The organism is Paenibacillus turpanensis, from assembly GCF_011421635.1.
GTDB classification, from domain to species: Bacteria; Bacillota; Bacilli; order Paenibacillales; family YIM-B00363; genus Paenibacillus_AK; species Paenibacillus_AK turpanensis.
Genome location: NZ_WTLI01000002.1, coordinates 1 through 115,343, shown reverse-complemented (window position 1 = coordinate 115,343; position 115,343 = coordinate 1). Strand labels below are relative to the sequence as shown.

The window sequence follows — 115,343 nt, the reverse complement described above, 5'->3', positions numbered from 1 at the left end:
CGGTATATTACAAACAAACGAGATTATCCCCGATTATGTCCTATGAAGCCGCAGTAAGCTGGTGTGAACGATTTAGTATGTTCTTTAGCTCATTAACGGTAAGGCCTGTTTCAGCTGAAGCTGATCAATAAATTTCTAATTTTGTCTGCAAATGATCCCCTCTGGGTGCCCAGGGGGGATTTCCTGTTTCTGTGAATTTCTTTACATATGTTTACACTGGGAAATATGTTAGTATAATAAAGTAGAAAACGTCGATTGTTGGAGATCATCCTGAATTGAACACTGAGCTCTTTACATAAATCCACATGTACGGCTCTATAATGCAATACACCGCAATAACACGAACCGCTGACTGTCCAACCCCCAGAAGTTTTCTTCACTTCGCTAAGCATTCCTAACGTAGTACCGCCGTTCCTTTTTACGAGTGAAAGAATCGGCTCCATTCGGAAGCCATCTTATAGAATTCGTGAAGCTACGACATACCATCCATTTCATGCGAGAAAAGTGTGAGGCGATTTTATGCTGCACCAAGCAGAACGATTAATACAACGCAAGCAATATATGGAAGGGGCATTTTTTCTCGAAAAATGCATCCGGAACGGCCAAGACATACCTCACGAGCTCATGGTGCAGGTGCCGAATCAATATGTTATTGTATCGCCTTACCTATCGCGCTACTGGGGACAAGCTGCACTAGAGAATGGAAGTGTGCAATCTTCCATTGAATTCTTAACATCGGCGCTGCGAATGTTTGCTTCCTACTCTCTTCATGAAGATTTCCTAGGGGTGCTTGCTTTAATCGCCCAAGCGAATCTACGAATCGGCAATATCGAAGAATTTGTGGTTCAGATTCAGTATTTGGACCAGGAATATAGCAGAAAAGAAATCGTATGCAGCGGTGTGGTTCCCTATACGATTTCTTTAGGCGAGCACTATACGGAACTTCTCCAGCCCTGTGGAGTATACCTGGAGGAAGCATTTCAGCTGTATTTAAAGGAAAATGACCCTAAAGGAATGTCTATCGTTCTAGTAGAAGCCAATCTGAGGCCGAGGATTCTGCGAAACCCGGAATGCTGGGAAGAAAATTACACATTAGTTGTAAACCGACTGTCTTTTGACTCTAAACAGAAATATTGGATCTACCCCGTCACGATTTCTTATCTTTACATGAAGCAGAATTGGACTGTCTTGCTTGAGCAGGATAAAGATTTAGAGCAGGAGATTCAACAAATTCCGTATTACTATCAATGTCTAGTTTGCGCGCTTCTTCGATTGGCAGCGTCAGCTTCAGGTATAGGTCAAGGGAGCGGCTGTGAGCGCCTGTCTCAGCCTGTTGTTTATGATGATGTGGGTATCCAGTTTTTGATTAGTGTAGCAAGAGTTACGCAAATGAAGGACTCGCATGAGTATGTCCAACGATCAATACATTTGTATCAGCAATGCCGCCTTCCTTCTCATAAAACGCTTGTCGATCAGCACTCTGCTACCGATGGAATGGTTGCGGAAAGCGCGGCTCCGGGTATACAGGTCTTTGGATTTGGTTCGTTTCAAATCCATGGGCCGGATGGAAGCTATCCGATACAATGGACTAGAAAAAGAGCGCGAGATCTGTTTATCTACTTGCTTTTACAGCCGAAATTTTCTTGCACGAAGGAAAAGGCGGTTGAAGATTTTTTCCCAAATCACGATTACAAAAAGGCGCTAAACCAGATCAATGTTACCGTTCATTCCATAAACTCCAGCTTAGGTGAGCATATCAAGGTAAAGCCGATCGTAATTCAGGAGAACGGACTGATCTATATTAATCCGGTTTTGGAGATCCATTTTGACATTAATCAGTATTTACTTATGCTTCAAAGCGGCGAAGCCCTATGGATTTCGAATCGTGATGAGGCGTTCACCTTATATCGTCAGGCTTCCGAGCTGTTTCAGCCCATTTTTACAAATATTGAGGGGGCGGAATGGATTCATCGGTTTCAAGATGAACTTTTCCTGAAGCAGCTTGAGGTTTTCCGGAGATTAGGCGAGTATGCAGTGCAGACGAACCGTCTGGAAGAAGCGGAGGCTGTGTACAAGCAGGCTGTGAATTACGACCCTCTGCAGGAAGAATTTTATCAAGGATTGATTGCTGTATTGATAAGTAAGGGGAAGTCAGGGGAAGCCATGTTTTGGTATAAACAGCTGGAGTCGCTGCTGCGCAAGGAGCTGGACATGGAGCCCATGGAAGAGACGAGGCTGCTTCTGCAATATATGTAATGGTTTTGTTACTGAGCGGAGATAAAATGAGAGGAGTTACATTATCATTCGCGGAAGGTGGAGCCATGGATCGCACAAATCGCTATAACTGGACGATTCAAAGCACTCTTGGAGAAGAAGTGAGCGTGCTTCGGGATCTGGCCTCTATATTACGCGAATCGCCCCGTAAAGACGATATATTAATATCTGTAGCGGAATGCTGCATTAATGCAATTGAGCACGGGAGCAAAGGTCAGGAAGGCAACAAAATAAAGGTTTCGTTATCAATGAATGATGTGCATTACAGTGTGAAGGTATGTCATGAGGGCCCCGGATTCGATTATTCGAAGGCGAAAACACCTCATATCTCTTATAAATTAACGGAAAGCCAGCCGAGAGGCTGGGGCATCTATTTAATGCATCAATTTTCGGATGAAATTCAAACTTGGACGGATCAAGCAAACCGGTTTTGTACGGAATTACGATTCAAGAAAGGAATTTTATAAGTATGCCGGAAAAAGGATTTCATTATCTGACACATTGCAAGGAGCAGTATGCGGTTATCGAGCTTGTTGGTGAATTGAATAAACTGGCAGAGGAAACTTTGCTTGGGGTTACGGACTGGAAGGCGGTCTCCAACGAAGTGAAATCGATTGTTTTTGATTTTACGAGGGTGGAGTATATCAATAGTGCAGGAATCTCTATTGTGATTAGATTAATCCGCTCGGCCAATGACGAAGGACTGCTGCTATTCGGCTTTGGCATCAATAACTTGCAGGAAAAGCTGTTTCGTGCTGTCGGCATTTCAGAATATATTATGTTTTATCCAGATGAATTTTCTATTGCAGAGCGGCTGAAAACCGTTGGTTAGGCGATAGGAAAATAGGAAACCGCTCCGAGAGAGGGAAAACTCTTTCAGGAGCGGTTTTTTTGCTGTTAACGTATTAAGGGACGAATGAAAGAAGCGCAAAAACGCTCGGAAATTTCATCTGTCGTATATCCGCACTGATGCTGCAAATGCAGCACGGTATGGGGGGATAAAGAGGAGATCAATATATGTGCTGTAAAAGCAGGGTCATGCAAAAAGGCAGTGCTGCCCATGGTTTGAATTTCTTCGATTTGATTCGTAATCAACCGAAGTAAGATGCGGTATGGCTCGGATTGAAAGAAATCCGGTTTCGGATCACCGTGTCTTTGATGGGCTTGAATTTCTACTATCCATTTTGCATTTTCCACGGTGTGTGGAATTAATTGGCGGAAAATCGTATATAACCGTTCCTGTGCAGGCTCATCGGCCATTTTGGAAACCGTTTCATCCAGCCGGCTGCAAAAGACGAGAAAGCTGTCTTTAAGCAGCTCCATACATAAATCGCCTTTGTTAGCATAGCGGCGGTACAATGTGCCTTGTCCTACGCCGGCTGCTTTCGCAATTTGATGCATGCTGACGGCCTCGATGCCATGACGGTTGAATAGGTCGGCGGCCGCTTGAAGAATCAGATCGCTTGTCTCTTGTGCATCTCTTCGGTTAACGGGCATTAGTTCAGGCTCCTCCACTACATACTTGTCCACGATTGACAACCGGACAATTGTCCGGTAACATTCGATATAGAAATCGGACAATTGTCCGCCTAGACTGCAAAGCAATTGTGTAAATTGTAGTCTTTGTAGAAGATGAGGTCAATATCTTGGGTAGGGTAGGAGGAACAGAAAATGTCGAATGTTTCATACAATCGGCTGGAGAGTGAACAGGAGTTCTCAATGAAAAGCATTATCGTTCCGTTAATTGCCATTATCGTCGGCATGTTTATGGTTATTCTGGATGGAACGGCTATGAATGTAGCTATGCCGGGCCTAATCCAGGACTTCGGCCGGGATATCTCCGTCGTTCAGTGGACGGTTACCGGCTATTCACTGGCGCAGTCTGCGGTGATTCCGTTAGCGGGCTGGCTTTCGGATCGATTCGGAGCGAAGCGGATTTTTTTACTTTCCGTTGTCATGTTTACGCTGGGGTCCGTGCTTTGTGCGTTGGCGGCAACAGCGGAGCAGCTAATCGTGTACCGTATCATTCAGGGACTCGGAGGCGGAATGGTTGCCCCGATCGCCATGGCCTTTACGTATCGGCTTAGTCCGCCGGGCAAGGTCGGTGCCGTGATGGGGATGATCGGAATTCCGATGCTGCTTGCGCCGGCGTTAGGACCGGTCGTTGCCGGATGGCTTGTTGATTATGCCACATGGCATTGGATTTTCTTGATTAATATTCCGATTGGAATTATCGCTGTAATGATAGGTCTTCGTACACTGCCCAATATTGAAAGGCAAACCGTTCCTGCTTTAGATTTCTTGGGCATGATTTTTGCTCCTCTTGCTTTTGCGGCGCTTGCTTATGGCGTGAGCTCGGCAGGCGGCGGAGAGGGCGGAGGTCAGGGCGGCGGCTGGAGCTCCAAAGAAGCGATTGGGGGCATGACGGTAGGCGTCATTGCACTGGCCGTTTTTATTATCGTGGAGCTTCGCAGGGCGAACCCGCTGCTTGAGCTTCGCGTTTTCCGCTCGGGCAATTTTACGCGCGGCATTATTGTACAGTGGATTGCCCAAATTGCGTTGTTTGGCACATTGTTTTTAGTTCCGCTGTTTTTACAGCAGGCGAAAGGCTTCACGGCCTTTACGACCGGACTGATTATGCTGCCGCAGGCCTTATCCTCCGGTATATTTATGCCGATTGGAGGCCGGCTTTACGACCGCTTCGGCGCACGCCCGGTCGTGATCGCCGGGTTAACCATCGTAACGACGGCTGGTGTGCTGCTTTCTACAGTGAGTGCAACCACCAGCCTAATCATGATTATGCTTCCGCTGGCCATGCTCGGAGCGGGCATGGGCTTGTCGATGATGCCGTTGAACACGCATATTATTCAATCGGCGCCAATCCATTTGGTCAGCCGCGTTACTTCGCTCACCGCGGCTGCGCAGCAGGTGATGACTTCCTTTGCGGTTGCAGGCTTATCTACGGTTTTGGCAAGCCGCATGGAGCATTATGTTCAGACGGGAGCGCAGGGTCCGGCTCTGATGTATTCATCCTTCGGAGATACCTTCCTGGTCATGGCAAGCATTGGAGTCGTAGGCGCTGTAATGGGCTTTTTGCTGCGCCGCCCCAAGCGAGACGGCGAAAGCGGCGAGGGAAAAGCAGTGGCGGAAGCTGCCATGATGGCGGGCCATTAAGTTTTGATCCATATGTAAAAGGAAGACCGGTGAGGGAGCTCGCCGGTCTTTTTGGCTATGCATGATTGCAGGATAATCAGGGTCACGGCTAGGCAAAGGGAGGCTGCGCTGTTTTCTACTGTTTTGTTTCGTGCAGCCTTAACAATTTCTTTACGCGATTTTAACCGTTCGGGTGTTCATTGGTCGGCCTGTCCATGCTATGATAGTGGGAAAATGCAAACAGACGTCTAGAGGTGTGGTGGATATGTCCCAAAAAAGCTTATTTATAAAAGCATCGATTGAGCAAATGATTGAAACCCAAAAGCTGCGCGTTGGGGAGAAGCTGCCATCGGAAATCGAGATGGCCAAGCAGTTTGGCGTCAGCCGCGAGACGTTTCGGGCGGCGGTGAAGCTGCTGGAGCAGGAAGGCAAGCTGCTCGTGAAGCATGGCGTAGGCACGTTTATTATTAAGCCGCTGCCGAGTGTGCCAAGCAGTCTGGAGAAGCTCAGCAGCACGGGGGCGATGGTGCGTGCCGCTGGAATGGATGAGGGCGAGCGCAGGGATTCGCTTCGCATGGAAAGCTGCGCCGACAAGGAATGGTGCGGCCAGCTCGGACTAAAAGAAGGCGAGAAGGTTGTCGTTATTGAGCGTCTGCGAACAGTGAACGGCGAGCCTGCGGTATACTCCGTGAACGTCATGCCGCACGCTCTTACAGGGGAGGCCTTTAATGCGGCCGACAATTTCTCCGGCTCGTTGTTTCAGCACCTAGAGAAAAGCTGCGGCATTTACATCGTCCGCGCGCATACCGAAATTCGTGTGCCGCTGCATATCGACCCCTACTGCCAGAAGCTGCTGGTACGCCCGGAGACGACGGTGCTGCAGCTAAAGCAGCTTCATTATGACGAGGCGAACCGGCCGGTGCTGTATTCGCTTGATTACATGCGCAACGATATTTTTCAGTTTTGGATCCAGCGTAAGCGGGAGTAGTGTCAAGCTTGCTTGCGGAAAAATTTACAAAACCGATAAATGCAGTTAACAAAGCGCTAACAAATCCCCTCTATAGTAAGGGTAGATTAGATGTCTATACATCTATACCATTACAAACATATGGGAGTGGGAAAACGTGAAGAAACGCATGGTTTCAGGTCTTATTCTAGCCTTGTCCTTGTCCTCGATTTTAGCGGCGTGCGGTCAGGAGGCATCCAAGCCGACTACGAACGCACCGGCTCAGGCTGAAAAAGCAGAGGCGCCGGCAGCTGCGAAGGTAGAAGCGGTAAAGATTAACGCAGCCACGGCAGGCGACACCAACATGACCGAGCTGCTGGAGAAGGCGATCGCACCGGGCTTTTCGGAAAAGCATAAAGGCATGAGCCTCAATGTTGTCGGGACAGGCCCAGGGGATGCCGGCTCGCAAAAGCTTTACGCAAAGCTGAAGGCGCAAAAGGATGCCGGCAAGAAGGAATGGGATATTGATCTTGCGATCGTGCATCAAAGCATTATGGAAAGCATGATGAAGGACGACCTTCTTGAAAAATATGTTCCGATGAGCGCTAACAAAGATCTGGTTACGACTCCGGACAGCAAAAACAGCTTGGGTACGAATATCGACGGCTTCGCCATTCCGCTGTTCCACAGCCAAGTGGTGCTTGCTTACAATCCGGAGAAGGTAAAAGAAGCTCCGAAAAACTTTGAAGAGCTGACCAAGTGGATTCAAGCAAATCCGAAGCGTTTTGGCTATAACGGCATTAAAAACGGCATGAGCGGCGTCGCTTTCACCACTTCTTTTGTGTATTGGAAGACGGGCGATTACAAGCAGCTGACCGAAGGTCCTTACGATGCAAAGCTGGAAGAAAAATGGCCGGCTGTGATGAAGGAGCTGAAGGCACTGCCTGTAACATATACGAACGGCAACAACGGTACGCTGGACATGCTGAACCGCGGCGAAATCGACATGGGTCCGGTATGGGTGGACATGTTCCTGCTGTGGAAAGCGGAAGGCCGTATGAACCCAAGCTTCAAAATGAACCTGCTGGAGCCGGGACTGCCGGGACAGCCGATGTACGTCGTAGTTCCGAAGAACGCGAAAAACAAGGAAGCGGCCCTCAAACTGGCCGATTACATCACTTCGCCTGAGGTTCAAGCGAAGGTGATCGTAGAACGCAATACGTGGTATCCGGGTATCGACGCTTCCGCCGTACTCGAGAAGGTGTCCGAGGAAGGCAAAGCAAAGCTGTTTAAAGAGGTTACCGCAGAAGAAATTTCGAAACGCTCCCAGTCGTTCCCGCTTACACCATTCTTCGATAAGCTGAAGGAAGCGTACGAGAAAAACTAATGACGACGTTTCTTCAGCGTCAGCTGCACCGAATAGCAGGCACGGCACTCGTCCTGCCTGCTATTCTGGTTGTGGCGGTGCTTTTTGTGTATCCATTTCTGTTATCCTTTATCGGGAGCTTTCGGGTGGAGGATGGATACGGACTAGGCAACTACGCAGAGGTGTGGGAGCTTTACCGCACTGACCTGCTGTATACGGTATGGATCTCGCTTGTCAGCCTTACGGTGCTGCTCGTGTTCGGCGTCGTATTAGGGGGCTTTTTGCGGTTTCATGCCAATGGATTCATAGAATTTTTGTTTAAAGTGCCCTTGTTTATTCCGTTTGTTGTCGTTGGTCATGCCATGCGTGTCTTCTTGGCTCCGAACGGCATTTTGAATGCGGTGCTCAGTCTTCTGGGTATTGTCGACCTGGAGCATGCGCCCTCGCTGGCTTTTTCTTCAACCGGCATCGTCATTGCCCTTGTTTGGAAGGATCTTGCCCTTGCGCTGCTGCTGATGATGGGAGCGTTCCGCGGGATCGACAACAGCTATATTGAAGCGGCTCGCAATGTTGGCGCGGGCAGCTTAAAAATTATTTTCACCGTACTGGCCCCGATGGCAAAGGGGGCGATTGCCGTATCGGCGGTACTGATTTTCACGTCGATGATGGGCAGCTTTTCCATTCCCATGATGCTGGGGACGAGCGAAGGGCCGCAGATGGCGATGGTCGACTTGTACTATCAGCTGATCTATCAAAATAACGCCGGAACGGCCAATGCGATCGGCGTCATTTCGTACTTAATTTCGATGGGTGCGGCGATTTACTACATAAGGCTGGTGACGAAAAAATGACGCTGAAAATCGCCAAGCTGTCGCTGAAGCTTTCCGGGTATGCGATTGCGTTGTTTATTATTTTGGGGCCGTTGTCGAGCCTCGTGCTTTGGTCCTTTGCCGAAAAATGGTTTTGGCCGCATTTGCTGCCGCAGGAGTACGGTCTTTTCTATTGGAAAAAGGTATGGGACAGCGGTATTATGGATGCGCTTGGTCTCAGCTTTGGCATCGCCGCACTAGTTACCGTGATTACGCTTTTGCTGACGGTTCCTTTGTCTTACGTTCTTGCACGGTTTGCGATTCCCGCCAAGGCGCTCATTTTGATGGTGTTTCTGCTTCCGCAGGCATTTCCGCAGCTGCCGGTATATTCCAACACGATGGTACTGCTTTATAAATGGGATCTCGTTGGAACGATTCCCGGAGTCATTCTCATTCACCTCGTCGGAACGCTTGTGTATGCGGTTTGGACGATGGTTTCGGTTATGAAATCAATACCGGTATCGCTAGAAGAGGCGGCTATAAACGTTGGGGCTTCCCGGATTCGGGTGTTTTGTACCGTGACGCTTCCGCTTGCGTTTCCGGGCATATTGGCCTCCTCGCTGCTCGTATTCTTATATTCGCTGGACGAGTTTACAGGCAGTCTGCTGATTGGGTCGCCTTTTGTCACGACGATGCCGGTTTATATGTATAATTCCGCCATGGGCTATGAAATGCAGGTTGCGTCCATTACAGCTCTGCTGCTTATGCTGCCCGGCGTCATTCTTTTGTTATTGATGGAACGGTTTTTGAAGTCGGAGTACTTGGCAGCATTCGGGAGGGCATAGCATGGAAGTGCAAATTGAACGAATCAGTAAGAAGTATAAGCAGAAAAAGGCAATTTCGGACGTGAATCTTCAGCTTCCGGACGGCAGCTTTACGGCGATTTTAGGTCCGAGCGGCTGCGGTAAAACGACACTGATGCGCTGTTTGGCCGGCTTTCTAGAGACGGATGAGGGTCGCATTTTGTTTGGGGAGCAGGATGTGACCCATCTTCCTCCGCAAAAACGCGGAACGGCGATGGTGTTTCAAAACTATGCGCTGTGGCCGCATATGACGGTGTTCGAGAACATTGCGTACGGCCTTAAGCTGCGCAAGCTTCCGAAGCAGGTCATTCACGATAAAGTGATGGATGTGCTGCGCAAGGTGGAGATCGACACCGAGGATGTAAAGCGCCGCCATCCGCCGCAATATTCCGGCGGCCAGCAGCAGCGGATCGCGCTTGCGCGTGCGCTTGTGCTGGAGCCGAAGCTGCTGCTGATGGACGAGCCGTTGTCCAATCTGGACGCGAAGGTGCGCCAGCGGCTGCGGGTGGAAATCCGCAGACTTCAGCAGGAGCTCGGCATTACGGCCGTATATGTCACGCACGACCAGGAAGAGGCGCTGTCGATGGCTGATCAGGTTGTGCTGATGAATAATGGGCTGGTCGAGCAGGTCGGCAGTCCGGAGCAAATTTACAAGGCACCGGCGAGTTATTTTGCCGCGCAGTTTATCGGGAACAGCAACACGCTGCTTGTTGAGAAGCAGGGGGCTGAATATTTGGTGAACCGGCAGCAGCTGCATCTGGATGATGTTGGCCGTGCCGCCAGCAGCCGGGAGAACGGCACCTACGGACTTGTGTTCCGCAGCGAGGAGGCCGTGATCCGGTTTGACGGAACAGATGTTCAATCGATTACCGGAGGGGCTTCGGCAAGAGTAATTGCGCTTCAAGCTGAGTTCAAAGAAAGCCTGTTTGTCGGTTCGGGTTACCGTCACTGGGTGGTTGTCGAGGGTCAGAACGTCTTTATCGAGTCAGAGCAAAAATATACGCAAACCGGAGCCTGCACGCTGCTGCTGCCGAAAAGCAGCTGCTATTTGTTCTCCAATCAGGAAATGAAGGGAGCAGCCGTTATCCATGCGTAGGAAGTGGAGTACCCTATATGCTTTAAACGTAGGGAGAGGCGACAGCTTTGCCTTTGAGCTGGAGGCTGAAGGGCGCGAGCCGTTCCGAGTCCTCGTGGACGGCGGGGACGAAACGGAGGCGGTTCGCGTTACACCGCAGCAGTTTATGACGGAAAAGGGCTGGGACCGGCTCGATTTGATGATTTTAACCCATATTCACTGGGATCATATTATCGGCTTGCTCCGTCTAGCGAAGGAATTCAAGGTCGCGGAGGCTGTGCTTCCGTACCCGGCGTTTCGTTTGCCGAGGCTATCTGAAGGTGAGGTTGTGGTGCTGGAAGCCTACGATCATTTCCGCCTTTACGAAGAGCTGATCGAGCTGCTGCAGGCCCAAGGCACAGTCATTCATTATCGTCCGCCGTTCGGGGAGCGGACGGAATGGACGTTCGGCGAGTTTACGTTCCGGCATTTGTCCCCAGTGGAGGGGGAGCCGCTGCCGTTATATGCTTCGATTCGCGAGCTGGTCACGCTTGGTGATCAGAATCAGACGCCGTCTGCGGAGAACGCCTACGCGCTGCTTCACGAATACCATGTGGTCTCCAATCGCGACAGCAGCATCTGGCTGCTAGAGCGCAGCAGCGGAGAGACCGCTATGAAGGAGCAGCTGATTTTGCTGGGCGGAGATGCGCTGCTGGACAACTGGGAGCGGCTGCTTACACGCGAAAAGTTGCAGCCTCGCATCCTGAAGGTGTCCCATCATGGCAAGCCGGATGCGATTGATGCTAATTTGGTGCAGCGCTTAAAGCCGGATTGGCTGCTTATTACGAATTTCGTGCAGGAGTGCGAGGAGCACGCAGCCATTTGGGCGGAAATCAGCCGAGCAGGAAATTGCCCGTTTTTTGTGACCGGCGAAGTACCGGATACACGCTGGCTGATGTCGGAGCTGCCGGAACTTCCAGTTCGGGAAAAGTAGGAATAGAGCATCCGCTTCGTTTTGCAAGGATCCCTTTTATGTGTCATTTTATCGCTTCCGCCAATTCCTTACGGGTCTCATCTTGTTGACAGCCCCTCCCTTTGCTAGACTTTATGTACATACATAAAGAGATGAGGTGTCGTTATGCAAAAGGTAATTGTGACGTTTCCTGAGGGAAAGCATAAGGTGCTGACGATGAGCTATGATGACGGCAAAATTGCGGACAGAAGACTGGTGCAAATTTTCAATAAGAACGGAATCAAAGGAACCTTCCACTTGAACTCGGGACTTCTAGGGGAAGGAGACCGGCTGCCTGCTGAAGAAATTGCCGAGCTGTACCAAGGCCATGAGGTTTCGGCCCATACCGTTACACACCCAACCATTGAGCGTTCGCCGAATGAACAAATTGTGGAAGAAGTGTTTGAGGACCGGAAGCGGCTGGAGGCGTTGGTCGGCTATCCGGTTCGCGGAATGTCTTACCCGAACGGCTCGTTCAACAGCCGGATTAAGCAGTTGCTGCCGAATCTGGGCATCGAATATTCCCGTGTCGTACAGTCCACTGGAGGGTTCGGTCTGCCGGACGACTTGATCGAATGGAAGCCGACCTGTCATCACAAAAGAGACCTGCTTCAGCTCGGACAGCAGTTTATCGAGCTCCATAAACAGCAGTATCTTTATATGATGTACGTCTGGGGTCACAGCTATGAGTTCGATAATGATAACAACTGGGAGCTGATCGAACAGTTCTGCGAAATGGTGGGCGGACGTGAAGACATATGGTATGCGACGAACATTCAATATGTCGATTACATGAATGCTTTCCGCAGCCTGAAGTTTTCTGCCTCGCGGGAAATGGTCTTTAATCCGTCGGCAGCATCAGTCTGGCTACAGGTAAGTGGACGGGTTGTTGAAGCCAAGGGCGGAACGACAACCTCTTTATTGTAAAGTTATTTTCCTTTTCTTGACTGCTCAGCCTAGAGGCTGGGCAGTTTTATTTTAGCCTAGTAATCACAAAACCGCCTATAACTAAGGATAGTCCCACCCACGTTTTCCAAGTTGGCACCTCTTTTAAAAACAAATACCCCATTAATACAACGATAAAAATTTCGAAGCCTTTTGACAGGCTTAAAGCAAAGGTTAAACTTCCCGTGGATTTGTAATTGTACTTGATCCCAAAACCGATCATGACATTGGCTGCAAAAAAGAGGGGAATCATTTTGACTTGAAACCAGATAGTCGTCCAGAAAGCAGGGTCAATATGTTTGCTTTGATAAGAAAAGATGGCGTTGATTAGGAAAAGTCCGGCGATAAGCAGTCCGATCCCGTAAACCAATAGCATGGTGTTCCCTCCTCTGTATTTTTGGGACACCGTTATTGTTTCCCGAACGCAACATTTTAGACCCCGCATAAATAAATCGTTATTCGTTTCCGGTTATCGTATGGTTTTCATTTCTTTTAAGCATGTAAATTCGTTCGCGAATACCGCCTAACCGCAAGAAAAAGCCGGCCTTCTTCTTCCGAAAGACAGTAAAGCCCAAATGCTCATAAAGACGAATCGCTTTCTCATTGCGATCCATAACCTCCAAGATAAATTCATGGTGAGAATGGGTGCCCATCAAAAAATTCATAAGGGTTGTGGCCACCCCTTTTCCTCTAGCATGTTCAGCTGTAGCAATCGATTCGATGTAAGCTTGATGGGCTGTTAATGGCAAGGGATGCTCGAGTTCCTCACGCATCGCGTTATAAACGAAGCCGCCCCTGATATAGCCGAGCTCCCTTCGTAACCAATTTTTATCGAGACGGTGTGATCTCCCATGGAGAGTTGATACCGCTCCAATTCCCAGAATCGTTTCTCCTTCCATGCAAACAAAATAATGATCCTTCACAAATGAGTGACTGAAAGTCTTGGCCATGGAGTGAGGAGGGATTCGTAGGCTCGTGCAAAGCTCCTGCATAAAGCAATCTGTAAAAAGCTGAGCCGTCTTTTCGACAGCTTCATTGCTTAATGAATCCAAACGTTGAATATGAAACGTGCTCATCCTAATCGCTCCCTCGGTATTCATAAGATTGGTTCAGCTTTATTCTTTTGCTTCGAATCGTATGATCCTGCTGCACACATAAAAATTCAAGAAATGCAAACGCTAAGCAACAAATCCATGTGAGGAGAGGAAGCTCGTGCTGACTTTTTTACTCGTTCTTGTGTTTGCGGTCATATTCTTCGGTGCGATCGGGTCTTATGGAATTATGCGCCGGCAGCAGCACCACGAATTGGATAAAGATTCGAACAACATGGTTGCTAAGCATCCTGCTCGGGCGAACCCAATCGTTTATGCGTATATTGCTGTGCCCATCATTATTGCGCTGATTACGATTGTATGGCTGCTAAATAATCGGTAGAGGAGAGCTTGGAGATGGATAAAAAGAAATACTACGTTTCAGTTCAGGCTGGGACTGTGATGGAAAACCAAGGGGATTCTTCTTATGAGCTTGAGATTGAGGCAACCCCGAAAGAAGTGGAAGATCTTCAAGAGCTCTTCGAAGGGCAGTCTTGGGTCAATGAGCGTGCGTTTTGGCGTGCCCATGTGCCTGGTGTGGAATATCATCACGACGCGGTAAACGATTATTACGACGACTATTTAGTTGAGATTTATCGCAAAATTTATGAGCTGGGCACACGGGAAACGCGTGAGCATATTCAATCGATGAACATTTTGAACGCAAATACTTAATTCATTCAAAGCCACCGGAAGAAGCATCGCTTTTCGGTGGTTTTTTTGGGTTTTCAAAGAAGAAAATGGTCGAGTTTTATTCTCTTTTCGATTATGATAATGAATAGCTAGTATTATTAAGAAATGAATATAGTATATGATGATAAGGGAAGCCAACCAGCAGCCATGTCAGACTACATTGTACCTAAGGAGACCCGACCGAATTGCATTCCATACATACTCATTATAACATTTGGATTATTTTGTTATCCTTTGTAATTGCCGTTTTAGCGTCTTACTCGGCATTGGATTTAGCGGGAAAAATTTCGTTATCCAAGGGGAAAAACAAAACGGTTTGGCTTATGGCCGGTTCCTGTGTGATGGGGATCGGCGTCTGGTCGATGCATTTTGTCGGAATGCTGGCCTTCGAGCTGAATATTGACGTTACATACAATATAACTATTACGGTTTTATCTGCGCTTGCTAGTATAGCAGCCTCCTTTATTGCCTTCACGGTTACTGGAGGAGCTCAGGCGGGCATTGGTCGCATCGGGATCGGCGGCCTTGCAATGGGGGTTGGCATCGTAACGATGCATTATTCCGGGATGGCGGCGATGCAGATGCCGGCCGAAGTGGAGTATGACCCGAAGCTTTTGGCCTTATCCGTGCTTATCGCCTTTACGGCTTCCTATGCCGCTCTGCTTCTTTTTCGGCGTTTCCGTAACAGCCCGGCCTTCAGTGGATGGAAGCTGCTCTGTTCCTTGGTGATGGGGCTTGCGATCTGTGGAATGCATTATACGGGAATGGCAGCTGCGAAATTTCATCCTGTAACCGGCCTTGTTGGGGAAGGCGGGGGGCATGGGGCAGCAGGGCAAACGTCATTTTTGCTTATCGCGGTAGCGGTTGCCACGTTGTTTATTTTACTCATTTCGTGGGGAGCGATTTTCTTTGACCGGACGGTGCTGGAGCGGATGGCTTACCTTGATCCGTTAACAGGTCTGCCTAACCGTTACGGCTTGGACCGATATTTTGTAAGCAGCTTTGCCGAGCCGAAGGGCGCTGTGCTGTTTATCGATTTGGATCGCTTCAAAACGATCAATGATACGCTGGGACATGATATCGGCGATTTACTGCTTCAGGAAGCGGGCGTACGCTTTGTTCATTGTATTGGACCTTCCGGAGAGGTGTTTCGACTCGGTGGAGATGAGTTTTTAATTGCACTCCCGGGTTCAACTCCACAGGAGGCGGAACATACGGCAGCACGCATTATCGACACCATTAAGCAGCCCTATCTTATTAAGGGGAATGAGCTTTATGTGACTGCGAGCGTAGGAATCAGTCTTGCTCCTGAGCATGGCGCCCATCGCACTGATCTAATGAAAGCAGCGGATATCGCGATGTATCAGGCGAAAGGCTCTGGAAAAAACAAATGGGAGCTGTTCAATTTTGAGCTGGAACGGAGGCAGGTGCGCAGGTCCGGCCTTGAAAAGGATCTGCGGGCAGCGCTTATGCGCAACGAATTTTTTGTTGCCTACCAGCCGAAATGGGATTCCGTCAGTAACCGGCTGGTCGGGATGGAGGCGCTTCTTCGGTGGAATCACCCGAACCTGGGGACAGTCCCTCCTAGTGAGTTCATCCCGATCTCGGAAGAAACCGGCATGATTGTTCCGATTACGCGTTGGATGCTAAAGGAAGTGTGCATGCAAAATGTGGAGTGGCAGGCGGAGGATACCGCTAAAGTTCCTATTTCCGTAAATATGTCTGTTCGTGTGTTTGAGAGCGGCCATCTCATTGCGATGGTTCAGGATGCACTGGAGTGTTCGGGCTTGCCGCCGGAATATATCGAACTGGAGATTACGGAGTCGATCGCGATTAATGATGTTGTGGATGCCGTTACACAGCTGCAGCAGCTCCGTGCTCTTGGCGTCGCCGTCTCATTGGACGATTTTGGGACAGGCTATTCTTCGCTGGGAACTCTTGACCAGATGCCGGTAAACACCCTTAAAATTGACCAGGTGTTTATTCGCAATTCCGATCAGCCCTCCAAGCAGGCGATCATCAGCAATATTATTACGATTGCCGCCAATCTGAAGCTGCAGGTGGTTGCCGAAGGCGTGGAGACGGAGGAGCAGATTGAATTTTTACAATCCCGTGGCTGCCAAGTAATGCAGGGCTACTATTATGGTAAGCCGATGCCGCGGGAAGAGATGGATCGTTGGCTGAAATCGAAGCAGTCCGCTTAACATGCACAATAAACGAGTAAATCCCCCGTTATGGGGGATTTTGTATGCGTAAAGACGAATATACAGGCGATTACCCATATAAACGAAGCTAAGCCTTACTTATATAAGTACATGAAACGTACCGGTAATCGAGCGAAATTGGATGAAAAGCAACGACACTTATATGATGGGAGTTTCCTTATGACAACCTATATCAAACGTTGTACTAGTGATGAGGCCTTGGCTAAAGCCAGTTTATTCGCCATTGAGAACAGACACGCATTACATCCTTCTTTTGGCACCTTGGATATAGTCAGTCTGTTATGTTCCCATATTACACAAGGTCATTTGATTTATATTACGGATGAGGACAATCGGGTTCTCGGCATGATGACTTACTATCACGGAACGCCTGACAAAAATTTTGAGGATACGGAAGTCGCCTTTGTCAACTTTGCTATTATGGCTAGAGCCTACAGGGGGACACGCCTTTTTGTTAAGTCTCTGTATTATATGGTTGAGTTAATCACCGAGGCACATCCGGATGTACGTGAACTTAGATTAAATGCCTTATCGGAAAACACTTATTTATGCAGGTTATATTCCAAATTTGCCCACGCCAGCCACACTCAGGAAAGTGCACTTGGAGAGGAAACCGTATTTTGTGTCAGAATACACCAAATTAAGTCTATCTTAATGCGTTTATTTAGAGTACAATCACAATAAGAAAAAAATCATTATTAAAAACGGAGGATGACCTATGTTTGTACCACCACCCAACATCGATAAGAAAACCGGCGGTAAGTTAGGAAGGTTTGCTATACTCAATGATACTTTAAGAGCACAGCCACAATTGCAACCACAACCACAGCCGGCGAAGTAATGCTATACTTATGCCGACCATGCAGCACAGAGCTGGACTACGAGGGTTACATGAAGTTTCTGCTCCGGCACCATGCGGAGTTGAATCTGCCGTATCCTTTTGCGGTGAAGCTTAGTTTTCTGAGTAGTCCGCTCCTTTTCGGCAAGGCGATGTTGATTCTCTCGGAAGAGGATTACGATCTTGTTGGAGCTGTCGGTTTCGTATATGGGACAGGTGCTAACGCCTATGAGGATCGCCACATCTGCCAAGTGGAGGTTTTCTATCTGCGTCCTGAACATCGGCGGCAAACCTTGTTCGTTCAAGTGCTGCTGGCGCTGCTAGTCAGAATCAAAGAGGGTTGCAAGGAAGTCGAGAGGGTTCAGTTTTGGGTTAAAGAGGATCAAGCAGAGGGGAACAGGCTCTTCTCTAAATGTATTCTTTTACCGGGTTCTGAACGTCATTTCGTGAATGATCTGGTTTGTTATCAGATACCGTTTCGTGAGCTGGAAAACTATTGCCTGAGGTTCCAGAAGCGTTACTCGATGGATGCTTGAAGGTTAGTGGTTGAATACTAAACAGTCAGATCTGAAATAATCCCATCGGGAGCCTCGTGTTAGAGGCTTTTTTTATTTCCATTTTACATCGCTTCGTGTTTATACTGGCAAACGTTGTGAACACGAACCACCGTTAAGAAGACACCCGTTTCGTATGCGCGGACAAGGAAGTAAGGCGCGTACTTGTGGCGTAATCGAGTGTGAAGGCGAGTTGAAGCAACTCGTACTTGCACTTGAGACCAAAATACATATTGTATATATTGTTCATATATAAAAGTAAAAACGATCGGGACTGTCGCGGACAAGTCGGGAGGCGACGTTACGGACGGAATCGCACCGATCAATAAATTGCTGGAGGAGCGGGTTGTAACGACAAAGCTCACAAGGCGACAGGACGGACAAGGGTTCGTTACGGATCGGAAGTTCTTGCTGAGAGCTGCTTGCCCCGATCGCGGAGGCGGCGGTCGACTTCTTCAGTACATGCGATGCGGAACTTGTGAAGAAATGTGAAAATCCGGAATGCGAGCTCCTCTTTTACGATCAAAGTCGCAATGCGACGCGACGCAGGTGCAGTCAAAATGCATTCGGCAATCGCATGAAGGTAGCGGCGTTCTTGGAGCGGCAAAAACAACGGGAGTAAACGAATAAAGAACGCTGATAGAAGGGTCTGTCAAACGTACGCACGTTTGATAGGCCCTTTTCCTATTGTGTTCCAGAACGGAACAACTCCGGATATTAGAAATTTGATGGCTTGGGACCATTATAACGTCTAGGAATGAAGTGTTCAGCGGATTTAATACCCAAAAGTTATGTTTGAATATTAAAAGAATAAATCTATATACCCTTATGGACATAATGATGGTTAATTAAGGGGTGATTGAAATAGATACAGCGTATCATGCAGGAGAGTTGAAGGTACACGAGATAGCCGGCGCATGGATCGTCGCCGAGCAGAACGGGGCATCGATCAAGTCGACGATGCCAAAAGGCGCATTCTCTTTTCTTCGCATGCAACAAGGGCAATGATAAATATTGTGGACACAAACATGATACCAGCCAGCAAAATCACGATTCAGCTTCTTTGGGATCTTCATCGTTAATGAAGCCGCCGAGGCAATGCGAGATTACGGACATCGTTTCTTCTATCGAGCGATCCTTCGGGTTTTCCGCGATCCACAATGCCGACTCGTTCAACGCGCCGGAGAGGAAATGCGTTAACGCGTCAAGAGGTACCGCCTTTAAAACCCCTTGTTCCTGCATGGCTTGCAACTGCTCGCGGAGATGCCGCATGGAGTGTTGTTCATCCAAGCTGCGCCAAGCTTCCCAACCGAGTACGGCCGGTCCGTCAATGAGCAGAATGCGTCTCGTTCGCGGTTCGACGGCCGATGCGACGAATGCACGGCAACCTAGGGTCAGTTGTATCCACGAATTCTCGCTTCGGGATGCCTCGGCTTCGACCCGGTCCCCGATTTCCCTCTGAACCGCTTCCAGTACAGCTTGAAATAAGCCGCGCTTATTCCCAAAATGATGATACAGGGCGCCGCGCGTTACACTCGCTTCGGCGACGATCTCTTCCATCGAAGATGCCGCGTAGCCTTTCTCCGTAAAGTGTCTTCGGGCCACCTCAAGCAACGAAGCAATCGTTTCGTACGTTTCTTCCTTGTTTCTTCTCATCTATGGCTGACTCTCCTTTGATGCGCTATGCCTCGGCAAGACGCATGAGTTCTAAAGCTTCATGATCGCCTGTTGCAACAAGCGTCCTTATTCTTCTACGAACCATCCATCCCTTGTGCTTTCCGCCTCGTTCGATTCGCTTCCGAAGCCAAGCCAACGTCGCCGTCTTATGATCCTTCGTAAGATCGTTGATGTGATTACCGGATTGTGAGGCGCGATCAATCCGGAGAGACGCTGGGCCAGCTCCATCCCGAAGTAATGTTTTAAAGCGAGGGATCTCGTCATCTTACCGGTTCCGCCTCCGTTAATCCCATAAGTTCTCATGATATTGATCGCTGTATTCGGCGGAAGGCGGAATGATCTTGATGACGTCGATCAACACCCCGTTCGGATCGCTCGTGATGAAGTGCCGCTGTCCAAAGACTTCGTCGCGGAGCTCGAGCCGTAAGGGGAGCTTTTCGCGAACGATCAGCCTCTCGTATTCCGCGTCGACGTCGTCTACTTCAAAATTTAGGATAAGACCCTTAACCGAATTACGGTAAGCCTCCGGAACGGTGGGATGCCCCGATTCGAGAACCGCCAACTCGAAATCGGTTTGATCCTCTTTAGCCAACCGCAGGCTGACATACCAATCCGCTTCGAACACGGCTTCAAATCCGAACAGCTTGCGGTAAAATTCTGCGGTTGTCGCTACCTGTTCCGTCATAATGACCGGGTAGAAACTTACTGTCTTCATTGTATAATTCCCCTTTACCAGTGAATACCTGCATTTTAACATACATACTGAATGTATGTAAAGTGTGAAAGAACGGGATTATTTTATGGGCTGGATCAAAAAGGGATATGGTATTTCCGGTTTGTGGAAGAACGGAATCGCATGCGTGTTACTGATTGGTTAAACTCCATACCTGTCAAAATTATTCACGAGTGATTAGCAAATGTAATGTTACTGGTTTAATCACATCCTTAATAATTTCACTTTGATCCGACATGTTTACGTTGTAAAAAACTGCCCTAGGGACATCCCCTTTTGTATGCGTACAGGCACACATAGGCACTTACCCACATAAACTAAAGTAACGCTTGATGGAACTGCTGGCAATTTTGGACTGCCGGCAGTTTTTATTCGGAGCAGGGAAAGGCTTGCCCCGATGACGGGCGTTTCCTGCTTCCAAACTTCGTGGGGGTGACATAGCTGTGCCTGGTTTTTTTGCGACGATAGCGCTATTCATTAAGGAATTAATGCTTCTGGTTTCGTACGTCAAAAACAACGCATTCCCTCAGCCCTTGACAGAAGAAGAGGAACTGAAACACCTGAAGCAAATGGCGGAAGGGAACCAATGGTCGCGCAATATGCTTATTGAACATAACCTCCGGCTGGTGGCCCATATCGTCAAAAAATTCGATAATACGGGCGAGGATCTGGAGGATCTGATTTCGATCGGGACGATCGGGTTAATTAAAGCGATCGAAAGCTTTTCACCCGATAAAGGGACGAAGCTGGCGACCTTCGCGGCCCGCTGCATTGAAAACGAAATTGTAAGGTCAATCGGGTGCGGTAAAAAATGGAAAAAACGAAAGAAAGGAAATACTAAAAACTTCATACAGCGTCACAAACGCCCCCTACCTTGCGACATTGCCAAACGTACCCAACATGGACAAGGACTTAGGGGGCGTTTTGTATGAGCAGAAGGGAGAAGGATAAGGGCGTTGTTACCGCTAAGCTGTACGCTGTTATCATCGAATCCGATTCGACCGACAAACCCCTAGCTGAATGCTACAACGCAATAAGGGACTTAGTCAGAAAGGAGAAGCGGATAAAGAATGATAGCAATTTACGCAAGGGTATCGACCGAGGAACAAGCTAAGAGCGGGTATTCACTGAAAGACCAAGTTCGCCAATGTCGTGATAAGGCAGGGAACGGAACCAACGTTATCGAATACGTTGACGATGGCTATTCTGGCGAATTTCTCGAACGTCCAGCCCTGTCTAAGCTTCGGAAGGACATTCGGGAAGGATTAGTTGATAAAGTCGTCATTTACGACCCTGACCGTCTGTCTCGTAAGTTAATGAATCAGCTTCTAGTTTCGGAAGAAATCGAAAAACACGCTGAACTAATCTTCGTAAATGGCGACTATCAAAAGACACCTGAAGGTATGCTGTTTTATCAAATGCGCGGAGCTATCGCCGAGTTTGAGAAAGCCAAGATAAACGAAAGGATGTCGCGCGGTCGCCGAGAAAAAGCCAAACAAGGAAAGGTAGTAAAAGACGTGAAAGTATATGGCTACATATTCAATCGAGAAACGGAAGAACTAGAAATCTACGAACCCGAAGCGCGAATCGTCCAGCTTATATTCGACCTCTTTACAGACCCGAAAGGACGAGTAAAAGGTATTAACGGTATAGCCCATTATTTAAGCGATAAACGCGTTCCTACGAAGCGTGGTGGCGTTTGGCATCGGCAAACCGTTCGTCAGATACTTATGAACGAAACTTATACTGGCGTTTTCTATCATAACAAGTGGAACACAGAGGGAATGCTCGGTAACAAGTATCGGGGGAACAAAGAAAAGGTTCCAATGACGTTACGACCGCGTGAAGAATGGATTCCAGTGCAATGTCCAGCAATTATCGAAAGAGAAACGTTCGACTACGCTCAAAAGCTGTTAAAGGAATCGAGAAGACGCTGGGCGGGCAGCCCTAAGCGTGAGTACCTTCTAAGCGGTCTGGTACGTTGTGGGGATTGCGGTAATACGATGCCAGGGCGACGGAGTAAGAATTGGGGCAAATACGTCACTGAATACACTGACGTTAAGAATACAGCGGGCGCTAAGAAACGCGGCTGCGGTAAGCGAATCAAGTGTGAGGAATTAGATAACTTCGTCTGGGAAACGTTCGTCAACCTAATGGTAACGCGCGGAGAAGCAGCCGCAGAAGCCGCTGTCGCGAGTGAGGAAGACGAAAAGGCTTCGTATGAGCAGAACGAACTGGAACGGATTACGGCGGAACTGGAACGCATTAAGGTAGCGCGTCAGCGGTTGATAAAGTTCCTGACGAATAATATGGACGTTGTTGACGAGGACGATGTACGGGAACAGCTAAAGGATTTGAAGGCGAATGAGGAAAGCTTGTTGAAGCAAAAAGACGAAATCATAGCGCTTTTGGAATCGCAACAATATGAGGAAGTTAACGAGGAAATTCTGAACGAGACGATAGAGCAGTATTTAACAGAGGAATCACCGCAATTATTGACTATTGAACGTAAGCAGGAATATCTTCGTAAGGTATTTCGGGAGATACGGGTTTATGAAAGTGGGAAAGTTGAATTTATACGATTATGATGGCTTCTGTTAAAAGCAGGAGCCTTTTTGTATGTTCAGCTGTTTTATATGATAAAATTACATTATATTTTGGTAGATGCTAGTAAAGGGGCAGGTTATCGTGTGGTATTACATAATCTCATTACTTGTTATTGTGGTGATTGGAGTTATTTCCCTGTTTCTAAATATAAGAAGTTTAACCAAAGAACATGAGGAAGGAATTGAATATATCAATACTTATCGTGAGTATTGTGAAAGTATAATGAAACAAAGAGAAGATTATGGACTATATCAGAAGTTGACAATGAACGCTCCTCTCATGCAAGAGAAAGTTGGTTCATTGGGTATAGCGCAACAGTGGATTCCACCATTCTCCCAATTTGCATATAGCAATTTTCAGCTGATTGTGAATCTCTTGCCTGAAATTAGGAGAAAACAAGGTTCGCTAGGCGGCTGGAACAGTTTAATGGACGAAGAGGTAAAAGCGTATATTTCCACGATAGATGAAGTATTATTACGGTATTTAGGCGTGTTGGACAAGCGACATAAATACGCTGTAAATAATATTAAAAATCCGTTCATCTGGCTAAGGGAAGGCGTGCAGTTTTTTGTCCAATTACCTATTTCTGTTTTGTATTGGAGTGGCTTGATTAGATATGCTACTTACAACTTCTTAACTAGAAACTTTTTCATTAAAATTCTTAATCTCTTAATTATAATAATTGGTCTTGCGAGTTCAGTCGTTACTATAGTAACTGGCTACAACCCGTTTATGGATATTTTTGCAAAATGGATAAAGCGATAAAAAGAGACCCGACGTCAGTTAGATTTACGTCGGGTTTCACCGTTCTAAGAGGTGAACAATTTGGTTGGGATATAAAAGACTTGTCTTTATTCTAACGGAAAATGGGTAATTTATACAACAGTTTAGGGCAAAAGTATTGTCCTTCTTGGGTCAGTTTGTTATATTGTTGCCTAAGAAAGGAAAGGAGTTTTACTAGGCTTTATGAGTATTAAACGTACTATTGTTGTTGGTGGAATTGTTGGCAGTTTGGTTTTAGGAGGCATTCTAACCGCATCGTTAAGCGGCGGAGTTGTTGGCGTTTCTTCAACTAATGAACAACAAGCGGAAAGCGTCAAGTCAACGACAGGAAGGATAATCGCTGAAATACACGATTATTATAACGGAGCGGTAGGCTACGGCAATATTAACGTCTATAAGCCGTCATATAAGAAGGACAACGAGACCGTTAAGGAGTACAACGCTGCTTGGAAGACATTTACTGGCGAGGGAACGCGTAACGGCAAATACTTTACGCTGACTAAACAGGTTAACGAAGCGATAGCAGCGACCGATAACGTCACTTTACGGAAAGACCTAGAACTCGCAAATGAGTTGCTATTGTTCGCGAAGAAGGGGCGATCCGCCGACGCACTAATCCAGCTTCATCGTGTATTCCACGACCTTGACGTTCATGTGAATGGCGCTGATGAAGACGTTTATGGCGTTACCTTTACGGGTAGCGGGTCGAACTATATTGACGAGTACCTTGACGAACATTTCGTTTCTAGGGATGTCTTTAATTAAATAATCCATTAAAAAAGAAGCCTGTGTCCGAAACAGGCTTCCCTATTATTATATTGCTTCATCCTCTTTGTTCTTCTCTTCGATTATCCAATGGGGGTCATTACTAAGCCCAGTTGCAGTGACATATTCAATGACCTTTTTATATAATTCATACTGGTCGTTATACTGCGATTTACACGTCTTTAATTCCCCATTTACGCACTTTAGTACATCTAAAAAAGAACTCACATTTTCGTTATCGTTCTCATTGAAATACTTCCACGCTTCATACGGTTTATGTTTATTCCCACCTGACTTCTCCAAGTATTGCCCTTCAAAATTCGGAACCGAAACAAATGATTTTATCCTTAATCCGTTTTTAATACCAACTTTGCATTCGTCATTTATAGAGTTATTTATAGACCACATTCCGTTACGAATATAATGTTCTTTTCTCTTAATATTGGGCGAATCGGAATCATGAATAACATAGTAGTTGACTTTGAAGTGATTCAATATTTTACATACCGTTACAATATTAGCTTTACCAAAACAGTTTATTACATGGAAATCCTCGTTCAAATTAATTGAACCTTTTTGAACCAAGGCGTTAATAACGGAATATTCGGTTTCACCTTCTACAAGTACGATGTTACTAGAGAAGAAAAATTCGTTAAAATGAGGATTACAGAAATTTAGCATTTTAAGATTTTCTCTATCGTCAGGGGAAAAGCCAGCGTTATCGGTAGAAAACGTTCTGACGGTGTGCTCATTAACGTCCTTTTCTAATCGAATTATTGTAGTGTGGTCTTTTGTTAAGTTAACGAATGTTGGGGAGTGTGTGGTCGTAATAACCTGCCAGTTATTCTGTTCAGCGATTGTGTATAGTGATTCGCACGCACTTTTAATTGCACTGGGATGTAGGAAGGCTTCTGGTTCTTCAATTAACAGCATCTTTGGCGTTCCAACTTCGATAGTCTTCTTTTTATTGATTTGGTGGCGTCCAGTATCAGCAAGCATTTTGATTGCAGCCCATAAAAAGGCTCTTTGTAATCCAGTTCCATGATTTGAGAGAGGCGTATTTTCAGAATGGTTTCCAACTCTAATAATTCCACCGCCTGAAATTAACTTCTCAGGTTCAAATTTACCGCTATTCGGTTCAATACGAATTAAATCGTTATCGGGGAATACCCTCTTTAGTTCCTCTGCGACCAAATCACATGACTTGTTTATTTCTTCTTCGATTTCCTTATGTACTGTTTCAGCTAGTGTAGTAATTTGCTTTAATAAGCCTTCAATTTTGCCAGTATCTTTTTCAATATTATTTTTAACGGCCTCGGCGAGTATCTCAACAATTTTCGATTGTAGGGTTAAGGGGTCGTCAAGTGGAGAAATTTTTATAGGAGTAGGTATTCGGCTTGCGAGTATAGAATCAAAACCACCCATACCGCCTTTCTCGAATTGACCTGTTTCAGGGTTGTACGAGTATTTCTCGCCTTTAACATCGGGTGTGTGCCATTTGTACTGTGCCTTAACACAATCTCTGTACCCAAGTTCTCCGTCATTATGAACCCATTTGGAAGAAAACTCACCGTTTACCTCTGAAAAAATTCCAGTTATGACAATCGGATTATCGCTGGATTCCTTATGAAAATCTTTTTTCTGCATAGCGCTACCTTGCGATTGAAAAGCTTCGTATGCAGATAGTATGGTTGATTTGCCAACATTATTTCGTCCCATCAAAACAACGATATTATCGATTTTAATTCTAACTGGACTGCTTCCAATTCCTCTGTAATTCTCTATAACCAATTCAGCTAACTTCACAGATACACCCCCGCTTTTTAATCACAATATAATTTCGACACAAAACGGGAATGTCCTCCAAAAATATCCAATTGCCATTGGAATTATGCCCTTAACTCTTCCGAAAAATTGCGTGTGAATTTTGATACCGTTTTTGCGCTGGCGAGAGACCCCCGTCCCCCCCATATAGGGTACGTTTATTTGACCCCATATCCATAATTCAAAAGTTTTGACACCGTTTAAGCAATGCAGTAAAATCAAGGTATCAAGCGTATTCATAACTAATATTCAAAAGTAAGAGGTGGTTAATATGCGTTACGGTTACGCTAGAGTTAGCACGAAAGGGCAAGATTTAACGGCACAGATTGAAGCGTTAAAAGCTGAAGGTTGCGAGAAGATATTTCACGATAAGATAACGGGAACGTCAACAAACCGACCACAATTCAAAGCACTTCTTTCCTGCTTGAAGGAAGGCGATACTTTGGTCGTTACGAAGTTAGACCGTTTCGCTCGTTCCGCTAAAGATGCTACGAGTATTATCGAGGAATTATTCGCTAAGGGCGTTCGTGTTCACGTTCTGAATATTGGTGTTATCGAGAATACGGCGACAGGCAATCTCATATTTAACATATTTACCGCGTTCGCGCAGTTTGAACGAGATATGATTGTTGAACGGACGCAGGAAGGTAAAGCAATCGCCAAGTTATCGCCTGACTTCCGTGAAGGTCGTCCGAAGAAATTTACGAGTAGGCAAATAGACCACGCTCTTTCATTACTGGAAACGAACAGCTATACACAAGTCGAATCCATGACGGGAATAAGTAAATCAACGTTAATCCGCGAAAGGAAAAAGCAAAGGGAGAACGTGTAAAGCGTCCAAGTGTTTAGGGCGCTTTTTGTATGTCCGATTATGACGCTAAAATAACAGTAGGATAATCACTGCAAAGCCTTGACGTTACTGGTTTTTTCGGTGTCAACGTCAGGTCGCGAAGTTTCGGCAGCTCGGACGCGCAGAAGGCGACTAGCGAACCTTTTTCGACTGTAAGTTGTCGAATATATAAATGTAAAACGCTTGGGGCGTAGTATATTATACTAACGCTATATATCGCACTAACCGACATTAACAATGTCAAGAAACGCTGACATTAAGGCGATAGTCAATGTCAACGAACGCCGACATTGACGGAGCTTACGTCGGTATATCCGACGCTAGAAAAAGGGTTGTAGTCATTTAACTTTTCGCGAATACCGTCTAACAAGCGTTTAACCTTTTGCGGATGATTAACGCCAATACTGTCACCAAGTTCGCGTAAGGAAGCGTCAGGGTTATCTTTCATTGTGTAGAGTAAATCTCGTTCCAGTTCGTTCAAGTCGCCGCAATTCAATATTTCCTCAACGAGTACCCTCGATGTTACACGTTCCTCGACTTCGTTACCGGCTGTTGCGACTTCCTTCGGATTAACCGCGTCAAGCCTAATCGCTTCATTCTCAAATTGCCGTTGCTTGCTTCGTTGTCCAGTTTCACGCCTTACTACGTCGATAGCGCGTAACCTGAAAGCCTTGGATAACGTTTCGTAAAAGAAGTATTCGGGGTTCGTTAATGGGCTGGACGCTAATCGAACTAGTTCCTGAATAAATGCCGATTCAAAGTCATGGCGACTTATCCGATACCCTGAATATTTCCCTTCGTAGAACAGAGCCTTACGCTTAATTTCGTCCTTTAACAGTTGGTATAGTTCGTAGCCATTCCGCGATTCCTGGGCTTCGTTATATGCGTCCTCTACCCGCCAAATAAAGTCGATTTTCTTTTCGGAATATTTGAAGCGCAGCCGTTCGTTAAGGTTGTCGCAAGTCAGTGGGTTAAACGAAATGCTCTTTCCTCGCGCTGATATAAGGCTTTTTCTTATCGTTGGAGATTTAACGGCTAAGTTGCCTTCGATTACTTGTACTGACATAAGATTCCCCCCAATAAATTTCTCTATCTGTATTGGTTAGCGCGGATCGCTCGCTAACCCCTCGCAGTAGTAAGTAATCTAAATGGGGATATAACAAGTACCGTCTCGACAAAGTTAAAAAAATGTTCTTCGATACTTGTACTCTGTCGATTTAGTTTAATTAACGTAATAGCCCGATAAAAACGGGCAGACCAACTTTCACATACCCTTAGTCTGGAAGGTCGTCATTTGACGGTCTTCCTTTTCTCTTTCTGCCTGAAGATTTTATTGGGGGTGAGTGAGATGGACGATGTAAGGATGAATGGGAAAACACTTCGGGTCATACGCTCAATTCTTAATCTAACTCAAGGAGAAATCGGTGGATTCGTTGGAAAGACAAAGCACTCTATTAGTCAGATAGAAAATGGTGTAGTTACAGGTGGATCGTCTACACCGTTGTTAATGAACAAACAAAAGATAATCATTAACAACTAACCTAGGGGGAAAAACGGAATGTTGAAGACCATACTTAAAACAAAACTCGGAATAGCGCTAGTAGCTGGAAGCCTGTTTGTTGGGGGAATAGGTGGAACGGCAGTAAGCGCAGCGGTCGATATTTCGTCAGTTATTCGGAACCTTGCCAATGTAGTAAAAGGGACCGCAATGGAAGAATTTAATGAGCGAGTTGTCAATCGTACACCTAGTGTTTATTATGACAATGCTAAATCGTTGATTGACAAAGAATTGGAAGAAGTCAACACTCTATTAGATTACGAAATGGCGAGAATTAAATCGGCTCTCGACACAGAAGACCAAAATATATATGTGGCAGTCAATAACCAATTCACAGGTATATCCGACGAATTGAAGCCACAGTTGGAGGCCAATCGAAGCGCGGCAGTAGAAAAATATCGAGAGAAATTACAATCCGAAATAAACGCTTATATCGAAGCAAAACAAGCGGAATTTGGGATAGGTAGTACGGAAACAACCGAGGGCGATACAGAACCGCCAACAACGCCATAAACGCGGCTCTTACGCTAGTGGGGAAGCGTAGTAAATAACGGAATTATACACACTTGGGGAAAGCGACGAGGGACGTTAATGCGTCCCTTTTCTAATCCAGTTTTACGGGGGTGTATGCGTTGTTTGCGGAACCTGAACTTTGGATTCGTTCTATGGAAAAGGGTTTGGCTAGTTCTATGCGTATTGTTTGTCTGGTATCAGTACGAGCGCCTTAACGTTGTCCAAGCTTCCGATACATGGTCGCCAAAAACTTATGAGAAAGGGAACCATACGTTGTTCGTGTACCATTCGCCATATACCCAACGATTAAGAACGACCCCTAACTTTGACTTCCGCGCTAACAACGTAGCTGGCGAACTGGAACAAGGTTCGTTATTCTGGCTGTCTGACCCGACCCAATACGAAAAGACAAAGCGAAACGATAACTTTCCAAAGGATAATGTTCGGCGCTATAACTTCTTTCAGGTCGAGACGTTCCTAAACGGAAAGCATGAAAGCTTAGTCGCGCTATCAATTTTTCGGTCGTATCTGATGGACGAGGACGAAGACTTCATTAACGTTCGGCCGATATTAGATAAGGGGTACTTATTTCTACGGTCATCGCCGTTGGTTGATTGGATTTACTGGACGCTAAAGGAAAACGGCTGGAACGGTCGTGATTCGTTTAAGCTTGGCGATTTCTCGTATGTTGACGGAGGGTTCTACGGCACAACGCTGGTACAGGACGTTGACCTATACAATCGAAGAGGTGAAAAGATAGGCAGATTGGAAACGGGAAGCCGCGTATTTGCGACGTGGGACTTGCCATTTACAACGGGGTACAATAACCCTTCCCTTATCCGTATCGTTGGTTACAGCCGCGATAATTCGGCGGAGCGGGTCGAAAAAGTCGGCACGTTTTTTGTTGAAGGGTTAAAAGATAATCAACGAACAATTTCAACTATTCCTGTCACAAAATAACCACCCCAGGCGACATAGTTAGGCGAACAAGGCGGGAAGCCGCCAAAAAAACGATAAGGGGTTGGTTATAATGGCTAAAACTTTAGCGCGGGAAGAATTGTACGACTTTGATGGTGAATGGAAGGAGTTCGAAGATGAAAGATGCCTAGAGCGCGAACGATGGATTGAAGAACAACACGAGAAATGGTTTGACATTGGTTCTGAGTTGATGAATCATCGTTTGTCATTAGGGGTAACGGCAACTCAGGTAGCAGAGAAAATGGGTATTTCTTTATCTAGGTTAAGAAACTTTGAACAAGGATTACCCGTTAAAGAAGCAAAGCTAATCGAAAATGCCTACCGTCTATATTTAGAGAATGTGGTGAAAATAAGGAAATCGCAACTAATTAACGATTTTATACGATTACAAAATATTAGTGATAAATTAATTTAATATAGCCGTTACTAGTGGGGCAAGGAAACTTGTCGGCGGTCAAGAATGCGCGGGCGGAGCTTGCCCTATAAAGTGACGGAATAAATAAACCCACCATAATTACGCTATGGTGGGTTATTTCTATTCAACTATCGCTTTCCGTTAATTCATCGAGCTAGTTCGACGAATTTTTAGCAAAAAATGTCTTATTGCCATTCCCATGCCGAGACCAATAGGAAGAAAGAGAAACGGCAACCACATTGGACCTAACAAAATTCCAAATATCTTTAGCTTCGGGGAGTAAATCACTCCAACTGTTAATAGATATGCCGCAAATACAAAAGGAAGAAAGGAATAAGGGATTTTCACCCCTCCTGCTTCTCGAAAACCATCCCAAACTGCAAACATATACAGGCAAGGATAGAACATTAGCCATTGATAATTAGCTTCCGCAATTGCCTGGTTTATTTCACCGTGGAAACTTAAAATAATGACTTTGTTGAAATTCGCTTGAACGTTTACAAGGAACTCCAAACCAATAAATAGTATGCCTTTTACGTATTTGTGGTTTAAGAGTTGGGCAACTCCCGGAAGGGCAATATTCCACAGCAGTTGCTCTAACATTTTTTGGTTTTCATCCATATTTAGTTTTTCACTTTTTACAATTTGGTTAGTTGCTTTCTCTCTTCCATTTGCGGCGGTTCTTCCATCCACCCGTTCCGAATCATGATTGTCCCGCCTTCATGGGCATATTCGAAGATATCCTTCATAATGATTGCCATTTTAGCTGGCAAGTCGTTACGTAAGCTGAATGCAGTCCCCAAGGAGGTACTGCCCATAGAGAAGCCGCAAAATAGACTGGTGCAATACATCATGATTTTGTCGGAAAATGGAGCGACCGTTGAGCGTGTGGCGTGTCCACCAGACGGAACTGGTACTTGTATATCACTTTGAAGCAGTGTTTCAGTCAGTTCTTTAACAATACTTTTCGCAAGCTCTGCGCCTTTCACGAAGAATTTCTTGACTTCTGTCTCATTTGCACATTGCGCGAATCCGATAATCATCTGCATCCCAGTAGCATTTGATTCGATAGCATGGTGTAGATGTGCGACTTCTACTGTATTCAACGTCCTTTTTTCACTGAATGGATTGATTGCAAGTCCACCCAGATAACTACGGTCCTTAACGAACTCAACAGACTTTGGCATCGACACATAGGGTGGTCGCGCCATCATACCTTTTTCAATCAAATATTGCGTGCATGAATTATATACCGTTTGTGTTATGGAAGTTAGTTCCTTAAATAAAAGGACAATGTCCTCACGGTAGGACATGGTTATATTTAGCGAATGCATTGCCATACTGATTTCTTTGATTAGGCGAACAAACATGATATCGAAACCATTGTCATATAACTTAGGCACATCTTTGTTGACATCTTGGGCAGTGAATCCGACAGGTATTACAGCTCCTTCGGCTTGGAAGATATCCGCAATTCTTTTTGCATATGGGTTAATTTGCTCATATAAATCAACCATAATTTTCTTTGCCTTTTCATCATCGGCTTTCTCGATAAAATATTCCAACATTCGCAAAATCATCGTTTTCTGTTGATACGTAAGCCATAAGGTTCCAACTTCTGAAGAAGTAAGTGACGGTCTTTCAGGCATATGGATTTCCCTCCATGTTTTACTTATAATATGCTTCAAAAACAAAAACCATATGCCCCAAATAAAAAATAACCTTGTCGTATTGAACATTAGCTCATTACTCGAATCTCTTGCGTATAGCACCCCTTTTGACATTAGAATTGAAATTTTGATGCATTTGCGTTCGCTAAAGAAAACTCGCAAGGATGTATCCCTGCACGACCCGATTGGTACGGATAAGGAAGGAAACGAAATTACCTTGATCGATATCCTCGGAACGGAGGCCGACGATGTCGTGGATAAGGTGCAGTTAAAGATCGAGAAGTCGAAGATATACCGGAATCTGGATATTTTGGATGAGCGGGAGCGGGAAGTGGTTGTTGGGCGGTTCGGGCTCGAGGCGGGGGGCGAGGAACGGACGCAGCGAGAAATCGCCAAGGAGCTGGGCATTTCACGCTCTTATGTTTCGCGGATCGAGAAGCGGGCGCTCATGAAGCTGTATCATGAATTTTATAAGCAGAAGCAGTGAGACGGCGGACGGCGGAAGTGAATGGTACTTGATAACATGTTCTCCTTCTCCGGTAATTACGCGAACATGAATAGGGCTTCTTCGTTTTCAAGTTTCGAGAGCTTTGGTCGGTGTAATTCAGACTGAAGCTCTTTTCTTTGTATCCTTCGGACAGGTGCTCAAAAGGGATTTGTCGGCTTTTTGAACATTTGCATCTGTTTTTCCACTACATCCGATGAAGGGATCATGACAAAATCAGGATATAATGTTGTGATGGAAGGATGCTGGGAAATGAATCAAATCGGAGAACACTTCCTGCGATTGAAGGGGCAGGTACGGATACAAATCCCCGATCCATGCACTATGCCGGTTAAGCATGCAATCCAGATGCTGGTGAGGGATATCGAAATGGTTTTGGGCACAAAGCCTGAGCTCGTTACGGTCGGGGAAAAGAAGATTCCGCCTGAGCTTCGGATTCGTCCGGCTGTTGAGCAGGATGGACTGGAGTCACGCCCGGAGGCCTATGGCTTCCGTTTTGGCAAGGCAGGCGATCATTTCTACATGGACATTATTGGCGAAGACGATTTGGGCATACTATACGGAGTACTGGAGTTTAGCAAGACCTTCCTTGACATCCAGCCATTCTGGTTTTGGGCGGACCAAACCATTGCCAGACGGAACGAAATTGAAATTCCTTGTCAGCCTTATGATGCGCCTGCGCCCAAGGTACGGTATCGCGGATGGTTCGTCAACGATGAGGTCTGTTTAATCGGATGGAAAGAGCCGTATCCCCCTTCAAGAGAAGTTTGGGAGCCGGTATTCGAAGCGCTGCTGCGCTGCGGCGGCAATATGGTTATCCCCGGTACGGACCTGCCCCGCCACGGAATTCACTATGATCTTGCTGCCGAAATGGGGCTGTGGGTGACGCATCACCATGCCGAACCGCTGGGAGCGGAGATGTTCCTGCGAGCCTTCCCGGGTAAAAAAGCGAGTTATCATGAAGAACCCGAACGGTTTGAGAGCCTGTGGAAGGAAGCTATTGATAAGCAAAAAGACAGGAAGGTTTTGTGGGTGCTGTCCTTTAGGGGGCAAGGCGATAAGCCGTTCTGGAGCGACGACCCTTCCTTCGATACTTCGGAAAAACGCGGTGCTATGATCAGTAAGGTGATCCGCAGGCAGTATGACATGATCGGCAGTGAAGTGCAAAATCCTGTATACTCCGTCGCTTTATATGGAGAAATAGCCGAATTGTACAAAGGCGGATACATCGAGCTTCCCGATGATGTGATCAAGGTGTGGGCCGATAATGGCTATGGCAAAATGGTATCCCGCAGGCATGGCAATCAAAATTATCGTGTGCCGTCACTCCCTGATGCGAACGACTCCGGTTTGCACGGCTTGTATTATCATGTGACGTTTCATGATTTGCAGGCCTCCAACCATCTTACGATGTTTCCAGGGCCGTCTTCCTTTATGAAAAAGGAGATCGAGGGCGCCTTTGCTGCCGGAGCAAGCGAATATTTGCTGCTCAACTGCGGCAACATCCGTCCCCATGTGTATCCGCTTGATTTGATGCGGGAGCTTTGGATGATGGGTAGTGTCGATGTTGCAAATCATCTTCACCATTTCGTTAGCAGCTATTATGGTTCGGGCAATGCCGAGCTGGAGGAGCTGTACCGCAGCTACTCCGAAGCGGCAATCCGCTATGGACCGCATGCCGACGATTGGGCAGGGGACGAATATTATCATCATCCGGCGCGCAAAATAATAGGCCATTGGCTGCAAGGACTAAGCAAGCAACCGGATTTGAGGCTGGTTTGGGCAGTGGGCGATGTGGATTTTCGCGAACAGGTGAAGCGGTTTGAAGAAAAGCTGGAGCTGGGCGTCCAAACGTGGAGTGCTTGGCTGGAACGATGCGATGAAGTTTTACTAGAGCTTGACCAAGACGATCGGCGCCGAGCGGTCGACCAGCTGCGTTTTCATGGTGCGCTGCATTTATCCGGCTGCCAAGGTTTTTATTGGTTATGCCGTTCCTATATCGAATACTGCGAACAACGTTATCCGCAAGCGTTCGTCTTGGCTTCGGAATCGATGTGGTGTTACCAGAGAGGGCTTGAAGTGCTTCGAAATTCCGAGCGTGGGAAATGGAATCGTTTTTATCAGGCAGACTGGCTCACCAATATTCAAAGTACAGTAAATCATGTAGATACCGTGAGACGTTATCTTCGGATGCACGGCGACAGTCCTGATTTTTTCCTATGGTATAAGGAGTTCCTGATGCCGGAAAGCGAGAAGTATATCTATTTGGAAAATACGCATCGCAATCCCTTGTCCGACGATGAACTGGCGATAAGGCTGAAGAGGTATTTCTTCGGTAATCCTTTATTATAAATAAGCAGAGGCGCTAATCCGGTCAAAAAGCAATAAACTCGGGCCACCCGGGCAAACGGCCTTGAACGTATGGCGCAGTCATGATACGATTACAATAACTAGGGAGACGTGCTGCCAACACGTCTCCTGCATAACAGTTTGGATGGGGCTACCCTCCAATGATGATTAGGGAAAAGTAACCCACTGCCTGGCGTCAACTAGGGTGGGTTACTTTCGTTTTTCGATGTAAGTCAACAGCGCCAAAAGGAATGTCCCGAACGCTAGAAATGACATAATCGTTTGGAAAGTATCCATCGCACCACCTCCTCTCGGGAGGGAGCACGAGCCACCACAAGCTGGTTATGCTTTTCTATTATAGCATAATTTTGAATCTATCAATGACAAATGAGATCGTTTGTTCTTGTGCTTACGCTGATCATACTTCCAAGCGGACACATGAATTTTATAAGCAGAAGCAATGGATTGGGTAAAATTTTATTATAATAAATTTGTGAAATAGTATTTACCTCACGGCGGTCATTTGTTAAGATATACGAAATAAATAAATGCGATGATGAGAAGAGTAAATAAACGATGTCTTTTACAGAGAGCCCTCACAGCTGGAAAGGGGCAAAGAACGGTTTATTGAATAAAGTCTCAGAGCAGCACATCGGAACCTGCGAGGGGATGGTGTGACAGGAGCTCCTGTTACAGAGCTAAAGTATAAGCATTCTTGGAATGCCGTACTTGAAGAGGCGGATGTGGTGACATATTCGCGAAACTAGGGTGGTACCACGGGTATAACAAATCTCGTCCCTAAGGCTGATTGCAGTCTTGGGGGTGGGATTTTTTTGGTTTTTCGGCAGGATGCCGGCATAGCGTAATACCGAGTTAGAACTTTTGAATAGTTATAAGGTAGGGAAGAGGGAAACAGGTTCCATCAAAATACCGAATCGAAAGGATTTGAATAGCGATGACACAAAAGTTAAAGGTTGGTATTGTCGGAGGAACAGGCATGGTCGGGCAGCGCTTCGTTCAACTGCTGGATCAGCATCCTTGGTTTCAAGTAACTGCGATTGCAGCGAGCAGCAGCTCGGCGGGGAAAACCTATGAAGAATCTGTGCAAAACAGATGGAAGCTGCCTGAGCCGATTCCTAACGATGTGAAACAGATTATCGTTCAGGATGCTTCTAAAGTAGAAGAAGTGGCAAGCGGAGTGGATTTCATCTTCTGCGCTGTCGATATGAAGAAGGATGAAATCAAAGCATTGGAGGAGGCTTACGCAAAAACCGGTACGCCTGTCATCTCCAATAATTCGGCTCACCGCTGGACGCCTGACGTTCCAATGGTTATTCCGGAAATTAACCCGGGCCATCTCGACGTCATTGCAGCGCAGCGCAAGCGTCTTGGAACGGCAACCGGTTTTATTGCAGTGAAGCCGAATTGCTCTATCCAGAGCTATGTGCCGGCGCTGAATGCACTGCTTGATTTCAAACCGACCAACGTGGTTGCATCGACATACCAGGCGATTTCCGGGGCCGGCAAAAACTTTACCGACTGGCCGGAAATGCTCGACAACGTAATTCCGTATATCGGCGGTGAGGAAGAAAAGAGCGAGCAGGAGCCGCTTCGCATCTGGGGAAGCGTGCAAAATGGCGAGATTGTAAAAGCGAGCGCGCCTTTGATTACGACACAATGTATCCGTGTGCCGGTAACGGACGGACACTTGGCGACTGTATTTGCCTCCTTCGAGAAGAAGCCGTCGAAAGAAGAAATTCTTGCGCGTTGGCAGTCCTATAAAGGACGTCCGCAGGAGCTTGGCCTGCCTAGCGCACCAAAGCAGTTCATTACGTACTTTGAGGAAGAAAACAGACCGCAAACGAAGCTGGACCGTGATATTGAGCGTGGTATGGGCGTTTCCGTTGGCCGTCTTCGTGAAGATACTCTCTACGACTTCAAGTTTGTCGGCCTATCGCACAATACGCTGCGTGGAGCGGCTGGCGGCGCTGTATTGATTGCCGAGCTGCTGAAGGCGGAAGGATACATTCAAGCGAAGTAAGCAGACATGACATGAGATGCATCATTGCCCTAACGAAAGAACGGCGGGCGGATGTCAACCAATCATGCAGTAGAAGCAATGGTGGTTGACGTAGTCTAAACAAATAACGCAGAACAAACAAAAAAACGCCATTTCGGCGTTTTTTTGTTTTGTAAGCAGAGGTTATGCTTCTTGTATAATCCGCTCCTGTTATCCCTTGGGTATGAACCTTAATATAAATGGATAAACCTGTCGTATCTAATTTAATGTTGGGACGGCAGGTTTCTGTTATTTCATTTGCGAGCCGACAACCCGGTTCCGTCCGGTGTTTTTTGCCTGGTACAGGTTGCCGTCGGCTTCAGAAAGCAGAGCAGCGCGGTCGGTCTGCCCGCAGCGAGTGGAGCACACGCCAATGCTTGCGGTGACGGCAAGCGTACCGGTGATTGGACTCCAATCCGCAGAACGGATAATACCGCACAGTCTTTCCGCGAAGTCCAGTCCTTTTTCGAGATTATAGCCCGGGCAATAAATTAAAAATTCTTCTCCTCCTAAACGGGCAGCTTGTGCCGGTTCCACAGCGGAGGCCTCCAAAATTTTAGCGAGACGAACAAGAACAGCATCGCCTGTTTTGTGCGAAAGCTTGTCGTTAATGGTTTTGAAGTGGTCCAAATCAATGAGAACAACGGTATGCTCCTCACCAGCTTCGCATTGCTCCAAATATCGATCCATATACGCGTCAATATAACGTCGATTGTATAAACCGGTTAAAGGGTCGCGGTGAGACAGCTCCCGATAATGCTCGCTCGTGCGGCGAGCCTCTTCCGTTTCGAACACGGTCTGTAAGATGCGCGCGCGGGCCTCGCGTTCTGAGGATCGTAATGCCTCCGAATCCTCGTGGTAGCGGCAGTGTTCCTCGTAGGCTTCCTTGTATCGCTGTTCCGCTGCATAAAGCTGGGACTGCGCCAATCTGATTTTGACGAGAAAGCCCTTCAGTCCATAAGCTTCGCAAAGCAGACGAGCTTCATCCAGCGTTTCTTGCGCTAAACGATAGGAACCGAGCTGGAGGTGCGCTTCGACTACGGTAAGCTGGCAATCGGGCAGGGAATAAATATCCCCTACATGCCCTCCGGAGCGGTGCTTGTCCAGTACAGGCAAAAGGGTTTGAACAGCCACCTGAGGCCTGCCGAGCATAAGCTCGACGCGCGCAATCGTATCGAGCTGCGAAACCGCCAATGAAATGTTGTGTTTATCGGTAACCGCTCGGATTTTTGCCGCAAGCTCTGCCGCTTTATCCTTATACCCCAGCTGGCAGCTGGAATAAGCCAGGTTGTTTAAGGTATAAATCATTTGCTGGACATGGTTGGTTGCCAGGCAAATGTCCAAAAGCTCATCGAATCGTTGGTGTGAGGCTTCATAATCACCGCTTGAATCTAGCGCAAGGGCGAGAGTCATCAGATGCTTTCCGCGAATTTGCGGAAACGTAGTTTCCGGCAAATATTCGAGAGAATGGAGCGCATGCTCCAATGCGCTGTGAGCGTCGCCGAGCCGGAAGAAAAATCCGGAGAGCAGCCGGTGGCTGCTTGCCAAAACTGTAGGATTGGAATGCTCGATCGCCCAAGCGTTGATGCGGCGCATGTTTAGGCCGGCCTCGGCAATTCGGCCCTGGCGCATCATGCTGTGGGCTTGGATAAGCTGCGCGCGCATGAGCAGCTCTTCGTCCTCCAGTGCAGCGGCAGCATCCACGGCAGCTTGGGAGACGGCAGCGGCCAGCTCCACGTCCTCATAGTGGACGAATTCATGATGCTGAAGCATGGTCAGAGTAAAGTCAGTGGGCATACTCTCCCCATGAGCGATTGGCTGGATGTGAGCCTGCAACCTGGAGCTTAGATCACCGAAGCAATATGGGCATCGATCCTCAGTTTTAGCAGAAGACCGGGCAATGATAATTTTGCAATGAGGACAATGAATAAAGGTAAGCTCCATGGATGCCCCCCTATATTTATAATTTAGGCATAAGGGAATCCTAATTCATTTTTAGTCACTTATCAACCATTCCCTTCTACAGAATCGTTCGACCGCAACCTTTTTCTAGCAAAAATATTTATTGTTATATATGATAGATTAGGCAGGATGACGTATGGCGGAAGAGGGATTCTTATCATTGGGCGAGCGAAGGATCTGCAAAAACGGGTGTACATATGGATCACTCTTATTATTACGATACCGATGCTCTTTTTCGGTTTTCTCAATGCGTTACATCAAAAGCAATTCGTGGAACAAAAGGCAAAGCTGTCATTAATGATGGCTTCCACCGCGCTGAGCGATCGTTTGGAAAGCTTATACTCCCATATGATCTCCATTGAGGATGCGGCTCGATTTTCTAAAGAAGAGCGAGGGATGTTTTTGGAGCGAAGCTTACAGCCGCTCGTTTCAGAACTGTCCGTATGGTACCCGAATATTAGCATGGGGTACTATTCCACCAAGCTTCAGACCGTGGTGGCCGCATTTCCCGCAATGAATGAGGAAAGCGCTCGGATTGAGCCGTTCGAGCTATCTTCCGAGCTGAGAACGGACGGACGCCCGCTTGAATTTGAAACCGCTGCTAGCTCGACGATTTGGTCGGGGGAGTCGGCTTTGATTCTTAGGCAGCCCGTCATGCGCAATGCCGAAATGATCGGTTATTCCTGGGTCGCTTTCCAAAAGGAAGTAATCGATCGGGATTTCGGATTGAATCTGCTTAAAACGGCGGCACTGATTTTTGCGCTGTGGGTGCTTACCATCTTTATTGTCGGATTAGTATACCGATCCCACACGACGGCCGTGAACCGGCTTGCTAATGCGATTTTACGAAATAAGCAAACGGATTTGACGAGATACAAGGCGTATCCTCCGATTATGCCGCTTGTAGAAAAGATCCGTGAGCTGAGGGACCATCTTCAGGAGGAATCTCAGCATTATTTACATGAAACCCAGAAGCTGCAGCAAATTATCGATACCTCACCGGTTGGCATTTTAGCGGTTGACCGCGATGGAATGATTACGGCGTACAATAAAACATTTTTCCGTAGGGTTCCTGTTCATTACCAAAACAGCAGTTTGATCGGTCACTCTTACAAGGAGTTCATCGAGCAGCTTGGGTTTGAATACAAGAAAACATTAATTTTCAGGGGATTACAAGGGGAGCATGTGAATTCAGAAATTCAGCACTTTAGCGATAGAACGTATTTAGGCTTCGCCGCACCCATCATGGATTCGAGAGAGAACATTCTTCTTGGAGCGGTTGCATTGGCTGAAGACGTAACGGAAGTCCATCAGCTTCGCAAAGAGCTGGGACAGCTGGAACGGCTTCGGCTGGTGGGGCAAATGGCGGCAAGCATTACCCATGAGATCCGCAATCCGATGGCCGTGATCCGCGGCTTTATGCAGCTGATGAAGCATAAAGCCGGGGAGGAGCTTCAGGAGTATTGTTCCATTGTCATCAGCGAGGTCGATCGTTCCAACACGATTATTAACGATTTCCTGGCCTTAGCTCAGGATCGGATTGTCACGAAAGAGATGCACAATCTCAGTGACGTTGTGAAAGATATTTATCCTCTTCTGGCGGCTGATGCCAATATGCGGGGAATCGAATTGGAGCTGCGGCTTGCAGAGGAGCTTCCGCTGCTTATGCTTGATGATCGGGAAATGAAGCAGCTTCTGCTTAATCTCGTTCGTAACGCGATGGATGCTATTGAAAGCACGGGCCAAAAAGGGATCGTGACTGTCACGACCTCGGTTGAAGAGAACGCGGTTGTAATGCGTGTATCCGATACCGGGTGCGGGATGACCGAAAAACAGCAGCAATCGTTATTCCACCCGTTTTATTCTACCAAGAAAGACGGTACGGGCTTAGGTTTAGCTGTATGCTTGAGTATTGTTGAAAGGCATAGCGGTAAAATTACAGTCCAGTCGGAAGAAGGAAAGGGGACGACTTTTGCCGTTATCTTGTTTAAGGCCTATTCCGGATTTTAACCCGAGTGAATTGAACCAAAGCCTTCGTTAATATTTTTTCGCATTCAAAAAGCCTTCCGTTCCTGTTGATGTTCAAGGAATGGAAGGCTTTTTTGCGGGATTATTTACTGCCAAGCTTCGTTACGATATCCGTTAGCTGCCAGTTCATATTATAGGCGCTCAGTTCGCTCCAGCGGACATTTTCGAGGACATACAATTTATTATTTTTCACGGCCGAAAGGTTTTTCCAAACGGGTCCGCTGGCGACCTCTTTGAAGCGTTCCTCGGCAGCCTGATCTGCGACCAGTACAAAAATCGTATCGGCGGCATATTCCGGCAGTACCTCCTCGGAAAGGGAGGCTGGTGCCGTTAATGCTTTGGCCTTATCAGGCTCCGTGTATCCCAAAGCTTCGTAGATAGTAGGGAAGGCGTTTATGGGGAACGTATAAATCGCTTTGTTGTAGAATTGAACGACGAGCGCAGTTTCGCCCGGCTTCAAATGTGCCTGCAGCTTTTGCTTCGTCTCCTTCAACCGTTCGTCATATTGTACCCGGAAGGCCTGCTCTTCTTTTGTTTTGCCAAGGAGCTCGGCGACGACATGAAGCTGCTCAAAGGCAGGCAATCCGAATTTCGTTGCGAAGGTAGGCGCAATCTTTTGCAAGCTCTCGACAACCTCAGGCTTTAAATAATCGCTGATGATAATCAGATCTGGAGAAAGTGCGGTGACCTTTTCCATATTCGGCTCTTGATCTCCGATACTTTCAATACCTTGCGTTACGGCCGGGTCATGATTTTTTAGGTAGTAATCAACAGTTCCGATCGGCTTAACACCGAGGGCTGCCAATTCCCCGAAATTATTGATCGCAATGATTCGCTCCGGCTCTACAGGAACCGTGACATCGCGATTTAATGCGTCCTTCACCGTTTTTGTCTCGGCGCTTTTTGGACTATTATTGGGCTCATGGGAATGGTTGTCCGTCGATGGGTTCCCGCAAGCGGCGGCAAGAACCGTCATGATCAGAAGCAGCGCAGCGGGGATCAAAGGTAGTTTTCGAAGCAAGATAAACCCTCCAAAATTATGATATTGATTCTCATTTTCGTATAGTATAAGTCATTTTTATGAAAAAGCAAAACCGTCAATTAGAAATGCATACACACCCTACCGGTGTTTTACGAAGAAAACGATTGATAATGAGAAATATTATCAATTATAATGAGAGGGTTCCTAGGATGGGTTTGATGGTTTAATGTTGAGAAAGGAGTGTGTCCGTTTGCAAATTTTATCGAAGAATGAGCAGCCACAGCGGTCGCACCCATGGATTGCCACAGTTATGGCTGTTGGCGGAGCGGCAGCGGTTTGTTTCGGGATCGCGCTGTCTATTTCCGTTGGAGCGGCCACGATTTCGTTACAAACGGTCTGGGATGCAGTATTTCAATTTAATCCGGATCTTACAGACCACCAAATCATTCGAGAGCTTCGGCTCCCGCGTGCGCTCACAGCTGCGCTTGTAGGGGCCTGCTTTGCCGTGGCGGGTGCTTTGATGCAGGGCATGACGAGAAATCCGCTTTCCGACCCGGGGATTTTGGGCATTAATGCCGGGGCAGGCTTTGCATTAGCTTTATGTTTTGCTTTTTTGCCCGGTCTTCCTTTTTCATATTTAATATTATTTTCATTTGCCGGGGCGGCACTCGGTACAGGACTAGTATACGGCTTCGGTTCATTAGCCAGAGGCGGTATGAATCCGGTTCGTCTGGTGCTTGCCGGGGCAGCGGTCAGCGCGCTGCTTGTTGCATTGAGTCAGGGAATTGCAATCCACTACCGGATAGGACAAGAGCTTGCATTCTGGTATGCCGGAGGGGTGGCCGGTGTCAAATGGCTGGAGCTTCAGGTCATGCTTCCGTGGGCTGCAGGCGGCTTAATTGCTGCGGTGCTGTTATCGCGTTATGTAACGATGCTTAGCTTCGGGGAGGAAGTGGCCGCTGGACTTGGTCTTCGTGTCGGTCTCATTAAGCTGGCAGGGGTAATCATTGTGCTTGTGCTGGCTGGATCTGCTGTCTCGGCCGTAGGTTCAATCAGCTTTGTGGGCTTGATCGTGCCGCATTTGGTTCGATTTCTAGTCGGCGTCGACTACCGTTTCATTGTTCCTTGTTCGGCAATAATGGGGGGACTTCTAGTCGTCGCAGCAGATATTGGAGCACGGCTGATAAATCCTCCATATGAAACGCCTATCGGAGCATTAATTGCTATCATCGGTGTGCCATTCTTCTTGTATTTGGCGCGCAACGAGAGGAGGCAGCTGTAGATGGTTGCTTCATCGATTGAACTCGTACAGCGGAAGCGGTCCAAACGGGCGGGGTTCGTCATCTCGCTGCTCACCGTTTTGATTATCTTTTTTATATTCATAAGTATGAACACAGGATACATACGTCTAGGTCCGTGGGAAGTGCTGCAAACCTTGTTCGGATCGGGAACAGATAAGCAGCGGTTGATCTTGTTCGAATTCCGTCTGCCGCGAATCGTCATCTCCGTGCTTGTAGGCGCTGGGCTGGCCGTTTCCGGCGCGATCTTTCAAGGGGTTTCGCGCAATGCCCTTGCAGACCCGGGGATTCTAGGCATTAATTCTGGGGCTGGGCTTGCGGTTGTATTGTTTGTCGCCTTTTTCCCTTCCAACGCGGCTGCACCGGCGTTTGCGATGCCGTTTCTGGCTCTGGCCGGAGCAGGGATGGCTGCGGCGCTCATTTACGGGATAGCGTACAAAAAAAACGAGGGGATTTCCCCGGTGCGGCTTGTATTGGTGGGCATTGCGGTCGGTGCCGGGATCCGCGCTTTAATGATTGTACTGACCATTCGTCTGGACCCGAATGATTTTAAGCTGGTGGAGGTTTGGCTGGCCGGTACGATCTGGGGAACAAACTGGGGGTACGTGTCTTCCTTGCTGCCGTGGCTGCTCGTGCTGCTGCCCTATGTCATCTATAAAGCGCGGGTGCTCAATGTGCTTGGCTTAGGAGAGCCGATGGCGATCGGCCTCGGTACGGCCATTGAACGTGAGCGGCTTGGCTTGCTGGCTGCAGCGGTGGCGCTTGCGGGCGCATGTGTAGCGGTTGGCGGCGGGATCGAGTTTATCGGTTTAATCGGCCCGCATCTGGCAAGACGGCTGGTCGGGCCTGCCCATCAGTATTTGATTCCGGCCGCGGCGTTGACCGGAGGGCTGCTATTGCTTGTAGCGGACACGATCGGCCGATTTATTTTGCTGCCTTCAGAGATTCCTGCGGGAATCGTTGTAGCGGTAATCGGAGCGCCATACTTCCTTTATTTGCTTTTGAAGGTGAGAGCTTAACTACTTTTCAACGAAAGAGAAACAAGATAGAGCTGCTGAGACAGCGGGCGGAAAAGACGATAAAATGACGGTATAATATATGAAAGGATTTACAGGGAGGAGGGAGCTCTTGCAAATCAAAATCGTGGTCGTCGGCAGTATTAATATGGACATTGTAAACCGTGTCCGCAGACATCCGCTTCCGGGTGAAACGATCAAGGGGCTTGGCACTGCTTATTTGCCAGGCGGAAAAGGAGCAAATCAAGCGGTAGCGGCGGCGCGCTGTGGAAGCCATGTATCGATGATCGGTGCCGTCGGCGGAGATTCCTTTGGACCCGTGCTCGTACAATCGCTGGAAGAGAACGGAATAAAGCTTCATGTAGACATTCTTCAGGGGGTTACTTCTGGACTCGCATTTATCACAGTGGATGAAACCGGAGAAAACCAGATTATCCTGTCCGAAGGGGCGAACGCCATGCTGACGGCTCAGCATGTTGCGGCTCATTCCGATGTGTTCGCGGGAGCCAGCGTATTATTGCTGCAAAATGAGGTGCCGTGGGAGGCTTCCGCTGCAGCAATGAGGCTGGCACGCGACCACGATGTTCGTGTACTCTATAATCCGGCGCCAGCGCAAGCACTTCCTGAGGAGGCATATCCGCTGATCGATGTGCTCATTTTGAATGAATCGGAAGCGGAGGAGCTGACAGGTTTACCTGCGGCTCAGGCCGCCCAAGCGATGCGTGCGGCACAATCGCTTGTTGCACGCGGTATTGACACGGTTATCGTTACACGGGGGGAAGAAGGGGCACTGCTGGCCGATGCTGCGGGCAGCTGTATTGAGGTTCCTGCCTTCCGCGTAAAGGCTGTGGATACCACTGCGGCCGGCGATACTTTTATTGGCTGCTACGCTGTGGCGAGTGCGGAAGGATATTCTTCCGAGGACAGCTTGCGTCTAGCATCAGCCGCCGCGGCATTGACCGTTACCCGTCCGGGAGCCCAGGAAAGCATTCCACAGCGTGCAGAGGTCGAGAGTTTGCTTGAACACTGGCGCAAGGATACAAAATAGCGAAAAGAAATTTACCTTTGGAAGCATGAGAGGCTTCACAACGGAAAAATATAAAAGAAAGCTTCTCTAGCGTATGGGTTCCAGCCCATGTCTAGAGAAGCTTTTTTTGAATCCTATCTAGTAGTCTACGATTTCTCTTTCTGGCGTTTCACTTCCGCTTCAATCCAACTTTCGTAGTGCTTAAGCTCAACCAGCTCAAGTCCCTTTTCTTCCAGGGAAGCGGCGATCTGCTCTTCGTTTTGCGTCGGGAATACGTACGCCGAGGTATGCTTGGCGAGAAGCTCCTGAGAAATGTGATACAGCCGCTCCATCGTAAACGGCTTTTTCATATAACGTTCGATGTCACTTTCCTGATAGTCATTCGGTGCATCCATCGCGGTTGAAACAATGACCGGCGTTCTCCGGCAAAGAGGATGGCTGTTTAGTCCCGCGAGCAGATCCCATCCGGTTAAATGCCCTTCCAAGGCGATATCTACGATGAAGAGGAGCGGCGGATTTGACGTTAATTTGCCGATCGTCTCCAGCAAAGGCTCGGCGGCCTTGAACGTAACGACCGGGTGGCCTAATCCGCCCAGCGTTTCGCTTATTAATTTGCTTACATTGCTGTCGTCCTCCACAATGACGATGCTGCCTTCGATGCTTCCCTCTACGGAGGGGGATGAAACGGCCGGCAGCGCTACTCGGAACGTTGTGCCTTCCCCCATCACGGAATCAAAGCTGATGCTTCCGCCATGCGCATCGATGATTTCCTTTACAATAGCAAGGCCTAGTCCTGTGCCGCCGATCTGTCTGCGGTCGGAGTTGTCAACACGGTAAAACTTTGTAAACATTTGTGCTTTGGCTTCCTCAGGAATGCCAAGACCGTAATCTCGAACGATCAAGGTCGTCAAATCCGAATTCGTATCTACGGTTACATCAACGACGTTCGAGTCGGGAGAATATTTAATTGCATTGCTGAGCAGGTTGTCAATCACTTGCTTGATCCGGTCCTCGTCTGCTTTCATAAAGACAGGAGCATCGCCGTTAACCTGGACTCGGATGCTGTGGCTTTGTTTGCCCTGCCACTGCTCGGCAGCACTTTGAACAAGCGAAGCTAAGTCGACCGGGACAAAGTGATAGGTTTGTTTCCCGGATTCCATTCGCTGCAGATCGAGAAAATCATTAATCAAATTGGAAAGCCGCTTTGCTTCCTTATAGATCGTATCTAAATATTTTGCCTGCTTTTCCGGGGAAAGCTTGCGGTTAATCATCAGCTCGATGAACCCAAGAACGCTTGACAGCGGTGTTCGAAGCTCATGGGAAACGATGCTGACAAATTCATTTTTTAGCTCATTAATCCGCTCCTCATCCGTCCGGTCCCGAAGCACGAACAAGAATCCAGAGGATGAAGTGCTTCCAACGCCAAATGGGGTTGCATAAAGCTCCAAACTGCGAGTATCCCCTTGGATGTTGAACGAAAATTTTTCGGTGAAATGTGTGATGCGCCCTTGAAGCAAATCTTCGCCGAGCGTCCGAAGCTTGGGATGAAGTCTTTCGAAGCATTCGGCTGCCGACATTCCTTGGATGGCTGCCGTATCAAACCATTCTGCCATTCGCCCGTTACAGTAATCGATCCTGCCAAAGCGGTTGCAGGTAGCCATGCCTTCCAAGCTGGATTCAAGGATGAGGCGAGTGAAATCACGCTGCTTTTCCAGCATTTCTTTTTCGGTTAGCAGCTCTTCATTTAATTTTTCCATAGATACACTTTGCTGCTTGCGTTCTTCGTTCGTTAGCTGGGCAAGCAGGGCGAGGCTGAATTGCTTCATTAACCCTTTAGTCAAAAAGCTCGTATTATTCTCATTTACCGCTGTCTTCTGATAAGAGGTCGTCACGACAATGCCAATTATATGCAGCTCAGAACGATTGGGGTCGAACAGCGGGTAGTAGGAATCAACCGCGGTGTCGTAGGCACTATGGAAGCCCCGTTCCAGCTCGGACACCTTTCTGCAGCTGATTACGGAGGTTTTGTCCTTTAACAGCTTGTGGGCAGGACCTACGAGAGGTACGCGCTCGCGAACCGGCGCAGCGCCCTCCGGGTATCCATATGAAAATACCATATCAAACTGTTCTTCCTGCTCATGCCGTAACATAACTGCGGCAGCATCCTGATCAAGTGCTTCAGTTAAGGCGGGCACGGTATTTTCCAAAAACAAGTGAAGATCAGTAAAGCCGGTAAGCATTTCCTGGTACGAAGATATCGACTCCAGTTCTTTTTCCCTTTGAAACAGCTTAATTAGTGTTTTCTCCTGCTCTTCTTGCTGAGCGATAATTTCCTCGTTATGCGTCTCCAGCTCTTCCGCGACGGCGCGATACGTTTCCTCGCTTTTACGTAAAGCATTAGCCATTTGGTTGTTGCGGCGTGTAATGAGCCAAATCGTGATGCCCATGGCTAAAAACGCAACCAGTCCAATCGATAATATTAAGAATGCCCGTTCCACCGCGATATCCACGGATTGTTTTTCCTCTGCTGTTGTTTGCGCCAACGCACTGCGCATTTCCTCGTGAATGATCCGGAATTGATCCATGTAGTCTTTTCCTTGATCAACAAGATCCAGAGCGGTCTGAGTCTGTTTTTCCTCGATCAGCTTAATTTGGTCCAAAAAATAATGATTGATCATATCGATTTGAGGCAGTGCCTTATGTAAAAAGATCTCGTTTACAAGAGGATAATTTTCCAGTGGATAATTGTCAGTGATTAAGCTTAATTCTGTTTCCATTTGGATTTTACCAACCTTATAGGCTTCCAAAAAACGGGGATTGGTCGTGAGCAGATACCCGCGGACACCGGTTTCTTGATTAATGAGGCTGGTCAGCAAATTGTCGATCGATAAATATATGGGCATGGTATCTTCAACAACATGGTTGCTCTGCAGGCGTACATCCCTCAGTGTCCAATAACTGGAAAAGGTAACGAGGGTCATAATGATCAGCATCGAGACAAGTGCAATATATGGAGTCTTGCCTTTGGGATTCAAGTTCATCATCGGTTCTCCTGCCTATGTAAAATAACGTCTTTTACTATTTCGACAGGAGACGACAAAAACATTAGCGTTTTTAAAAGCGGTTTTGGGCAGGTGCCGATGTGAACATGAATCATGAAACATATAGTGTAAACGAGGAATTGGATTTATACAGGTTTGGGGGCCGGCACATGGCAAAAACGGAGGCTACGCTGTTAGTGTTAGTGTTGTTCATTTTGTTGTTTATCGTCGCAGCTATTTTTTTGTAGCGGAAATTCAACGGGGCCAGCTTCTGGCCTTTTTTTTACGGATGTGAAAGGGATCATTTTAGCGGAGCAGAACGCTTTTTCTGTCTTTTTTCGGGATGTGCCCATCACGGGACGGTCGCTGCCGGAGGTATCATAAATCCACTTGGAAACGAGCATAATACCCTAGAAAGTAAGATGAAGGAGGTTGGATATGGCTACAGCAGCGAAGGGCGGAGGAATGAGCAAGGCCCAAAAAAGTTACCAGGATCTTGCCAAAAAGCATGAACCGGCTCGTCCCGTACTGCTTAATTGCTTTCGGGCATTTTTAGTCGGGGGGCTGATTTGTTTGCTCGGACAAGCTATTCAAACGGCTTTTATGGCTTGGGCAGGTATGACGCAGAAGGAAGCGGCCAACCCGACGGTGGCTATTCTTATTTTACTATCCGTTATTTTAACCTCTTTGGGCATATACGATAAAATCGCGCAATGGGCTGGCGCAGGCAGTGCGGTCCCGGTCACTGGGTTTGCCAATTCGTTATGCTCCGCCGCAATTGAACACCGCAGCGAAGGACTTGTGCTGGGCGTTGGCGGCAACATGTTTAAACTGGCGGGTTCGGTTATTGTGTTCGGAACGGTGGCAGCTTTCATTATCGGGATTATTTATTGGATATTTGGCCTTGGAATGGAGGGTCATATATAATGCTGACGGGAAAGCAAACCTGGCTGTTCGATCGGAAGCCGTATATCATTTCCGCCTCGACGGTGGTCGGCCCCGATGAGGGGGCAGGTCCCCTTGGCGACCGATTTGATATGGTTCATTCCGATTACTTTATTGGTGAGGATAGCTGGGAAAAAGCCGAGCGTAAATTTCTCGAGGAATCGATGGAGCTTACATTGGACGGCGCCGGTTTGCAAAAGAAGGATATCAGCTTTTATGTCGGCGGCGACCTGCTGAATCAGATCGTCTCGAATACGTTTGCGGCGAGAACGATGGCGGTGCCGTACATAGGGGTCTTCGGAGCTTGCTCGACCTCGATGGAAAGCTTGGCCTTGGCTTCCTTAATGGTGAACTATCATTCGGCAAATTATGCGATGGCCGGCGTGTGCAGCCACAACTGCTCGGCGGAAAAACAGTTCCGCTACCCGACCGAATACGGCTCACAGAAGCCTCCTACCGCACAGTTTACTGTCACGGGTGCGGGAACTTCGCTGCTTTCCTTAACCGGAAAGCCGGACATGCCGCGTGTTACGTCGGCTACGATCGGCAAAATCGTCGACATGGGGATCAAGGATCCCTTTAATATGGGAGCGGCGATGGCGCCGGCTGCGGTCGACACGATGCATGCTCATTTTCATGACCGCGGGATTGAGCCCGGCTACTATGACATGATTGTTACGGGCGACTTGGCAAAGGTGGGCTACAGTATAGCAAAGGATTTATTAAAGGAAAAGGGCATTGATATCGGGCAGACGGATTATCAGGACTGCGGCATACTTGTGTTTGATCCGGATAAGCAAATGGTTCAAGCGGGAGGCAGCGGCGCGGCCTGCTCCGCGGTTGTGACCTATGGTCATTTACTGAAGAAAATGCGCGAGGGTGAGCTTAAGCGTCTTTTAGTTGTTGCAACCGGCGCGTTAATGTCGCCGATAACCTTTCAGCAGGGAGAATCCATTCCTTGCATTGCGCATGCTGTATCAATTGAAATGGAGTGAGTGACATGGCGATAAATTGGATGCAATTTTTGTGGGCGTTTATTATTGGCGGCGCGATTTGCGTCGTTGGCCAGCTGCTTATGGATGTCGGTAAATTTACACCCGGCCATACAATGAGCATCTTGGTTGTAACAGGTGCAATCGTGGACGGCTTCGGGTTGTATGACCCATTCGTCAAGTTTGCCGGTGCGGGTGCGTCGGTGCCGATTACGAGCTTCGGTAACGCGCTAGTTCACGGCGCGATTGAAGAGCTGACGAACACTGGACCCGTCGGAGTGCTAACAGGGATCTTTAAAATAACGAGCGCGGGCATTTCGGCGGCGATTATTTTTTCATTCTTAGCTGCTCTTGTGGTGAAGCCCCGCGGATAAGGAAACACAAAAACCACCCGTCATCCGGGTGGTTTTCGTTGTTTGGCGGCAGCCTTATGGAAGAACAAGGCGGCCGTGCTCTTGGAGCGTCTCCAGGTCATGCGCCTGGATTTGGCTTTGCGACAAGGTATAGAGCGTATCTCCGATATAGAGGATCCGCTGCACGGATCGATCGTTGTAGTGCCAGTGATTTCCGGCTTTTTTGAGGTCTTGATCACTCAGATGGCTGATCCGGCCGCGCAGCTGGAAGCCCTGTTCTACATTTAGGCGGTATATATAAGCCCCTTGGTAGGTGAATGTACCGTATTCCGCCGCATTTTTCGATCCGTCCGGCTGGATTGGAGCCTCCATTAAAGTGACCGGGAAGGCGAGCAGCTCTTTGTCACGGGAAAAAAGCAGTGCCTTATGATTCCGCAGAAGCTCGGATTCTGTTCCGCGATCACCGATGTTCTCCTTAAATTTCTCGATCGGTTTTGATACATCGCTAACATCGAATAGGGCGAGCTTCATGCCTTGATACAGTGCGGTAGTCGCCTGTTCGGGGGCTTTTGCCGGCTGGCCGTATGGTCCGATTTCTACCGTATCCTTACCGAAGCCAATAATATGGTTTTCGTCATACGGATGCAGGTAATCGCTGTAGCCGGGGATTTTCAAATATCCGAGGATAGTCGGCGCCTCCGGTTTTTCTACATCAATGACAAACAGGGGATCGACGGTGCGGAACGTAACCATATAGGCCCGCTTGCCCATGAAGCGTACGGAATAAATGCGTTCGCCTGGAGCAATGTCCTCGATTTTACCGACCGATTCAAGCTTGTCGTTTAAAATGTAAAGATTGTTTGTGGACACAAGCTTACTGCCGCTTCGCACATTTTGCCTTGTTGTTGCGATACGAAAATAGCCCATATGCTCATCCATGGAAAACTGATTTAAGATCGCTCCAGGAACGGTGGCGGTCCCTTCATAGCCGACCATTCCATTTAAAAGATCAAATTTATACAGATGGGTTTCGTCGGCATGACGCCGAGGATCGGCTGCTACATACAGATGCTTTTCCGACGCGTAAATGCTCTTTCCCGAACCTACATAGGCGGATACGGCAGCAGGCTCGCTGGGCCGGTCCGTCCGGAAAGCGCCGACGACGATTAGATTCGGTTCGATGGCCTCCGGGAAATATCGTGTATCCTCCCAACTCACGGTAGCGTTATCCTTGGAGGCGGAATCGCTGTAATGCGCCGGTTCCGGGCGCTTCGGATCGATTCGCTTGTTAGCCACCAAGTAGACGGCGGTACCGGTTTTACGCGCGGAAACGTACTGGCCTTCAAGAAATACCTGCTTCGTTTGCTTCGGCGCTTGTTTGTCCGTGATATCGTATACAAGGGCCCGCACCCCTGCAGCGCGGTTTGCTTCCGTGCCGATGACCACAAGCGTTTGACCGTCAAGGAATAGCTCGTTTGGAGTGAATCCGGACATCGAGAAGTCAACCTTTCCCGCTACCTTCATGCTGTCGGCAGGATTCGCTTGGACAATCATGACGCGCTGCCGGTTCACCTGATAAATGTAGGTTCCGTCGGTTTTTACCAGGTCGGCTTCGTCTACCCCCTGCACTTGAACATTGGTTCCGGAATAGTCGCTGGCCGAGGCTGTTTTTGCCGATGATGTCGCATCAACGTGCGTATCGCTAACCGCGGCCGTATTGCTGCCGGCAGCGGGTGCTGCTTCAGCGGCGCCTTCCTCGAATTTGTGCGCGCGTTGTGTAAAAGGTTTAAGCAAGGACTTCAGGTTCCGCTCTGAGCCGACGACCGGAAGCTCTCCTGTCGCGGCTTGAACCGCTGCAGGCTGGCCGGTAAACGGCAGCGGAATATCCGGCAAAAACGGCCGGTTGGTCGCATGCGCGATGATCGCCCAGCAGAAGACAAAGTAACCTAGAGCCAAAACAGCGACAGCACCCCATCTCTTCATTTCAAGCGCCCCCCAATATCGAATTTTCCTTTTGCTACTAGACGGGACTGATCTTCCAAATGTTTCAACCGCTATTTAAAAAATGGCATGTATAACATTACAAATAATTTTATGACTTTTGCGAGTATACGACTGGGGTTAAATTCTAGTATGATGGAAACTAAGCTATCAAAACGGCTTATTTTTCAGAAGCGTCATTCACGTACAAGGAGGCCTCGGGAGATGGAAACAGTCAAGCACTCGGATTTTGAAATCTTGCATCAGCTTCGAATGAACCTGCAAACCTGCATTTTAGGGAAGGCAAAGGAAATTGATTTGTTGATTACCGCGCTGCTTGCGGGCGGCCACGTTCTCTTGGAGGATGTACCGGGGACAGGCAAAACGGTTTTTATAAAAGCGCTTGCAAAGTCGATAGACGGGCAATTTAGGCGTATTCAATGCAATCCTGATTTACTCCCGACGGATATTACGGGCGTATCAATATATCATCCGAAGCAGGAGGCGTTTGTGTTCCGGCCGGGCCCGGTTATGACCAACATCCTGCTGATCGACGAAATCAACCGCGCTACGACGAAGACGCAGTCTGCGCTGCTGGAAGCCATGGAAGAAAGAGCGATTACGGTAGATGGAGAAAGCGTACCGCTGCCGACTCCTTTCCTACTGCTCGCGACGCAGAACCCAATCGACTTCGAGGGCACCTATGTGCTGCCGGAGGCGCAGCTGGACCGCTTTATGCTGAAATTCAGCCTTGGGTATCCGGACGAGCAAACGGAAAAGCAAATGGCGGTTTCTCACAGCAGAAGCCATCCGCTAGACTCGCTTAAAGTACATGCCGACGTGAAAGCGGTGGCGGACATGCAGGAGCGGGTACAAAATGTGCATGTTGACGACGCTGTCGCAGAATATATTGTGGCAATTACCCGCCAAACCCGCGAGCATCCATCGGTTTATTTAGGCGCGAGCCCGCGTGCGACGCTGGCGCTCATTCAAGCGTCGAAAGCGTACGCTTACTTGAACGGAAGAGACTATGTCATTCCGGACGATGTTAAAACGCTAGCGCCGAATGTGCTTGGACATCGCATGATCTTAAGGTCGGAAGCGCGGCTTGACGGTGCCACCGTCGATAAGGTGCTGGAGTCCATCTTCAAGCAGGTGCGCGTGCCGATCCGATTGGAGAAGTGATTGCCGTGCTTCAAGCGCTGAAAGGAATTCGGCCGTCGTCGAAGGTTTGGGTGCTTTTCGCCGTGTGGCTGTGCAGCCTGTTGTTTTTGCTGTTCCAAGGCGGGAAGCTTGCTTTTATGCTGTTTATCATGATGCTGGTGCTTACCGTTTACCTAAGCTTAGGCAAGTGGAGCGGGATTAAAGGGACCGTCGGGACTAGAGCGCTGATCAATACGGAATCAGGCGCTGTGCTGGAGGCGGGGCACTCGGTAGAGGTTCAGCTAACGGTGAACATACCGGGCTATTGGCCGATCCCGTACGTGCTGCTGCGCGACCAGCTCGTTCGCAAGGGCGGAGAAACGCTGGAATTTACGACCTCGTTCGTACCGGATTGGCGCCGCCGTGGGCGGTTAATGTACGTAACGCCCCAGCTGGAACGCGGGTATTACACCTTTGGCGAAACCATATGCTCGACAGAGGATATTTTTGGATTTTTTGAGCACCGCGGAACCATCCGGCTGCCGCTGAGCTTCAGTGTACTGCCGAAGACGGTGCCGATCCGGGAATGGACGCAGTTCCGCCATTTATCGAAGGGAAATCAAAACCATTCCGCTTCGACGAGACATACGAGTGAAACGACACAAATAAACGGCGTTCGCGAGTATCATTACGGAGACAGGCTTTCCCGTGTGCATTGGAACGCGACGGCCCGGACGGGCACGTGGAAATCGAAGGAATTCGAACGCGAGGCCTTGCCGCGCATCGTCGTTATCCTGGATCGCGAGGCTGCTTCGTATGAAAGCCCGGAGCAGTTCGAGCTGGCGGTATCCATTGCCGCGTCACTGCTCCAGTTCGCGGAGCAAAAGCAGCTTGCGGCAGGGCTGTTGTCCACTGGACGCAATTCGGTGTTTTTCGAGCCCGGACTCGGCCGGGCGAAGCTTTCGGAGATGATGCATCACCTCATCGGGGTTCAAGCGGATGGGGCCCATGATCTGATTCATGTGGCGGATAATCGCTCTAGACAGCTGTCCTCCGGCACGGTGCTGGCAGTTGTCAGCCCGAATACGGGGGCATCGATGCTGAAGGTGATGGGCTGGATGCAAACCCGCCAAATGACACCCTGCCACTTTCTGGTAGGCGGGAACGGAAAAGGAGATTGGAGCACGGTTCTTCGCTCCAAGGGCGTCCCGTTGTATGCGGTCCATGAGCTGGGCGGACTTTCGTCCGTGTTAGGAGGGATGCCGCGATGAAAGGTTCGTTATTCTCTTGGAGAAGCTGGCTTCCTGCTCCGGAGCGGTCCCTAATGTATATCCTGTGTGCAGTGTTTCTGTACCAGTATATCGTTTGGTTTGATACGTTCTGGGTGAACGAAACGAAGCCGATTGTTGTGTCCACCTTAATTGCCACTTTACTCGTAGAGATAATTGCCCGCATCCCGGCATGGCTAAGGCGAGCGGTACAGCTGCTATTATTGATTTGGATTCATTTTAAAATTTTAGATATTGTTCCGGTTCCGACCGATGAAGGCTTCAGCGGCGCTGCACGGCTGACCGTCTCTCTTATGGGGACACTGACTCAGCTGAATCCCTTTATTTGGTTTTCCGTTGGTACCTGGTTTATCTTTCTATTTGTTTCCTGGTGGGCGAGCACGAAGCTGAGAATCATCTGTATGATTGGCTTTAGTGTTGTTGCCTTTGCGGTTATCGACTCGTTTAGTCCATATTATATGTGGACACATGTCGCTTTTTTTGTCGGGACAGGACTCCTAATGATTGTCGTCCGCCATTTCTCGGAGGTAAGGAGCAGACATCCCGAAGGCTGGAAAACGCTGAAGGAATATCCGCTCAATACGTTGTTTTTGGTTGGCGGAATTGTCACGGTGACGGTGCTGTTAGGTGTGGCCGCTCCGGATATCCGGCCGCTGGTGACCGATCCCTACACCGCTTGGAAGGCTGCCAAGGGAGAGGCGGTTCCTGCGCTGGGCAAAACGACGATCATCGAGGTTGGGGCAATGGATGCCTCGAGCGGTTACAGCCGCAATGATTCTGCGCTCGGCGGCGGCTTTAACTTTGACTATACGCCGGTGTTTGAGGTGGACACCTCCCGCCGCGCCTATTGGCGAGGGGAAACGCGCACCGTTTATACGGGCGAAGGCTGGGAGCCGTCCGCAGAGGAACGCCGTGTGCCGGTGACCCAGATCAGCTCGGGCAGACAGCTTCCCGGAGACGGGCGGCTGAACACCTCTAAGCTGGAAACGGTTGAGGTTACCCAGAAGGTAAAGCTGCTCAGCGAACAGGCGTATCCGGTTTTATTCGGCGCCTACCGGATTCAGAGCATTACCTTCACGCCGGAGCAGGGGGAGCCTCAGCCGGATCGGGGAAGATGGTCGCCGCAGCAGGAGACGGCAAGATGGATTGAGCGGGGACCGACGAGTTATCCCCAGACCTATGAGATTGTGTCGCAAATGCCCGTCGTAAGTCCGGATGCTCTGCGTGCACTTCCGTCTCCCGTCGTTCCATCCGGTTTGGCTGAGTATACGAGCCTTCCTCCGACGGTAACGGATCGGGTAAGACAGCTGGCGGCCGACATTACAGCCGAAGCGGCGACGCCCTACGATAAGGTAAAGGCGCTCGAAAAACATTTGACGTTAAATTATCCGTATACGACAAAGCCAGATATATCGCTCGGTACATCGAATGACTTTGTGGACCGCTTCTTGTTTGAAATTAAGGAAGGCTACTGTGATTATTTCTCCACCGCCATGGTTGTCATGAGCCGTTCCCTCGGGCTGCCGGCCCGCTGGGTCAAAGGTTATGCGCCGGGCAGTCCTCTCGTGGACGAGGAGCAGATGTTCGGCTTCGTGCCGGAGGCGGAGCGGGAGGAGCTCCTGAATGGTCCGAATGTGTTTACTGTCCGCAATTCGGATGCCCATTCCTGGGCCGAGGTTTACTTCGAGGGTTACGGCTGGATCCCGTTCGAGCCGACTCCAGGCTTTGTGATGCCATCCGTACAGCCTGAGACGGAAGCCGAGCTTCCTGAAACACAGCCGCTTGCGGCCCCGGAAGCAGCGGAAGAAGAGAAGGAAGAAGCCTCCACGCCGTGGTTGGGCGGTGTATGGGCTGCCGCTGCACTGCTGACAGCCGCTGCGCTTTGGCTGCTGAACCGCCGGTTCGGCTGGGTGAAGCGGTTTGCCGCAGGAAAACGGAGGGCCTCTGCGCGAGCGAGTGATCGAAACGGCAGGCTGGTCGCCGAATTTGAACGGCTGCTGAAATATTTCAGGCGCAAAGGGCTCGTTTGGCAGGAAAATGAGACGGTACGCGAGATGGCGGTCCGTTGGACCGGAAGGTACCGTTTCCTTCAGACGGATTTGCTGCCGCTGATCGAGCAGTTTGAGCGGGCGAAATACAGCAAAGCTCCTATTTCCGAGGAGGAATACCGCACAGCCGAGGCGAGAATGCGCAGCCTGCGGGAGAAGGTAAAATAAATAATGCATCGATGGATGCCGCATTTCGCCGGCGCTGCTGCCAAGCTGCGCAGGACGGGATGCGGCATTTTCATGCGGAGGGCAATCCTTTTGCAACAAAAAGAAAAAATATGGTATCATTTCACGTAAGATACGTACCGGGAGGATACCGAATGTTTACGCGAATGGCTCCAAAGCAGCATGCCAACACCGTATTCGATATCGATTTGGAAAAGCTGAAGCAGGCCGGGATTCGCGGGATCATTACCGATCTCGACAATACACTGGTTGGTGCTAAGGCGCCGAATGCTACGCCGGAGCTGGTAAACTGGTTTGCCAAGCTTAGAGCATACGGTTTTTCTGTCGTTATTGTTTCCAACAATGGAAAGCACCGGGTGAGCCGCTTTTCCGATCCGTTAGGATTGCCTTACATATATAAAGCCAAAAAACCGATCCGTACCGCCTTCCGGCAGGCGCTTGGCATGATGAATCTGCAGGCGTCGGAAACCGCCGTCATTGGGGACCAGATGGTGACGGATGTACTGGGCGGCAACCGCATGGGGCTGCATACGATTCTTGTGAAGCCGATTGCGCCTGCGGATGAAGGCTTCTTTACCCGGATTAATCGCAGGATTGAAAAAGCGGCTATCGCCAGCCTTCGCAAAAAAGGGCTGCACCCTTAAGCCGCTCTAAACCTAAGGAGGACAACCAGCATTGGCAACATCATCAACAGAACATATGTGTGAGGGCTGCGGTGTAGCGCTGCAAACGGAGGATAAAGGGAAGCTTGGCTTCATTCCCGCATCGGCACTTGAACGAACTCCAATTGTATGCCAACGCTGCTTCCGGCTGAAAAACTATAACGAGTTTCAGCGGACAGCTTTAGACGAAACGCATTTCCTCCGCTTGCTATCACAAATCGGGGAAACGCGTTCGCTCGTCGTGCACATCGCCGATATTTTTGATTTTGAGGGCAGCATTATTAGCGGCCTGCAGCGTTTTATCGGCGGCAATGAGGTACTGCTCGCTGTGAACAAGATGGATCTGCTGCCGCAAAATGTGAACCGCAACCGGATCGTGAACTGGGTTCAGCGGCAGGCCAAGGAAATGGGGCTTAAAATTGCGGACGTCGTTCTGTGCAGCGCGAAGCAAAGCGACGGCTTTGAGAGGCTGATTGAAAAAATTCAGCAGCTGCGAAAAGGCCGGGACGTTTATGTGGTCGGTGCGGCGAATGTGGGCAAATCAAGCCTGATCAACCGGCTCATTCATGACTACAGCGATTTGGATGCGGAGCTGACCGTTTCCCGTTATCCGGGGACGACGCTCGATTTTGTCAAGATTCCGCTGGAGGACGGCAAGTACATCGTCGATACGCCGGGAATTTTATACCGATCCCGCCTAACGGAGCTTGTAGCTCCCGATGTTCTAAAGCAGCTGCTTCCGGACAAGCCGTTGAAGCCTGCGGTTTATCAGCTGAACAGTGGACAGACGCTGTTTTTCGGGGCGCTGGCGCGTTTTGATTTTGTAAAAGGGGAGCGTCAATCGTTTACGTGTTACGTCTCGAATGCCATCAACATTCATCGGACGAAGACGGAAAAGGCGGATGAGCTGTACGCCGAGCATAAAGGGGAGCTCTTGACCCCGCCGACACGGGATGAGCTGGAAGAGCTTCCGCCGCTGACCCGTCATTCCCTGCGAATCCGCCCGGGCGAGCAGCTTGACGTTTCGATTTCCGGCTTAGGCTGGATTTCCGTCAACGGAACGAGCGGTGCGGATGTGGAGCTATATGCGCCGAAGGGCGTGCGTGTCGTGACGCGGGAGTCGTTGATTTAATTAGAGGGAGAGGGGGCGTGCGGACGATGGGAGATATGGAGCAGGGCAAAGTGCCGGTAAACAGTGAAACGAAGGTATACGGCGTGTACGGCGATCCGATTAAACAATCCAAGTCGCCGCTCATGCTGAACCGTGCCTTCGCCGAGACGGGAATCAATGCGGTGTATGCCGCATTTCATATTTTACCGGGACGCTTGGAAGCAGCTGTAGCTGGAATCCGCGGAATGGGCTTTGGCGGCGTGAATGTGACGATTCCATACAAAGTTGAGGTTATGCAGTACCTCGACGAAATCGACGAGTCGGCACGTTTTGCCGGAGCGGTGAACACGATCGTCAACCGCGAGGGCGTCCTGACCGGCTACAATACCGACGGAATCGGTTATGTCCGGTCGCTAAAGGAAGAAACCGGCGTGCAGCTTCAAGGCAAGCGCATTCTTATGATCGGGGCCGGCGGCGCGGCACGCGGGGTCGCTTATGGACTCGCGAAGGAAGGCGCCGGAACGATTTATATCGCCAATCGTACGGCCGATAAAGCATCGGAGCTCGCCGCGATTCTGAAGCCGATTTGCGAAGCGCAAGGAATGGGAATGGAAGGGATCGTTCATATTAAAGATAAAGTCGATCTCGTAATGAATACGACTTCAGTCGGTATGCATCCGAACGTTGATCAGATGCCGGTCGAACCTGATTGGTTCCGTCCGGGCATGATCGTCAGCGATTTGGTGTATAATCCGCTGGAAACAAAGCTGCTGCGCGAAGCGAAGCAGCGCGGCGCGCAAACGCATGGCGGACTCGGGATGTTTGTTTATCAGGGTGCTTATGCATTTGAATATTGGACCGGCGCGGCCGCGCCGGTGGAAGCAATGCGCGACGCCGTGCTCCGTTCGTTAAGGGGAAACAACTAGGAAGAGGGAATCTCATGCTATCAGGTAAACAGAAACGGTATCTTCGTTCAATGGCTCATCATTTAGACCCGATTTTTCAAGTAGGCAAGGAAGGCGTCAGCGGGCATATGATTACTAGTATAGGCCAGGCGCTGGAACGGAGAGAGCTGATTAAAGTATCCGTTCTCAACAACTGCGGCGAAGATCGCACGGAAGTCGCGAACGATATCGCCAAGGGCGCTGACGCGGAGCTGGTGCAGGTCATCGGGAGAACGATTGTCTTATATAAGGAATCGGAAAATTATAAAACGATCGAGCTGCCCCGGTAATACCGAGGGGAGTTGGGGAAATTGGACATCGGCATTATGGGAGGCACGTTCGACCCGATTCATTTCGGGCATTTAATCGCTGCTGAACGTGCGATGGAAGATGCGCGGTTGAACGAGGTTTGGTTTGTCCCAAGCCATACGCCCCCGCATAAGCAAAAAACAACAGGTCCGAATGCGGAGCATCGGCTGGCGATGGTCGAGCTCGCTGTGGAGGGAAATCCCTGCTTTCGGGCCATGGACGATGAACTGAAGCGGGGCGGGACTTCGTATACGTACGATACGCTGGAGTCTTTTCGCCAGACCTACGCAGGCTACCGCTTTCATTTTATAATCGGTGCGGATATGGTGCAGATTTTGCCGCAATGGCACCGCATCGAGAACATCGTCCGTCATTTTCGCTTCATCGGACTGCAAAGGCCGGGCTACGAGCTCGACCTTGCAAAACTCCCGCCTGACATTAGGGCGGCGGTATCGCTCGTTCCGATGCCGGAAATCGGCATTTCGTCCACCGACATTCGAACCCGGGCTTCTTCAGGGCAGTCCATTCGCTACTTGCTGCCGGATTCGGTGTACCACTACATAAAGGAGAATCAGCTTTATGAAACCATGGTCCCGAAATGAAATAGCGGAAAGCGTGAAGTCGCAAATGCCGGAAAAGCGCTGGCTTCACACCTTGGGTGTGATCGAAAGTGCCAAGGTGCTGGCAGAACGTTACGGCGCAGACCCGGTAAAAGCCGATTTGGCCGCCTTGATGCATGACGTCGCGAAATTTTGGCCAATTGAGAAGCAGCGCGAATGGATTGTGGAATACGGTCTTCGCAGCGACGTGCTGGATTACGACAAGGAGCTGTGGCATGCCCCTGTAGGTGCGGAAGCAGCGAAGCGGATGTACGGCATCCAGGATGAAGAGGTGCTCGATGCGATTCGTTATCACACCTCGGGCCGGGAGCATATGACGCTGCTGGACAAAGTCGTTTGTTTGGCAGACTACATTGAACCGGGCCGAAGCTTCCCGGGTGTTGAGCAAATTCGTCTAATTGCCGAGCGGAGCTTGGAAAAATCTCTGGCTGCCGCATTCGGAACGACGATCCAATTTTTGATAGGGAAAGAAAAACGCATTTATCCATTAACGGTTCTTGCACGCAACGGCCTATTACAGCCGTTCCCAAACGAATGATTTTATAGGAGGTAAGGCTATTGGTTACGAACTCGGAAAAGCTCATGCACGCGGCATACAAAGCGGCGGAAGATAAGAAGGCGGGCAACATCATCGTATTGAACCTTACGAACATTTCCTTGATTGCCGATTACTTTATTATTTGCCACGGTAACTCTGACACACAGGTTCAGGCGATCGCAAACGAGATTCGCAAAACGGCGCATGAGCTCAATGTGAATGTGAAAGGGATCGAAGGCATGGACAGTGCCCGCTGGGTGCTGGTCGACCTTGGAGATGTTGTGGTGCACATCTTCCACCGCGAGGAGCGCGAATATTACAATATCGAGCGTCTGTGGTCGGATGCGAAGGTAGTGGAGCACGCATGACTTTAGAAGCCGGAATTACCGTAACACTTACCGTTGACCGTGAGGTTTCCCCTTACGGCTTTTTTGTTACCGATGGCGATCGGGAAGTGCTGCTGCATTACAATGAAATCGAGGGCTCCATTAAAGTCGGAGATCAGGTCGAGGTGTTTTTGTACCACGATACGAACGACCGCCCGGCAGCAACGATGAGGAAGCCTTTTCTGCAGTACGGCGAAACCGGACTGCTGGAGGTTGCCGATATTCATCCGAAGATGGGCTGCTTTCTCGAATTCGGGCTCGGAAGGCAGCTGCTGCTTCCGGCGAACACGCTTCCGGAGCTCCCCGCGCTGCATCCGCAGGTGGGGGACCGGGTGTACGTAACGGTTGACCGCGACAAGCAGGGCCGCCTGCTGGCTAAGCCGGCACGTGAGGAAGAGCTGGCGCCGTTATGCGTGCGTGCTCCGGCTACTTGGAAAAACAGGACGGTCGAGGCCATTGTGTACAAGTCTTTGCAAATGGGCTCGTTCGTGGTATGTGATGCAGGTGTGCTCGGCTATGGCGTGCTCGGCTTCATTCATGAGCGCGAGCGGACGCGCCAGCTTCGCGTGGGCGAAAAGGTCGAAGTGCGGGTCAGCTTTGTGCGTGAGGAGGACGGCCGGGTCAACTTGACGATGCGTCCGCTGAAGCAAGTTGCCCATACCGAGGATGCCGACCGGATTTACGCCTTCTTGTCGGAGCGCCCGAACGGGGCGATGCCGTATTCCGATGAAACGCCAGCCGACGTGATCCTGAAGCGGTTTGGCATCAGCAAAAGCGCGTTTAAACGAGCACTCGGCAAGCTGATGAGGGACGGGCTTGCCGTCCAGCGCGGAAGCTGGACGTACATGAAAGGCTCGGAGCCGGAGGAGGGTGCTGGGGATCATGCTGCCGCTGCAACGAGCGGTGAAACCGGCTCCGCCGAGGACTCCAGGCCATGAGTGCGTCCTATACCGGATTTGCCGATGTCTACGATCGGCTGATGGAGGACATGCCTTACGGGGACTGGGTAGAGTTTGCCCTCCAGGTATGGGACAGCGGAGATGCTCCGGGACTCGCCGTCGATCTCGGCTGCGGGACGGGCAACGTATCGATCCCGCTGGCTCAGCTGGGCTGGAACGTAACCGGCATCGATTTGTCTCCTGCGATGATTAACGTAGCGCGGCGGAAAGCTGCCGTTGCCGCAGGGGCGATGAAAGCGGCCGGAGGCTCGGCCGCCTTTGAGGAAGGAGATATGCGCAGCTGGGCGCCTGAGCGCCCGGCTGATTTCGTGTTTTCCTTCTGCGATTGTCTAAACTATTTACGGTATGATAGAGATGTGAGAGATACGTTTCGAGCCGTTTATGAAGGACTTGCCCCAGGCGGCCGATTTGTTTTTGATCTCCATCATCCGTCCATGCTGCCCCGTTTTGCCGAGGAACAGCCGTTTTTGCTGCGAGAAGAGGAAATCGCATATTTATGGACGAGCGAATGGGACGGGGAACGCAGCGAGATCTCGCATGAGCTGACATTTTTCATTCAGGAGCATGGGGGCTTCTATCGGCGCGTGGAAGAAAAGCATATTCAACGGGCCTATGAGCCCGGTGAAATCATAGAGTGGCTCAGGGCTTCCGGATTCGATAGAGTACGAGCCTGTGCGGATTTTTCGTTTGACGAGGTGGACGAAAGTACGGAACGAATGTTTTTTATTGCCTACAAACCTTAACAAAAGTGTGGGGAGAAAAACGTGATGAGGATGGGGAAACTTCTTTTCTATTGGCTGCCATTGGTTGCGGTTGCGATTGCTGCCGTATTTTCGTTTTATGGACAAGCGGGGGAAGGGAGCGGGAGCATCCGATCGGTGTTCCGGCTGAATGTCGGGGAGGATCCGGTGACGCTCGATCCCGCAGCGGCGCAGGATATCAGCTCTGTCACGGTTATTAATCATGTGATGGAGGGGCTTACCCGGGAAGAAGGAGATACGGGGAAGTATGTCCCGGCTGTTGCGGAGCGCTGGACCGTGTCGGAGGATGGGTTAACCTACACCTTTACACTGCGTGAATCTGCGAAATGGAGCAACGGTGATCCGGTGAAGGCCGGCGATTTTGTGTACGCTTGGCAGCGGGCGCTTGCGCCTGAAAGGCAAAAGCAGTCGCCGTACGCTTATCAATTTTTTTATTTGAAAAATGCCAAGGCTTATCATGAAGGCGCCATTGCCGATTTTAACGAGGTCGGAGTAAAGGCCGTCGATGAACGCACGCTGGAGCTTACTCTGCAATATCCTGCTCCATTTATGGATGCATTGGTTTCGCAGACTACATTTTTTCCGGTGCATTCTGCTTCCGTTCGTGCTGAAGGGTTCCAGGGCTTTACAACAGGAACCGGCTTGATTACGAACGGCCCATTCCAGCTGACAGAATGGAAGTCGAAGGAACGAATCGTTCTGAAGAAAAATGAAACGTATTACGATGCGGGCGAAATACGCTTCAGCGAAGCGCATTTAAGCATGGTGCCGGATGGTAAGCAGGAGCTCTCGCTTTTCGCCAGCGGTAAGCTGGACTGGGCCGGCCGGCCGTACCGCGAGTTTATGCCGGGTGAGCTGGGTACGCTCCAGCCGAGCTTGAAAAGCAAAGGCATCGGCTCGGTTTATTATTTGGCGGTAAATGCGCTGGAGCCGCCTTTTAACCAGCCGGCAATCCGCATGGCTTTATCGATGACGCTCAGCCGGAGCGAGCTGCTCCAGCGCGCCGGGCTCACGGAACAGCGCGAGGCGCTTGGTTTCGTGCCCGAGGGGATCCGGGGAGCGGAGGGCGCGGCCGGCGATTTCCGCTCCCAAGCGGGAGCCGCCGTCCCCGCACAGCATACGGAGGAGGCCCGCAGACTGCTGGCCGAGGGATTGAAGCAGGCGGGCATGTCCGAGCTGCCGGAAATCCGTTTCGTCATTAACCAAAATGAAGACCACCAGCGAATTGCCGAGGCGGCCGCGGCCATGTGGAAGGAAAGCCTGGGCGTACGGGTGAAAATCGAGCCGCTTGCATGGGATGCGTTCCTAAGCACGATGGAATTCGGCAATTACCATGTCGCGAGGGGCGGCTGGGCGGCAGAATTTAATGACCCCCTCGCGTTTCTTTCCATGTGGAGCACCTCATCGGCAAACAACACCTCCGGCTGGCGGAATGAGCAGTATAACAATCTGATTAAGGAAGCCTACACCCTAAAAGAGTCGGAGAAGCGAATGCAGGCGATGTTTGCTGCAGAAAAGCTCCTCGTTGAGGAAGCCGTCGTTATTCCTATTTACTATTATTCCGGGTCTTGGCTGCAGCATCCCGGACTTCGCGAAGTGTACCTGGATTACAAGGGAGACATCCATTTTGATCGAGGGTATATAGAGTAGCCTTATTTCAATCCTAAGCAAAAAACAGGCGATCGGTCCAGGAGAGAGTTCTTCTGGATCGGGTCGCCTTTTTCTTGCCGCATAAAAGCGTGTTTTTTTCAAACACTATGCAGACCTTTCATAATTGGAGGAATGCAGTATGGGCGGAAAATCACAACAGACGGGGGATTTGAATTGGTGGAAGCTGGCCATTCTCGGACTCGGCTTCACAACCGGCACCGGTTTTTTTCTTGGTTCCAGCTTGGCCATTGAGCAGAGCGGATTTTCGGTCCTGATTTTATTTTTAGTAGCGGCGATAGGAACGTATTTTGTGTACAATTCATTAGCCAGTATGATTGCGCAGCATGCGGAAAAGGGCTCGTTTCGGGCGTATTCCACCAATGCCTTCGGGCGTTGGGCCGGCTTTAGCCACGGGTGGATTTACTGGCTGTCGGAAATTTTAATATTAGGAAGCCAGCTGACGGCGATCGGCTTGTTTACCCGGTTCTGGTTTCCGAACGTTCCGCTATGGCTGCTGGCTGCGATTTACGCGTTGTTAGGGGTCGGGATTGTTTTGCTTGGAACGAAGGGCTTTGAGAAGGCGGAAAATATATTTGCCGTAGTCAAAATAACGGCGATTCTGTTGTTTGTTGTGCTGGCGGTACTCGTTATTTCGGGGGTGTTGGGGCAAGAAAACGCCCACATGCACACCCCGCAGCAAATGAGCGATTTCTTTTCACACGGCTTTATGGGGATGTGGACGGCGCTTATTTATGTGTTTTTTGCATTTGCGGGAATTGAAGTGATGGGGATTATGGCCGGCCAGCTGAAAAACCCGAAGGATGCTCCTAAATCCGGCCTGGTCATGCTGTCAGTCATCGCTTGGTTGTATATTGTGTCGATCGGCTTTGCGATGCTGCTTGCCCCCTTGGAAAACTTTACAACAGACGAAAGCCCTTTTGTAACAGCTTTAAATGACCTGCACTATACGGTGATTGTCCATATTTTTAATGGGGTACTGATCATCGCCGGCTTTTCCAGCCTGGTGGCGTCCTTATTTTCAGTAACGCAAATGATGTTCACGATTGCGGAGGCGGGGGATGCTCCCAAGCTTCTGACGAAAAAAACGAAAAAAAATTTACCGTACATGTCGCTGCTGCTTACTGTCGCAGGCATGACGGTTTCGATTGTTACGGCGCTGCTGCTGCCGCAGAAGGTGTACGAGTATATTACGACAGCAGGCGGCTTAATGCTGCTTTATTCATGGCTGTTTATGGTGTTTGCGGCTCGGAAGCTGCTTAAGCTCAGTGCGTGGGGGCACATCAAAACGATTGGTGCCGTAATTTTGATTTTCATTGCGGCATCAGGGACGCTCTTTGACCCGATGAGTCGTCCCGGCTTTTTTATCAGCTTGGCATTTGTGCTGCTGATTGGCATCGTCGTTCTGTTTATGCGGAAAAAATGGAAGAAAAATAAGGAAGGTCATACGAGACGCGTGAAGCCATTAATTTAATGGCCTCCCAGCCGAAATAGACGCCGAAGCCGATCAGGGATAGGCCAGCAAGCTTTGTGATGAAAACGAGTGCGCCTCTGCGGATGAATCTGCTGAACAGACTAGCGACGAGGGCCATTGTTACATCCCATAGGAACAGTCCGATAAAAATGCCGGAGCTGTACAGCAGCAAATCCTTAGTGGCGTAGGATTCCGCCGTTTTGGCGAGGATGGATCCATAAATTCCCAGCCAAAATAAAATGCTGAGCGGATTCGTCAAGGTCATGAAAAAACCGGAGGAGAAGGAGCGGATCGGTGATTCCGGACCATCGCCACCCCGGGTCATAATGCCGTTTGCATTTCGGATGCTGTCGATCCCGCAGTATAGGAGGACAAAGCAGCCAAAGGACCAAAGAAATGTTTTCATAAAAGGGGTGCTTAGGAAGTGGGCGCAGCCGAAGTAGATGAGCAGCATAAAAATGGCGTCTGCAACCATGGCTCCAAGGCCCACCAGCCAAGCGTGCCAAAAGCCGAACCGGATGCCTTTGTCCAGCTGAGCGGCGTTGACCGGACCGATCGGTGCTGCAAGCGAAAGCCCGAGTAAGATATAGCTGACGAAGATACTCATTGCACAACTCCCTTTTTTGTGTGTAGTTTGGCAGAATAGAGCTTGTAAGCCTTGTACAATTTATTAAGTTTAATCGCGGAATATAACTGCAAAAACTTGACAGCGCGCCTATTGTTTTTCTATAATATCGTCAACTAAGTTCTACAAAGAAAAGCTTTGATGAGGAGCAGTACTTCCTTGATTGTCTTTCAGAGAGCCGGTGAAGGGTGGGAACCGGCAGACAAAGGGAACGAACTCGCCTCGGAGCTCTGCAGGACAAAGGCCGGACGTAAGCCGTGAGGCATTCGGGCAAACCTGTGGCGTAAGCCGGCGTTAAGGGCGAATAAGTGAACGGTACACCGGTTCGTATGCGATCGAGCTCCTAGGAGGGCTGCAGCGGCGGTGGAAAGTGAAATCTACGGATGCCTTGCGTGCTCCTTAGACTCGCGGCCGTTAAACAGGGTGGTACCACGGGATAGGTAAAGCATACCTCTCGTCCCTAGCAGAAATGCTGCTAGCGGCGAGAGGTTTTTTTGTGCGAACAAAAGGGAGGAAATACGATGAGCCAGCATGAAGAAGGGCGCGGTTACCGCCCGCAAAGCATTGAGCCGAAATGGCAGGCGTATTGGGAGCAGAATAAAACATTTAAAGTACTGGACGACGCGTCCAAGCCAAAGTTTTACGCGCTGGATATGTTCCCGTATCCATCCGGGGCAGGATTGCATGTAGGGCATCCGGAGGGTTATACGGCAACGGATATTGTATCCCGCTATAAGCGGATGCGCGGCTTTGACGTGCTTCATCCGATGGGCTGGGATGCGTTTGGACTGCCGGCGGAGCAGCATGCCCTTGATACCGGTAAGCATCCGCGCGATATTACATTCGTCAATATCGATAATTTCCGCAGACAAATTAAGTCGCTTGGCTTCTCGTACGATTGGGACCGGGAGTTCAGTACGACCGATCCGGACTATTACAAGTGGACGCAGTGGATTTTTATTCAATTGTATAAAAAAGGTCTCGCCTACGTTGCAGAAGTGCCTGTAAACTGGTGTCCGGCTCTGGGCACGGTGCTTGCGAACGAAGAGGTCATCGACGGCAAGAGCGAGCGCGGCGGGCATCCGGTTATCCGCATGCCGATGCGCCAGTGGATGCTGCGCATTACCGAATATGCCGAAAGATTGCTGGAGGACCTGGAGGAGCTGGATTGGTCCGAAAGCATTAAGGATATGCAGCGCAACTGGATCGGCAAATCGACAGGTGCGGAAGTCGTATTCGAGATCGACGGAAGCGCCGGCGAGTCGATTACTGTATTTACGACACGACCGGATACACTGTTCGGGGCAACCTACTGTGTGCTTGCTCCAGAGCATGAGCTTGTAGCGAAAATTGCGACACCGGCACAGGCGGAAGCAGTGAAGACATATCAGGACCAGGCGGCGCGCAAGAGCGATCTGGAGCGTACCGACCTTGCGAAGGATAAAACGGGCGTATTTACCGGAGCTTATGCGATTAACCCGGTGAACGGTGCGAAGATTCCGGTTTGGATCGCCGACTACGTTCTTGGCGGATATGGCACCGGCGCAATTATGGCCGTTCCGGGCCACGATCAGCGCGACTGGGAATTTGCGAAGAAGTTTGAGCTGTCGATTGTCGAGGTTGTTGAGGGCGGTAACGTCGAGGAAGAAGCGTTTGCCGGAGACGGCGCGCATGTGAATTCCGACTTCTTGAACGGCTTGAACACGGAGCAGGCGATTGCCAAGGCGATCGAATGGCTGGAGCAGAACGGCAAGGGTTCGAAGAAGGTGACCTACCGTCTGCGCGACTGGCTGTTCAGCCGTCAGCGTTATTGGGGCGAGCCGATCCCGGTTATTCACTGGGAAGACGGCACCATGACGACGGTGCCGGAGGATCAGCTGCCGCTGGTGCTGCCGGACGTTGATGAGATCAAGCCTTCCGGTACCGGTGAATCGCCACTGGCAAATGTAACCGAGTGGCTGGAAGTAACCGATCCGTTGACCGGCAAGAAGGGCCGCCGCGAAACGAACACGATGCCGCAGTGGGCGGGAAGCTGCTGGTATTACCTGCGCTTTATCGATCCGCACAATTCCGAGGAGCTGTGCTCGCAGGAAAAGCAACAACGCTGGCTGCCTGTTGATCTGTATATTGGCGGCGCCGAGCACGCCGTGCTTCACCTGCTGTATGCCCGTTTCTGGCATAAGGTGCTTTACGATATCGGCGTAGTGTCGACGAAGGAGCCGTTCCATAAGCTCGTCAACCAAGGCATGATCCTTGGCACAAACAACGAGAAGATGAGTAAGTCGCGCGGGAACGTCGTTAACCCGGACGACATTGTCAACGAATACGGTGCGGATACGCTGCGTTTGTACGAGATGTTTATGGGGCCGCTGGAGGCGACGAAGCCATGGAACACGAACGGAGTAGAGGGCGCATACCGCTTCCTGGCGCGCGTATATCGTTTGTTCGTCACGGATGACGGTGCGTTGAACAGTAAAATTACAGAGGCTGAAGCAGCGGATGAGTTTAACCGGGTGCTCCATAAGACGATTAAGAAAGTGACCGAGGATATGGAGGCGCTGCGCTTTAACACAGCGATCAGCCAGCTGATGATCTTCGTAAACGAAGCGTATAAGCAGGATGTGCTGCCGAAATCGGCAATGGTAAGCTTCGTGCAGCTGCTTGCTCCGATTGCTCCGCATTTGGCGGAAGAGCTGTGGGAGAAGCTGGGGCACAGCGGCACGATTACGTATACGTCATGGCCGCAGTACGATGAGGCGTTTACCGTTGAGGACGAGGTGGAAATCGTCATTCAGGTGAACGGAAAAATTGTGGAACGCGCTAAAGTGTCCAAGGAGCTGGATGGCAGTGATCTGGAGGCATTTGCGAAAGGTCTTGACAAAGTAAACGAGGCGATCAGTGGCAAGACGATCCGTAAGGTCGTCGCCGTCAAGGGCAAGCTGGTCAACATCGTCGCAAATTAATACCGCAAACCCAAGAAGGGGAGCAGCGATTTTCATGCGCTGCTCCCTTTTTTATGTGTTGATTATAGCTTGGTAGGCTCTGTCGTGCCGTAAAACTGGGCTTCAATTTTCTGTACATCCTCGTCGTATTTGTCGTGCGTCACCTTAAACAGCTGGCAAAACACATCGCCGATTTCGTTGGACAGCAGCTTGAGTCCCTCGGCGGTAATGCCGCCAGGCACCGAAACGCGCTGCTGCAGCGTCTCCGGCGAAAAATTGCCTTCGGTAAGCAGCATGCCGGTACCAAGCGTCATTTGGCTGGCCAGCTCCGTCGCCTGCTCCTCCGGAATGCCGGTATGGGCAATGGCGCCGTTGATTAGGCTTTGCACAAAAAAAGCGAGAAACGCAGGCCCGCAGCTCGACAGATCCGAGCAAATGCGCGTGTACTGCTCGGAAATACGCAGCGGTGTGCTGAATTGGCGAAGCAGCCCTTCAAGCTGTTCCGCATCCTCCGGCATGATTCGCGTTCCATAAATGCAGAGTGTCGCTCCGCTGCAGGTGTAGTTGGTGATGCTCGGAATCATTTTCGTAATCTTGCTTGGCAAATGGTCTTCGAGGTGCTTCAGCAGCACCGGACTTGTAATGGAAACAATCGAATGGGTCGGCAGGGCGTACGGCTTCACTTCATCAATGACTTTTTTATATTCCATCGGTTTAATGCACAGGAACACCATGTCGCATTCCTGAAACACTTCGGCGTTGGAAGAGGCAACCTTCATTCCCGGATAGCGCGCAGCGAGCTGCTGGGCCTTCTCTCTTGTGCGGTTTGCGGCAACCACCTGCTGCGGCTGCAGAGCTCCGGAACGCAGCATCGCCTCAATGAGAATGCTGCCCATGCTTCCTGTACCGATAAATCCGACGTTCATACAATTCCCTCCTTAATTCGGTTCTGAACGCGGGGTTTTCATATGTATATGTACCTGTCAACTTGGCCTATTCTTAGAATTCACTTTACAGGGAGAGGAAAGAGAAGTAATGAAGCTTGAAAAGCGAAGCTCGCTGCTTTGGATTGTGGTAGGGGCGCTGCTGGCAGCCGCAGCTGCAGGTATTGTAGCGGTATCCGGAGATAAGCAACCCGCCTGGGAAAGCGTCAATCGCGAGGTTGAGGAGCTACTGGCTCAAGAAGCCCATAGTGGCGAGCAGGGGGCAGCAAAGGGAGAAGCAAATAAAAGCGGAGGGGGAGCCGCTTCTCCTGAGCAAAAGCAGAGCGCCCAGCGGCAAGCACAGGGGAACTCTGTCCAGCCGAATGAAGCGCCAGCTCCGGAAGGGACAAGTAAGCCGAGAGCGAATTCTGCGCCGCCAGCATCTCCGCCCACATCTCCGCCTGCAGCGCCTCCGGCAGAAGCTTCACCGGGGGAAAACCAGACAAACGAGCCTCAGAACGGCTCAAAGCAGGAAGCAGCTGCGCCAGCCAGCAGTGCACCGCGAGAAGGGCTCGTCGCAATTAATCAAGCGACAGCGGCGGAGCTCGATCGCTTGCCCGGCATCGGGGCGGCGAAAGCGAAAGCAATTGTTGACTATCGCGATCAGCACGGTTTGTTCCGCAAGAAGGAAGATTTACTCAAGGTGAAGGGAATCGGGCCGAAGCTTCTGCAGCAAATACAAAATCATATTTTCATAGAGACAAACCCGTAAAGATATGAGAATATGGAGGAAACTGACGCAGGAGGGAATATTACCTATGACAGAACCGAAGCAGTTCGATTTAGAAACGCTTGCCGTACATGCGGGGCAGGAGCTTGATCCGACAACCTTGTCGAGAGCTGTACCGATTTATCAAACGACCTCTTACGGCTTCCGCGATGCGGATCATGCCGCTAACCTATTTGCGCTTGCCGAGCCGGGCAATATTTATACGCGCATCATGAATCCGACGACCGATGTGTTTGAAAAAAGAATCGCTGCGCTGGAGCGCGGTATCGGCGCCCTGGGCCTCGCTTCCGGGCAGGCTGCCATCACGTATTCCATTCTAAACATCGCCGGAGCGGGTGATGAGATCGTATCGGCCGCAAGCTTGTACGGCGGAACCTATAACTTGTTCGCCCATACGCTGTCCAAGCTGGGCATCACGGTTCGATTTGTTGATCCTTCGAATCCAGAAAATTTCCGCGGTGCGATCAACGATAAAACGAAAGCCTTGTACTGCGAGTCGGTCGGCAATCCGCGCGGTGATGTCATCGATATTCAGGCGGTAGCGGCCATCGCGCATGAAAACGGCATTCCGCTGATCGTGGACAACACCCTGCCAAGCCCCTATTTAATGCGTCCAATCGAGCATGGAGCGGATATTGTTGTGCATTCCGCGACAAAATTTATCGGCGGCCATGGAACCTCCATCGGCGGCGTGATCGTTGACGGCGGCAAGTTTGATTGGAAAGCAAGCGGCAAGTTTCCGGGCTTCACGAACCCTGACCCAAGCTATCATGGTCTGGTTTACGCGGATGCGCTTGGTGCAGCAGCTTATATTACGAAGGCGCGTATTCAGCTGCTTCGCGATATGGGCGCGGCGTTATCGCCGTTTAACGCATTCCTATTGCTTCAAGGCTTAGAAACGCTGCACCTCCGGATGGAGCGCCACAGCGAAAATGCGCGCAAGGTAGCCGAGTTCCTGCAGGGGCATTCCGCTGTGGAAAGCGTCAATTATGCCGGGCTGGAGAGCCATCCTTCTTATGCGAAAGCACAAACCTACATGCCGAACGGACAAGGCGCGATTTTGACCTTTGAAATTAAAGGCGGCGTGGAAGCAGGGAAAAAGCTGATTAACTCCGTAAAGCTGTTCTCGCATCTTGCCAACGTCGGCGATTCCAAGTCGCTGATCATTCACCCGGCCAGCACAACGCATTCCCAGCTAGAGGGCAGCGAGCTGCTTTCAACGGGTGTAACGCCGGGCATGGTTCGTCTGTCCGTCGGCACTGAATCGATCCGCGATCTGCTTGCAGACCTGGATCAAGCTTTGCAAGCAAGCCAATCCTAAACGTAAAAGTCAGAGGTACAAAGCGATGAGAAAAGATTGGGACACCTATTTTATGGATATCGCGTTTATGGCATCCACCCGTTCGCAGTGCAGCCGCCGAAATGTGGGAGCGGTACTTGTACAAGGGAAGAAGCTTCTTGGCACCGCGTATAACGGAGCTCCTATGGGAGTTGAGGACTGCTCGGAGGCGGGATGCATGCTCGTAGAGGAGCTCGAGGTCAAGCTCGTAGACGGACAAGAACAGCTGGTCAAGAAGCAGCGCTGCGTGCGAACCATCCACGCGGAGCAAAACCTGCTGCTGTTTACGGACCGGAGCGACAGGGAGGGCTCATCGGTATATGTGACCGATCAGCCCTGCTGGACCTGTGCAAATATGCTTGCCAACAGCGGGATTCAGGAGATTGTATACGCGAGACCTTACCCGAAGGATCAGGAGAAGGTGGAGAAGCTGATGCAGCAAAGAGGGATTCTTTTCCGGCAGCTTAAGCCTTACTCGCCTCCTCCGGGCGTCGATCAACAGGTTACCAATTAATTCTGCATCGGAACTATAAAATAAAAGCAGGGAAGCACCCCGCTGAAGCTTACGAAATGTAGGCGCTCAGCAGGGTGCTTTTGTTTTTGTTAGCGATATTTCTATCGTGAAGGCAGGTGAAGTGGTTTCCGATAGGATGAGGGGGAGGGAGGAAGGATGCGTAGACCGCTGATCTGGACGGCTGCAGCCATCGTATTAGGCTATTCGGTATGGGCATATACTGACGGAGGACTGCGGTGGCTTGCCCTCGGTTTGACCGCATTTTCGCTTTTTTGTATAGGAAAATGGATGAGAGAGCCAGGCAAGGCACTGCTGTGGATGATCGTTATTTTCATGGCGAGTGCCATTTTCTACGGTGTGAACGATATGCGCAATAAAAGCGCGATCGAAGCTGGCGCTGACCGCCTACAAGTGACGATGCTGGCCGAGCTGGCTCAGCCTCCGCAAATCGATGGTGACCGGGTTTCCTTTCGTGCACGGGCGGAGTCGATGGAGGATGGACAAGGGGGAGAACAGCTTCCCCTGAATGAAATGATTCAGGTAACCGTAAAGCTGGCAGCGGAAGAGGAGCTTTTGAAAGCAAAGGAGCTCCAGCGGGGAGTACGCCTTCAGCTTCAAGGAGAGCTGCGCCTGCCACTCGACGCAGGCAATTTTGGCGGCTTTGACTACCGCAGGTATTTGCGGCTGCAACGAATCCATTGGCAGCTTCAGGTGAAGGGATTCTCTGCGATAGAGCTGCAAGAGAGCTCGGGAAATCCACTAACAGCGGCGCTGCGTTATTCGGATGTAACCAGACAAACGATAGGCGCCAAAATCGAAGCCATATTTCCCGATTCTATACAGTCGGGTTATATGAAGGGGCTGCTTCTAGGGGAACGCACGGATTTGGATCCCGAGCAGTACCGGGATTATTCTACGATCGGCATGACGCATGTGCTTGCCATATCGGGACTGCATGTCGCGGTCATGCTGGGCGGATTAATGGGCTTACTCCGGCTGTTTCGAATGACTAGAGAGGCATCCTATACAGTGTCTATGCTGTTTATCCCTGTATACGTTCTCGTAACCGGCGCATCCGCCTCCGTGCTTCGCGCGGGCTTAATGGCCTTTCTTGGCCTCTATTTATTAAAGAAGGACCGGCTGAAGGACGGTGTCCATATTCTGTGCGGCGCGGCAATTTTGATGCTGCTATGGAACCCGTACTATCTTTGGGATGTCAGCTTTCAGCTCTCCTATGCGGTTACTCTTGCCCTCATGCTTTGGGTTCCTCCCATCGATTCGGCGCTGCCGATCCGCAGGCGCTGGCTGCGCGGTGCCATCGCGGTGACCACAGCAGCTCAAGCTGCTTCATTCCCGCTGACGATTTATTATTTCAATCAGCTTCATTTACTTTCATGGCTTGCCAATTTTGTATTGGTGCCTGTTATCAGCTTTATTGTGCTGCCGGGCTCTACGATTGCGGTCATAGCTTCATTCTTTTATGAACCGGCCGGAGGGCTCATCGGCCTCGTTATTTCTTCGATTAATACTGCGATTGACATAGCAGTTGCATTTTGTTCCGAGCGGCGGGCCTTTCGCTTAATCTGGGCGTCACCCCCGATCTGGTGGCTCGTTACGTATTATGCAAGCGCCTTTACCCTTTTAGCGAATCTGCCTTCGGTACGAGCCCCTGCTGCAGCACTGCCTCGCATTCATAAGCAGCGTTATCTCACCAGAGCCGGCACCGCGGCACTTAGCGCAGCACTACTTATACCGCAGCTGGGATACGTATACTCGCCCGGATGGATGAACCGGAACGCACAAGTCTCTTTTATCGACATCGGGCAGGGCGATGCTGCGCTTATTCAAACGCCGGAAGGGCGGAACATTCTAGTAGATGGCGGAGGGACGATCTCCTTTTTGAAGCAGGGGGAGGAGTGGCGCAAGCGAAAAGACCCCTTCGAGGTTGGACGTAAGACGCTTGTCCCGCTGCTCAAGAAAAGAGGCGTTCATGTGCTGGATGCCGTTATTGTATCCCATGCGGATCAGGACCATATCGGCGGGCTGCAGGCCGTGCTTGAGGAAATTCCGGTAAAGGCGCTGTTGTTTAACGGGACCGTCGCCCCCAAAGACGGGGCCAAGCAGCTTTTTGATACAGCTCTGGCACTGGACGTTTCGCTTGTGCCGCTGGCAGCGGGGGATCGTATTGATTTTGAAAATGAAGCCTCTCTTGAGGTACTGCATCCTTCGCCTGATTCTGCACGTATTACATGGCTGGGAGAGCAAAATGAACAGTCGGTTGTATTTTTGCTCCGATTATACGAAAGCACTTTTTTATTTACAGGCGATATTGGAGTGGCCGAGGAGCTTGCGATTATAGAGCGGCTTTCAGCTGCTGAGCAGCAGAACCTAAAAGCAAATCCAGGTCCCGCACAGGATTCTGAGCCGACAAACTTTTTATATAAGGAGGACATGACGCGAATCGATGTGCTGAAGGCCGCTCATCACGGGAGTAAATCCTCAAGCAGCGAGGAGTGGCTTCAGTACTGGAGACCTGAAATAACCGTAATTTCAGCCGGGGCTTCCAACGTTTACGGGCATCCCAGTAAGGATGCCCTTGAACGTATGACGGCGGCGGGAACCCGAATTTATCGGACGGATCTCGACGGCGAAGTGCAATTTTCCATCCGATCCTATGGAATGGAAGTAAAAACCAAACGAAAAAGATAAGTTTTGTACGAACTTTAGCTATACGCTGGTCATATTTTTTGCTAATATCACAAGAGGATAAACGGTTGCAACCTTTTTATAGATCGCAACGTCTATGAGGGTGCAGGAGAGGGGGATCCTTACAAGTGGTGGAGCTAGAACTGATTAAAGCCGCGCAGTCGGGCGATCGCGACGCTCTAATAACATTGTTGCGCGAAATCGAACACCACGTGTACCGTACGGCCTTCTATATATTAAATAATGAGCAGGACGCTGCCGATGCAGCCCAAGAGGCGCTCATCCGCATTTATACAAAAATACAATCCTACGAGGAAAAAGCACAGTTTAAAACGTGGGTACAGCGGATTGTTACGAACATATGCATCGATAAATTTAGAAAGGCTAAACCTACCGTTTCGATTGAGGAACATAATCTGGTGTTTCGGAATGAACGGGATGTCGAGCAGGAAGTTATGACCGGATATCTGGCTCAAGATATCCGAGCTGCAATTGAGCAGCTGCCCGAACACCATCGCGCTGTCGTGGTTCTCCGGTACTTACAGGATTTTTCATACAATGAGATTGCGGATTCATTGGATCTTCCGTTAAACACGGTTAAGTCCTATTTATTCCGCGCCAGACAGCAGCTGCAAACGCTGCTCCATGATTATCAGAAAGGTGGTGTTCGGGGATGATGTGCCATGAGGTGATGGATCTGATGCAAAGAAACCTGGATGAAAACCTCCAGGATGAAGAATTTGAACAATTAATGTCTCATATAGCGGGCTGCTGCGACTGCTCGGATATGTACGACAGACTCCAGCTCTTGCATTCGGATCTGGCGAATTTGCCGAAGGTTGTGCCAGCGTTCAGCTTGGTTGACGCGATCCTTCCGAAATTGGCCGATCTCGATATGCATGTCTCCCCGGGCTCTCATGAGCCTGCGGCCGCAGTAGAGGTCAAGGGCGGAGAAGCGGTTCAGCGCAATGCCGTTCCGCTTTTCAAAGGAAAGTCCGGTATGGCTCTGAAGTGGGCTAGCGGCGTAGCCGCTGCTTGCGTAGCTGCCGTCATGCTGTGGCAAGCGGGCAGCCCGAGGAGCTTTGAATCGGCCGAAGAGTATTTGCCGCCTGCAGCTGCAGGAGAAACGGCTGCCAATACCTCAGCTGCCGATACAAGCCCTGCTCAAGCCCCGCAATCTCCCGCGGCGGACGTGTTCGAGTCGGCTGGACAGGGGCAAGGAATTGCCGCTCTTGATCCTACAGCCACTGGGAGCAACGATATGCTGGCGGATGCAATCATGTCGGTTCCGAAGGCAGCGGAGCCGAAGCAGGAAACTGGGGTTCAAATCAACAACTTTGAAAAGAAGCCTTCCCCCCCGACGGGGTCGGCACGAAGCACGGCTGATGGCACAACCGGAGGAAGCGGCCGCTTGGGAAAGCAGGAGGCAGCAGCGGCGGAGAAGCCAAAGACGGGAGAACAAACCGGCGGGGACGGCGAGATTGCAAGGATGATGGACGCGCCTCCCTCTAACGAAGGATTTGGCTTTGCAGCAGGTCAGGAAATAACTATACCGTCTGCATCCTCTTCAGATGAAGGCATGCTGATGGCACCGGTACTGGCAGTCCCAAAGCAGGATTCCTCGAAAGCGGCTGCTGGTGTGCCCTCGCAGGGAATTACGTTTGATGCCGCGATTATCGCAGTGCAGGAAGTGGATTCGCCAAGCGGTATGCTTCAGGCTACCATTCAAACCGCAGCGGATTCGAGATTTGTGGAAATCCGCGACCGGAACGGCGCGGCGGTATTCAGCTCGAGCTATCGCTGGAGCGCTTCACAAACGGTTACGCTGCGAATATGGGATGGAGATACGTTTAAATATACGGTGAAAACCGGTGACAAGCAGCGCACATTTCTGATCAACCTGAAAACAGGGCGTGAAACGGAAGTAAGGTAAAAAAATTATTAATTTCAATCAACTATGCACACACCGTGCCGGCTTAGCGTATGTTATAGAAAACAATCGGACAGCAATAACCGATGCACGGGTATGACCATCTGACTGCCGGGTTTCTAGAGCCCTGCACCAGGTGTTTATATAGATGTGCCGCACAAAGGGATCGCGAGGCTTTGACGCGGTCCCTTTGTTGTTGCTAGAATGAGGACGAGTATGTTTTGACCTCGGAGGTTCAGGATGAATTATAAGCAGGCGGCAAGGGAAATTGCGACCGGCACGGCAAAGCCGGTCTACATTTGCTACGGACCGGAGCAGTTTTTAATGAACGAGTTTATAACTTATACGGTTGACCGACTTGTTGAGGCGCCGTATCGGGATTTCGCGGTAAGCCGTTACGATTTGTCGGAGACAAGCATCGAGGACGTGCTTGAGGATGCGGAAACAGCGGCTTTCTTGGCGCCGATGAAGGTGGTTATTGCCAAGGATGCGGCTTTTTTAACGTCAGCTAAGGAGTCGTCAAAGGTTGAGCATCGGACGGAACGGCTGATCGAATACGTCAAGTCGCCTTCCCCTTCGGCTATGGTGCTTCTTACGGTTTCGGCGGATAAGCTGGACGAACGAAAAAAAATCGTAAAGCAGCTGAAGGATGCCGATCTGCTCATTCCTTTTACACATATGGGCGGGGACGAGCTGCTGCAGTGGGTGCGCAAGCGCGCAGAGCGAAGTGAATGCACGTTTACGCCGGAAGCGGCGGAAAAGCTGCTGCAAACGGCAGGAACAAACCTGCAGACGCTTGCTGGAGAAATTGAAAAGTGCTCCTTATACGCGGGAAAAGGCGGTACGGTCACTCCGGAAGCGGTTGATATGCTGGTAGTCCGTTCGACGGAGCAAAACGTGTTTCTGCTCGTGGAGGATATTGTGAAGCGAAAAACAGAGCGGGCATTGACCACTTTAGCGGAGCTGCTGAAGCAAAAGGAAGAACCGATCAAAATCTTAATGCTAATTGCATCGCAGTTTCGTTTGATTGCAATGTCGAAGGAACTGGCGCGTTCCGGTTACAGCCAGCAGCAAATTGCCGGGCAGATCGGCGTGCATCCGTATCGGGTAAAGCTGGCTATGGAGCAGGCGTCCGGTTATTCGGAGGAACGCTTGAAGCAGATTTTGCACGCGGCTGCGGAGCTGGATTACGGGATGAAAACGGGGCGGCAGGATAAGACGATGGGGCTCGAGCTTTTTATTTTGAGGTTTGCTGGATAGGCTTCGGCTGCATTCCGCCTGAAGGCATGAAAAAACCGCGCAGACGAATCTGCGCGGTTTTCATTATTACGCTTGAGCGCTAATCTCATTAATCTTCTTCGCTAAGCGGGACTTCTTGCGAGCCGCTGCGTTCTTGTGGATAAGACCTTTAGTTACAGCCTTGTCCAGCTTTTTCATTGCGAGCTTGTAAGATTCAGCTGCTTGAGCTGCATCGTTATTTGTAATCGCAGTGACAACCGATTTCACGGAAGTGCGAAGCGCGGATTTTTGAGTAGCGTTAAGCAGACGTTTCTTTTCGCTTGTCTTTGCGCGTTTGATCGCGGATTTAATGTTCGGCATCCGATTCACCTCCTTAAAAGCGCCGGCTGCAAATGGATGCAAGACAACCGGGCATGGTGTTCCGTAAAGTCAACTTTTCATATCATAGCATGCACTATCCCGTTTTGCAACTCTTTTTCCATGAACATTGTGGAAAGGTTGTGTTGCAAAGCGCATAATTGCAGCCTTTACGCCGCACACTGTTGGATAGGACTCTTTTTATAGAAAGGATATGGTGAAACGCGTGGATTTGAATCAATTTTCGGTACGAACCGACCTGGCGCTTGAAGCGAGAGAGCTTGTCGCCAATCAATTCGGAAATGAAATTCCCGGGGTTCATTCGGTTGTCGACGAGGACGGCGATATTCGCGTTACGATCATGGATATTAAATCCGACGAGGGCTCCAGAGCCATAGGTAAAATGAAAGGGCATTATGTGACCCTTGAGGTGCCGGGGCTGCGCCAAAAAGATTCCGATCTTCAGGACCGTGTGGCAACGAAGCTTGCGCAGCATTTTGAGCATTTCCTGGAAAAGCTAAATATTCGCAAGGACGCGAAAATTTTAATTATCGGGCTCGGCAACTGGAATGTAACACCCGACGCGCTTGGGCCGATGGTGGTTGAAAATGTGATGGTCACCCGCCACTACTTTGAACTGGTACCGGATCAGGTGAGTCCGGGTTACCGGGCGGTCAGCGCGGTAGCCCCAGGTGTGCTTGGGACAACCGGCATCGAAACGAGTGAAATCGTGCAGGGGATCGTTGACCGGTCAAAGCCGGATTTGGTCATCGCTGTCGATGCACTGGCATCCAAAGCGCTGGAACGGGTCAATACAACGATCCAGATTGCCGACACGGGCATTCATCCGGGGTCCGGCATCGGCAATAAACGCAAAGGACTGACGCTTGATGCGCTGGGCGTGCCCGTCATCGCAATCGGCGTACCGACGGTTGTGTACGCATCGACGATTGTAAACAGTGCGTTCGACTACATGCGTCAGCATTTTGCCCAGCAGACAAGCAATACGGCGCAAATTTTAGGGATGCTGGATTCGATGTCGGATCAAGAGCGGCTGGGGTTAGTGAAAGAGGTGCTAGATCCTCTCGGTCATGATTTGCTGGTTACGCCAAAAGACATCGACCAGTTTATCGAGGATATCGCCAATATTATTGCCAGCGGCCTGAACGCTGCATTGCATGAAGCGGTAGATACTGACAATGTAGCCGCGTATACGCACTAAGCGATTAATCCATTATTACTTCGGCAGCGGAAAAAGCCCCGGTCCTTAAACGGATCGGGGCTTGTTTTATTTCATTGGAGTTCCCTCCGAAGGGGAGCGTTTTAACATCTCAGATAATGTAACGAACGTGTAGCCCTGCTCCTTCAATGTGGGGATTAACTGATCCAAGGCTGCGATCGTCTGGGACTTTCCAGTTACCCGATCATGGAGCAGAACGATGTCCCCACCCTTAGCATTCTTTACGACGTGGTTGGCGATCGTATGCGAGCCAGGCAAATCCCAATCTAAGGTTTCTTGATTCCATGACCACAGCACCATGCGGTGCCCTGCCTTTAGCGTTGCATTTACAATTTTCTCATTATATATGCCCGCCGGCGGCCGGAAGTAGGTTGTCATTTTACCGGTTATTGAAAAAATCAGCTTTTGATTGTCCTCGATTTCATCACGAATTTCCCGTTCGGTTATGTTTTTTGTGAAATATTTATGGCTGTACGTATGGTTGGCGAGCTCATGGCCTTCATTTGCTTCACGCAGAACAAGCTCGGGATGCTTCTCCGCTTGCTTTCCAACGATAAAAAAGGTCGCCTTCACCTGATGCTTTTGTAACACATCCAAAATTTGTTCGGTTTCCTTCTCATCCGGGCCGTCATCGAAGGTGAGAGCGATTCGTTTGGAATGATTTCTTGGCCCATCCCATGTAATGTAGCCACGTCTTTCGTAATATGGCCTTCCTTTTTTTCTTGGGCTGTCCTCAAAGCCTGCAAGGGCTTCAAGCTCCTTCGTCTGCTGTGTTTTCTTAATGAATTGCTCGATACCGTCGGCAATGGATGCTGCAATTTGCTTTTGCTTGTGTTTCGAGTTCAGCCAAGATCGATCTCGCGGATTCGAAATAAAGCCTGCCTCCACAATCACCGAGGGCTGCTCCACTCGATTAAGGATATAGTAGGTTCTGCCGCGTACCGGGCTTCGCGCCTCCGTTCCATAAAGCTTGTTCAGGTTCTGTTGAATGGAAACTGCTAGGCTCCGTCCATCTTCGCTCTTTTTATTGTAAAGCACATAGGGTCCCGAATCTCTGGGGCCGGCTGCCCAATTCGTATGAATGCTAACAAACATTTTCGGCTTCAGCAGGTCGGCCAGTCCCTTTCGCTGGGCGAGATCCCGCAGGTGCCGGGAGCGGCTGCCAAGCCAGTGATTATCGTCGCTGAGTGCGTAGTCGGAGGTGCGGTTTAAGGCGGCCTTCATCTTGCGGCGGGTCAGCTCTTCGTAAAGATATTTGCTGATCTCTAAATTGATATGCTTTTCCAGCAGGCTGCCATGGCTTGTGCCGCCGTCTACTCCTCCATGACCGGCATCAATGAGCACATCGCACTCGGGCAAAAGGATATCCGGTTCAGTTCCGGCTTTTGCAGCAGGAGGTTGGAACAAAACAGCAGCGATCATCGCTATGAGGGTCATCCGTTGTAGGTTTCTGCTTTTCACGCGATGTTTTCTCCTTTGCTTATTGTGCCTTTTAGTTTGAATCAAACTCGGGTGCTTCATGCATTGCGCGAAACTCGTATGAAAAATTGTTTATACAAAATGGTTCTATGAGTTTGGGTAGTTTCATAGATTGGAGTAAGTAGATTTAAGGAGGACCGCATCCATGAAATTAATGATCTTTAATCTCAGCACTATTCGCCGCACTCTTCAACGCCTCGGTCTGTGGAGCCGCGCACTAGCCGCAGCCGCCTTAGCTACACTGCTCTTTTTTACAGCCCTCGGGCTTGCCGGAATGGCGCAGGCGAAAATGATGACGTCACCCGTTTCGTCCATGAAAGGAATTGCTGTCGCACTGTCAAACGAGTTTTTTATGGATATGGTCAGCGCCGAGGTGCCGGATTTTCATAGAGAAAACCGTCAGTCCACCTTCTCGGCGGAAAATGTTGCAAGCTTTGTGTTTCAGCTTCTGACAAGCATTAACCCGCATGATCCGAAGACGCTGGTTGCCCGCGAGGTAGCGGGAATGGGAGCGGATCAGCCGATCCTGTTCCGCAAAACGGCAGCGTCGGATTTATCCTCCGGCCCAATGGAGTACTTCCCTCCGGCGGAGGCCGTTGTACCTGGCCATGGCGGGCCGGCACCATCCACACCGCCATCTACGCCTCCGACAGCTCAGCCGCAGCCAGCGGAGCCAACGCCTTCTTCTGAGGGGAAAGCGCCTGCGCCGAAGGAAGAGAAGCCGACGACAGGCAATAAGAAGGTTGTTTTCATTTATCACACTCACAACACGGAATCATGGGTACCGGAGATTAAAGGCGCCAAATCGCTGAATGATGCGTATCACCCGACTAAAAATATTACGCTGCTCGGAAAGCGGCTTGCTGAAAAGCTGGAGGAGCAGGGAGTCGGGGCGGAGGTTTCTGATACAAACTACCCGGCGGAAGTGAAAAACTTCAACTGGTATCATTCCTACAAATATTCGTTAAGCACGGTGAAGGAAGCTTTCGCTACGAATCCGGACCTCAATTTTGTATTTGACCTGCACCGGGATTCCTCGCCTCGTGAAAAGACGACGGTGAAGATTAACGGCAAGGATTACGCCCAAGTGTACTTTATTATTGGACACCGCAATCCGAATTGGAAAAAGAATGAGGAATTCGCTGCCAAAATTAACGAGAAGCTTGAAGCGAGCTATCCGGGCATTTCCCGAGGCATTTGGGGCAAAAAGGCGACGGACGGCAATGCGGAATATAATCAGTCGGTATCGCCGAACAGTGTGCTGATTGAAATCGGCGGGCCGGAAAACACGCTGGAGGAAGCATACCGCACGATCGATGTGCTCAGTAAAGTGATCTCCGATGTATATTGGAATGCGGAGAAAGTAAATGCTGAAGCTAAACCGAAAGCATCGTAACGAGGAAAAGGAGGCTTGAACGAAAATGGCCGGGTTCTATATGAGGGTAATCGGAATGCTGATGCTGGTGCTGTTTGCGATAAGCTTTGGAGTAAGCTTGGCTTCCAAAGGCATTGAGCGCATTAACGGGGCGATCGACCAGCCTGCGCCTTGGGAAGCGGAGGCGCTCAAGGCAGGCTGGAGTGCTCCGTCCAAAAGCGCGACTGCGCAGCCGGCGGCGGCACCAGTTGCAGCGGCAGCAGCCGAGCAGCCCGAGGCCCGGCCGGCCTCCGCACCTGTGCGGGTGACGGAAACGGGCGCGGGCAAGCTGATCGGCAAGCCGACCGCGGCGGGAGCCGGGGAAGCGGCGGCTGCACGGCAGCCGGCGAGCCAGGGCGCGGCGCGTGCGGCTGTGCCGGGGGCGGGAGCGGCGCAGGCGAATGCGGCCGAGGCAGAGGCGCCGACGGAGGCGTTAAGCTATGCGCCGCAGACGTCGGTGGACCGCTTCGCCAGCAAGACGGGCGAGCTGCTGCAGATTACCGCGAACCACGGAATTAAGCTGGTCGTTTCGTTGTTTGACGAGATGGTGAAATAGTGCTGTATTTCTGCAAAAATGTTTCGACAAAATAAGGGAAATGTGGTATTTATATATTGTAATGTGTTGGAGCGGAAGCACCGCCTGTAGCCTTATTGGTTGCAGGCGTTTTTTTATAGCTGTGAATTCTATTTTTCTACTAGCTTTTAGATGAGAGGACGAATGTTCATGGACAAACTTACATTTTCAAAAGAGTCGGTCTGCAAGCTTATGACTGCTTTGGCTGTATTGCTCGTAGGAACGTCGGCTCAGGTGCCGGCTAGCGCTCAAGTTCAACAGAAGCTGAGCTTTACGGATACGGCAAATCACTGGGTGAGCCTGCAGGGGATGCTCGATCATGCGGTTCAAGAAGGCTATGTCTCCGGCTTTCCCGATGGCTCCTTTCAACCGGATGCACAGGTGACGAAGGCGCAATTTTTGAAAATGGTCGTGGAGGCTACGAAAACAAAACGGACTGCAACAACAGGGGGTTCGGCTTGGTATAGCCAATACGTCGACGCTGCTGTGGCTGCAGGGTTTCATCGTGATCACGATTTTGGTGTGGACAAGATGGATGAGCCATTAAGCCGTATAGAAATGGCTCGTATTGCGGTGAGGGCTACGGATCGGCAATTCGATGATCCTGCTGTGACTATGGATGACGATAGCTTTATGTACAACGCAGCGAAAAAAGGTTTGATTCGAGGGCTGGATCGAGGCGAGCTGGCACCGGAGGGGTTAAGTACCCGTGCCCAAGCGGTTACGGTGATCGAACGCATTTTGAAGGTGAATATGGGCGAGACACTTGATGTGGATAAGTATGCGGTTGGAAATGCGGAGCTGGCGTTGAAGAGGACGAATATTTTTACGGTGATTCCGGAGTATTTTGGTGGGCCTCAATTTAAACCTTGGGATGTCAAAAAAATGACGATCGAAACGCCGGATGGGTTATACGGGGCTAGGATTAAGCGGGTTGTAGCTATTGATATGGAAGATCCGAATGATCCAAATCGGTATATGTTGGGGGATTTGAGCAATTTACGGTGGGATAATGGGATGGATAAAGAATATCGTCCTTTTGTTAAGGATTACCCAAAATCTTACATTGTGATTTTAGAAACAGAACTTTTGTATAACAAAGATAATTCTAAATATGGGAATCTTGTGAGTGCAACATTTTTAGGAATTCAAAGACCAGATGGACTTTCTATGCGTGAGCAAAAAAAGTTAAATTCAATCGCTAGAGTTGGGCTTGGTGATCCAAATAAGAGTACATGGATTATCCCAAAAGAAAATTTAAAAACATCTTCAACAATATCAATTGCTTTAGCTGCTGCGGCGATACCACCAAATAGTAATTATTCGCAAAATATTGTTACTGTTCGAGTTCCTAATGTTGAATGGTAGGTGTTAGTAATTGCTCAAGAAGCTAATGAGGAAAATATCGCTTCTATGTCTGCTATCAATTTTTATGAATTTTTTATCTCCATATTGGGGAAACTTAGCTTCTGCTTCTGATTCTAATCCTATAACAGAGTTTGTGAGTTTAACTTATGGTGATTCAGCATCGGCAGGATATGGTGTATATTATTCAGCTAATAGTCAAATAACTTCAATATCAGTTTCTATTACAAAAGACAAAAAAATAATCGATAAAGTAGAAGCTGTTAAGGGAATCGATGGACAAGAAGTTGTTGTTGGAACAATTCAAGATGCGGTTGGAGAAGCATCTTGGTCGGGTACATACACTAGCAATGGTAATGCAAGAGTAGTTAAGTCAGAAGGAAATTCTAATGCACCTACTTATTTTGCTTGGTATCGTTATAGTAATACAAGTTCAGATAAAAGCTGGTTTGCTAATGAAGGTCTTCCTACAGACCCGAAACGTTGTGAAAGTTCTGAAACTGAACTAATTGACGGTGTTTCTATGCCTAAGTTTCCGGGGTGTACAGCGACAGTAAATTTCCAAGTAAACCGTACTATTGCTTACACATTAAGTGATGGCAGAGAAGTCCCATCAACTGTAGTTAAGGTTAAAGATTTTAGTCGAGTTAATGTTAATCCTAATGTCCCGGTACCCGGACCAGAAGGAACATTTGGAGTAAGTGAAGACGACCGTTCAAATAATCCCATTAGTAATCCGGTAATCTCGCAGATTTCGTCAGATAATACATCAACTTTTTTGTTGAAGTATCAGCAAACTTTTAATTCATACCCAAGATATGATGATATTTCTTATAATTCAAACACAGCAATAAAACATTTACCTGCTCCTGGGGCTAGACTTATGGTTTATTTCGGTAGTTTCTCTTTCGATATCATCGGTGAAACCTACGAGCATCCAAACAGGCTAAGAATAACCTACAAAGATGCACCACCGAATTTGCCTCCTGATCTCGGAATAGTGGGATTAGTTCCAGAAGCTTCTTGCTTAGCGGAAAATGTAATCGCAAGCTATAAACTTACTTTTGAAAACAGTGGGACCGCGTTCGAAAAATCATTCAATATCCAAGTAAAATATAACGGATCAATCATAAAAACATACACCTATGCCGGAATGACCCAAGGACAAAGGATAACCGAAACGTTCACGCAGCCAACAGGGGCTGCAGGCACAAAAAAATTCACCGTTATCCTCGATTCCGGCGGAGCGCTTACTACAGAAGCCAGCAAGGCCAACAATACAAAAGAACTTTCTTTTGATTTCAAGACCTCCTGTGCCGACGAACCGCCAGACAACGGGCCGGAGAAAGTAACTGCGGATTTCAAATTCCAATACCCGCAAATTGAAATCGGCGACTCCAATTGGATCATGCCACAAAATACTGGTGTTACCGGAGGCAGTGGCTGCGCAATAAAGGAAATAAGCTATACCATATCCCAAAACGGGAACAGCATTACTAAAAAATCATCGGGCTTATTTACCGAGCAAATTGCAACTTTTGCGCCATCGCCCGCCTTTATTACAACCGGAATGGTAACCGTTACGATGGAAGTAACCTCCACCTGTGGAGGCAAAGCGACAGCAGGGCCGAAGACATTTACGATCATAGCCCCCGCTAGCTGTACATCTTCCAATTCTGCACCGCAGTTTCAGGCAGGTTGGTTTGCATGGGGAGATCGAAGCTCGTGGGAGCCTAAGCAGCAAATAGCTTTAAATATGGAGGTGTGGTTAAGAAACTATTCCAAACCAGCGTTAGAGGAGGGAACTAAAGAATATCCATACGATCCGGACGGAGACCCGTTTATCATGACATGGGATTTCGCGGGTTCAAGCAGCTCGTGGATCAAGTTTTACGCAGAAGAATACGACTTGTGGGAACATGAACCAGATGGGCATTTTATCCGCTGGAAAGCAACTGAGCTTGGCTCACACAAAATAAAAGTATCGGCCATGGACGTCTGCGGAAACAAGACGGAACGAACGGTATCACTCGACGTCGTGCCGCCAAATCCCGTACCGATCATTTCAGCTCCTAGCACTGTTATAGAGAATCGGCCGTTTACACAAGAAATTCACGGCAGGAACAGCTACAGTCCGGCAGGCAGAACCATTGTAAATTACCTATGGCAAAATAAACAAACCGTTTACACAACGCCTGGGCAAGAAACAATCAAGCTAGACGTTATAGACAGCGCTGGCTTGAAATCATTAGCCCCAGCCTCTCATACGTTAACGGTTATGCCTGATCTGCCGCCTGAGCCGAGGCTGGAATACAATACGTTAGGCTTAAGGGCAAGAGAGTTTACGTTCAAAGATACTTCCTTTAGCCCTGACGGTGACAGCATTGTAGAACATACGCTAACGCTTCGCTTTGACTCCAACAATAACGGCAGCTTCGATGATGAAACTAGCCATCCTATTACATTGGATGCCAACAACGAATTTGTACTTACTCCAACTCATGTAGGTAAATTTGCAGTCGATATTTTCCTGAAAGAAGATTGGGGGAAAACAGGGTACAAACGGTTTCCGTATGAAATTATCAACGATGCACCTTATGCGGATTTTTATATCCGTGGCCTAACGTATACGCCGCCAACGATTGAAACCCGAAAGTTTACGGCAAATGAAATGCTCACAAGTGCGGAGTGGAAATCAACCAGCCCGAGACAGGCCGCAGCCAATAAAGATTATATCTACAACGCTCAAGAAGAAGCCTTGCAGACCTATGATAATGGTATTTCCAGCTTTCGAGCGGTTGACTTAACCAATCAAACGAAAAGTAATCTGTATTGGTATTGCACTAATAACGTAGATAATGGTTGCTCCCGTCTTTATGAAATGGTAACGCCAAACCTATTCTCAACAAGGGGAGGATTTGTTAAATTAGACGCCCCCACACGCGGAAAGCCGATCGTTATTTACGATTCCATATGGAAAGATATTGATTATGAAAACGATCTGGCATGGACATACGATTACGTAGAACGGGTCGAAGGCTTGTATTACTATAAAAATTGGGCAAATAAGTTATATAGGATATCAGACATTCAACGTTCTACAGAAAATGCTAATTTTACCGCTCAGCCGCTGCAAAGCTACACTCATTATTCGGGGTATCGAAATGATTGGGCACCAAATCCTGCACCGACAGGGTGGAAAAATCCGCCTGCAAAGGCTGATCCCAATACAGGGACGATTCCCTATACTTGGGTGCGCGTCGACAGAGAGGATGGGACTTCTTATACCCGAAACACCGTTTCTACTCCATACCAAACTGATAGGGAAGGAAACACATTTAACGTTTATTGTTACTCGGATTATGCAAACAACAATTATGAAAACTGCCGGTTGCAAAAGTATACTTCGCAAGGAGCTATGATTTTTGATTCACCTGTTCTAACTTCAAGTCAAAGACTAGATATATGGATGACAACTAGTTTTATTGGTTCATTGCATCATGTTTCTTCAAATAACAAGTATTTAATATGGAGAGACATGTCTTCATTCAAGGTAATTGACAATACAACAGGTGCATTAGTACATAACATATTCCCAGCTTACCGTGGGCATCTAGGGTATGTTGGAAAGAACGGGGATACATTGGTATTTACGAAATCTACCACCAAGGCAATCATTGAACACGATGAAGATGAAGAATATATTTTTGGATTTGAGCTTTTAATTTATAACAGTGAAACAAATCAGTTCTATACACACACTTTTGAGGATGCACGAACGTATAATTACTTCGGATATTCAGAAGGGATCGACGCGACTCTCACTGCTGACAATAAGATTATGGTTGTTACAGGGAAATACCAAGTATTTACGTTTGATTTGGAAGGGAATATGATCCAGAGCATTCCCGGTAGTAATTACTTTTTAGCGGGACTAGATAGCGCAATCCTTTCATCGGATGGACAATTCAGAATTACTCGATCAGACGATTCAGACGATGATGATTATTCGGTAACTGTTACTACTCTAGAGGGCCAGTATGATTCGTTAACCGCAAATGCAGCGACATTCGGCCAGCTTTATCATGATCAGTTAACGGCTTCGAACGGGACGCTGCAAATGAAGCTTAAATTCAATTACGAACCGTTCACATCGATGCAGACAACAGGGATCAGCTTCCGAATGCAGGACAACCAAAATATGTACCGTTTTGAGCTTTCCACGAAGAAAGCAAGGCTCGTAAAAATCGTGAATAACCAAAGGACAGTTTTAGCGGAAAGTGATTATAATTTCGGCTACCGTAAATACCGTGATGTAAAAATCAAAATCAATGAGGGCAGGTTTACCGGATATGTAGACGGTGTTCCTGTTGTCACTGGCAATGACAATGAGTTTACAACCGGAAAATTCGGTCCTTATTCCGAGCTGAAACATACGTTGTTCAAAGACTTCTTGCTTATAGCAACGACAAGCAATGACAGCTATGTACAAAATACAGCTATTGTAGGAACGACATTTGATTACATCACGAACTACAGCGATTTAGAAAACGATCCGATGAAACCAGAAGGAACCAAATGGACGTACCTGCATACGAACCCTGAAAAGTTCTTGCCGCAGGATGATGGGTATTACGGATTGTCAGCCTACCATAATCAAACCGTTCAAACTCCAAACCCGATTATGGATAAGGTAGGGATTTTCCGTTTCGGTTATCAGGTACAGGATGATCCAACTGGGGGAGATACACGGTTCAATTCCTACAGCAAAGTCTCGGATGTGTTCTGGCAGAACGTTACGATCCACCGCAGACCCATTGCCAGGTTTACTTTAACGGAAAATGCAGATCACACGATCCGCTGGAATGATACAAGCTATGATCCGGATCGCTGGCTTTCCAGCGCCATATATTCAATGGAGCCAACCGGCATCAACTATGGAGCAACGCAAGGTATTATTCAGCGAAAGTATATGTACATAACACCAAGTGGTCAGTCGTTCACAGGGCAGCTCCGTAGGCCTGCGGAAGCAGGTACATATACCGTTTTCAAAGCGGTTATGGATGAGTACGGAGCGTGGTCCGAATGGTACGAGCAGTCCATCCATGTAACGATTCCGGTGCTTAATGCACCGCCTACTGCCATACTCACGTTTCCAAGCGGAGCCATTAACGATCCAACCTATGTAAATTCCTTAAGGCCGGAAATCATGTGGTCGCAAACCGACCCTGATCCGGAGACGGTTTTTGCTCAATTCCAAGCCGTCGTCAAGGATCTGAACGGTGTTACGATTCAAGATTCCGGCATTCAGGATATGGGAACCATTGCGGCAAACTGGACATGGCAAATGACGTCTTCCCTTCAGCTGGGGCAAAAGTATCAAGTGCAGGTTCGGGTAAGCGACGGTCGTGATTGGTCGGCGTGGTCCAATGTCGGCTGGATGGTGACGAACCGACCGCCAACTGCGTTTATGCAATCGCCGGATGGCTCGGCGGGTAACCCAACGCTTTTCACGGAGCTAAGGCCAGCCTTGCGATGGAACCAAACCGACCCGGACGGGCTGACAGAGTTTGCCGCTTATGAGCTTGAAATCTCGAATGAGGACAATACAAGGCTCGTTTACACCTCGGGCCAGCGCATGCAAAGAACAACGGCCGCGGAAATGATTTTTGTCCCGGATGTAGATCTTCCGGTGCGGCAAAAGCTCAGGGTACGAGTCCGCGTCCATGACGGGATGGTGTGGTCGGAATTTTCGCCGCAGACGTGGTTCATGATTAACCGGGGACCGATCGCAGAATTTACGTGGAGTCCGGAATCGGTTTGGGAAGGGGACCGCGTCACGCTTATCAATCTCTCGACGGACCCGGATGGCGATCCGCTTACGGCGGAATGGACCATTGTTGATCCAAAGGGTGGGCGGACAACGGCGCATAACAGCTGGAATGCAAAGGAGCATTTTAGCGTGATTGGAGAGTACGAGGTGACGCTGACGGTGTCGGACGGCTTGGCGGTATCCGCCATAACGAAACGAATGCAAGCCAAAGAACTGACGTTGTGGGCCGACGTGCTGCATACGCCGCAGTGGCTGGCGATTCATGAAAAAGCCGGACACGAAACCGCATCGCCGCCTAGAGACTTTTACAGCGGTGAAGTGCTGGTGCTGCAGGCGCTAACCTCGGAGGCTCCGGTGCAGCGACTGACGGCGAAGCTGGCTGCGGAGGCGCGTGACGGCTCGTCAATCAATGCGGAAACGGAGCTCGCTCCGTCATCGGGATCTGCGATTCGCTTCGGCGGGGACCTGCACGATCCTGCATGGCTGGAGCACGATACCGGCATCAAGGATGGGTTGACCGGGATGGAGTTTACCGTGTATTACCAGAATGGCGTGGTGAAGCGTACGATGGTGCCGATCAGGCTGATCGGAAGCGCATTAAAAGCGGCAGGGGTGCACCGCGTGCAGTAGGCATTTGGTGGGCCCAGATAACGGGTCATTGATGGGGCCGCTTCATATTTGATATAATGAAACGTATTTAAATCGTGAAGTGGTGAGGTTTTCAATGACAGACGCAAACAAACGTCAAAGTAAAATTCGCAATTTCTGCATTATCGCTCACATCGACCATGGCAAATCGACCTTGGCCGACCGTATTTTAGAATATACTGGGGCACTGACTTCCCGTGAAATGCAGGCTCAGGTGCTCGACCAAATGGATCTTGAACGCGAGCGGGGCATTACGATTAAGCTGCAGGCCGTTCGTCTGACCTACAAGGCGGACGACGGGGAAGAGTATGTGCTTAACCTGATCGATACACCGGGACACGTCGACTTTACGTACGAGGTTTCGCGCAGCTTGGCGGCCTGCGAAGGCGCGCTGCTTGTTGTCGATGCCGCGCAGGGCATTGAAGCGCAGACGCTGGCGAACGTGTACCTAGCGCTCGATAATAACCTGGAGATCGTTCCGGTTATCAACAAGATCGATTTGCCGAGCGCAGAGCCGGAGCGGGTGAAGAAGGAAGTCGAGGACGTGATCGGTCTCGACGCCAGCGATGCGGTTTTGGCTTCCGCGAAGCAGGGCATCGGCATTAAAGAAATTTTGGAGCAGGTCGTGCAAAAGATCCCGTCTCCATCGGGCTCGGACGATGAGCCTTTGAAGGCGCTCATCTTTGATTCGCACTATGACCCTTATAAGGGTGTAATTGTATATGTCCGTGTTATCGACGGCTCGGTAAAGTCGGGTACAAAAATTCGTTTCATGGCGACGCAAAAGGAATACGAGGTTATCGAGGTCGGCGCGTTCAAGCCGAGAATGACCATCGTAGACGAGCTGCAGGCCGGCGATGTCGGCTTTATCGTAGCGGGTATCAAGAACGTGAAGGATACCCGCGTCGGCGATACGATTACGGATGCGAAGCGCCAAACGGCCGAAGCGCTGCCGGGCTACCGCCGCATTAATCCGATGGTATTCTGCGGACTGTATCCGATTGAATCGAGCGATTACGACGATCTGCGCGAGGCGCTCGAGAAGCTTGAGCTGAACGACGCGTCGCTGCGCTACGAGCCGGAAACATCGCAGGCGCTTGGCTTCGGCTTCCGCTGCGGCTTCCTCGGTATGCTGCATATGGAAATTATTCAGGAGCGCATTGAGCGCGAATTTAATATTCCGCTGATCACGACGGCGCCGAGCGTTATTTTCCGCGTGACGATGACGAGCGGCGAGACGATCGATATCGACAACCCGGATAAAATGCCGGAGCAGCAAAAGATCGAATATATCGAGGAGCCGTTTGTAAAGGCGTCAGTTATCGTGCCGAATGATTTTGTCGGAGCGATTATGGACCTATGCCAAAACAAGCGCGGCGAATTCGTCGATATGCAGTACCTCGATACGAACCGCGTTACGCTGAAGTACAACATTCCGCTGTCGGAGATCGTCTATGACTTCTTCGATCAGCTGAAATCACGGACGAAGGGGTATGCGTCCTTCGATTATGAGCTTTCCGGCTACAAGCGCTCGAACCTTGTGAAAATGGACATTTTGCTCAACGGGGAAAAGGTGGATGCCTTGTCCTTTATCGTTCACCGGGAATCGGCGTACAACCGCGGCCGCATTCTCTGTGAAAAGCTGAAGGAGCTCATCCCGCAGCAAATGTTCGAGGTGCCGATCCAGGCAGCGGTCGGTCAAAAGATCGTGGCGCGTGAAACGGTTAAAGCGATGCGCAAAAACGTTCTTGCCAAGTGTTACGGCGGCGACATTTCGCGGAAACGGAAGCTCCTGGAGAAGCAAAAAGAAGGCAAGAAGCGCATGAAGCAGGTCGGCAACGTTGAGGTGCCGCAGGAAGCGTTCATGGCGGTGCTGAAAATTGACGAAGACTAAAGCTAGCGAAGCAGCATACCGCCAGCAGCAGGCGTCGGCGGTGTACATTCATATTCCGTTTTGTACGCACAAATGCCATTACTGCGATTTCAACTCCTACGCGCTGGAAGGACAGCCGGTCATGGCTTACCTGGAGGCGCTGGAGCGGGAGATGGAGCTGACGGTGAAGCAGCATCCGCCGGAAACGGTTGAAACGATTTTCGTCGGCGGGGGCACGCCGACGGTGCTGACGCCGGAGCAAATGTCGTATTTCTTGCATACGGTGCATACGTATTTTCCGAATAAGGCGAATGACTTGGAATTTTCGATGGAAGCGAACCCGGGGACAACCGATCTGGAGAAGCTCCATGCGATGAAAGAGGGCGGCGTAAACCGGATCTCGTTCGGCGTGCAGTCGTTCGACAACGGCTTATTGCATGCGATCGGCCGCATCCATTCGACCGACGAGGTCTATCAGAGCTTGGAAAATGCCCGGAAAGCGGGCTTTTCCAATTTATCGATCGACCTGATGTTCGGGCTGCCGAAGCAGACGGTCGAGCAGGTGCGGGACAGCGTGACCGCCGCGCTTGGTCTCGAGCTTCCGCACTATTCGCTGTACAGCCTCAAGGTCGAAGAAAATACGCTGTTTCACAGCTTGTACCAGAAGGGCAAGCTGCCGCTTCCGGACGAGGATGCGGAGCTGGAGATGTACCAGCACATTATGGGCCGTCTGATCGACGCAGGTTATCAACATTACGAGATTAGCAATTTCGCCAAGCCTGGCTTTGAAAGCCGCCACAATTCGATGTACTGGAAAAACCGGGCGTATTACGGGCTGGGCGCCGGTGCTCACGGGTATATCGAAAGGCAGCGGCACGTCAACATAAAGGGGATTCAGCCCTACATCGACGCGACGAAGCAGGGACTGCCGGTTTTGGAGCAGTTCGACATTTCCCGCGAGGAAGCGATGGAGGACTTTATGATGGTGGGTCTGAGGCTGCTTGAAGGCGTCTGCGAGGCGGATTTTGAGAGGCAGTTTGATTGTTCGTTCGAATCGGTTTTTGCGCCGGTGCTTGAGCGTTTACTCCAGCAGGAGCTAATCCAAAAGTCGCCTGAAGGCTATCGGTTAACTCCGCGCGGTCTGCTGTACGGAAACGATGTATTTGCAGCGTTTCTCGGCTAAAATAGTTGTTGCGAAAATATACACCCTGTTGTATATTTATTCGTATCAATTGACCGGGCGGTGGGAACATGATGACAACAAGACAATGCCGGAAGGCCGAAGAAACGGACCTGGATTTTCTGGTGGAACTTATAAACGGATATGCACAAACGAGCATCATGCTGCCCCGGTCCAGGGAAACACTGCAGCAGCAGCTTGACACTTTTTTTATCGCCGAATACGACGGTGCCCGCGTAGGCTGCGGAGCGTTAACGCGTCTAGGTCCTGATTTGGTAGAAATCCGCTCGCTAGGTATCATTGACGGCTACAAAGGAAAAGGCATCGGGTCGATGATCGTAAAGGCTCTGATGGAAGAGGCCAAGCGGCAGGGAATTCCGAAGGTGATGGCTCTCACTTATGAGGTCGCCTTTTTTGAACGAAACGGGTTTGAAGTAGTGAATAAAGAGATTTTTCCAGAGAAGGTTTGGAGAGATTGTATTCACTGCAAAAAGCAGCACTGCTGCGATGAAATTGCGGTGCTCAAACGAATATAAATCGGATGCTCCGATTCCTGCGAAACGGCTGGACCTGACTTGACATCAGGCCAGTCGTTTTGGTATTTTTAGAGTAGTTTAGCACTCCTCTAAACGGAGTGCTAATGACAGCGAAGGCAGACAAAGGAGGAGTAGCCGTGTTATCCGAACGCCAACGACAAATTTTAAGCATCATTGTGGAAGACTACATCCGATCTGCCGAGCCCGTCGGTTCGCGCACCATTTCCAAACGCGAGGATGTGACTTACAGTCCGGCTACGATCCGCAACGAAATGTCGGATTTGGAGGAGCTCGGCTTTTTGGAGCAGCCGCATACTTCCGCAGGCCGCGTGCCGTCGCATAAAGGGTATCGTTATTATGTGGACCATTTGGTTCAGGTGAACAAGGTTACCGAGGATGAGCGTACGCTGATCAAGAGCTTTTTCGCTGAACGGATCAATCAGATTGAGCAGGTGGCGCAGCTTACGGCAACGACGCTGTCCAATTTAACGAATTATACATCCATTGTGCTGGGGCCCGAGGTGTTTCATACCTCGCTCAAGCATATTCAATTTATACCGCTGAACGATTCGAAAGCGGTCGCCATTCTGGTGACAAGCACAGGTCATGTCGAGAACAAAACGGTCACTCTTCCGGAAGGCATTGCGCCTAGCGATGTAGAGAAGGTCGTGAATATTTTGAACGCCAAGTTGACCGGCGTGCCGCTTTATCAGCTGCGCTCAAAGCTGTACAATGAGATCGGCAGCGAAATTTCCCGCTATGTCTCCCGCTATGAAGAGCTCATGGCGATGGTAGAGAGCGCCCTTCAAGGCGGTGAGGTGGACCGCGTGTTTTTAGGCGGGACGACGAATATTTTGACGCAGCCGGAATTCAAGGACGTGGATAAAGTTAAAACGATCCTGGATCTGCTCGAAGAGCAGCGCCGCGTGATCGATTTGATATCTACCTCGGAAACGGGGCTTCGGGTAAGAATCGGCACCGAAAACATGGTGGAGGCCGTCAATTCCTGCAGCTTGATCACGGCGACCTATTCGGTCGACGGAAAAAATTTCGGGACGCTCGGGATACTCGGGCCGACCCGAATGGATTATGCCAAGGTGATGGCGCTGATCGATTATTTTTCCAAGGATTTGACGAAGCGGTTTGAACGCTGGTATAAATAAAGCCGTTGGAAAGGATAGGCAATGATGAGCCAAGCGAAGGGGCAAGGCGAAGCGGATGAACGCTATTCGACGCTGCTGAACAACGCGGGGGCGATCCGCGCGATCTGCTCCGCAGTGGAAGGCACGCTCGGTCCGAAGGGGCTCGATACGATGCTGGTCGGTCCGCGCGGCGAAGTGATCATTACGAACGACGGCGTTACAATATTGGAGAAAATGGAAGTGTCGCACCCGGCGGCAAGGCTGCTCGTCGAGGTCGCCCGCTCGCAGCAGGAGGCGATCGGCGACGGCACGACGACGGCGACGGTCATTGCCGGGGCGCTCGTCGCCGAAGGCGCGGCGCTCGTCACGCGCGGCGTGCCTGCCGCGAAGGTGGTCGCCGGCATGGGCGAAGCGATCCGCGCTGCGCAGGAGAGCCTGCGCAGCAGGACGCGCACGATCGCCGACCTCGGCGATCCGGTGCTGCGGCAGATTGCCCGCGTCGCCGGGCGCGAGCGCGACGATATCGCCGCCCTCGTGCTGGAGGGCGCGGCGCAGCTTGGCCGCGAGCGGCTGAGCGACGACGGCTTCGTCTTTGCCGATTGCGTCGCCGCCAAGGAAAAGGCGGCGAGCGAGGTGTGGCCCGGCCTGCTGCTCGGGCATAAGCTGCCCGGGCACGCGTGGGTGCGTGAGCCTACAGGACGCCGCGTGCTGGTACTGGCCGATGCGCTGGAGCCGGAATCGCATGGCGAGGAGGCGCTGGCCACCGAGGCCGGGTTCCGGCTGCACCTGGAGCAGCGAGAGCAGTTCCGCAGCGATCTTGCGAAGCTGCAGGAGCTTGGCGTCGGGCTGGTCGCGCTCGACCGCGGGGCGGATCCCGAGGCGGAGCAGTTTTGCGCCGACCACGGCATCCTGCTGCTGACGCGCGTGCTGCGCAAGGAGCTGCAGCGGCTCTGCGAGGCGACGGGCGCGCTGCCGCTGAAGAAGACGGCGCTGCGCAAGCCGCCGGCCGCGCTCGCGAAGGCGCTCGGCACCGCCGAGAGCTTGTCGTATGACGACAAGCTCGAGCGGGTGCGCCTCGCCGGCGCCGCCGGTCACGGCCGCTTCGTCAGCGTCGTCATCGGCGCCAGCACCCGCGAGGTCGGCGCTGAGCTCGCGCGCATCGCCCGCGACGCCGCTTCGGCGGTGCAGGCCGCCGTACGCGGCGGCTACGTGCCGGGCGGCGGCGCGCTGGAGCTGGCGCTCGCGGCCGACGTCGAGCGGTTCCGCGCGCAGCAAACCGGCATGGAGGCCTTCGGAGCCGAAGCCGTGGTGCATGCGCTTCGCAAGCCGATGGCGCAAATCGTGACGAACGCGGGCTTTAATCCTCTGGAGAAGGTAGAGGAAGCGCGTTCCGCCCAGCTTGCGGAGCAATCCGACGAAATCGCCGTAGATTGCGACACAGGCGCCCTTATGAACTGTGTAGAACGCGGCGTCATCGACCCGGCCGAGGTGAAGCGGCATGCTCTTCAGGCCGCCACGGAAATCGCTTCGGCGGTATTGCGCATCCATACCGTCGTCAAGATGAAGGGACATTCCGTGAACGTGAACGAAACGGAATAATGAATCCGTTGGCCGGGCAAGAAGTTGGAAATAACTGAGATATAACGAAATGTATTTATATAAGGAGGTGAATGAGGTTGCGTCAGCACAAAATCAAGTCTTACATGCAAGCGGCAGATCAAGGCCGTACATACGGACAGACCGACGAACCTACCCAAGAAGCTGCTCAAGAGGAGCAGGTTATCGATTCTATGGAACAAACGAATGAGGCGGAAGCCGTCGATTCGTCCGTATCCGGAGAAGCTCGGGCTGAAACTGTCGAGGCGGGAACTGAGTCCCCGGAGCAGCAAGAAATCAAGCGTCTGCAGCAGCAGGCCGATGAGAACTACCAGCGTTACCTGCGCACACAGGCGGATTTTGATAACTTCCGCCGCCGCACGCGCCAGGAGAAAGAGGACTTCGCGAAATACGCCTCCCAAAAGCTGATTGAGCAGCTGCTTCCTGTCGTCGACAACTTTGAGCGGGCGGTTACCGTTTCGAAGAACGGCGGAGATACCGATTCCTTGCTGAAAGGCATTGAAATGATCTTCCGGCAGATGGAGCAGCTCTTGGATAATGAAGGCGTCAAGGCGATCGAATCGATCGGCCAGCCGTTTAATCCGGAGGTGCATCAGGCCGTCATGACCGTTGAAACCGATGAGCATGAGGCGGGCACCGTCGTTGAAGAGCTTCAAAAGGGCTACATGCTTAAAGATAAAGTTATTCGCCCGGCCATGGTGAAAGTCAGCGGGTAACCGCATTGGAATTGTAAAATATATTACATCTGTGAAAATTTGTGTTCATCCTTAAGGAGGGTAACGTTAACATGAGTAAAGTAATCGGGATTGACCTTGGTACGACAAACTCCTGCGTAGCGGTTATGGAAGGCGGAGAAGCCGTCGTTATCCCTAACGCGGAAGGCAACCGTACGACCCCTTCGGTCGTCGGCTTTAAGAAGGACGGCGAGCGGATTGTCGGTGAAACGGCAAAACGCCAAGCGATCACGAACCCTGACCGCACCGTAATTTCAATCAAGCGTTACATGGGTACGAACCACAAGGAGCAAATCGGCGAAGAAGCCTATACTCCACAAGAAATTTCGGCAATGATCCTGCAAAAGCTGAAGTCCGACGCGGAAGCATACCTCGGCACTTCGGTAACGCAAGCGGTTATTACTGTTCCAGCGTATTTCAACGACGCACAGCGTCAAGCAACGAAAGACGCGGGCAAAATCGCCGGTCTTGAGGTTCTTCGGATCGTCAACGAGCCGACGGCAGCTGCGCTTGCATACGGTCTCGACAAGCAGGAAGAAAACCAAACCATCCTCGTTTATGACCTTGGCGGCGGTACGTTCGACGTTTCCATTCTGGAGCTCGGCGACGGCATTTTCGAAGTAAAAGCGACGAGCGGCGACAACCGTCTCGGCGGCGACGATTTTGACCAAGTGATCATCGATTATTTAGTGGCGGAATTTAAGAAGGAGCAGGGCGTAGACCTTTCCAAGGATCGTGCAGCCGTGCAGCGCTTGAAGGATGCAGCGGAAAAAGCGAAGAAAGAGCTCTCCGGCGTATTAACAACGACGATCTCGCTTCCGTTTATTACTGTTGTGGACGGCGTGCCGCAGCATATGGAAGTCAACCTAACCCGTGCAAAATTCGAAGAAATTTCCGCTGACCTGGTAGAGCGTACACTTGGCCCGACTCGCCAAGCGCTGAAGGACGCAGGTCTTTCCAGCAGCGAAATCGATAAAGTTGTTCTTGTCGGCGGTTCCACACGGATTCCGGCGGTTCAAGAAGCGATCAAAAAGCTGATCGGCAAAGAGCCTCATAAGGGCGTGAACCCGGATGAAGTGGTTGCGCTCGGCGCAGCAATTCAAGCGGGCGTTCTTACGGGGGATGTGAAGGACGTCGTTCTGCTTGACGTAACTCCGCTCTCCCTCGGTATCGAAACAGCAGGCGGCGTGTTCACAAAGATGATCGAGCGCAACACGACGATCCCGACAAGCAAGTCGCAGGTATTCTCGACTTATGCCGACAACCAAACGAGCGTAGAAATTCACGTGCTGCAGGGTGAGCGCGCGATGGCAGCGGATAACAAGACGCTGGGCCGCTTTATCCTGAGCGACATTCCACCGGCGCCGCGCGGTATTCCGCAAATCGAGGTTTCTTTCGACCTTGATGCGAACGGTATCGTAAACGTTTCTGCGTTGGATAAAGGTACAGGCAAGAGCCAGAAGATTACGATTACCTCTTCCAGTGGTTTGTCCGATGAGGAAATCGACCGCATGATGAAGGAAGCGGAGTCTCATGCTGAAGAAGATCGCAAGCGCAAAGAGCTGGTTGAAGCGAAAAACCAGGGCGATCAGCTGGTATATACCGTTGAGAAGACGATCAAGGATCTTGGCGACAAGGTAGACCAAGGGGAAATCGACAAAGCGAACAGCGCGAAGGAAGAGCTCAAGAAGGCGCTTGAAGGCACCGATCTTGATGCGATCAACAAGGCGACCGAAGAGCTTTCGCAAATCGTTCAGCAGCTTTCCGTGAAGCTATACGAGCAGGCTGCTCAAGAGCAGCAGGCACAGGGCGGCGACGCAGCGGGCGGAGAGTCCGGCTCCAAGGCCAAAGACAATGTTGTTGACGCGGATTACGAGGTCGTTGATGATAAGAAATAAGAAAACCGCCAGCATGGTTGCTCAGAGATGAACGGCCGCGCTTCTAAGGCTGGTTTTCAAGTGAACCGTACACCATAACCGGAAGTCAAAGCATGGAAAAGATGATTTTCCCGGCTTTGACTTTCGTTTTGCAATGCTTACGACGGGGGTGGATGAAGAGACCATGGCGAAACGTGATTATTATGAGGTGCTGGGGGTCGGCAAAGACGCCTCCGCGGACGATATTAAGAAGGCATATCGAAAAATGGCCCGGCAGTACCATCCGGATGTGAACAAGGAAGCCGATGCGGAAGAGAAGTTTAAGGAAGCGAAGGAAGCTTACGATGTGCTGAGCGATGACCAGAAGCGGGCGACTTACGACCGCTTCGGCCATGTCGATCCGAACCAAGGCGGCTTTGGCGGCGGCGGGTTCGGCGGAGGCGGCGATTTTGGCGGCTTCGGCGACATCTTCGATATGTTCTTCGGAGGCGGCGGCCAGCGCCGTAACCCGAACGCGCCGCAGCGCGGCTCCGATCTGCAGTATACGATGACAATCGAGTTCAAGGAAGCGGTCTTCGGCAAGGAAACCGACCTGCAAATTCCGCGCACCGAGGAATGCGGACGCTGTCACGGCAGCGGCGCGAAGCCGGGAACGAAGCCGGAAACGTGTCCAACCTGCCATGGCTCCGGCCAGCAGGAGGTTGTTCAGAATACGGCCTTCGGTCGTATCGTAAACCGCCGCGTATGTTCGACGTGCAGCGGGCATGGCAAGCTGATCAAAGAAAAGTGCGGCGAATGCCATGGCTCCGGCAAGGTAAAGCGTACGCGTAAAATCCATGTGAAGATTCCGGCGGGTGTGGACGACGGAGCACAGCTCCGCGTCAGCGGCGAAGGCGAGATGGGCGTACGCGGAGGCCCTCCGGGAGACCTGTACATCGTCATCCGCGTGAAAGCACATGACTTCTTCGAGCGCGAGGGCGACGACATTTACTGCGAGGTGCCGCTCACCTTTGCGCAGGCGGCGCTTGGCGATGAAATCGAGATCCCGACGCTCACGGAAAAGGTGAAGCTAAAAATTCCGGCCGGCACGCAAACCGGCACCTTTTTCCGCTTGCGCGGCAAAGGTGTGCCGCGGCTTCGCGGAACGGGCTCCGGCGACCAGCATGTGCGGGTAACGATCGTTACCCCGACCGGCTTGTCCGAGGAGCAGAAGGATTTACTGCGCGAGTTTGCCAAGCTTGGCGGCGAGCATACTCAAGAATCGCAATCGTTGTTTGAGCGATTCAAGAAAGCATTTCTCGGCGACTAATGGAATCGCCGATTTGGCATAGCTTCGTTATAACCGGACACAGGCAGCTGCTGCTTGTGTCCGGTTTTTTACGCTTCCCTATTTTCTAAACATGGGCATCCTCCTGTTTTCTCACTCAGAACCCCCCCTTTTTTTTTTACATTGGACGGCGCCTTGAAAATCCCATCTGTTTTCCCTTGCGTTTACTTTTCCATTTGACATTACCCTGCATATTTTGCTTCGCATGGAAGATACTACTCCAGATGAAACTATATCCATGCAAAGGAGACGGGAACCATGTCCGATAACAAACCGAAGACGGAAATTCTCCGCGATCAAACACCGGCGGGTGATGGAAGATTTCAAAATGTGGAGTTTTCCATGGATATTGCAGATCGTGACGATCTGGAAGCAATGGAGCGTTCTAAGGCGGCTGGAGAGCGTCAAATCAGCGACGCAGGCGAATAAGGGGGCCAGGATTCGATGAGCGGCAGCCATTTGCAAATGTATTTTAAAACCGAGGACGCCGCACAATCGGCCGCGGTAGACCTGAAAGCATTAGGAGCTACGGAGGTCTCGGTGGACTTTCGCGGGGACTATGCATTCGGCGTCGGTTCGGAGGCGAACGACCCGGAGGATGCCAACTTGTTTACGCTGGGAGCGTTTCCTGCCGGTCATACGAGCGATCCGGCGCCGGCCTCGGTACCTTTTTTGCTTGGCGGATATACGGAACGCTTCAACGATGAGGATGAAAACAATCAGGTGGTGCTGACAGCGCTTGTGGAGCAGGACCAGCTCGGTGCAGCAGCCAGCATCATGCAAAAAAACGGCGGACACGCCATGAAATTTGATGGATACGGGATGTGAGCGCAATGACCGATAAAAATATTTTAGCTTATTTTAAAAGCCCGGAAGAAGCGGAAGGGGCTGCAGCGAAGCTGAAAGCACTGCGTGCGATCGATGTGAGCATCGACCGCTTTTCACGTTATCCGGGAGACGGAATTGAGCAAAATATGAATCCGATTACGTCGAACTTCGGCAGCCTTGGAAGCATAACGATGGATGCGGATTACACGAATAAAAGCGCCGGAATCTTATCTGCGGCAGATGTGAGCGCCAGCGGGATGAGCGACGGCGGACAGGGCGGGCCGACGGGCAGAGATATTTTGCTTACGGCTGTTGTGCCTGAAGATGTTCACCATCAAGCGCTTCGTGTCGTTGAAGAAGCGGGCGGAGCAACCTAATTTGTCATATGAATGAAATCGTGCTTGAAGTGAAAACCGTTTGCCGTGGCTTTGGCCCGGCGGCGGTTTTTTTGCGTGTCGTTTACTTGGAAATAAAAATTACATTCATGAATCCATTCGCCTAGTTTTCTGTTTCATTTGTACTAATTCAGGAGAAGAAAAGAAACTTTTGAAGGGCTTTCACGTTTAAGTGGATAGGAAAGGAAGTAATTTCCTGAATTTTGGCAGAAAAGGACGGGGATGAATTGGTACAGCGAAACAACATTTGGAAGCAAACAGGTAAGAAGGCTGCAATGATAATGTTGGGGGCAGCGCTTTTCCACCCAGCCGGTGCACAGGCCAGCGAAGCCGTCACAGTTACAACGGATACGACCAGTTATCCGTACAGCTCGAGCTCTGAAACGGTAAAAGAAAAACCAAGTGCCGCGGATGTAAACATTTCCCGCGATGAAGCTGTAGCCATTGTACGCAGCCTTTTTCCACAGCTAGAGAAAGCGCAGGCGGATCAGGTCGAATTGGGAGATCCACATACATATCCTCCAAGGAATGAGCTGATCTGGACGATCCATTGGACGATCCAGAAAGAGAATGGCTCGTACGGCTTTAGCTCTCAAGTAGATGCAATGACTGGGGACATCCTGCAGGTTCATATATACGAGGGGCAGGATTCGGAAACCAGAGCCTATTATCCTCCTAAGGTGACCCGTGAGGAAGCGGAGAAAATTGCGAAGGCCTTTATTCCGAAGGCGGCACCTTCACTTGCCAGCGAGTCGCTTGAATTGGATGAGAGGGCTTCTAATTACCCGCAGCGTCTTTTTGGGCCGGTACGGTACCATTTCTCTTATCAGTCCTCGAAGAACGGGATTCCCGTCCCCTTCTCCAGCGTGAACATGGAAATTGACGGGAACGGCCGAGTGCTCTCTTTTAACAGCAACTCTCAGATCAGTAAGCTTCCCGAAGGGAAGGCGAAGGTGAGTCAAGAGGAAGCGGAGGCATGGCTGGAAAAACAACTTCAGCTCGAGCTTGTTTATACCCAAACGCGAAAAGATTGGCGGGAAGGCGATTGGATGCTGGCTTATTATCCGGCCCGGGGGAATCCGGTCACATTGGATGCGTTAAGCGGAGAACCCTATCTTGACAAGGCCTTACAGCCTGCTTCCGCCAAGGATTATCAGCAGCTTCCCGAAAGCACGAACGGCTTTAAAGCGCGTGCGGAAGGCAGCGAGCCTATTTCTGCGGAGCAAGCCATTGAAATCGTAGGCGAGGTTGTAGAGCTTCCGGAGGACTTGAATCGGATTTCTCGTTCATTGGATAATGACAGAGGTGAGAATAGCCGTAAGGTATGGCGCTTACGTTGGGATTCAAATGAAGGGATGACTCCTTTCCCCATGAACAGCACGTGGGTAACAGTGGATGCGGTAACCGGCCAGCTTTATGAGTTCCGCAACGATTCCTACAGGGCATATTCTAATGCTCAGGATGCTCAGGAGACGGAGCAGAAGTCGGAGGAGGGTATCGGGGCGGAGGCGGCAGCCGACAAAGCGCTGGATTGGATTCATAAGCTGTATCCGAATGCAGCCTCTGAGCTGCGCTGGACAGGGAAGCCGGAAGTAACGCCATCCGCCGACGTTGACGGGTATGCCTTCATGTTCCAGCGTTACTACAAGGATACTGCCGTTATGGATGATTACGTGCGTATATATGTTAGCGGTGAAGGAAAGCTTGAAAGCTACTGGGCGAAACGTACGGATAATTTGGAAAGCAAGCTGACGGGACTGACCGCAGAAGTGACAGCAGATGAAGCAAAGCAAACGATGCTTGATGCGAGTCAAATGCATTTGACGTATTTGAGTGACGGCGGGTACCATATCCTTAACGGATCTTATGTTGATGCGACTTATAAGCTCGTCTATTCGATGAAGTACGGCGACCGGGAGCATGAGGGAACTGTCGTCAACGCATCGACGGGTAAGCTTCAGCAGCTTTATACCTACGGGATGACAAAGCCTGTGGCTGGAGAGACGGCGAAGGATATTGCCGGCCATTGGGCGGAGGCTGAGCTCGAAGATTTAGTCCAGCATGGGGTACTCGCAGCGGATGAGCAGGGGCTCCTGAACCCGAATCAGGCTGTAACGATTGGGGAATGGTACTCCATGATCTCGAAAGCGATGAATGGAGACATCGAAAGCTATTATTATGCAAGCGGAGATGGCGAGGAGGATAAAGCGCTGTTTGCGGATGTGACGAAGGATAGTCCTTATTATCAAGCGGTCCGCTGGTATTCGCAGCGCTATCAAATCAAGCACGATCCGGAACGTACGCTGGGCGTAGATCAGACCCTGACACGGGAGAGGTTTGCTGAGCTCCTGATGCCGATTGTTCATTACGACAAGCTTGCTCAAGCGCTTAACGATTCCAGCGATCTTTCTCATTTCTCGGACGCGGAGAGCATTCGTTCCAAAGGAGCCGTTGCGCTGGCATCCGGACTCGGCCTGCTGGAAGGCAGCGGAGGAGCTTGGAGACCGAACGATGAGGTAACAAGGGCGCAAGCCGCGGTTGTCATGATGCGGCTTGTCTACTTGCAAGGAAAAGTGGATCAAGCGATTGATCAGTATTAATATCATCGGAGGGAAGCCGCAGAGCCGCCAGGTTAGGCGGCTTTTCTTCTGCCCGCATTTTCCATCGGGAGCCGAGTGTAGTACAATAGGGGCTATGGTAAAAAGGGGCTAGTCTAAAATATGCTCCAAAAAGACAATATCAGTTACGGCGGAGGTGCGTTCATGCGCTGGCATGAAATAACGATATACACAACGGAAGAAGCAACGGAAGCAATTGCGGATTATCTTCATCAGCTGGGCGCGGGAGGCGTGTCGATTGAGGAATCCGGCAGCTTGGAGCGTAAGCGCGACACTTCGCTTGGGCAGTGGTACGAACGTCCGCTAAACGATATTCCCGAAGGCGAGGCGGATATGAAGGGATATTTCGCCGATGCGGAAGACATTGATGCACTGGTGGCTGAGGTGAAGCGGTTTGTCGCAGAGCTGCCGGAATTCGGCATCGATCCGGGGAAGCAGCAAATTTCGTTCCGCGAGGTGAACGAAGAAGATTGGGCGAACGCATGGAAGCAGTATTATAAGCCGGTGCGGATTTCCGACCGCTTGACAGTGAAGCCGACTTGGGAAGTATACGAGCCGGGCGAAGGAGAGGTCGTTGTCGAGCTGGATCCGGGCATGGCGTTTGGCACGGGTACGCATCCGACTACGTCCTTATGCATGCAGGCGCTTGAGGCAGCAGTGGAGCCCGGCGATGAAGTCATCGACGTCGGCACCGGATCGGGCGTGCTGGCAATTGCCGCAGTAAAGCTGGGAGCAAGCCGTGCTTTGGCGCTTGATTTGGACCCAGTGGCGGTCAGCAGCGCGAAGGAAAATGTGCGGCTGAACGGGCTGGAGGATGTCATTACGGTACAAAAAAGCGACCTGCTGCAGGCGCTCAAGCAGTCGGGGGAGCTTGGGGTTAGCACGCCGGTGCGCGTTGTGGTAGCTAATATTTTGGCGGAGATCATTTTAACGTTTATCGGGGATGTGCGGGATGCATTGAAGCCGGATGGCTTATTCGTCGCTTCCGGGATCATCGAAAGCAAGCGGGAAGACGTGGAAAAAGGTCTATTAGAGCACGGATTTGAAATCGTTCGGGTAACTGTCGATCAGGGCTGGGTAGTGATTACGGCACGGATCCGGAAGGAGGCGTAAGCTTCGGGATGGATTTTTTATATTATCCGATAGAAGAGCTTCCGTTTTTGTTTTTAGCGTTGATGGTGGGGTTCACGCTCCACGAGTACGCGCATGCGTATTTTGCCGACCGCTTCGGTGATCCGACGGCGAGGCACTTTGGGCGGGTGACGCTCAATCCGATGGCGCATCTCGATGTGCTCGGAACGCTGCTGATTTTGCTGGCCGGCTTCGGGTGGGCGAAGCCGGTTCCCGTTGACCGGAGCCGCTTTAAGCGGCCGCGGCTGATGAGCATCATTGTATCGGCGGCGGGTCCGCTCAGCAATTTGCTCATTGCTTTCGTGGCGATCCTGCTTGCGTACGTACTGTTGATGACAGGGATTGTGAATCCGCAGCAAATGTCGGTAGGTGCTTTTAAAGCTGTCGGGACTTTTTTCCATTATATGATCATGATGAATTTGCTGCTGTTCGTATTTAACCTTATTCCGCTCCCTCCTTTGGATGGATACCGGGTGGTCAAGGATTTGCTGCCGCTGCGCATGCGGATTTGGCTCGGACAGTATGAGCATTGGGGAGCATACATTTTTCTTCTGCTTGTGTTCATTCCGCCGCTTTCCGCCCATACGATTCGCCCGGTGCTCGGATCGATCGGGGACGTGTTTTTATGGCTGGACGGTATCGTGTCTAGTTTGTTCGGCGTTCGTCTTGACTGGTTCGGCTTCTTTAACCGGTAATGAATGAACAGTTTTTGTAAAAGGTAGCTTTTCAAGCCGGAACGTTGTATATTTTATGGTTGGAGGAACTCAACATTGCAGCGCTATTTTGTGAATCCCGAACAAATTCAAGAAGGCCGTGTCGTCATTACGGGTGATGACGCTCATCATATCATTCGCGTAATGCGCGGCAAGCCGGGGCAGACGTTCATCGTTTGCGACGGAAGCGGCACTGATGTGCTTGCTGAGCTAACCGAGCTTCATAAGGATTCCGTGACGGCAAACATTGTAGAGACGATTCCGTATAACCGCGAGCCGAAAGTGAACGTTTGGATTTTTCAAGGGCTGCCGAAGGGCGATAAGCTTGAAACGGTCATCCAGAAGGGCACGGAGCTTGGTGCGGCGCGGTTTATTCCGTTTCAATCGGCGCGCACAGTGGTGCAGATTGACGAGCGCAAAGAAGGCAAGAAGGTGGAGCGTTGGGGAAAAATTGCGAAGGAAGCCGCCGAACAGGCGCACCGGAGCCGGATTCCCGTGGTAGAAGCTCCGCTTGGCTGGAAGGCCGCGTTGAAGGAGGCCGCTTCGGCGGATGCGGCAATGATCTGCTTCGAGCATGAGCAGGGTCTCGGACTTCGCGAGCTGCTGCAAGGCTTGGATTGGGGCAGCGTGGCGACGATCGCCGTTTTGATCGGGCCGGAAGGCGGTTTTACCGATGCGGAGGTTGAAGAAGCCGCTGCTGCAGGCTGCAGACCGATTACGCTTGGCAAACGAATTCTACGGACGGAAACGGCCGCTTTGGCCGCACTGTCTTGCATACATTATGAAACAGGAGAGATGGGGGGGTAATCATATGCCGTCTGTCGCGTTTTACACGCTGGGCTGTAAAGTCAACTTCTATGATACAGAAGCGATATGGCAGCTATTCAAAAATGAAGGCTATGAGCAGGTTGATTTTGAATCGAAAACAGCGGATGTTTATGTGATCAACACATGCACCGTTACCAATACAGGCGACAAGAAGAGCCGCCAAATCATTCGCCGCGCCGTGCGACGTAATCCGGACGCTATTGTGGCGGTAACCGGCTGCTATGCGCAGACGTCACCGGCGGAAATTTTAGCGATTCCGGGAGTCGATCTCGTTATCGGAACCCAGGACCGCCAGCATTTGATGCAGTATGTTTCGGAGCTGCAAAACCAGCGCCAGCCGGTTAACGCTGTCCGCAACATTATGAAAACGCGTGAATTCGAGGAGCTCGACGTTCCTGATTTCGCTGACCGTACACGTGCATTCCTGAAAATTCAGGAAGGCTGCAACAATTTCTGTACGTTCTGTATTATCCCATGGTCGCGCGGTTTGCTGCGCAGCCGCAAGCCGGAAAATGTAATCAAGCAGGCGCAGGCGCTTGTGGATGCAGGCTATGAGGAGATCGTCCTGACAGGTATTCATACGGCAGGCTACGGCGAAGATTTGGAGGACTACAACTTTGCGGCGCTGCTGCGCGATATGGACCGTAAGGTTCGCGGGCTGAAGCGTCTGCGCATTTCCTCCATCGAGGCGAGCCAGGTTACGGACGAGGTGCTTGAGGTGCTGAAAAGCTCCGACAAGTTCTGCCGACATTTGCATATTCCGCTGCAGGCGGGAGACGATACCGTATTGAAGAGAATGCGCCGGAAATATACGACTGCGGAATATGCAGAGCGTATTCGCCGTATTCGTGAAATTTGGCCGGAGGTTGCGATTACGACGGACGTGATCGTTGGCTTCCCGGGCGAAACTCTTGAAATGCACGAGAACGGCTACCGTTTTATGCAGGAAATCGGATTTTCCGAAATGCACGTGTTCCCTTATTCCAAGCGGACAGGCACTCCTGCTGCGCGGATGGACGATCAAGTGGATGAGGAAGAGAAAAATCGCCGTGTGCATGAGCTGATCGATTTATCCGAACAGATGCAGCTCGAGTATGCGAAGCGGTTTGTCGGCGACGTGCTGACGGTCATTCCGGAGCGCGAAGCGAAGGGAGCCGAAGGCAAGGGTCTCGTTAGCGGCTATTCCGACAATTACCTGCAGCTTGTGTTCGAGGGTTCCGAGGACATGATCGGCAAGACGGTAACGGTTCGGGTTACGGAAGCCGGAGTAAACGAATGCAGAGGTGTTCTCGTTGCTGAAGCGGTTCGCGCAATCGGCTAATCGATCAAGCTCTTGTTAGTCCAGCTTCGAGCACCGTTACGATTGAATCAGCGCCCGTTTGCGGCTTTCGCGGACGGGCGTCACTTGTATGCCACATTCTCACTTCTTGGTTTGGACAAGTATGGCAAGGGGAAGCGGAGTGCTGTGAACCTAGGGACATACATCATCAAGTGATTTTACATATGATTTATGGGTGTCTGTTAGCATGCTGTTTAATTTTTCCCATATAAAGGAGCGCTGCTAATGAAAGAAATATCCGCAGGCGGTGTGGTGTTCCGCAACGAAGAGGGAGTACTGCAAATTCAGCTCATCGAGGATCGTTTTGGTAAAATGACACTCGCCAAAGGAAAGATGGAGCCCGGCGAAACGATTGAGCAGACGGCGATACGTGAAATTTTGGAGGAAACGGGTATTCAGGGTCGAATTGTCGAGCCGCTTGAAAAAATCGAATATACGTTTTCATCTGCTGAACGCGGCATCATCGAAAAGGAAGTTCACTACTACTTAGTAGAAGCACAGGGTGGAGAGCTTGCTGCCCAGGTGGAAGAGATTTCGGGAGTATTGTGGCTTTCTCCAGCGGAAGCTTGGAGCAGGCAAAAGAAATTCGGGTACGATAATAACGATAGTGTTCTGCGCAAAGCCCTTAAAAAGCTGGGCGTAACAATGAAGGAGGAAATAGAATCATGACACAATTGGATAAAACACAGCTTGCTAAATATATCGATCATACATACTTAAAGCCGGAAGCGACTTCTGCAGACATTGCGAAGCTTTGCGATGAGGCCAAAGAATACAGCTTTTTCAGCGTTTGCGTTAACTCGGCATGGGTTCCATTTTGCAGAGAACGATTGGAAGGAACAGGCGTGAAAATCGCGGCGGTTGCCGGCTTTCCATTAGGTGCGGGAGCAGCGGCAGCGAAGGCATTCGAAGCGGCGGAGGCAGCCGAGCAGGGAGCAGTCGAAATTGACATGGTGCTGGCAATCGGCAAGCTGCTGGAAGGGGACTATGCGGCAGTAGGCGCGGACATTCGTAAAGTCGTTGATGCGGTGCGCGGACGTGCGATTGTAAAGGTCATTTTTGAAACGGGCTTTTTAAATGACGAGCAGAAAAAAGCCGCTTGCCGCCTTTCCGAGGAAGCGGGCGCGCATTATGTGAAAACCTCGACGGGCTTTGGACCGGGCGGGGCAAAGGTTGAGGATATCCGGTTAATGAGAGCGTCCGTATCGCAAAATATCGGTGTGAAGGCATCCGGCGGCGTACGCGATTTTGAAACGGCGATGCAAATGATTGAAGCCGGTGCTACTCGAATCGGCACCAGCTCCGGTATTGCGATTGTTACTGGAGCCAAGGGCGAGGGCGGATATTAATATAAGGTGAAAAAAGCCCCCGGCAGATGGGGGCTTTTTGTGAGTGTCTTGCGATAAGCAAAGCTGTGTGGCAGCATACCGTGCACGTAGGTCTGAACGTTAAGTCGTTGAAGGCGGCGGCGGAGCCTGGTCCATCCTTCGAAAGATAGGTAAATAGGCGAAAGGCAGGGCGAGCACGGAGCAAACAATATTAAATATCGTTTGGGCATGCGCGATTTGACCGATCGGATCCGATGAAATCATGCCGGAAACGGCGGCAAGCTGTCCGATGAACGGGAGAAAAAGTGCTGTCCCGATCAGATTCAGCGTGACATGCGACCATGCGACGAATTGGGCGGATTTACTGCTGCCGATACATGCAATGAGTCCGGTAGAGCAGCTGCCGATATTCGCGCCCAGCGTGATTGCTACGGCCAGATCGACGGAAATGGCGCTGACTGCGGCAAGCCCCATCGCAATGCCGATGGTTGCTGTACCGCTTTGAATGACGGCGGTAATGACCATTCCGGCGATAACGCCCCACAAAATGCTGGTCTGGGCATGCTCCAAAAACCAGATGAACAAGCCTCTGGACTGCAGTGCGGGGGTGATGGTTTCCATAACCTTCATTCCGAGCATAATACAAGCGAAGCCTGCCGCGGTAAGTGATAAGCAGCGAAGATGCGGGATCGCTTTGTGAAGATAGCGTACGAACGGCATCACAAGAAACGTCGATGACCAGACGGCTGCGGCGACATACAGGATTGTGAGTGCATGTCTTCCAATGTTAAGCCCGATAAGCTCGGTGGTTAGGCAGGTACCGATATTGGTACCGAGTATAATGCCGAGCGTCCGGCTGAACGTTAACAACCCGGAGTTCACCAGCCCAATGGTAATGACCGTCACGGCGCTGCTGCTTTGCAGGACGGCCGTAGTGGCGGTTCCCGTCAGTAAGCCGTGCAGCGGAGTTTTGGTAAACTGCTTCAGCACGGATTGCAAATAGGGGCCGGCCCATTGGTGCAGTGCAATTTCCATGATCTTGAGACCGAATAAAAAGATAGCCAGACCGACAAGAAGAGGGATGACGATCTCGTTGAGCATGACGGGATGTCTCCTTTTGACGTTTAAGGGTTATAACTCATTGTATGAGTGTCGGCGGACGGGCATGACAAGCGTGACGAGCTGAAAAAGGGAGAATCTCTTTGTTCCGGCGCAAACTCCAATTATGGGGGAAATGAATGCTCGCTTCATACATAGAAAAAACAACGAAAAGAGGGATTTCATGGTCAACGTTTTTTTACAGAAAAAACGAAAGAAACGGCTGGAGGAAGGGCATCCGTGGGTTTTCCGCAGTGAAATAGAAAAGGTCGAGCCCGAGCAAGAGGCGGAGGCCAGCGCGCTGGTTAACGTCGTTGACCATGTCGGGCGCTATTTGGGTACCGGATATTACAATCCGCAGTCGCAGATGACGGTTCGAATCGTCTCGTATGAGCCGCTGGAGGAGATGGACCGCGCTTTTTTCGTAAGCCGGTTTTCAGCTTGTAAGACTTACCGTGAGCGTTTTGTTACGGAAACGAAGTCGTACCGTCTGGTTTACGGCGAAGCTGATTTTTTGCCGGGATTGGTGGTTGACCGGTTTGCCGACGTGCTCGTTGTGCAAATTTTATCGCTGGGCATGGACATACGCCGTGATGCAATTGTAGAAGCGCTGGTTGAAGTGTTCGCGCCTCAGGGGATTTATGAACGGAGCGATGTTTCCGTGCGGAAGCTGGAAGGGCTGGAGCAGCGCACCGGCGTGCTGTATGGCCATTGCCCGCGGCATGTAGAGATCGAAGAGAATGGGCTGAAAATGGTCGTCGACATCGTAGAAGGGCAGAAGACCGGTTATTTCTTCGATCAGCGGGAAAACCGTGCGGCGATCCGTTCTCTGATGAAGGGCTGGGGCGAGCGCAGCGGCATCCGGCTGGAGGAACGCGAAGTGGACGGCGAAATGAAGCGGGTACCGGTAAACAAAAACGGTTCTGTGGTGTCATTTCCGCATTGGGATGGGGCTACGGTGCTGGAGTGCTTTTCGCATACGGGAAGCTTTACGCTGAACGCCTGCCAGTTCGGGGCGAAGAAGGTCACTTGCTTGGATATTTCGGAGCATGCCGTGGAGACGGCGCGTAAAAATGTTGAGCTGAACGGCTTCGGCGACCGCGTTGAATTTGTTGTGGCCGATGCGTTCGATTATCTGCGCGAGCAGCTGAAGGGATTGAACGAACGCGAGGAGCGCGCGGAGGGTGGTAAAGGCGAGGGGGGAGCCGGAGGCGCTGGAGCAGGAGCAGGCGGTAAAGCCGGCGCTAAGGTGAAGGTGGATACGTCGAAGCCGATAACCTCAAAAGGCCGCACATGGGATGTGATCATCCTTGATCCGCCGGCATTTGCGAAATCGCGCGGGGCTGTCGAGGGGGCGTGCCGCGGCTATAAGGATATTAATTTGCATGCGATGAAGCTGGTCAACGAAGGCGGATTTTTGGTGACGGCCAGCTGCTCCTATCATGTGCGGCCGGATTTGTTTCTGCAGACAGTGCAGGAAGCAGCGGTCGATGCCGGCAAGGTGCTGCGCTTGGTCGAGTATCGCGGGGCGGGGAAAGATCACCCGCGGATTTTGGGCGCCGATGAAGGCGATTATTTGAAGTTTGCGATTTTTGAAGTCCGCTCGCGGACGTGAGGTGACCGCGGTCGCGGTAGTTGGGGTTGGATTGGTTTGGATTGGTTTGAATTTGGATTTGGGTTTGGGNAGGTTTGGATTAGGTTTGGATTAGGTTTGGATTAGGTTTGGATTTGGCTTTGGGTTTGGGTTTGGGTAAGGTTTTGAGTGGGGGGCTTCCGTCGGAGTGGGATGTTTCCGGAGCGGCGCAGGCTGTAACTTGTGCTGGTCTGGGATGATTTGCTGAGTGGCGCGGAAGGAAGACGAACAATACAAATTAGTTGTATTAAATCCGGGCGAGGGCACGTTTTTAGTCCAAATAATACAAATTAGTTGTATACTCATGTTGGCTCTCGTTTGTTTTGGGGAGCTGGCGGAGAAATAATACAAGTTACTTGTATTATCTCATAGGCCCCCTAATTAAACTGGAGTCCTC

The 115,343-nt window shown here is 50.3% G+C and carries 99 protein-coding genes, 2 pseudogenes and 2 other annotated features; of the genes and pseudogenes, 81 read left to right on the top strand and 20 right to left on the bottom strand.

Annotation, left to right across the window (positions count from 1 at the left end):
• Positions 1 to 519: 519 nt before the first annotated feature.
• From GQS10_RS02165 to GQS10_RS02155, 3 genes are all read left to right on the top strand, one after another.
• Positions 520 to 2,256, top strand: coding sequence for an AfsR/SARP family transcriptional regulator (locus tag GQS10_RS02165; RefSeq protein ID WP_166238542.1), 1,737 nt, complete (start codon positions 520 to 522; stop codon positions 2,254 to 2,256).
• Between the two features lie 65 nt (positions 2,257 to 2,321).
• Entirely contained in the window at positions 2,322 to 2,741 is a 420-nt protein-coding gene (locus GQS10_RS02160; RefSeq protein WP_166238540.1) for an ATP-binding protein, read from the top strand.
• A gap of 2 nt (positions 2,742 to 2,743) precedes the next feature.
• Complete coding sequence (locus GQS10_RS02155; protein WP_166238538.1) at positions 2,744 to 3,106, top strand: STAS domain-containing protein; 363 nt, start codon at positions 2,744 to 2,746, stop codon at positions 3,104 to 3,106.
• Between the two features lie 65 nt (positions 3,107 to 3,171).
• Here the strand turns inward: GQS10_RS02155 and GQS10_RS02150 are convergent, their stop codons facing one another.
• Positions 3,172 to 3,804, bottom strand: a complete 633-nt coding sequence (locus GQS10_RS02150; RefSeq protein ID WP_166238536.1) for a TetR family transcriptional regulator — start codon at positions 3,802 to 3,804, stop codon at positions 3,172 to 3,174.
• Positions 3,805 to 3,945: 141 nt separating this feature from the next.
• On the opposite strand from GQS10_RS02150, the gene GQS10_RS02145 reads away from it, so the two are divergent.
• The 8 genes from GQS10_RS02145 to GQS10_RS02110 all read left to right on the top strand — a co-directional run bounded on the left by GQS10_RS02145 (position 3,946) and on the right by GQS10_RS02110 (position 12,404).
• Positions 3,946 to 5,448 (top strand): MDR family MFS transporter, encoded by a 1,503-nt coding sequence (locus tag GQS10_RS02145; RefSeq protein ID WP_166238534.1) that lies wholly within the window; start codon positions 3,946 to 3,948, stop codon positions 5,446 to 5,448.
• A gap of 244 nt (positions 5,449 to 5,692) precedes the next feature.
• Positions 5,693 to 6,415, top strand: a complete 723-nt coding sequence (locus GQS10_RS02140) for a GntR family transcriptional regulator (RefSeq protein ID WP_166238532.1) — start codon at positions 5,693 to 5,695, stop codon at positions 6,413 to 6,415.
• A 136-nt stretch (positions 6,416 to 6,551) separates the two neighbouring features.
• Complete coding sequence (locus GQS10_RS02135; RefSeq protein WP_166238530.1) at positions 6,552 to 7,760, top strand: extracellular solute-binding protein; 1,209 nt, start codon at positions 6,552 to 6,554, stop codon at positions 7,758 to 7,760.
• Positions 7,760 to 8,590, top strand: coding sequence for an ABC transporter permease (locus GQS10_RS02130; protein WP_166238528.1), 831 nt, complete (start codon positions 7,760 to 7,762; stop codon positions 8,588 to 8,590). Before GQS10_RS02135 ends, GQS10_RS02130 begins: the two co-directional genes overlap by 1 nt.
• Positions 8,587 to 9,393 (top strand): ABC transporter permease, encoded by an 807-nt coding sequence (locus GQS10_RS02125; RefSeq protein ID WP_166238527.1) that lies wholly within the window; start codon positions 8,587 to 8,589, stop codon positions 9,391 to 9,393. The genes GQS10_RS02130 and GQS10_RS02125 overlap by 4 nt, the downstream gene beginning before the upstream one ends.
• 1 nt (position 9,394) lies before the next feature.
• Entirely contained in the window at positions 9,395 to 10,507 is a 1,113-nt protein-coding gene (locus GQS10_RS02120; protein WP_166238525.1) for an ABC transporter ATP-binding protein, read from the top strand.
• Positions 10,500 to 11,459 (top strand): ComEC/Rec2 family competence protein, encoded by a 960-nt coding sequence (locus GQS10_RS02115; protein ID WP_166238523.1) that lies wholly within the window; start codon positions 10,500 to 10,502, stop codon positions 11,457 to 11,459. The genes GQS10_RS02120 and GQS10_RS02115 overlap by 8 nt, the downstream gene beginning before the upstream one ends.
• A gap of 144 nt (positions 11,460 to 11,603) precedes the next feature.
• Positions 11,604 to 12,404, top strand: coding sequence for a polysaccharide deacetylase family protein (locus GQS10_RS02110; RefSeq protein WP_166238521.1), 801 nt, complete (start codon positions 11,604 to 11,606; stop codon positions 12,402 to 12,404).
• A gap of 46 nt (positions 12,405 to 12,450) precedes the next feature.
• Here the strand turns inward: GQS10_RS02110 and GQS10_RS02105 are convergent, their stop codons facing one another.
• Both GQS10_RS02105 and GQS10_RS02100 read right to left on the bottom strand, forming a co-directional pair.
• On the bottom strand, positions 12,451 to 12,867 hold the full coding sequence (locus tag GQS10_RS02105) for an EamA family transporter (RefSeq protein WP_481849232.1): 417 nt from the start codon (positions 12,865 to 12,867) through the stop codon (positions 12,451 to 12,453).
• Between the two features lie 10 nt (positions 12,868 to 12,877).
• Positions 12,878 to 13,498: a GNAT family N-acetyltransferase gene (locus tag GQS10_RS02100; protein ID WP_166238517.1), complete on the bottom strand. Its 621-nt coding sequence runs from the start codon at positions 13,496 to 13,498 to the stop codon at positions 12,878 to 12,880.
• Between the two features lie 136 nt (positions 13,499 to 13,634).
• Here GQS10_RS02100 and GQS10_RS02095 point away from each other — a divergent pair, with 136 nt between their 5' ends.
• The 6 genes from GQS10_RS02095 to GQS10_RS23765 all read left to right on the top strand — a co-directional run bounded on the left by GQS10_RS02095 (position 13,635) and on the right by GQS10_RS23765 (position 18,445).
• Positions 13,635 to 13,856 (top strand): hypothetical protein, encoded by a 222-nt coding sequence (locus GQS10_RS02095; RefSeq protein WP_166238515.1) that lies wholly within the window; start codon positions 13,635 to 13,637, stop codon positions 13,854 to 13,856.
• Between the two features lie 14 nt (positions 13,857 to 13,870).
• A complete protein-coding gene (locus tag GQS10_RS02090; protein WP_166238513.1) occupies positions 13,871 to 14,188 on the top strand; it encodes a hypothetical protein in 318 nt (105 codons plus the stop codon).
• 242 nt (positions 14,189 to 14,430) lie between these two features.
• Positions 14,431 to 16,410, top strand: a complete 1,980-nt coding sequence (locus GQS10_RS02085; protein ID WP_341804991.1) for a bifunctional diguanylate cyclase/phosphodiesterase — start codon at positions 14,431 to 14,433, stop codon at positions 16,408 to 16,410.
• Positions 16,411 to 16,590: 180 nt separating this feature from the next.
• Positions 16,591 to 17,115 (top strand): hypothetical protein, encoded by a 525-nt coding sequence (locus GQS10_RS02080; protein ID WP_166238511.1) that lies wholly within the window; start codon positions 16,591 to 16,593, stop codon positions 17,113 to 17,115.
• A 207-nt stretch (positions 17,116 to 17,322) separates the two neighbouring features.
• Positions 17,323 to 17,805, top strand: coding sequence for a hypothetical protein (locus GQS10_RS02075; RefSeq protein ID WP_166238510.1), 483 nt, complete (start codon positions 17,323 to 17,325; stop codon positions 17,803 to 17,805).
• Between the two features lie 496 nt (positions 17,806 to 18,301).
• A complete protein-coding gene (locus GQS10_RS23765) occupies positions 18,302 to 18,445 on the top strand; it encodes a CGNR zinc finger domain-containing protein (RefSeq protein ID WP_166238508.1) in 144 nt (47 codons plus the stop codon).
• Between the two features lie 425 nt (positions 18,446 to 18,870).
• Here GQS10_RS23765 and GQS10_RS02065 read toward each other — a convergent pair whose 3' ends face one another.
• From GQS10_RS02065 to GQS10_RS02055, 3 genes are all read right to left on the bottom strand, one after another.
• Entirely contained in the window at positions 18,871 to 19,479 is a 609-nt protein-coding gene (locus GQS10_RS02065; protein WP_166238506.1) for a TetR/AcrR family transcriptional regulator, read from the bottom strand.
• An 87-nt stretch (positions 19,480 to 19,566) separates the two neighbouring features.
• Positions 19,567 to 19,764 carry a hypothetical protein gene (locus GQS10_RS02060; RefSeq protein WP_207952095.1) on the bottom strand — a complete coding sequence of 66 codons (198 nt, stop codon included), beginning with the start codon at positions 19,762 to 19,764 and terminating at the stop codon, positions 19,567 to 19,569.
• A 19-nt stretch (positions 19,765 to 19,783) separates the two neighbouring features.
• A complete protein-coding gene (locus GQS10_RS02055) occupies positions 19,784 to 20,215 on the bottom strand; it encodes a VOC family protein (RefSeq protein ID WP_166238502.1) in 432 nt (143 codons plus the stop codon).
• A gap of 461 nt (positions 20,216 to 20,676) precedes the next feature.
• Here GQS10_RS02055 and GQS10_RS02050 point away from each other — a divergent pair.
• The 4 genes and pseudogenes from GQS10_RS02050 to GQS10_RS02035 all read left to right on the top strand — a co-directional run.
• Positions 20,677 to 21,054: pseudogene (locus tag GQS10_RS02050) on the top strand (sigma-70 family RNA polymerase sigma factor); the annotation flags it as partial.
• A 249-nt stretch (positions 21,055 to 21,303) separates the two neighbouring features.
• Positions 21,304 to 22,821 carry a recombinase family protein gene (locus tag GQS10_RS02045; RefSeq protein WP_166238500.1) on the top strand — a complete coding sequence of 506 codons (1,518 nt, stop codon included), beginning with the start codon at positions 21,304 to 21,306 and terminating at the stop codon, positions 22,819 to 22,821.
• A 100-nt stretch (positions 22,822 to 22,921) separates the two neighbouring features.
• The gene (locus GQS10_RS02040; protein WP_166238498.1) at positions 22,922 to 23,605 is read left to right on the top strand and encodes a hypothetical protein; all 684 of its coding nucleotides are present in this window, start codon (positions 22,922 to 22,924) and stop codon (positions 23,603 to 23,605) included.
• A 201-nt stretch (positions 23,606 to 23,806) separates the two neighbouring features.
• Entirely contained in the window at positions 23,807 to 24,388 is a 582-nt protein-coding gene (locus GQS10_RS02035) for a hypothetical protein (protein WP_166238496.1), read from the top strand.
• Between the two features lie 48 nt (positions 24,389 to 24,436).
• On the opposite strand, the gene GQS10_RS02030 is transcribed toward GQS10_RS02035, so the two are convergent.
• Positions 24,437 to 26,194: an AAA family ATPase gene (locus GQS10_RS02030; RefSeq protein ID WP_166238494.1), complete on the bottom strand. Its 1,758-nt coding sequence runs from the start codon at positions 26,192 to 26,194 to the stop codon at positions 24,437 to 24,439.
• 289 nt (positions 26,195 to 26,483) lie between these two features.
• On the opposite strand from GQS10_RS02030, the gene GQS10_RS02025 reads away from it, so the two are divergent.
• Entirely contained in the window at positions 26,484 to 27,044 is a 561-nt protein-coding gene (locus GQS10_RS02025; RefSeq protein ID WP_166238492.1) for a recombinase family protein, read from the top strand.
• A 292-nt stretch (positions 27,045 to 27,336) separates the two neighbouring features.
• Here GQS10_RS02025 and GQS10_RS02020 read toward each other — a convergent pair whose 3' ends face one another.
• Positions 27,337 to 28,128, bottom strand: a complete 792-nt coding sequence (locus GQS10_RS02020) for a hypothetical protein (protein ID WP_166238490.1) — start codon at positions 28,126 to 28,128, stop codon at positions 27,337 to 27,339.
• Between the two features lie 492 nt (positions 28,129 to 28,620).
• Here GQS10_RS02020 and GQS10_RS02015 point away from each other — a divergent pair, with 492 nt between their 5' ends.
• The 3 genes from GQS10_RS02015 (at position 28,621) to GQS10_RS02005 (ending at position 30,526) form a co-directional block, all read left to right on the top strand.
• Entirely contained in the window at positions 28,621 to 29,133 is a 513-nt protein-coding gene (locus GQS10_RS02015) for a hypothetical protein (protein ID WP_166238488.1), read from the top strand.
• A gap of 183 nt (positions 29,134 to 29,316) precedes the next feature.
• Complete coding sequence (locus GQS10_RS02010; protein WP_166238486.1) at positions 29,317 to 30,093, top strand: hypothetical protein; 777 nt, start codon at positions 29,317 to 29,319, stop codon at positions 30,091 to 30,093.
• 70 nt (positions 30,094 to 30,163) lie between these two features.
• On the top strand, positions 30,164 to 30,526 hold the full coding sequence (locus GQS10_RS02005; RefSeq protein ID WP_166238484.1) for a helix-turn-helix domain-containing protein: 363 nt from the start codon (positions 30,164 to 30,166) through the stop codon (positions 30,524 to 30,526).
• Positions 30,527 to 30,667: 141 nt separating this feature from the next.
• Here GQS10_RS02005 and GQS10_RS02000 read toward each other — a convergent pair whose 3' ends face one another.
• Both GQS10_RS02000 and GQS10_RS01995 read right to left on the bottom strand, forming a co-directional pair.
• Positions 30,668 to 31,147: a hypothetical protein gene (locus GQS10_RS02000; protein WP_166238908.1), complete on the bottom strand. Its 480-nt coding sequence runs from the start codon at positions 31,145 to 31,147 to the stop codon at positions 30,668 to 30,670.
• A gap of 17 nt (positions 31,148 to 31,164) precedes the next feature.
• On the bottom strand, positions 31,165 to 32,175 hold the full coding sequence (locus tag GQS10_RS01995; protein WP_166238482.1) for a DUF3231 family protein: 1,011 nt from the start codon (positions 32,173 to 32,175) through the stop codon (positions 31,165 to 31,167).
• A gap of 133 nt (positions 32,176 to 32,308) precedes the next feature.
• On the opposite strand from GQS10_RS01995, the pseudogene GQS10_RS01990 reads away from it, so the two are divergent.
• Positions 32,309 to 32,683, top strand: a pseudogene (locus GQS10_RS01990) (sigma-70 family RNA polymerase sigma factor); the annotation flags it as partial.
• Between the two features lie 270 nt (positions 32,684 to 32,953).
• Positions 32,954 to 35,053 carry a glycosyl hydrolase 115 family protein gene (locus tag GQS10_RS01985; RefSeq protein ID WP_243734892.1) on the top strand — a complete coding sequence of 700 codons (2,100 nt, stop codon included), beginning with the start codon at positions 32,954 to 32,956 and terminating at the stop codon, positions 35,051 to 35,053.
• 207 nt (positions 35,054 to 35,260) lie between these two features.
• Here the strand turns inward: GQS10_RS01985 and GQS10_RS23005 are convergent, their stop codons facing one another.
• On the bottom strand, positions 35,261 to 35,347 hold the full coding sequence (locus GQS10_RS23005; protein ID WP_279537900.1) for a putative holin-like toxin: 87 nt from the start codon (positions 35,345 to 35,347) through the stop codon (positions 35,261 to 35,263).
• Between the two features lie 247 nt (positions 35,348 to 35,594).
• Positions 35,595 to 35,853, top strand: a binding site (T-box leader).
• Positions 35,854 to 36,005: 152 nt separating this feature from the next.
• On the opposite strand from GQS10_RS23005, the gene asd reads away from it, so the two are divergent.
• Positions 36,006 to 37,091, top strand: a complete 1,086-nt coding sequence (asd, locus tag GQS10_RS01980; protein WP_166238480.1) for an aspartate-semialdehyde dehydrogenase — start codon at positions 36,006 to 36,008, stop codon at positions 37,089 to 37,091.
• Between the two features lie 267 nt (positions 37,092 to 37,358).
• Here asd and GQS10_RS01975 read toward each other — a convergent pair whose 3' ends face one another.
• Positions 37,359 to 38,882, bottom strand: coding sequence for a GGDEF domain-containing protein (locus GQS10_RS01975; RefSeq protein ID WP_166238478.1), 1,524 nt, complete (start codon positions 38,880 to 38,882; stop codon positions 37,359 to 37,361).
• A gap of 318 nt (positions 38,883 to 39,200) precedes the next feature.
• Between GQS10_RS01975 and GQS10_RS01970 the strand changes: the two genes are divergently transcribed.
• Positions 39,201 to 41,081, top strand: a complete 1,881-nt coding sequence (locus tag GQS10_RS01970) for a two-component system sensor histidine kinase NtrB (RefSeq protein ID WP_166238476.1) — start codon at positions 39,201 to 39,203, stop codon at positions 41,079 to 41,081.
• A 100-nt stretch (positions 41,082 to 41,181) separates the two neighbouring features.
• Here the strand turns inward: GQS10_RS01970 and GQS10_RS01965 are convergent, their stop codons facing one another.
• A complete protein-coding gene (locus GQS10_RS01965; protein WP_166238474.1) occupies positions 41,182 to 42,120 on the bottom strand; it encodes an ABC transporter substrate-binding protein in 939 nt (312 codons plus the stop codon).
• A gap of 187 nt (positions 42,121 to 42,307) precedes the next feature.
• Here GQS10_RS01965 and GQS10_RS01960 point away from each other — a divergent pair, with 187 nt between their 5' ends.
• From GQS10_RS01960 to rbsK, 3 genes are all read left to right on the top strand, one after another.
• Positions 42,308 to 43,363 carry a FecCD family ABC transporter permease gene (locus tag GQS10_RS01960; protein ID WP_166238472.1) on the top strand — a complete coding sequence of 352 codons (1,056 nt, stop codon included), beginning with the start codon at positions 42,308 to 42,310 and terminating at the stop codon, positions 43,361 to 43,363.
• The gene (locus GQS10_RS01955) at positions 43,364 to 44,398 is read left to right on the top strand and encodes a FecCD family ABC transporter permease (RefSeq protein WP_166238470.1); all 1,035 of its coding nucleotides are present in this window, start codon (positions 43,364 to 43,366) and stop codon (positions 44,396 to 44,398) included.
• A 109-nt stretch (positions 44,399 to 44,507) separates the two neighbouring features.
• On the top strand, positions 44,508 to 45,443 hold the full coding sequence (gene rbsK / locus GQS10_RS01950; RefSeq protein WP_243734891.1) for a ribokinase: 936 nt from the start codon (positions 44,508 to 44,510) through the stop codon (positions 45,441 to 45,443).
• Between the two features lie 125 nt (positions 45,444 to 45,568).
• Here the strand turns inward: rbsK and GQS10_RS01945 are convergent, their stop codons facing one another.
• A complete protein-coding gene (locus GQS10_RS01945; RefSeq protein WP_166238466.1) occupies positions 45,569 to 48,463 on the bottom strand; it encodes an ATP-binding protein in 2,895 nt (964 codons plus the stop codon).
• A 438-nt stretch (positions 48,464 to 48,901) separates the two neighbouring features.
• Between GQS10_RS01945 and spoVAC the strand changes: the two genes are divergently transcribed.
• The 3 genes from spoVAC to spoVAE are packed head-to-tail and all read left to right on the top strand — an operon-like array spanning position 48,902 to position 50,774.
• Positions 48,902 to 49,390: a stage V sporulation protein AC gene (gene spoVAC / locus GQS10_RS01940; RefSeq protein ID WP_166238464.1), complete on the top strand. Its 489-nt coding sequence runs from the start codon at positions 48,902 to 48,904 to the stop codon at positions 49,388 to 49,390.
• Entirely contained in the window at positions 49,390 to 50,403 is a 1,014-nt protein-coding gene (spoVAD, locus tag GQS10_RS01935; RefSeq protein WP_166238462.1) for a stage V sporulation protein AD, read from the top strand. Before spoVAC ends, spoVAD begins: the two co-directional genes overlap by 1 nt.
• Positions 50,404 to 50,423: 20 nt before the next feature.
• The gene (spoVAE, locus tag GQS10_RS01930; protein ID WP_166238906.1) at positions 50,424 to 50,774 is read left to right on the top strand and encodes a stage V sporulation protein AE; all 351 of its coding nucleotides are present in this window, start codon (positions 50,424 to 50,426) and stop codon (positions 50,772 to 50,774) included.
• 54 nt (positions 50,775 to 50,828) lie between these two features.
• On the opposite strand, the gene GQS10_RS01925 is transcribed toward spoVAE, so the two are convergent.
• Positions 50,829 to 52,736 (bottom strand): beta-propeller domain-containing protein, encoded by a 1,908-nt coding sequence (locus GQS10_RS01925; RefSeq protein ID WP_166238460.1) that lies wholly within the window; start codon positions 52,734 to 52,736, stop codon positions 50,829 to 50,831.
• Between the two features lie 222 nt (positions 52,737 to 52,958).
• On the opposite strand from GQS10_RS01925, the gene GQS10_RS01920 reads away from it, so the two are divergent.
• From GQS10_RS01920 to GQS10_RS01855, 14 genes are all read left to right on the top strand, one after another.
• Positions 52,959 to 53,918, top strand: a complete 960-nt coding sequence (locus tag GQS10_RS01920; RefSeq protein WP_166238458.1) for an AAA family ATPase — start codon at positions 52,959 to 52,961, stop codon at positions 53,916 to 53,918.
• Between the two features lie 5 nt (positions 53,919 to 53,923).
• Entirely contained in the window at positions 53,924 to 55,147 is a 1,224-nt protein-coding gene (locus GQS10_RS01915) for a DUF58 domain-containing protein (RefSeq protein WP_166238456.1), read from the top strand.
• The gene (locus tag GQS10_RS01910) at positions 55,144 to 57,381 is read left to right on the top strand and encodes a transglutaminase TgpA family protein (RefSeq protein WP_166238454.1); all 2,238 of its coding nucleotides are present in this window, start codon (positions 55,144 to 55,146) and stop codon (positions 57,379 to 57,381) included. Before GQS10_RS01915 ends, GQS10_RS01910 begins: the two co-directional genes overlap by 4 nt.
• 110 nt (positions 57,382 to 57,491) lie before the next feature.
• The gene (locus tag GQS10_RS01905) at positions 57,492 to 58,043 is read left to right on the top strand and encodes a YqeG family HAD IIIA-type phosphatase (RefSeq protein WP_341804989.1); all 552 of its coding nucleotides are present in this window, start codon (positions 57,492 to 57,494) and stop codon (positions 58,041 to 58,043) included.
• Between the two features lie 55 nt (positions 58,044 to 58,098).
• Positions 58,099 to 59,193 (top strand): ribosome biogenesis GTPase YqeH, encoded by a 1,095-nt coding sequence (gene yqeH / locus GQS10_RS01900; protein WP_166238904.1) that lies wholly within the window; start codon positions 58,099 to 58,101, stop codon positions 59,191 to 59,193.
• A 26-nt stretch (positions 59,194 to 59,219) separates the two neighbouring features.
• Positions 59,220 to 60,098, top strand: a complete 879-nt coding sequence (aroE, locus tag GQS10_RS01895) for a shikimate dehydrogenase (protein WP_166238450.1) — start codon at positions 59,220 to 59,222, stop codon at positions 60,096 to 60,098.
• Between the two features lie 14 nt (positions 60,099 to 60,112).
• The gene (gene yhbY, locus GQS10_RS01890; RefSeq protein ID WP_166238448.1) at positions 60,113 to 60,406 is read left to right on the top strand and encodes a ribosome assembly RNA-binding protein YhbY; all 294 of its coding nucleotides are present in this window, start codon (positions 60,113 to 60,115) and stop codon (positions 60,404 to 60,406) included.
• Positions 60,407 to 60,427: 21 nt separating this feature from the next.
• Complete coding sequence (nadD, locus tag GQS10_RS01885; protein ID WP_166238446.1) at positions 60,428 to 61,027, top strand: nicotinate-nucleotide adenylyltransferase; 600 nt, start codon at positions 60,428 to 60,430, stop codon at positions 61,025 to 61,027.
• Positions 61,005 to 61,583 (top strand): bis(5'-nucleosyl)-tetraphosphatase (symmetrical) YqeK, encoded by a 579-nt coding sequence (gene yqeK / locus GQS10_RS01880; RefSeq protein ID WP_166238444.1) that lies wholly within the window; start codon positions 61,005 to 61,007, stop codon positions 61,581 to 61,583. The genes nadD and yqeK overlap by 23 nt, the downstream gene beginning before the upstream one ends.
• 44 nt (positions 61,584 to 61,627) lie before the next feature.
• Positions 61,628 to 61,951 carry a ribosome silencing factor gene (rsfS, locus tag GQS10_RS01875; protein WP_424991763.1) on the top strand — a complete coding sequence of 108 codons (324 nt, stop codon included), beginning with the start codon at positions 61,628 to 61,630 and terminating at the stop codon, positions 61,949 to 61,951.
• Complete coding sequence (locus GQS10_RS01870; RefSeq protein WP_166238440.1) at positions 61,948 to 62,907, top strand: CvfB family protein; 960 nt, start codon at positions 61,948 to 61,950, stop codon at positions 62,905 to 62,907. Before rsfS ends, GQS10_RS01870 begins: the two co-directional genes overlap by 4 nt.
• Complete coding sequence (locus tag GQS10_RS01865) at positions 62,904 to 63,671, top strand: class I SAM-dependent DNA methyltransferase (RefSeq protein WP_166238438.1); 768 nt, start codon at positions 62,904 to 62,906, stop codon at positions 63,669 to 63,671. Before GQS10_RS01870 ends, GQS10_RS01865 begins: the two co-directional genes overlap by 4 nt.
• A gap of 24 nt (positions 63,672 to 63,695) precedes the next feature.
• The gene (locus GQS10_RS01860; RefSeq protein ID WP_166238436.1) at positions 63,696 to 65,339 is read left to right on the top strand and encodes a peptide ABC transporter substrate-binding protein; all 1,644 of its coding nucleotides are present in this window, start codon (positions 63,696 to 63,698) and stop codon (positions 65,337 to 65,339) included.
• Positions 65,340 to 65,478: 139 nt separating this feature from the next.
• Entirely contained in the window at positions 65,479 to 66,831 is a 1,353-nt protein-coding gene (locus GQS10_RS01855) for an amino acid permease (protein ID WP_166238434.1), read from the top strand.
• Here the strand turns inward: GQS10_RS01855 and GQS10_RS01850 are convergent.
• Positions 66,767 to 67,438, bottom strand: coding sequence for a LysE family transporter (locus GQS10_RS01850; RefSeq protein ID WP_166238432.1), 672 nt, complete (start codon positions 67,436 to 67,438; stop codon positions 66,767 to 66,769). The genes GQS10_RS01855 and GQS10_RS01850 overlap by 65 nt on opposite strands.
• A gap of 147 nt (positions 67,439 to 67,585) precedes the next feature.
• Positions 67,586 to 67,921: a binding site (T-box leader), on the top strand.
• A gap of 56 nt (positions 67,922 to 67,977) precedes the next feature.
• Between GQS10_RS01850 and leuS the strand changes: the two genes are divergently transcribed.
• A complete protein-coding gene (gene leuS / locus GQS10_RS01845; protein ID WP_166238430.1) occupies positions 67,978 to 70,419 on the top strand; it encodes a leucine--tRNA ligase in 2,442 nt (813 codons plus the stop codon).
• Between the two features lie 62 nt (positions 70,420 to 70,481).
• On the opposite strand, the gene comER is transcribed toward leuS, so the two are convergent.
• Positions 70,482 to 71,324: a late competence protein ComER gene (gene comER, locus GQS10_RS01840; RefSeq protein WP_166238428.1), complete on the bottom strand. Its 843-nt coding sequence runs from the start codon at positions 71,322 to 71,324 to the stop codon at positions 70,482 to 70,484.
• Between the two features lie 109 nt (positions 71,325 to 71,433).
• On the opposite strand from comER, the gene GQS10_RS01835 reads away from it, so the two are divergent.
• The 7 genes from GQS10_RS01835 (at position 71,434) to holA (ending at position 79,860) form a co-directional block, all read left to right on the top strand.
• Positions 71,434 to 72,093, top strand: coding sequence for a ComEA family DNA-binding protein (locus GQS10_RS01835; protein ID WP_166238426.1), 660 nt, complete (start codon positions 71,434 to 71,436; stop codon positions 72,091 to 72,093).
• 46 nt (positions 72,094 to 72,139) lie between these two features.
• Positions 72,140 to 73,432, top strand: coding sequence for a homocysteine synthase (locus GQS10_RS01830; protein ID WP_166238424.1), 1,293 nt, complete (start codon positions 72,140 to 72,142; stop codon positions 73,430 to 73,432).
• A 25-nt stretch (positions 73,433 to 73,457) separates the two neighbouring features.
• On the top strand, positions 73,458 to 73,964 hold the full coding sequence (locus GQS10_RS01825; protein ID WP_166238422.1) for a deoxycytidylate deaminase: 507 nt from the start codon (positions 73,458 to 73,460) through the stop codon (positions 73,962 to 73,964).
• A gap of 156 nt (positions 73,965 to 74,120) precedes the next feature.
• On the top strand, positions 74,121 to 76,673 hold the full coding sequence (locus GQS10_RS01820) for a DNA internalization-related competence protein ComEC/Rec2 (protein ID WP_166238420.1): 2,553 nt from the start codon (positions 74,121 to 74,123) through the stop codon (positions 76,671 to 76,673).
• Positions 76,674 to 76,798: 125 nt separating this feature from the next.
• Positions 76,799 to 77,347, top strand: coding sequence for a sigma-70 family RNA polymerase sigma factor (locus tag GQS10_RS01815; RefSeq protein WP_166238418.1), 549 nt, complete (start codon positions 76,799 to 76,801; stop codon positions 77,345 to 77,347).
• Positions 77,344 to 78,603: an anti-sigma factor family protein gene (locus GQS10_RS01810; protein ID WP_166238417.1), complete on the top strand. Its 1,260-nt coding sequence runs from the start codon at positions 77,344 to 77,346 to the stop codon at positions 78,601 to 78,603. The genes GQS10_RS01815 and GQS10_RS01810 overlap by 4 nt, the downstream gene beginning before the upstream one ends.
• A 237-nt stretch (positions 78,604 to 78,840) precedes the next feature.
• Entirely contained in the window at positions 78,841 to 79,860 is a 1,020-nt protein-coding gene (holA, locus tag GQS10_RS01805; RefSeq protein ID WP_166238415.1) for a DNA polymerase III subunit delta, read from the top strand.
• Between the two features lie 66 nt (positions 79,861 to 79,926).
• On the opposite strand, the gene rpsT is transcribed toward holA, so the two are convergent.
• The gene (gene rpsT, locus GQS10_RS01800; protein ID WP_166238413.1) at positions 79,927 to 80,199 is read right to left on the bottom strand and encodes a 30S ribosomal protein S20; all 273 of its coding nucleotides are present in this window, start codon (positions 80,197 to 80,199) and stop codon (positions 79,927 to 79,929) included.
• 211 nt (positions 80,200 to 80,410) lie between these two features.
• Here rpsT and gpr point away from each other — a divergent pair, with 211 nt between their 5' ends.
• Positions 80,411 to 81,418, top strand: a complete 1,008-nt coding sequence (gpr, locus tag GQS10_RS01795; protein WP_166238410.1) for a GPR endopeptidase — start codon at positions 80,411 to 80,413, stop codon at positions 81,416 to 81,418.
• Between the two features lie 66 nt (positions 81,419 to 81,484).
• Here gpr and GQS10_RS23000 read toward each other — a convergent pair whose 3' ends face one another.
• Positions 81,485 to 82,897, bottom strand: a complete 1,413-nt coding sequence (locus GQS10_RS23000; protein WP_166238408.1) for a polysaccharide deacetylase family protein — start codon at positions 82,895 to 82,897, stop codon at positions 81,485 to 81,487.
• 163 nt (positions 82,898 to 83,060) lie between these two features.
• Here GQS10_RS23000 and spoIIP point away from each other — a divergent pair, with 163 nt between their 5' ends.
• From spoIIP to deoC, 22 genes are all read left to right on the top strand, one after another.
• The gene (gene spoIIP, locus GQS10_RS01785; protein ID WP_166238406.1) at positions 83,061 to 84,311 is read left to right on the top strand and encodes a stage II sporulation protein P; all 1,251 of its coding nucleotides are present in this window, start codon (positions 83,061 to 83,063) and stop codon (positions 84,309 to 84,311) included.
• Between the two features lie 25 nt (positions 84,312 to 84,336).
• Positions 84,337 to 84,885, top strand: coding sequence for a hypothetical protein (locus GQS10_RS01780; RefSeq protein ID WP_166238404.1), 549 nt, complete (start codon positions 84,337 to 84,339; stop codon positions 84,883 to 84,885).
• 168 nt (positions 84,886 to 85,053) lie between these two features.
• The gene (locus GQS10_RS01775; RefSeq protein WP_166238402.1) at positions 85,054 to 86,271 is read left to right on the top strand and encodes an S-layer homology domain-containing protein; all 1,218 of its coding nucleotides are present in this window, start codon (positions 85,054 to 85,056) and stop codon (positions 86,269 to 86,271) included.
• A 64-nt stretch (positions 86,272 to 86,335) separates the two neighbouring features.
• Entirely contained in the window at positions 86,336 to 92,731 is a 6,396-nt protein-coding gene (locus tag GQS10_RS01770) for a CARDB domain-containing protein (RefSeq protein ID WP_166238400.1), read from the top strand.
• 94 nt (positions 92,732 to 92,825) lie between these two features.
• The gene (gene lepA / locus GQS10_RS01765; protein ID WP_166238398.1) at positions 92,826 to 94,643 is read left to right on the top strand and encodes a translation elongation factor 4; all 1,818 of its coding nucleotides are present in this window, start codon (positions 92,826 to 92,828) and stop codon (positions 94,641 to 94,643) included.
• Positions 94,630 to 95,805, top strand: coding sequence for a radical SAM family heme chaperone HemW (hemW, locus tag GQS10_RS01760; protein WP_166238396.1), 1,176 nt, complete (start codon positions 94,630 to 94,632; stop codon positions 95,803 to 95,805). Before lepA ends, hemW begins: the two co-directional genes overlap by 14 nt.
• Before the next feature lie 68 nt (positions 95,806 to 95,873).
• Positions 95,874 to 96,338: an N-acetyltransferase gene (locus tag GQS10_RS01755; protein ID WP_166238394.1), complete on the top strand. Its 465-nt coding sequence runs from the start codon at positions 95,874 to 95,876 to the stop codon at positions 96,336 to 96,338.
• A gap of 137 nt (positions 96,339 to 96,475) precedes the next feature.
• Entirely contained in the window at positions 96,476 to 97,501 is a 1,026-nt protein-coding gene (hrcA, locus tag GQS10_RS01750) for a heat-inducible transcriptional repressor HrcA (RefSeq protein WP_166238392.1), read from the top strand.
• A 24-nt stretch (positions 97,502 to 97,525) separates the two neighbouring features.
• Positions 97,526 to 99,079 carry a TCP-1/cpn60 chaperonin family protein gene (locus tag GQS10_RS01745; RefSeq protein ID WP_166238390.1) on the top strand — a complete coding sequence of 518 codons (1,554 nt, stop codon included), beginning with the start codon at positions 97,526 to 97,528 and terminating at the stop codon, positions 99,077 to 99,079.
• A gap of 77 nt (positions 99,080 to 99,156) precedes the next feature.
• On the top strand, positions 99,157 to 99,813 hold the full coding sequence (gene grpE, locus GQS10_RS01740; protein ID WP_243734890.1) for a nucleotide exchange factor GrpE: 657 nt from the start codon (positions 99,157 to 99,159) through the stop codon (positions 99,811 to 99,813).
• Between the two features lie 71 nt (positions 99,814 to 99,884).
• Positions 99,885 to 101,729, top strand: a complete 1,845-nt coding sequence (dnaK, locus tag GQS10_RS01735) for a molecular chaperone DnaK (protein WP_166238388.1) — start codon at positions 99,885 to 99,887, stop codon at positions 101,727 to 101,729.
• Positions 101,730 to 101,892: 163 nt separating this feature from the next.
• Positions 101,893 to 103,017: a molecular chaperone DnaJ gene (dnaJ, locus tag GQS10_RS01730; protein ID WP_166238900.1), complete on the top strand. Its 1,125-nt coding sequence runs from the start codon at positions 101,893 to 101,895 to the stop codon at positions 103,015 to 103,017.
• 276 nt (positions 103,018 to 103,293) lie between these two features.
• Complete coding sequence (locus GQS10_RS01725; protein ID WP_166238387.1) at positions 103,294 to 103,464, top strand: YfhD family protein; 171 nt, start codon at positions 103,294 to 103,296, stop codon at positions 103,462 to 103,464.
• A 15-nt stretch (positions 103,465 to 103,479) separates the two neighbouring features.
• The gene (locus tag GQS10_RS01720; RefSeq protein WP_166238385.1) at positions 103,480 to 103,863 is read left to right on the top strand and encodes a hypothetical protein; all 384 of its coding nucleotides are present in this window, start codon (positions 103,480 to 103,482) and stop codon (positions 103,861 to 103,863) included.
• A gap of 5 nt (positions 103,864 to 103,868) precedes the next feature.
• A complete protein-coding gene (locus GQS10_RS01715) occupies positions 103,869 to 104,240 on the top strand; it encodes a hypothetical protein (RefSeq protein ID WP_166238383.1) in 372 nt (123 codons plus the stop codon).
• Positions 104,241 to 104,533: 293 nt separating this feature from the next.
• On the top strand, positions 104,534 to 106,858 hold the full coding sequence (locus GQS10_RS01710) for a YcdB/YcdC domain-containing protein (RefSeq protein ID WP_166238381.1): 2,325 nt from the start codon (positions 104,534 to 104,536) through the stop codon (positions 106,856 to 106,858).
• A 162-nt stretch (positions 106,859 to 107,020) separates the two neighbouring features.
• Positions 107,021 to 107,989, top strand: coding sequence for a 50S ribosomal protein L11 methyltransferase (gene prmA / locus GQS10_RS01705; RefSeq protein ID WP_166238379.1), 969 nt, complete (start codon positions 107,021 to 107,023; stop codon positions 107,987 to 107,989).
• 8 nt (positions 107,990 to 107,997) lie between these two features.
• On the top strand, positions 107,998 to 108,702 hold the full coding sequence (locus tag GQS10_RS01700; RefSeq protein ID WP_166238377.1) for a site-2 protease family protein: 705 nt from the start codon (positions 107,998 to 108,000) through the stop codon (positions 108,700 to 108,702).
• 75 nt (positions 108,703 to 108,777) lie between these two features.
• Positions 108,778 to 109,527, top strand: coding sequence for a 16S rRNA (uracil(1498)-N(3))-methyltransferase (locus GQS10_RS01695; protein ID WP_166238375.1), 750 nt, complete (start codon positions 108,778 to 108,780; stop codon positions 109,525 to 109,527).
• Positions 109,528 to 109,531: 4 nt separating this feature from the next.
• Complete coding sequence (gene mtaB / locus GQS10_RS01690; protein WP_166238373.1) at positions 109,532 to 110,869, top strand: tRNA (N(6)-L-threonylcarbamoyladenosine(37)-C(2))-methylthiotransferase MtaB; 1,338 nt, start codon at positions 109,532 to 109,534, stop codon at positions 110,867 to 110,869.
• A gap of 243 nt (positions 110,870 to 111,112) precedes the next feature.
• Positions 111,113 to 111,556 (top strand): NUDIX hydrolase, encoded by a 444-nt coding sequence (locus GQS10_RS01685; RefSeq protein ID WP_166238371.1) that lies wholly within the window; start codon positions 111,113 to 111,115, stop codon positions 111,554 to 111,556.
• Positions 111,553 to 112,236 (top strand): deoxyribose-phosphate aldolase, encoded by a 684-nt coding sequence (gene deoC, locus GQS10_RS01680; RefSeq protein ID WP_166238369.1) that lies wholly within the window; start codon positions 111,553 to 111,555, stop codon positions 112,234 to 112,236. The genes GQS10_RS01685 and deoC overlap by 4 nt, the downstream gene beginning before the upstream one ends.
• 99 nt (positions 112,237 to 112,335) lie before the next feature.
• Here deoC and GQS10_RS01675 read toward each other — a convergent pair whose 3' ends face one another.
• Positions 112,336 to 113,316, bottom strand: a complete 981-nt coding sequence (locus GQS10_RS01675) for a Na/Pi cotransporter family protein (protein ID WP_166238367.1) — start codon at positions 113,314 to 113,316, stop codon at positions 112,336 to 112,338.
• Positions 113,317 to 113,497: 181 nt separating this feature from the next.
• On the opposite strand from GQS10_RS01675, the gene GQS10_RS01670 reads away from it, so the two are divergent.
• Positions 113,498 to 114,928 carry a class I SAM-dependent rRNA methyltransferase gene (locus GQS10_RS01670; protein ID WP_166238365.1) on the top strand — a complete coding sequence of 477 codons (1,431 nt, stop codon included), beginning with the start codon at positions 113,498 to 113,500 and terminating at the stop codon, positions 114,926 to 114,928.
• Positions 114,929 to 115,343 lie beyond the last annotated feature (415 nt).

What these genes read in the sequence shown, in the direction of transcription:
- GQS10_RS02165 (WP_166238542.1), top strand. Translation starts at nt 520, where the DNA reads ATGCTGCACCAAGCAGAACGATTAATACAACGCAAGCAATATATGGAA.
- GQS10_RS02160 (WP_166238540.1), top strand. Translation starts at nt 2,322, where the DNA reads ATGGATCGCACAAATCGCTATAACTGGACGATTCAAAGCACTCTTGGA.
- GQS10_RS02155 (WP_166238538.1), top strand. Translation starts at nt 2,744, where the DNA reads ATGCCGGAAAAAGGATTTCATTATCTGACACATTGCAAGGAGCAGTAT.
- GQS10_RS02145 (WP_166238534.1), top strand. Translation starts at nt 3,946, where the DNA reads ATGTCGAATGTTTCATACAATCGGCTGGAGAGTGAACAGGAGTTCTCA.
- GQS10_RS02140 (WP_166238532.1), top strand. Translation starts at nt 5,693, where the DNA reads ATGTCCCAAAAAAGCTTATTTATAAAAGCATCGATTGAGCAAATGATT.
- GQS10_RS02130 (WP_166238528.1), top strand. Translation starts at nt 7,760, where the DNA reads ATGACGACGTTTCTTCAGCGTCAGCTGCACCGAATAGCAGGCACGGCA.
- GQS10_RS02125 (WP_166238527.1), top strand. Translation starts at nt 8,587, where the DNA reads ATGACGCTGAAAATCGCCAAGCTGTCGCTGAAGCTTTCCGGGTATGCG.
- GQS10_RS02120 (WP_166238525.1), top strand. Translation starts at nt 9,395, where the DNA reads ATGGAAGTGCAAATTGAACGAATCAGTAAGAAGTATAAGCAGAAAAAG.
- GQS10_RS02115 (WP_166238523.1), top strand. Translation starts at nt 10,500, where the DNA reads ATGCGTAGGAAGTGGAGTACCCTATATGCTTTAAACGTAGGGAGAGGC.
- GQS10_RS02110 (WP_166238521.1), top strand. Translation starts at nt 11,604, where the DNA reads ATGCAAAAGGTAATTGTGACGTTTCCTGAGGGAAAGCATAAGGTGCTG.
- GQS10_RS02105 (WP_481849232.1), bottom strand. Translation starts at nt 12,867, where the DNA reads ATGCGGGGTCTAAAATGTTGCGTTCGGGAAACAATAACGGTGTCCCAA.
- GQS10_RS02100 (WP_166238517.1), bottom strand. Translation starts at nt 13,498, where the DNA reads ATGAGCACGTTTCATATTCAACGTTTGGATTCATTAAGCAATGAAGCT.
- GQS10_RS02090 (WP_166238513.1), top strand. Translation starts at nt 13,871, where the DNA reads ATGGATAAAAAGAAATACTACGTTTCAGTTCAGGCTGGGACTGTGATG.
- GQS10_RS02080 (WP_166238511.1), top strand. Translation starts at nt 16,591, where the DNA reads ATGACAACCTATATCAAACGTTGTACTAGTGATGAGGCCTTGGCTAAA.
- GQS10_RS02075 (WP_166238510.1), top strand. Translation starts at nt 17,323, where the DNA reads ATGAAGTTTCTGCTCCGGCACCATGCGGAGTTGAATCTGCCGTATCCT.
- GQS10_RS02065 (WP_166238506.1), bottom strand. Translation starts at nt 19,479, where the DNA reads ATGAGAAGAAACAAGGAAGAAACGTACGAAACGATTGCTTCGTTGCTT.
- GQS10_RS02060 (WP_207952095.1), bottom strand. Translation starts at nt 19,764, where the DNA reads ATGACGAGATCCCTCGCTTTAAAACATTACTTCGGGATGGAGCTGGCC.
- GQS10_RS02055 (WP_166238502.1), bottom strand. Translation starts at nt 20,215, where the DNA reads ATGAAGACAGTAAGTTTCTACCCGGTCATTATGACGGAACAGGTAGCG.
- GQS10_RS02045 (WP_166238500.1), top strand. Translation starts at nt 21,304, where the DNA reads ATGATAGCAATTTACGCAAGGGTATCGACCGAGGAACAAGCTAAGAGC.
- GQS10_RS02035 (WP_166238496.1), top strand. Translation starts at nt 23,807, where the DNA reads ATGAGTATTAAACGTACTATTGTTGTTGGTGGAATTGTTGGCAGTTTG.
- GQS10_RS02025 (WP_166238492.1), top strand. Translation starts at nt 26,484, where the DNA reads ATGCGTTACGGTTACGCTAGAGTTAGCACGAAAGGGCAAGATTTAACG.
- GQS10_RS02020 (WP_166238490.1), bottom strand. Translation starts at nt 28,128, where the DNA reads ATGTCAGTACAAGTAATCGAAGGCAACTTAGCCGTTAAATCTCCAACG.
- GQS10_RS02015 (WP_166238488.1), top strand. Translation starts at nt 28,621, where the DNA reads ATGTTGAAGACCATACTTAAAACAAAACTCGGAATAGCGCTAGTAGCT.
- GQS10_RS02005 (WP_166238484.1), top strand. Translation starts at nt 30,164, where the DNA reads ATGGCTAAAACTTTAGCGCGGGAAGAATTGTACGACTTTGATGGTGAA.
- GQS10_RS02000 (WP_166238908.1), bottom strand. Translation starts at nt 31,147, where the DNA reads ATGGATGAAAACCAAAAAATGTTAGAGCAACTGCTGTGGAATATTGCC.
- GQS10_RS01995 (WP_166238482.1), bottom strand. Translation starts at nt 32,175, where the DNA reads ATGCCTGAAAGACCGTCACTTACTTCTTCAGAAGTTGGAACCTTATGG.
- GQS10_RS01985 (WP_243734892.1), top strand. Translation starts at nt 32,954, where the DNA reads ATGAATCAAATCGGAGAACACTTCCTGCGATTGAAGGGGCAGGTACGG.
- GQS10_RS23005 (WP_279537900.1), bottom strand. Translation starts at nt 35,347, where the DNA reads ATGGATACTTTCCAAACGATTATGTCATTTCTAGCGTTCGGGACATTC.
- asd (WP_166238480.1), top strand. Translation starts at nt 36,006, where the DNA reads ATGACACAAAAGTTAAAGGTTGGTATTGTCGGAGGAACAGGCATGGTC.
- GQS10_RS01975 (WP_166238478.1), bottom strand. Translation starts at nt 38,882, where the DNA reads ATGCTTCAGCATCATGAATTCGTCCACTATGAGGACGTGGAGCTGGCC.
- GQS10_RS01970 (WP_166238476.1), top strand. Translation starts at nt 39,201, where the DNA reads ATGACGTATGGCGGAAGAGGGATTCTTATCATTGGGCGAGCGAAGGAT.
- GQS10_RS01960 (WP_166238472.1), top strand. Translation starts at nt 42,308, where the DNA reads ATGTTGAGAAAGGAGTGTGTCCGTTTGCAAATTTTATCGAAGAATGAG.
- GQS10_RS01955 (WP_166238470.1), top strand. Translation starts at nt 43,364, where the DNA reads ATGGTTGCTTCATCGATTGAACTCGTACAGCGGAAGCGGTCCAAACGG.
- GQS10_RS01945 (WP_166238466.1), bottom strand. Translation starts at nt 48,463, where the DNA reads ATGAACTTGAATCCCAAAGGCAAGACTCCATATATTGCACTTGTCTCG.
- spoVAC (WP_166238464.1), top strand. Translation starts at nt 48,902, where the DNA reads ATGGCTACAGCAGCGAAGGGCGGAGGAATGAGCAAGGCCCAAAAAAGT.
- spoVAD (WP_166238462.1), top strand. Translation starts at nt 49,390, where the DNA reads ATGCTGACGGGAAAGCAAACCTGGCTGTTCGATCGGAAGCCGTATATC.
- spoVAE (WP_166238906.1), top strand. Translation starts at nt 50,424, where the DNA reads ATGCAATTTTTGTGGGCGTTTATTATTGGCGGCGCGATTTGCGTCGTT.
- GQS10_RS01925 (WP_166238460.1), bottom strand. Translation starts at nt 52,736, where the DNA reads ATGAAGAGATGGGGTGCTGTCGCTGTTTTGGCTCTAGGTTACTTTGTC.
- GQS10_RS01920 (WP_166238458.1), top strand. Translation starts at nt 52,959, where the DNA reads ATGGAAACAGTCAAGCACTCGGATTTTGAAATCTTGCATCAGCTTCGA.
- GQS10_RS01910 (WP_166238454.1), top strand. Translation starts at nt 55,144, where the DNA reads ATGAAAGGTTCGTTATTCTCTTGGAGAAGCTGGCTTCCTGCTCCGGAG.
- GQS10_RS01905 (WP_341804989.1), top strand. Translation starts at nt 57,492, where the DNA reads ATGGTATCATTTCACGTAAGATACGTACCGGGAGGATACCGAATGTTT.
- yqeH (WP_166238904.1), top strand. Translation starts at nt 58,099, where the DNA reads ATGTGTGAGGGCTGCGGTGTAGCGCTGCAAACGGAGGATAAAGGGAAG.
- aroE (WP_166238450.1), top strand. Translation starts at nt 59,220, where the DNA reads ATGGGAGATATGGAGCAGGGCAAAGTGCCGGTAAACAGTGAAACGAAG.
- yhbY (WP_166238448.1), top strand. Translation starts at nt 60,113, where the DNA reads ATGCTATCAGGTAAACAGAAACGGTATCTTCGTTCAATGGCTCATCAT.
- yqeK (WP_166238444.1), top strand. Translation starts at nt 61,005, where the DNA reads ATGAAACCATGGTCCCGAAATGAAATAGCGGAAAGCGTGAAGTCGCAA.
- rsfS (WP_424991763.1), top strand. Translation starts at nt 61,628, where the DNA reads ATGCACGCGGCATACAAAGCGGCGGAAGATAAGAAGGCGGGCAACATC.
- GQS10_RS01870 (WP_166238440.1), top strand. Translation starts at nt 61,948, where the DNA reads ATGACTTTAGAAGCCGGAATTACCGTAACACTTACCGTTGACCGTGAG.
- GQS10_RS01865 (WP_166238438.1), top strand. Translation starts at nt 62,904, where the DNA reads ATGAGTGCGTCCTATACCGGATTTGCCGATGTCTACGATCGGCTGATG.
- GQS10_RS01860 (WP_166238436.1), top strand. Translation starts at nt 63,696, where the DNA reads ATGAGGATGGGGAAACTTCTTTTCTATTGGCTGCCATTGGTTGCGGTT.
- GQS10_RS01855 (WP_166238434.1), top strand. Translation starts at nt 65,479, where the DNA reads ATGGGCGGAAAATCACAACAGACGGGGGATTTGAATTGGTGGAAGCTG.
- GQS10_RS01850 (WP_166238432.1), bottom strand. Translation starts at nt 67,438, where the DNA reads ATGAGTATCTTCGTCAGCTATATCTTACTCGGGCTTTCGCTTGCAGCA.
- leuS (WP_166238430.1), top strand. Translation starts at nt 67,978, where the DNA reads ATGAGCCAGCATGAAGAAGGGCGCGGTTACCGCCCGCAAAGCATTGAG.
- comER (WP_166238428.1), bottom strand. Translation starts at nt 71,324, where the DNA reads ATGAACGTCGGATTTATCGGTACAGGAAGCATGGGCAGCATTCTCATT.
- GQS10_RS01835 (WP_166238426.1), top strand. Translation starts at nt 71,434, where the DNA reads ATGAAGCTTGAAAAGCGAAGCTCGCTGCTTTGGATTGTGGTAGGGGCG.
- GQS10_RS01830 (WP_166238424.1), top strand. Translation starts at nt 72,140, where the DNA reads ATGACAGAACCGAAGCAGTTCGATTTAGAAACGCTTGCCGTACATGCG.
- GQS10_RS01825 (WP_166238422.1), top strand. Translation starts at nt 73,458, where the DNA reads ATGAGAAAAGATTGGGACACCTATTTTATGGATATCGCGTTTATGGCA.
- GQS10_RS01820 (WP_166238420.1), top strand. Translation starts at nt 74,121, where the DNA reads ATGCGTAGACCGCTGATCTGGACGGCTGCAGCCATCGTATTAGGCTAT.
- GQS10_RS01810 (WP_166238417.1), top strand. Translation starts at nt 77,344, where the DNA reads ATGATGTGCCATGAGGTGATGGATCTGATGCAAAGAAACCTGGATGAA.
- holA (WP_166238415.1), top strand. Translation starts at nt 78,841, where the DNA reads ATGAATTATAAGCAGGCGGCAAGGGAAATTGCGACCGGCACGGCAAAG.
- rpsT (WP_166238413.1), bottom strand. Translation starts at nt 80,199, where the DNA reads ATGCCGAACATTAAATCCGCGATCAAACGCGCAAAGACAAGCGAAAAG.
- gpr (WP_166238410.1), top strand. Translation starts at nt 80,411, where the DNA reads ATGGTGAAACGCGTGGATTTGAATCAATTTTCGGTACGAACCGACCTG.
- spoIIP (WP_166238406.1), top strand. Translation starts at nt 83,061, where the DNA reads ATGAAATTAATGATCTTTAATCTCAGCACTATTCGCCGCACTCTTCAA.
- GQS10_RS01780 (WP_166238404.1), top strand. Translation starts at nt 84,337, where the DNA reads ATGGCCGGGTTCTATATGAGGGTAATCGGAATGCTGATGCTGGTGCTG.
- GQS10_RS01775 (WP_166238402.1), top strand. Translation starts at nt 85,054, where the DNA reads ATGGACAAACTTACATTTTCAAAAGAGTCGGTCTGCAAGCTTATGACT.
- GQS10_RS01770 (WP_166238400.1), top strand. Translation starts at nt 86,336, where the DNA reads ATGAATTTTTTATCTCCATATTGGGGAAACTTAGCTTCTGCTTCTGAT.
- lepA (WP_166238398.1), top strand. Translation starts at nt 92,826, where the DNA reads ATGACAGACGCAAACAAACGTCAAAGTAAAATTCGCAATTTCTGCATT.
- GQS10_RS01755 (WP_166238394.1), top strand. Translation starts at nt 95,874, where the DNA reads ATGATGACAACAAGACAATGCCGGAAGGCCGAAGAAACGGACCTGGAT.
- GQS10_RS01745 (WP_166238390.1), top strand. Translation starts at nt 97,526, where the DNA reads ATGAGCCAAGCGAAGGGGCAAGGCGAAGCGGATGAACGCTATTCGACG.
- dnaK (WP_166238388.1), top strand. Translation starts at nt 99,885, where the DNA reads ATGAGTAAAGTAATCGGGATTGACCTTGGTACGACAAACTCCTGCGTA.
- dnaJ (WP_166238900.1), top strand. Translation starts at nt 101,893, where the DNA reads ATGGCGAAACGTGATTATTATGAGGTGCTGGGGGTCGGCAAAGACGCC.
- GQS10_RS01725 (WP_166238387.1), top strand. Translation starts at nt 103,294, where the DNA reads ATGTCCGATAACAAACCGAAGACGGAAATTCTCCGCGATCAAACACCG.
- GQS10_RS01720 (WP_166238385.1), top strand. Translation starts at nt 103,480, where the DNA reads ATGAGCGGCAGCCATTTGCAAATGTATTTTAAAACCGAGGACGCCGCA.
- GQS10_RS01715 (WP_166238383.1), top strand. Translation starts at nt 103,869, where the DNA reads ATGACCGATAAAAATATTTTAGCTTATTTTAAAAGCCCGGAAGAAGCG.
- GQS10_RS01710 (WP_166238381.1), top strand. Translation starts at nt 104,534, where the DNA reads ATGATAATGTTGGGGGCAGCGCTTTTCCACCCAGCCGGTGCACAGGCC.
- prmA (WP_166238379.1), top strand. Translation starts at nt 107,021, where the DNA reads ATGCGCTGGCATGAAATAACGATATACACAACGGAAGAAGCAACGGAA.
- GQS10_RS01700 (WP_166238377.1), top strand. Translation starts at nt 107,998, where the DNA reads ATGGATTTTTTATATTATCCGATAGAAGAGCTTCCGTTTTTGTTTTTA.
- mtaB (WP_166238373.1), top strand. Translation starts at nt 109,532, where the DNA reads ATGCCGTCTGTCGCGTTTTACACGCTGGGCTGTAAAGTCAACTTCTAT.
- GQS10_RS01685 (WP_166238371.1), top strand. Translation starts at nt 111,113, where the DNA reads ATGAAAGAAATATCCGCAGGCGGTGTGGTGTTCCGCAACGAAGAGGGA.
- deoC (WP_166238369.1), top strand. Translation starts at nt 111,553, where the DNA reads ATGACACAATTGGATAAAACACAGCTTGCTAAATATATCGATCATACA.
- GQS10_RS01675 (WP_166238367.1), bottom strand. Translation starts at nt 113,316, where the DNA reads ATGCTCAACGAGATCGTCATCCCTCTTCTTGTCGGTCTGGCTATCTTT.
- GQS10_RS01670 (WP_166238365.1), top strand. Translation starts at nt 113,498, where the DNA reads ATGGTCAACGTTTTTTTACAGAAAAAACGAAAGAAACGGCTGGAGGAA.